This window comes from uncultured Winogradskyella sp., from assembly GCF_947495255.1.
Lineage (GTDB): Bacteria > Bacteroidota > Bacteroidia > Flavobacteriales > Flavobacteriaceae > Winogradskyella.
Genome location: NZ_CANLYI010000005.1, coordinates 115343 through 230685 on the forward strand (window position 1 = coordinate 115343; position 115343 = coordinate 230685).

Genomic DNA, 115343 nt, shown 5'->3' on the forward strand with positions numbered 1-115343 from the left:
TCGTGTTTATAGAAATGAAGCTATTTCAGCACGTTCACATTGTTTTTTCCACCAAGTAGAAGGTTTATACATTGATAAGGATGTGAGCTTTGCAGATTTAAAGCAAACCTTACAATATTTTACTACAGAGATGTTTGGGAAATCTAAGATTAGATTGCGTCCATCATATTTTCCGTTTACAGAACCGAGTGCAGAAGTCGATGTATATTGGGGACTTGAGACAGAAACCGATTATAAAATTACCAAAGGAACAGGTTGGTTAGAAATTATGGGTTGTGGTATGGTTGATCCTAATGTATTAGAAAACTGTGGTATTGATTCTAAAGAATATTCAGGTTTTGCCTTTGGAATGGGAATAGACAGAATAGCAATGTTGCTTAACCAAATTAGTGATATTCGTTTATTAAGCGAAAATGATGTACGTTTTTTAGAGCAGTTTAAATCTGCCTTATAAACTTCACCAAAATATATTTCAAAAGCCGACTGTTAACAGTCGGCTTTTTTATTTAACAACAATTTAACTTCGTTTAGTTCGGTTTGTTCCGAACTAATAATATATATTTGCATAGAATTTTACCGTACGTGATTATTTCGTTTTCATAACACAGTAATAAAAGCATAAAAAATGAAAGAAAATATCTGCCAAAAAAAAATGAATTTAGTTGAAAAACTAGGCGTTCATTTAGAAGCTAGAGAGCAATTAGCACCTGTTGCTGCCCGTATTTTGTCTTACATAATACTAACAGGTAAAAGAGGAGCTACTTTTGAAGATATGGTAAGTGTACTTTGTGCAAGTAAGAGTACAATATCAACACATCTTAATCATTTACAAGATTTAAATAAAATAGAATATTTCACAAAAACAGGGGATCGTAAGAAGTATTTTATAATTGATAAAAATACAATTATTCAACATGTTGATAGAATGATAAGTCATTGGGATCAAGAGCGTGAAATTCATTTAGAAATTAAAGCATATAAAGAATCTGAAAACCAAAAAAATATTAAAAATGAAGATGATAAATTCGATTTAACCTTTCATAATGATTATGTGAAGTTTGTAGATGAAGCGACAGTTTCGGTTAAAGAATTAAGAGAAAAATTGATAGATAAAAAATTCCATATTTAAAGAAAACCAAAATAATAAACCAAAAAATGAAAAAGAATAATTTATATAACCTATTAATGCTAAGTGTATTCTTAGTCATTGTAAGCTGTGGTAATAGCGAACAAAACAAACCTGCAGCAGAAGCACCTCCTGCACCATTTCCTGTTTCTCAATTGCAAGTAAAAACGGTAACAGGTTACACCGATTATCCTGCAACTATAGAGGGTAGAGTAAATAGTGATGTAAGAGCTAAAACTTCTGGATATATTGAAAAAGTATATGTAGATGAAGGTCAAAAAGTACGTAAAGGGCAAGTGTTGTTTAAATTAGAAACACAATCTTTAAGTCAAGATGCTGGTGCAGCAAAAGCACAAGTTAATGTTGCACAAGTGGAGGTAGATAAATTAATTCCTCTTGTAGAAAAAAACATTATTAGTGCAGTACAGTTAGAAACTGCAAAAGCAAATTTAGCACAAGCACAAGCTAATTATAGTAGTGTTTCTGCAAGTATTGGCTATGCAACCATTAAAAGTCCTATTGATGGTTATGTTGGTTCTATTAACTTTAGAGAAGGTGCGTTAATTAGTCCAAGTGATGCAACGCCTTTAACAACCGTTAGTGAAATTGATGAAGTTTATGCCTTTTTTAGTTTTAATGAAGCGCAATATATAGACCATTTACAACGATCTGAAGGAAAAACAAAAGCGGAACGTATTAAAAATTCTCCAGACTTAAGTTTGATTTTAGCTAATGGAAAGGAATATTCTGAAAAAGGACGTATTCAAACAAGTACTGGTCAGATTAACCAAAGTACAGGAACAATTCAAATTAGAGCTGCCTTTAAAAATCCAAAAGAAATTTTAACTAATGGAAATAGTGGTAAAATTAGATTTCCAATAGAATATAAAGATGCCATAGTTGTCCCTCAAACGGCAACTTTTGAGCAACAAGGAAATGTTATGATCTTTAAACTTGGAGAAAACAACAAAGTTGAAACTGCCATCATAAAGATTAAAGGCACTGTAGATAATTTATATGTTGTAGAATCTGGTCTAGATGTAAGTGATAAAATCATAGTTTCTGGTGTTGGCAAATTGAGAAATGGTATGGCAATTTCACCTCAAGAAACTTCATTTGAGGAAGCTATTACTCCAGTTGCAACGTTATTCAGAAATTAGATAATTAAAATACATATTAGTCATGTTAAAAACATTTATTGAAAGACCAGTGCTTTCGACAGTAATTTCTATTATCATAGTTTTACTGGGAGTTATTAGTATAACTTCCTTACCTATAGAGGAATATCCAGATATTGCGCCACCCACAATTAAGGTGACGGCAAATTATACAGGTGCAAATGCAGAAACTGTTCTAGAGAGTGTTATCATTCCTATAGAAGAACAAATAAACGGTGTGGAAGGGATGACGTACATTACCTCTACAGCATCTAATACAGGAGCAGCCGAAATTACAGTTTACTTTAATCAAGAAATTGATGCAGATATTGCAGCAGTAAACGTACAAAACCGTGTTGCCAGAGCAACACCATTGTTACCATCAGAAGTTACCCAGACAGGTATTATAACACAGAAGCAAGAAACTAGTGCGTTAATGTTTATTTCCATGTATTCGGAAAGCGACAATTATGATGCTACATTTATTCAGAATTATTTAAAAATTAACGTAATTCCGGCAATGCAACGTATTAGTGGTGTTGGTGATGTTAGTGTATTCTCGCAACAAGATTATGCTATGCGTATTTGGCTGAATCCAGAGAAATTAGCATCTTATAATTTAATCCCTTCAGATATTTCTGCAGCTTTAGCCGAACAAAATTTAGAAGCAGCAGCAGGTTCTTTAGGTCAGAATAATGGTGAATCATTTTCATATACTTTAACGTATAGTGGACGATTTAAAGATGAAGCGCAATACAGCGATATCGTAATTAAAGCCTTAGGAAACGGAGAGTTTTTACGTTTAAAAGATGTTGCTACAATTGAATTAGATGCGCAATCTTATGCATCTAACGCAATGAGTAAAGGAAATCCTGCTGTATTTATGGGAATCTTTCAAACTAAAGGTTCTAACGCTCAAGAAATTATTGAAAACATTAAAACAACTTTAGAAAAGGTAAAAGCAGATTTACCTGATGGCTTAGATGTATTTGTGCCATATGATACAAGTTTATTCTTAAATGCATCTATAGAAAAAGTAGTTAGTACTTTACTTGAAGCCTTTTTATTAGTTTTCTTAGTGGTATTTATCTTCTTACAAGATTTTCGATCTACGTTAATTCCTGCAATTGCAGTACCAGTTTCAATTATTGGTACGTTCTTTTTCTTAAATGTTTTTGGCTATTCCATTAACCTATTAACCCTGTTTGCTTTAGTATTAGCTATTGGTATTGTAGTAGATGATGCCATTGTAGTTGTGGAAGCCGTCCATGCAAAAATGGATGAAGGTGAACACAATCCGAAAAAGGCAACATTAACAGCAATGAACGAGATTTCTGGCGCTATTATTTCTATTACATTAGTAATGGCAGCAGTATTTATTCCTGTAACATTTATTACAGGTCCTACAGGTGTGTTTTACGAGCAATTTGGTGTAACGTTAATTATTGCTATTCTTATTTCGGCAGTAAACGCCTTAACATTAAGTCCCGCTTTGTGTGCTCTATTATTAAAAGAACATAAAGATGACGAAGAGTTAAAAGGAAAAAGTCCATTAAAACGTTTTTACACATTGTTTAATCGTGGGTTTGATGCTACTGTAAACCGTTATGGTAAATCACTTGAGTTTTTATACAAGAAAAAATTTATTTCAGTATTACTTTTAATAATTGCAGGAGCCGGAATTTATTGGGCATCAATGACAACTCCAACAGGATTTGTACCTAATGAAGATAGAGGTATTGTATTTGCAAATATTGAGTTGCCACCAGGAGCATCCTTAGATAGAACAGATGCTGTAGCAAGAAAATTGTACGATAGAGCATTAGACATAGAAGGTATTGCGGCTATTAATTTTATTAAAGGTAGAAGTTTAATTAGTGGAGCAGGTAGTAATTTTGGTTTCGGTATTATAAAACTTGAAGATTGGGCAGACAGAACAGACCCATCACTTTCAGCACAAGCGATTACCGGAAAATTATTTGGTGTAGCAGCAGGTATTCCAGATGCTAATATCATTTTCTTTTCACCACCAAGTATTCGTGGTTTTGGTAACTCTTCAGGATTTGAAATTAATTTATTAGACAAGTTTGGTGGCGAATTTTCAGATTTAGATAAAGCGAATAAAGAGTTCTCTATGGCTTTAATGAGTCATCCAGAAATTAAATATGCACAGTCATCATTTAGTACAAGCTATCCACAATACGAAATGGAAGTTAACGTCCCTCTAGCAAAAGAAAAAGGGGTTTCTGTAACCAGCATATTTTCAACATTACAAGGTTATATAGGTGGAATTTACGCATCAGATTTTTCTAGATTTGGTAAACAATTTAGAGTTTACATACAAGCATTACCAGAAGACAGAGCAGACGAAAATGCTTTAAATAGTATGTATGTAAGAACAGATTCTGGCGAAATGACACCAATTACACAATTTGTAACGCTTAAAAGAGTGTATGGACCTCAATCGGTAACGCGTTTCAACTTATTTAATTCTACCATGATTTCTGGTGCTACTAATGAAGGTTTTAGTACAGGTGATGCCATTAGAGTTATTGAAGAAGAAGTTGCAAAATTACCAAGTAATTATACGGTTGCATATTCTGGTTTAACACGTGAAGAGGTTAATGCAGGAAATCAAACCACGTTTATATTTATATTGAGTATTCTGTTTGTATACTTCTTATTAAGTGCGCAATACGAAAGTTATTTACTACCATTTGCTGTGGTATTGTCCTTACCGTTTGGTGTATTTGGAGCCTATATAACAACCAAGTTTTTAGGTTTAGAAAACAATATTTATTTCCAAATTGCCTTGATTATGCTTATTGGTCTATTAGCTAAAAATGCCATACTTATTGTAGAGTTTGCATTAGCAAGGAGAAAGCGAGGTGAGACCATCGTAGATTCTGCGATACAAGGTGCTAAGGCACGTTTACGTCCTATTTTAATGACATCCTTTGCCTTTATTTTAGGATTGATGCCATTAGCACTTGCAAAAGGTGTAGGTTCTGAAGGAAACAATTCTATTGGTTCTGGTGCAGCAGGTGGAATGTTAATTGGAACCCTTTTGGGAGTCTTCGTAATTCCAATCCTATTTATATTATTTCAGTGGTTACAAGAAAAAGTTTCTAGTAAACCAGCAGTACAAACTATTGAAGAATAAGAAAATGAAATCAATTATAAAACATAGAAATTTTAATAAAGGTGCTTTATTAGTAGTCGTTGCATTAACATTACAAAGTTGTTTTGTTGCAAAAGATTATTCAAGACCAGATTTACAAACGGAAACTGAAGCACTTTATAGAACGGATAATTTACCAACAGATAGTGTGTCTATTGCAGATGTATCTTGGAAAAATTTATTTACAGACCAATATCTTCAACAATATATAGAAGAAGGTCTGCAGAATAATATGGATGTACGTATGGCAATTCAGCAAATGATAGCTGCAGAAGCTTATGCAAAACAGGGTAAAGCAGGTTATTTTCCAACGTTAAGTGCTGGTCCTAACTATACACATCAAGAATATTCAGAAAATAGCCAATTTGGTTCCATTTTTAGTGGTGGTTTAGATACTTATGATGTTACTGCAAACCTTTCTTGGGAAGCAGATATTTGGGGTAAAATTAGAAGTAATAAAAGAGCAACACAAGCTTCTTATTTACAAAGTGTAGCTGGTCATCAGGCTGTGAAAACACAGTTGATTTCTAGTATCGCGAATACCTATTACAATTTATTGGCTTTAGATGCGCAATTAGAAATCACAAAACAAACTGTTGCAACCAGAGAAAGTGGTGTAGAAACTATAAAAGCATTAAAGGACGCAGGCCAAGTAACACAGGTTGCTGTTGACCAAAATATAGCACAATACAATAGCGCAAGAGCATTGCAAGTAGATATAGAAACTGCCATTTTTAAAACAGAAAATACTTTAAGTATTTTGTTAGGTAAATCTGCACAAGATTTTGAAAGAGCCAGTTTAGATACACAGAAAATTGACCAGGATTTAAAATTGGGTGTTCCAGCAACATTGTTAAGTAATAGACCAGACGTTATGGCTGCAGAATATGGTTTAATTCAATCTTTTGAATTAACTAATGTTGCAAACAGTAGCTTTTATCCATCGCTTACGCTTACAGCTTCTGGAGGATTGCAAAGTTTACAGTTAGACGATTTGTTTAATACAAGTTCTTTATTCGCAACAGTAGTTGGAGGCTTAACACAACCGCTTTTAAATCAGCGTAAGCTAAAAACCCAGAAAGAAGTTGCATTAGCAAATCAGGAAACTGCTTTGCTTAATTTCAAGAAAACCTTATTGGTTGCAGGTAATGAAGTGTCTAATGCTTTATTTACTTATGAAGCGGAAACTAGAAAATTCGAATTCAGAAAAAACGAAGTTGAAGCCTTACGAACTGCTGAAGCCAATTCAGAAGAATTACTTAAAAACGGTTATGCAAATTACTTAGATTTATTAACAGCAAGACAAAGTGCATTAAGTGCAGAGCTTAACATTATAGATAGCAAATTACAACAACTAGTTGCTGTAGTAGATTTATACGAAGCTCTTGGTGGTGGTTGGAGATAAAATAAGATAAACATGATTACTAAAGCAGCATTGTTAAAATGTTCTATTGAACAGTTTACCCAATTTGGGAGTAAACATGTCACATTAGATGATTTAGCGAATGAGCTTGGCATATCGAAAAAGACAATTTATTCATTATTTAAAAATAAAGAAGACCTAGTCACTAGCAGTGTAGAAAGTCTTATCAATGAATTTAAGGAAGATATAAATAGGGTGATTAATAGCAATGGTAAAGACCCTATTTTGAGTGTTATATTAATTTACCAGAGAGGGTTTGAGTATTTAAAATACTTTAAACCCTCTTTTCTTTTTGGTTTAGAAAAGTATTACCCAAAAGCAAACACGTTATATCATAATTTTATTGAAGAATTAAGTAATTCTATTGTTTTAGATTTACTTGTAAAAGCCAAAGAAGCTGGTAGTATTAGAAAAGATATTGACGTAGAGTTAGTAGTGAAACTCTATTTTTATAGAGTTGATAACTTGGTGTTTAAAAGGGATAGTTTATTTGAATCTTACACAGAAGAAGCGCTTTTTAAGCATTTGGTTATTTATAATTTAAAAGGAATAATAAGTAGTGACTATTCTAATTCTTATTTGGAGTAGAATAATTATTTTTGCGTAATGAAAAAAGACATAAAAATACCAGAGGTTAAAGATGTGCACGTTGCTGTGGTACAAGAACAACATATTGAATATAAAACCCAAGATTGGAATGCCTATATCATTAACAATAGCGATAATGATTTAGAAACCGTCCTTATAGTTTCTAGAGGTTATAACGATAAAAAATTAACACCAGTAATGCGTCATACTATCGCAAAATTGCCAGCAAGAAGTTATGCTAAGATTGAATACTTACAAGAAAAAGTTTTAGAGCTTAATAACGAGTTTAAAATCACGTTTTTTGAAGGCAACAAAATGTTTGATAAAACATATGTATTCAGAAAAAATACGATAAATGAAAAAGCATTGCAGACAATTCCTTTGATGCAGTTACGTGGTATTTTGGTAAAGTAACATTCCTGCAAAGGCAGGAATCTCTTAGTTAATAGATATCATGCAATAGTAGTGAGTTAAAGTTGGTAAATAATTTCCTTAGGGCTTAAAATAACATCCTTTTGCATGTTTGAAAAAAGTGCGGAGTAAAGCTCAACTATAAATTAATTACCAATGATGAGATTCCTTTTTTACTCATTGATTTTATTTCAATAATTTTGAATTCGTGAATCTTCGATTTCAAAGGAATAGCTAATCCAACTTATCCGTCAACTTAGCAAACACTTTCTTAGCATCTTTTCCTTCATATAAAATATCGTAAACGGCATTTATAATAGGAAGTTGCGTTTTTTTCTTGTTCTTTTTATTTAATTCAAAAGCACTTTTTGTAGCATAGTAACCTTCTGCAACCATGTTCATTTCCATTTGTGCAGATTTTACGGTGTAGCCTTTACCAATCATGTTTCCGAACATTCGGTTTCGAGAAAAGATAGAATAACCTGTAACTAATAAATCACCTAAGTAAGCCGAGTTATTAATGTTACGTTTCATCTTATGCATTTTTTTAATGAATCGTTTCATTTCTCTAATAGAATTACTCATCAATACACTCTGAAAATTATCACCATAACCCAATCCATGCGCAATTCCGGCTGCAATAGCATAAATATTTTTAAGCATTACTGCGTATTCTATACCAATAACATCATCACTAGTTTTGGTTTTAATGTAATCGCTCGATAAATTATCTGCAATGGCTTGTGCTTTTTTAATATCGTCACAAGCAATTGTTAAATAAGATAAACGCTCTAAAGCCACTTCTTCTGCGTGGCAAGGACCAGCAATAACGGCAATGTTTTCAAACGGAATATTATATTCATCATGAAATTGCTCACCAACTAATTTTCCTGTTTCTGGCATTATACCTTTTACGGCAGACACAATAATTTTATTGCTAATATCTGTGGTTAGCTTTTGTAATTCTGCATGTATAAAAGCAGACGGAATAACAAAAATCAGTACATCTGCCCAATCTGCAATTTCATTTATATCATTACTTAGTTTTAATTGTTCTGTATGAAATTCTACAGAGCTCAAATAACTTGGGTTATGTTTTTCTTTTAAGATGTGCTCTTTTGCATAAACGCTTCGCATGTACCAACCAATTTCATCTTGGTTTTCGCAAAGCATTTTTACAATGGCAGTTGCCCAACTTCCTGCACCAAAAACGGCATATTTTGTGGTATTACCCATAGCGATAAAATCAAATTTGTATATCAAATGTAAGGAAAATTTAGAGAATTATTAGCCATAATTCAGAGTCTTATTATATGTTGTCTAAGTCTATGTTTACTTGGCTTTATATGATTTTTATTGCGCTTAATGATACATTTTTTTAATCTTCTAAAGATTTTTTGGCACACGTTTTGAAACTAAACATTGTATAACCTTAAAACCATAAGATTATGAAAACTTTAAAACTACTATTAGGATTTGCATTTGTTGCAACATTATTTACATCATGTTATGTAGAAGAAACACATTATATAGATGAGCCTTCAATATCGTTAAATCAGTTATTAAATTCTTACGATTTGTGGTACGTTAATATTAATGAAACTCAAGGTTATGGTGAAACACCATTTTTACAGGTAGCATTTACGGTTTCTTTTAGAAATGGTCTTATGTATGCGAATAATAATTTAGTTGGTTTAGGAAGCCAAGGAAATGGTTATGGTGTAGAAATAGGAACTTATGACGCTTATGATATGGTTTTAGATATTAATCACATTATAGATGGTTACGATAGTTTTGATGTTTACCAAATTGATAATAATACCATTGAATTATATAATCCTTTTAACGATACGTCTTATTTTTTAGAGGGTTACCAACGTTCTAATTTTGATTACGACTATGTGTTTTATGATAATATTCATTATTTCTTACAAGAATACGAAGCTTGGGAAAAAACATACACAAGTAATTTTGGAGCCTTAAATGACTTTGATAATGAGAATTATCTTCAGTTTTTATCTGGAGGAAATGATGATACTTTTAGAAGCTCTCAAGATGGCAACATATACAATCCAGATAACATCTATTGGGATTTTACGGGAAGCTATGACGTTGGAAATGTATCAGGAAATATGTACGTAAAAACATTAACATTAGATTATGATTTCTTTGACAATGAATTCTTTGAACTCAGCGTTATTGATGATAATACGGTAGAGTTGTTCCACTCAAATTCTGGTACAGTTTATGAATTTAAAGGAAAAGGATACATACAGTATTATAGAGATGCGCCTACGCAAGGTAAATCAGAGATACAATCTGACGAACTTAAAAAGCGTAAGCAAAAAACAAAGAAAGTAGAGAATACTAGAGAAAATACAAGAAACACTCAAAAATGATTTTGAATCATAAAATATAATATTAATTTGAGTGTTCCGTGTGACATTTAAAAAATAATAAAGGAGAACACACGAAACTAAATTTTGGTTGGTTATTTAGTTTCAAAACGCTCAGATAAAACACTTGTTTTACTGAGCGTTTTCTTTTTGTTTTGTAATATCGATACGTTCTTTTTGACTGTTTAGAATTGTTTTAGTCCATTGTTTATCATTAGGATTAACAGATAATAGTTTTAAAGTTAAGTTTGTCTCCTTCGATACCAATACCTTTTAAATCATCATTATGAATATCAAAATTAAATACAGGAGGATATTTTGAAGCATGAATGGTTTCGGTTTGATTAATGATACGGTTAACTTTTATGCCATAGTATTTTAGAGTAGTTCTTATTCTAAATTTTGAACGAAATGAGGTTGTATAAATATGAATAGTATGACCTTGGTTTTGTAAATCTTTAATTAGCTCTTTAGTACCTTTTCTGAGTTCTTCAAGACCAAAGAGACTTGCGATTATACTATTTTGATAAGTATTAAACTCTTTTCCATTTGGAATTAAAGTACGGTCTAAATCAGAGCTAATATTCATTAAATTATTCTACAAATCTTTCAATAAAACCTCTAAGTCTTTAAATTCATAAGGTTTAGCCATAATAATTTTATCAGCACTTAGAAGAAAATACATTGGTGTCGCAGAAACGCCATAGGTTATAACCGTTAGGTTTTCCCATTTGTTTAATCCGATTTGATGTATAAAGTCTGGATAGTTTTTAATTTCTTTATCCCAATTGTTATCTTCTTTTTCTAAACCAAAAGCAACCACTTTTAGGTTGGGTTTGTTAGCAACCATTTCTTTTACTTTTGGCAATTCGTCTAAACAGTGTCCGCATGCACTACTCCAAAAAACAAGTAAGTAATAATCTGCACCTTCTAATTGATGTAAACTTGTGTTTTGTCCGTTAGAAGTAATATCAAAATTTGGAGCTACAGTTCCTATAGACGTATTTTTAAATGATGTCACCATCTCTTCTAATACTTTATTATTAGTTGCTTTAGCTAGTTCTAATAGATAATTATCTGTAATATAATTGGCAATTTCATGATTCTCTGCAGTAACAAATTGATGCCATAGCATTTCTAATAAGCTAGTTTTAATAATTAAATAGTCATTAGAAATAGCATTTGCGACATCATCGATGTGAGATTTATAAGTGTCTTGGCTTGGATTTTGTACCATGTTAAAGACATAAGAGGTTACGCGATCCGTTAAAAACGTAGAACTCTGTAGTAAGTAATTACTGAAATCAACCTGACTTAAATAATGTTGTTTTAAGTTTTTTGAGTAGGTCGAAATGTCTTCGTATTGCGTTGGTATATATGGTCGGTTGGCTGAAATGAAATTAATAGCCAATCTGTCTTTTGCTAAATCTTCATAAGCTAATTGAGTATCTTTTAAAGTTTTAAAAATGGCATCAAACCCTTCTTTATCTGCATTGTTTTTACTGTAGTAGTTAGTTATGGTATGGTTAACCATTTCAATACTTTTAAGATAAGACATCCACAGTTTATTTTCTTCAGATTCTGTGAATTCTACACCTTCTTCTTGACTAAAATTAAAGTCAACCGATTCTTTACCATCGAAGATAAAATCGAAATTATTTTCTTCTGGTGGAATAGCATAAACAATCTTATAGATACCTGCTTCTAAAGAATCCTTTAGCTTTATTTCAAACTGTCCATTACTATCTAATTGTCCTCTGTCAATATAATTAGCACCTTCTGGCGATGCTTTATATAAAAAAGCATAAGAATAATCCTCGGCTGGTGAAAATGTTCCTTTGATGGTTTGAGCAAAAGAAATAAATGGTAATACTAGTAAGATGATTAAGATTTTCTTCATTTTTATATACTGTTTTGTCTACAATTTAGCTTCAAAAATTGAGCCACTTTAGGGTAATTACTGTTTTTTAGACCTTACACTTTCTATGATAACGGTTGCTAATATTAAAGAGCCACCAACAAATGTATGTATAGTTGGTATTTCATTCAAGAAAAAGAATGCAATTATGATTCCGAATACAGGTTGTGTGCTCCCAATAATACTAGCTGTACTTGCTTTAAAGTATTTTAAACTGTTTACAAATAAAGTGTGTCCAATAGATGTGGTTACTAATGCTAATAGTAAAACGTAAGGATATTGTGTTTTAATATTTGAACTGTCCATAAAAAATAAAACAGGAGCTAATAACACAGTTACTATGGCAACTTGATAGAACATTAACATAGTGCTATTGTAGTTAGCGACTTGCCCTTTTAATATTAATATTCTTAATGCATAGCAAACGGCAGATAGAATACCACAAAGAATTCCTTGTAAATAATTGTTTTTTATATCAAATTCTGGAGTCAAGAAATAAATTCCGACCATTACAATAATACCTAAAACAATATGAATTGGGTCTAATTTTGTTTTTGAAAAAAAAGGCTCTAACAATGCTATAATAACAGGAAATGTAAATAACGAAATCATACCTATAGCAACATTAGATAACTTTAAAGCATAGAAATAAGTAATCCAATGTGCTCCCATTAATAGTGCAGCAATAAAAAAAGTAAAGCGGTCTCTTTTATTACCAATTTTTAAACTAATGCCTTTAAAGGTGCAAAATGTAAATAGAAAAACCATAGCTAAAATGGATCTCCACCAAATGATTACAACCGTTGGCATATCAATAAATTTGCCTAATGGACCAGAAGTACTTAAGCAAACGGTTGCAAAAATTAATAATAAGAGATTGTTTACATGGCTTTTTTCACTCATTGCATATCAGATAGAGCGGCTAATGCCTGCTTGGTAGATTTTATTTTCTCGAATGTAAGTAATAATCGCAAACCTTTTCTGGTTTGTTTTTCTTTCATTTTACATTTACCTACATTCTTCTGCACAAATTGTAAAACCTTAGTAAATGACTCACTTTGATAAAAACCACTTTGTTGGTCTTGTACAAAATAGCCAATCATTTTACCTTGCTTCATGATCAGTTTTTCAATTCCCATTTTAGTAGCAATCCATTTCAATCTTACACTATCTAATAAATCTGAAACTTGAGTTGGTAATTCACCAAAACGGTCAATAATTTCAGTTTCAAATTTAGCGAGTTCTTCTTCGGTTTTTATGCCGTTTAGTTTGGTATATAGGTTTAAACGTTCTGTAATATTATTAATGTAATCATCTGGGAATAATAATTCGAAATCTGTATCAATAGTAATCTCCTTAACGTATTTTTTCGGTTTCCCATCATCTTTATATAAATCTGAAAACTCCGTTTCTTTTAATTCTTCTATCGCCTCGTTTAATATTTTCTGATAGGTGTCAAAACCAATATCACTAATAAATCCACTTTGTTCTCCTCCTAATAAATCACCTGCGCCACGAATCTCTAAATCCTTCATGGCAATATTAAATCCGCTACCTAACTCTGTAAATTGCTCTAAAGCAGTAATTCGTTTTCTAGCATCTGCAGTCATTGCAGAATACTCTGGTGTAATGAAATAACAAAAAGCTTTTTTGTTGCTACGACCAACACGTCCTCGCATTTGGTGTAAGTCACTTAGGCCAAAATTATTAGCATTATTAATGAAAATAGTATTTGCGTTTGGTACATCTAGACCGCTTTCTATAATAGTTGTACTGACTAAAACATCAAACTCACCATTCATAAAAGCAAGCATTAAATGTTCTAGTTTTTTGCCATCCATTTGTCCATGACCAATACCAATTTTAGCATCTGGTACTAAACGTTGAAGCATACCAGCAACTTCTTTAATATTTTCAATTCTATTATGGATGAAAAATACTTGTCCTCCACGTTGTATTTCATAACTCACAGCATCTCTAATGGTTTCTTCTCCAAACCGAATGACATTACTCTCAATAGGATATCTGTTTGGAGGTGCCGTATTAATCACGGATAAATCTCGTGCAGCCATTAAACTAAACTGAAGCGTTCTAGGGATTGGAGTCGCTGTAAGCGTTAATACATCGACGTTTTCCTTTATAGTTTTTAATTTCTCCTTTACAGCAACACCAAATTTCTGTTCTTCATCAACAATAAGTAAACCTAAATCTTTAAACTTTACGTTTTTATTAGCGAGTTGATGTGTGCCAATAATAATATCTACACTTCCTTTTTCTAAACCCTCTAAAGTCTCACGTTTTTCTTTGGCCGTTCTAAATCGGTTAACATAATCTACAGTAACCGGAAAATCCTTTAAACGTTCTTTGAATGTTCGAGAATGTTGATAAGCTAAAATTGTTGTCGGTACTAAAACGGCAACTTGTTTTCCATTATCTACCGCTTTAAAAGCAGCTCTAATGGCAACTTCCGTTTTACCGAAACCAACATCACCACAAATAAGACGATCCATTGGTCGCTCACTTTCCATATCTGCTTTGATATCTTCAGTAGACGTGATTTGATCGGGTGTATCTTCATAAATAAAGGATGCTTCAAGCTCTAGTTGCATGTGGCTATCTGGAGCATACTGGAACCCTTTTTTCAGCTTTCGTTTTGCATAGAGTTTTATAAGGTTGAAGGCAATTTCCTTAACACGAGACTTGGTTTTTTGTTTTAAAACTTTCCAAGCTTTACTTCCTAATTTATAAACTGTTGGTGGTTTACCATCTTTACCGTTAAACTTGGTTATTTTATGTAAGGAGTGAATGCTGAGGTATAAAATATCGCGCTCTCCGTAAACCAATTTTATGGCTTCTTGTTTTTTTCCTTCGACATCAATTTTTTGTAGTCCTCCAAATTTTCCAATACCATGATCAATGTGTGTAACGTAATCACCAATTTCAAGATTTGTTAATTCTTTTAAAGTAATTGCTTGCTTTTTGGCGTAACCATTTTTAAGATGGAATTTATGATAACGATCAAAAATTTGATGATCCGTATAAATTGCAATATTATGTTCAGTATCTATAAAACCTTGATATAATGAAAGTACAATGGTTTTATAATGTACTTTTTGCTCAGCATCATCAAAAATATCATGAAAACGTTTAGCTTGTTGCTCGCTAACACAAGCAATGTAATTGGTTATTCCGTTGGCATGGTTTTTATTTAAATTTTCAATTAATAAATTAAATTGTTTATTAAATGCTGGTTGCGGTTGTGTATAGAATGCAATAAGTTGTTTGGCAAACATAGCTTCAGAACCAAACTCAATTAAATGATATTCTAAAAATTGACGTTTTAATAATTCTGAATTACAGAATAATTCTTCAGGCAAAGCATGTTTTATTTCGCTATTTAAATTATTGAAAGCTTCCTCAGCTTTTCCATAAAAATCATCGATTCTAGAAAATATTAATGAGGCATTTTTAGTAAAAACTACTGTTTTATTAGAAATATATTTTAAGAAACTTTCGCGTGCTTCTGCAATAAGTTTGTTAGCTACATTTGGTATAATGTTTACCTTTTTAATACGCTCTGTAGATAGTTGGGTTTCGACATCAAATGTTCTAATACTATCTACTTCATCACCAAAAAACTCAATTCTATAAGGTTCGTCATGCGAAAATGAAAACACATCTACAATACCACCTCGTACAGAGAAATCACCAGGTTCTGTAACAAAATCTACACGTTTAAACTTGTATTCAAATAAAACTTCGTTAACAAAATCGATACTTAATTCGTTGCCAACAGAAATTTTTAAGGTGTTCTTTTCAAGTTCTTTTTTTGTGACTACTTTTTCAAAAAGCGCATCAGGATAGGTGACAATGATACATGGTTTTTTAGGCGAATTAATTCGGTTTAAAACTTCAGCACGTAAAAGCACGTTGGCATTGTTAGTTCCTTCAATTTGGTATGGTCTGCGATAACTGCCAGGATAAAACAAAACATCCTTATCATTGATGAGTTGTTCTAAATCGTTAAGGTAAAAAGCAGCTTCTTCTTTGTCATCAAAAACCAGTAAAAAGGGTTTGTCTGCTTTTTTAAAAGTTTCTGCAACTGTAATAGAAAATGAAGAGCCAACAAGGCCTTTTAAATGTGTTTTTATTTCAGTTTGGGCAATAGCAGTTTGCAGATTTTGCAGTTGCAAAGTCTGTACGAATGTTTGGGCAATAGATACTTTACTCAAGTTTCTTATTTTGGAGTTACAAATATAAAATTTTTGATGCGTTCATTTATGTACTATTTCAAACTTTTTCAATTTGTTATAATTCAAAAAGTTTAAATGAGTTAATGATAATTCTTTGAATAGAATTATATTTGTTCAGAATTAATAATTAGATTTTTAAATAAATAGATATATGTCATTTTCAGATTTATTCGATAGCGGATTTAAAAAACGTAATGAAGACCATTTTGCAGCCATTGTTAGAGTTGCGATGAGTGATGGTGTAATTACAGATAAAGAGAGAGCTTTTTTAGACCGTTTAGCAACACGATTAGATATTTCGGAGCACGATTACAAAGATATTTTAGAGAACTATAGCTCGCATCCTATTAACGCACCACATTCTTACGATGATCGTTTAGAGCGTTTATATGATTTGTCTCGTATGGTTTGGGCAGATGATATTGAAGGTCCTAATCAGCATTGGTTATTAGAAAAGCTTTGTGTTGGTTTAGGTTTTCATGCTCAAAACGTAAAGTACATTGCTGATAAGGCTTTAGCATTGGCATATGATAAAGTTGATTCTGATACTTTTATTGAAGAGATGAAAGGTATGAATAAGTAGTTTTTTAAACCTACATAAATAAAAAAAGCAACCTAAATTTTAGGTTGCTTTTTTTATATAATAGTATTTTTTTTATTCAACATTGTCGCGCATAAATTCCTCTGCTTTTTCAACCATATTCTTACTACCACAAATAAATGGTACTCGCTCGTGTAATTCTGTAGGTTTAATATCCATTATTCTCGTATAGCCATCACTTGCTTTACCATTAGCTTGTTCTGCTAAAAATGCCATAGGGTTACATTCATATAACAAACGTAATTTTCCGTTAGTTGCTTTAGAACTTTTAGGATACATGTAAATACCACCTTTTATCATGTTTCTATGAAAATCAGAAACTAAAGAACCAATGTAACGAGACGTGTATGGTCTGTCTCCTTCTTCCTCTTGGCAGTATTTAATATATTTTTTAATGCCCAAAGGAAAGTGTGTATAGTTTCCTTCGTTAACAGAATAAATGTTACCATTTTCCGGGAATTCCATATCTGGGTGCGATAAATAAAATGACCCAATTGCAGGATTTAAAGTAAATCCATTAACACCATGTCCTGTAGTATATACAAGCATAGTAGATGTACCATAAACAACATAACCAGCAGCTACTTGTTGACTTCCTTTTTGTAGGAAATCGTCAATAGTTACGGGTGTTCCAACAGGAGTTACACGCCTGTAGATAGAAAAAATAGTACCTACTGATACATTAACATCAATGTTAGATGATCCATCTAAAGGATCAATTAAAACCACATATTTGTTTTGGTGATTCTCATCTTGGCTATTAATAGCAATAAAATCGTCTTCCTCTTCACTAGCAATACCACAAACAATATTTCGTTTTGTCATGGTTTGTATAAACTTATCATTAGCATATACATCCAGCTTTTGCTGATCTTCACCTTGAATATTAGTATCACCAGCAGCACCAATGATATCTACGAGGCCAGCTTTATTAACTTCGTGATTTACCACTTTAGCAGCTAAACGAATAGAGTTAATTAACCTGGAAAGTTCTCCTGAGGTATATTTAAAGGATGATTGGTTTTCAATTATAAATTCACCTAAGGTTTGATTTCTTTTAGACATGAAGTAATTTATTGATTAGTAGCGTACAAATATCGCATTTTTTAACAAACTATAACGTTTTCGTAGATGAAATTAGTTGTTTTGTAAAGTGAGTTTAGATTATATTTGAGATTTCCTTTTATGTCACCTATGAACCAACCAAGATTAGCCAATATACAAGACATGCCAAGAGTGCTAGAACTCATTAAAGAATTGGCGATTTTTGAAAAAGAAGCAGATGCAGTAGAAATAAGTATTTCTGATTTAGAAAATGATGGTTTTGGAGTCTATCCAAAATTCACTTGTTTTGTATTAGAAATAGATGCTATAATACAAGGAATTGCTTTAGTCTATCCTAGATATTCTACATGGAAAGGAGAAGTTTTACATTTAGAAGATCTCATTGTAAGCGAAACATGTAGAGGTAAGGGTTTAGGTACGTTACTTTTAGATGCTGTTGTAAAGCATGCAAAACAATTAGGTGTTAAACGTGTTTGTTGGGAAGTTTTAGATTGGAACGAGCCAGCCATAAAATTTTATGAAAGCAAAGGCGCAAATGTTATGCGAGATTGGAATGTTGTGCAATTAGATGAAAACGGAATCACTAATTATTTAAACCAAATATAATGCGAGTTTATAAATTTGGAGGCGCATCAGTTAAAGATGCAGATGGCGTAAAAAACTTGGCAAAAGTATTACAAACTACAGGTTATGATAATACATTGGTTGTTGTCTCAGCAATGGGAAAAACAACCAATAAAATGGAATTGGTCATTAAAAATTATTTTGAAAATAAAGACGAATTACAAAGCGCAATTCACGAAGTAATTAAATGCCATAATGATATTTTAGTAGATTTGTTTGATAATAATCGTCACCAAGTATTTACAGTTGTAAAAGCGCTTTTTGATGAATTAAACACTTTTTTTAAAAGCAATAAATCACCAGATTACAATTATGTTTATGATCAAGTTATTGGTTACGGTGAATTAATTTCAACTACTATTATTAGTCATTACCTTAACGAAATTGGCTTAAAAAACAATTGGGTTGATGTTAGAGAATTTATAAAAACAGATAATTATTACAGACGCTCTAATGTAAATTGGGAAGCAACGCAAGCTAATATTTCATCTAACTTAAATTCAAGTATTTTAAATATTACTCAAGGTTTTTTGGGAAGCGATGCTAATAATTTTACCACTACTTTAGGCAGAGAAGGGAGTGATTACACAGCTGCAATTTTTGCATATTGCCTAAATGCTAACAGTGTAACGATTTGGAAAGATGTTCCTGGTGTTTTAAATGCCGATCCGCGTTATTTTGAAAATACACAATTATTACATCAAATTTCATACAGAGAGGCTATTGAGTTGGCATTTTACGGAGCATCGGTAATTCATCCAAAAACATTACAACCGTTGCAACAAAAAGAAATTCCGTTGTATGTAAAATCGTTTTTAAATCCAGAGGCAGAAGGTACGCGTGTAAGTAAAGGAGAAGCACTAGTGCCAGAAGTGCCTTGTTTTATTGTAAAGAAAAATCAAACCCTAATATCATTGTCATCTTTAGATTTTTCATACATTATGGAAGAAAATATTAGTGATATATTTAGTTTGTTACACTTATATAAAATGAAGGTTGATGTGATTCAGAATTCAGCAATAAGTTTTTCTGTTTGTATTGATAATTTATTTGATAATTTAGAAAAACTGTTACAGCATTTAAAGGCTAAATTTAATGTAACATGCAACGAAAATGTCAGTCTATATACTATTAGACATTATAATGACGCTGCCATACAGGATCTAGAAAAAGATAAAACGTTATTATTGAAGCAATTAACACAAGGTACAGTACAAATAGTAACTAAATAAACTTTACTACATTTGTTTTATGGGTAAATCGTCCGATACAGGTTTAGTAACCGCAAAAGAAGTCGCTAAAGCAATACATGCTGATAAGTATGGTTTCTTGGGTACTTTTTTTGGTTGGGTATTAATGAAAGTACTTAAGATATCTACTATAAATAAATTCTATAAGCGCAATAAACATCTAAGTGATGTTGATTTTCTTGATGCTATTTTAGAAGAATTTCAGATTAAATTTGAAATTCCTGAAGAAGACATGAAACGTCTACCAAAGGAAGGGCCTTACATTACGGTATCTAACCATCCACTTGGTGGTATTGATGGTATTTTGCTTTTAAAATTAATGATAGAACAACGTAGTGATTTTAAAATCATTGCGAACTTTTTATTGCATCGTATTGAGCCATTGAAGCCTTACATTATGCCTGTTAATCCTTTTGAAGGGAGAAAAGATGCTGCCAGTAGTATTGCAGGTTTTAAAAATGCCATTTTACATTTACGAGAAGGTCATCCGTTAGGTGTTTTTCCTGCAGGAGAAGTGTCAACATATCGCGATGGTAAATTAGTAGTAGATAAAGAGTGGGAAGTTGCTGCCATGAAATTAATACAGAAAGCAGAAGTACCAGTTGTACCTATATATTTTCATGCTAAAAATAGCCGTTTATTTTACAGACTTTCAAAGATTAGTGACACTTTAAGAACGGCAAAATTGCCATCTGAAGTCTTAACACAGAAACGTCGTGTTATAAAAGTAAGAGTTGGTAAACCTATTTCTGTAAAAGACCAAAAGGCACATCCAGGCCTTTCAGAGTTTACAGATTTTATTAGACGAAAAACATATATGTTATCTAAAACCTTTGAGGATAAACCAAAGATTTTAGACAATATTCAATCACAGCTAAAAGTACCAAAACCACCTAAGCGTATTGTAACACCAATTGCGCCAGAAGTGATGATTGCTGAGGTCGATAAATTGAGAGAAGCAGACTGTAGACTTTTAGAGAGTAAAAATTACGAGGTGTTTTTAGCATCTGCAAAAGAGATTCCTAATATATTAAGAGAAATAGGAAGGCTTAGAGAAATTACGTTTAGAGAAGTTGGTGAGGGTACAAATGAAGCGATTGATTTAGACTCTTTTGACACTTATTATCATCATATGTTTTTATGGGATAATGATAAAAATGTAATGGCAGGCGCTTATAGAATGGGTTTAGGTTCGCAAATTTTTGAACGTTATGGTATAGACGGATTTTATTTGCAAGATTTGTTTCGTTTTGAACCAGAATTGTATAAAATGATGAGCCAATCTATAGAAATGGGTCGTGCGTTTATCATAAAAGAATATCAGCAAAAACCAATGCCATTATTTTTACTTTGGAAAGGAATTGTACATACAACATTGCGTTTTCCGGAGCATAAATATTTAATTGGTGGTGTAAGTATTAGTAATCAGTTTTCTAACTTTTCTAAGAGTTTGATGATTGAGTTTATGAAATCTCATTATTATGATCCATACGTTGCTCAATACGTTCATCCTAAAAAAGAATTTAAAGTAAAATTACAAGATGCGGATAAGGATTTTGTTTTTGATGCAACTGAAGCCGATTTAAATAAATTCGATAAAATTATTGATGAAGTAGAACCAGGAGCATTGCGACTTCCTGTTTTGCTAAAAAAATACATTAAGCAAAACGCTAGACTTGTAGCTTTTAATGTAGATCCTTTATTTAATAATGCTGTGGATGGTTTAATGTATATTAAAATAGCTGACTTACCAGAAAGTACAGTAAGACCTGTTATGGAAGAATTTCAGGCAGAGTTAGAGCGTAAGTTTGTGGATAACCATGAGCAACATGATAAATAAGCTTAGTCTATTATTCTCTATTTTACCCTTGTTTTGTTTTTCTCAAACGCTTACTGGAATTGTTGTAGATAAAGCCACACAACAACCTATAGAAACCGTTGCCGTTTACTTTGATAATACCACAATAGGAACGACGACAGATAGTCAAGGCGAGTTTTCTATTGATTATACTGATGCTGTTCAATCTACTTTAGTTATTTCTTATTTAGGTTTTGAAAAAATATTTGTATCTGATTTTAGAACTAAAAACAATATAAAAGTAGAACTGGTTGAAGCAGATAATGCTTTAGATGAGGTGCACATAGAATATGATGATGGTTTAACACGAAGACAAAAATTAAGACTATTTAGAAAAGAGTTTTTAGGAAATTCTAAGTTTGGTAAATCTTGTAAAATATTAAATGAAGACGATTTAGTATTAAAGTATGACAAGCAAAATAAAGCGCTATATGCGAGTTCTAACGTTGCTCTAAAAATTGAAAATAAAGCTTTGCAATATGAAATTGCTTATGATTTAATAGATTTTGAAATTAACTTTCGCTACGCAAATTTAAACACCTTAAAATTTACTGTAAAGTCTGTGACCTATTTTGGAACGTCTTTTTATAAAGATTTAAATGACTCTAGTAAACCTAAAACCCTAAAGAATAGAGATCAAGTATATAACGGTTCCGTTCAACATTTTATGCGATCATTATATAATGAAAACTTAAGAAATGAAGGTTATTTGATTTTTTATGACGGTTTTGGAGTTGATGAATGGTCTCATTTTAGTGTTGAGTCATTAGTTGATTCAGATTTTAAAAAAGTAACGTTAAAAGAGAAGATTTCTATTTTGTACAACAAAGATTTTCAGTCGGAATTGCAACTAGAAATAGACGAATTTTATATTGATAGTTATGGTAATTATACGCCAATTATTGGATTGTATTTTGGAGGTGCCATGGGAAGTCAGCGCGTTGGAGATACGTTGCCATTAGATTATGGTATTAGCAAAATATAGAAAACAAAAAACCCAGAAAGTTAATTCTGGGTTTATGAAAATTTTATAATTATTAAAGGCTTTTAAACCATTCTTGAAATTGATTCCCTAGTAACCAACTTGGCTTCATTTCACCACTTAGTGAACTTATTAGACTCATTATCCAAGCTATTAAAACAGGTATCCAAGCCACAAAATTCACTATAGGAATAAAAGAACATACTATACCTATAAGACTTATACCTAGCATCTGTCTTATATAAAAAGAGCCTAATTCAGTTTTATTACTACTATTCATTACTAATGCTATTACCCACCCAATTAATGTAATGTGAGCTATAATACCAACATTCTTACCATCACTTAAAACTTCCTTAGCATCATCTGCAAAGTCGCTTGCTGCTTGTTTAGCGTCATCTGCAAATTCTTTTGCATCTTCCGATAGTTCACTGGCCTTTTGGCTAATTTTATCTCCTGCTTTTTTTGCACCTTCTTTAGCGTCACCTATCATATCATCTAGGTCGTCGCTTAAATTTTTGTTATCGTCTGACATTCTTATTTTGGTTTAATAGTTAGATTATAAAGTTAACAATTTTTTATTCGTCATTAATTTTTTCCAAATAACTTTTGAAAGAAGCCTTTTGTCTTTTTCTTTGCTTCCGTGTAAGTTTCTTTAGCATCTTCTGCTAAATCTTCAAGTTTATCCTCAGCAGCATCAGCAAATTCAGACGCTTTTTCCTTAGCTTCTGTATAAGTTTCTTTAGCATCATCCGCAAATTCAGATGCCTTTGCTTTAGCAGTGTCTGTGAGCTCACTTATCTTTTCACTAGCGTCATCAGCGAATTCTTTAGCTTTATCTTTTGCTTCGTTATAGGTTTCTTTTGCGTCTTCTGCTAGATGCGTTGCTTTATCTTTAGCTGCATCAGAGAATTCACTAATTTTTTCACCTGCTTCTTCAGCAAGTTCAGAAGCTTTTTCTTTTGCACTACCTAATGCTTCTTTAGCGTCATTGGCTAATTCACCAGCTTTAGCACTCATGCTATCCGTTACGTTTTCCGTACCTTCTTTAGCATTATCTAATGCTTCTTTACTGAAATCTTTATTTTCTGCTGACATTTTATTAAAATTTAGTTTAGGCGGTAAAGTTAATAAAATTAAGATTGCAAAATATGTTGGATTATGGTTTGATAATTAGGTGTTTAAAAAGCAAAAAAATGATGAGGAAAATTGTGTTAGCTAAACAGCATAATAATGCCACCAATAGCAGTCACAATTAAAATAAAGCGTCTGTAGTTGACATTAGAAATTAGTTTAACAATTTTTACACCTAAAAAGAATCCAATACATACAGCAGGAATTAAGATAGAATTTAGAACTAGAGATTCTACAGAAACGGTGTTCCAAACGAAAATATGAAATGGTAATTTAAAAACATTTATAATAAAAAATAACCAAGCTGCTGTTCCTATAAATTCGTTTTTCGGAAAACGCATGGTTAAAAAGTAAATGTTTGAAACAGGACCAGCTAAATTTCCTATCATAGTAGTAAAACCAGCTAAAAATCCCATACTAGAAGAGAAGAGTCTATTACTTCGTGGTTTGTTAGATTTTATTCTTTCTAGAAAAAACATGATAATTACTGATGCTAAAATTATTACAGCCATCAGCTTTTTAAATACGTATTCTGAAATATCATTGCCAATCCAAACTCCAACTAAAACACCTACAATCATCCAAGGAATTAGTTTCTTTATAATTCCCCAATCAGCATGTCTATTGTAGTAAATAACGGCCAAAATATCTGCAAAAATCAACATAGGAAGTAGAATACCGGTAGATGCTTTTTCACCGAATACAAAAGCAAGGATAACAACGAGAATGATACCTATTCCTTTAATACCAGATTTAGATAAACCTAATAAAAAAACTGCAAAACTAATGGCAATCCATTGTAATGCAGTTAAATTGTATGATTGAAGAATCTCTATATAATTCAATTATTAATATTTAATAAATTTATAAAAAGGCTTTGTCAATAGGTTCCCAGAGCTCAATTTTGTTACCGTCGTTATCTAAAATCCAACCGAATTTACCGTAATCGTACTCTTCCATTTTACCAACAACAGTAACACCTTCTTCTTTTAAAGTTTCTAAAAGTTCTTTTAAGTTTTCAACCCTATAGTTAAACATAAAGTCTTTTTTAGACGGTTCAATGTATTTTGTGTCTTCCGCAAACGGACTCCATTGTGTAGAGCAATCTTTACCTTCTTTATCTTTCCACCAAAAGGTACACCCATAGTCGTCTGTATTAAAACCTAAATGTTTGTTGTACCAATCTTTTGCTGCTTTTGGATCTTTAGATTTAAAGAATAATCCACCAATTCCTGTAACTCTTTTTTTCATAATAAAATTATTTTTTAATTGCCTTTTCGTAAATCGTAATCCATTCCTCTACAGACATTTTACCTAAGAGTTGTTCAATTAAACCGTAAGGAATATCATCTACTTTTTTAAATCGAATACAGCTTTTTCCCATATCTAATTTATATTTAGAATGCTTTGGGTATTCTGCTACAAACCAATCGTACAATTCTTTTTTTGCATACATACCAGAATGATAAAGTGCAATAAAGTTTTTTTGTGAAGCTAGATTTATAAATGGTAATGGTGGAAATGGTTTACAGTGATAACCATCTGGATAAATAGATTTTGGAACATAATAGGCTAACATTCCGTAGGCCATTCCTGCTTCTAAGCCTTTTGGCATATGTTTTTTAATAAGATCGTTTAGTTTAGTAATTGGTGCTATACGATCTTCTGGAAGTTGAGCGATGTATTCTTCTGGATTAGTAGCTGCTGATGTCATTTAAATATGTTTTGTAGAGTTACAAGTTAACAAAATTTAGCTTGAATCTTATCTACAATGGTTTGTGCTAGTTTAATATTGCTTTCAACTGTCCAACCTGCAACATGTGGTGTAAGTAATACATTTTCTGATGCGATTAAATATTGAAACGCATCAGGCATATTATCGTCTGAAAATAAGTTTTCAAAAGAAGATTTTTCATATTCTAATACATCCAATCCTGCACCTAAAATTTTACCAGATTTTAAGGCTGAAACTAAATCTTCAGTAACCACGCTTTTTCCTCGAGCTGTATTAATCAACCAAAAAGGTTTTTTAAATCCGTTTATAAATTTTGAATCAACCATGTTTAAGGTTAAATCCGTTTGTGGAATATGAAGACTTAAGACATCTGATTTTTCTTGTAACTCAGTCAAAGAAACTTGCTTTGCATTAGCGTCTCCAACATTTGTTTTTAAATCATGACACAGTACTTCTACATCAAAACCTCTAAGTTTTTTAGCAAATGCTTTTCCCATATTGCCATAACCAATGAGTCCAATCGTTTTTCCATCTAACTCTAACCCTCTATTTTCTTCGCGCAACCACTTGCCGTTTCTTACTTCTTTATCTGCTTTGTTAAGTTTATTAAAAAGTGAAAGTAACATTCCTAAGGTATGCTCGCCAACCGCATTTCGGTTCCCTTCTGGTGCAGATATGAGGTAAATACCTTTTTTTATTGCATAATCGCAATCAATATTTTCTAATCCTGCGCCAACTCTACCAATAAATTTTAGGTTCTTGGCAGCATCTAAAAAGGGTTTATCAATTGAGAAACGACTACGAATAATAAAGCCGTCGTAATCTGCAATTTTGGATTCAATTTCGGCTTTAGAAGATGTGTAATCTATATGATTTGTGAATCCTAAATCGTTAAGCTGATTTAAGAGTAATGGGTGATTAGCATCTAGGTGTAGTATTTTCATAAATCAATTTACCTTAAATTAAATCCTTAAAATTAAGGAAGACTTCTCAATTGATGTACTCTTTTTGATTTTAAAAACCAATTATTAATCCGGATAAGACAAAGAACAAATAAATGCCCAAAATGTCATTACTTGTTGTAATAAAAGGACCTGTAGCAATAGCTGGATCTATACCTCTTTTGTCTAAGATTATTGGTACAAATGTACCAACTAATGCTGCAACAACAATTACAGACATCATTGATACGGCAATAGCCAAACTTTCTGTTGGATTTTGATTAATTAAAAAACCAAATAGAATTACTAATAATGCCAAAGCAAAACCATTAATAAGGCTTAAACCAATTTCTTTTAAAAGTCTACTCCCTATGCTTCCTTTTACATTGTCGTTGGCAATACCTTGTACAATAATTGCACTAGATTGTACACCAACGTTACCAGCCATTGCTGCTATTAATGGCGTGTAAAAAAATAGAGAAGGTACGGTCTCCATAACCTCCTCAAAGCCTTTCATTATAAATACACTTCCTAGTCCACCAAAAAGTCCTAAAACTAACCAGGGCAGACGTGCTTTTGTTAGTTCCCATACGCTATCATCCGCCTCAACATCTTGTGTAATACCTGCTGCTAATTGATAATCTTTATCAGCTTCTTCTTTTAAGACATCTACAATATCATCGATAGTAATTCTACCCAATAAAATTTGATTATCATCTACCACAGGAATGGCTTCTAAATCATATTTTGCCATCACTTTTGCTACGGCTTCTACATCATCATGGACATTAACCCAATCTACATTATCTTTAGCAATGTCTGCAATTTTTATATCACTTTTAGATATGATTAAATCCTTTAAAGATAATCTACCAATGAGTTTATCTTGTTTATCTACAACATACACAGAATGTACTCTTGTAACATCTTTAGCTTGTCCTCTAATTCTACGAAGACAACCAGCAACAGTCCAAGTTTCATAAACTTTCACTAACTCTTTTGCCATGAGTCCACCTGCTGTATCCTCATCATAGGCTAAAAGTTCTTGAATTTCATCTCTGTGTTCATGATCTTCTATATACGATATAACTTCAGCTTGCCTTTCTTCCGGAAGCTCAGCAATCATATCTGTAGCATCATCCGTATCTAGTTCTTCAACTTCTTCGGCAATTTCTTTAGTAGAAAGATTTTTAAGAATTTTTTCTCTAAAGTCCTCATCGAGTTCCATAAGGATAACTGAGGTCGTTTCAGAATCAAGAAGTTTAATAATATAAACGGCATCTTCTAAATCTAATTCATCAAGGATTTCAGCAATATCTGCATGGTGATACTCATTTAATAGGGCTTTTAAATTATTATCGTTTTCGTCTTCAATAATAATTTCTACCTTTTCAATAAGCTCATCGGTGAGCTGAAATTGTATATTTTCTTGGGTCTCTTCCACTCTTAAGTTTAGAGTTTAATTTATATCGTTTTCTATTAGCGAAGTCAGTTCAATAAATTGTGAAACGCTTAATTGTTCTGGTCGCTGCCCAAATATAGTATTTGCTTTTAAATTATCAGACAGATTAAATGTTTTTAAACTGTTACGTAATGTTTTTCTTCGCTGTTGAAAGCCTGTTTTTACGACTCTAAAGAATAATTTTTCATCACACGGTAAAGTGAAATTCGCTTTTCTTTTTAGTAATAATACACCAGAGTCTACTTTTGGAGGTGGATTAAAAACAGTTGGAGGAACAGTAAATAAATATTCAGCATCATAAAAAGCTTGAGTTAAAACCGATAATATGCCGTAAACTTTTGAACCTTCTTTAGAGCAGATGCGCATCGCAACTTCTTTTTGAAACATCCCAGAAAATTCTGGAATTTGATGTCTCAATTCTAAAGTTTTAAATAGAATTTGTGATGATATGTTATACGGAAAATTACCTATTATCGCATACGGCTTGTCTTTAAAAACGAGATTTAAATCGTATTTTAAAAAATCTTTTTCTATAATTCTATCTGCAAGATTTAAGTAATTATTCTTTAAGTACTCTACAGATTCTGTATCTATTTCTATAACGTGTGTTGTAATGTCTTTTTTTAGAAGGTATTTGGTTAACACGCCCATTCCTGGCCCAATTTCTAAAACATCATTATAACCTTTTAGAGATAAGCTGTCTGCAATATCTTGAGCTATAGATTCGTCTTCTAAGAAATGTTGTCCTAGGTGTTTTTTTGCTTTTACTTGGTGTTGATTTGCCACGAATACACAGATGTTTTAAATTATTAGGTACACAAAGATACACAGAGCTGCATAGAGATTAGCAGAGTTGTTTGCTTTATTAAATCTATTTGTAGTTTACTACATACTCATCTACAACTTCTAATTCTGTTCTAAATGATAATACTTTCTCTCCAAAGCGTTTTAAGCCATCTTGTTTTAAGCCTTCTGCATGTTCTGCATAATAAGATTCTAATGCTTCTCTAGAGTGCGCTCTGTACTGCACGGAATAGGTTTCGGTTTCGGTATCTTCTACTAGTACTTTTGTAAGCTTAGCTTCTTTAAATTTACCTGTTGCTAACACTTGAGGAATATGTTCTTTTATCCACTCTAACCATTCGTTGCGTATGCTCTTATCTATATTTAGGGTAACGTTGTATATAATCATTTTTGGGTAATATAAATTTGATGCAAAAATATGGATTTAGAAGTTAACGGATAATAAGTTTTGGCTAAGTCGCAAAATAAATAAATTAGAAACTAAACGATTTTACTGCTAACAGAGTATTGTCTATCGAAGATTTAAATATTAATTTATACTATCGCCTCGCAACATCCTAAATTTGCGCCTTGCTTCAATGAAGTAAATACTGTCTTGATGTTCAAAGATTATTTTTTCGTAAAGTTTTTTAGCCTCTTCTGGTTTTTCTAAATATGAATTGTAAAGTTCGGCTAAATAGTAATAAGCGTCGTCTGTTAAAATACCATCGCGATAATTTTTTATTATCTCTTGGTAATTGGTTTCAGCTTTAATGTAATCTTTCTTTTTTTCGTAGAGTTTTGCTTGTTTGTATAGCGTTTGGCCAATGATGTTTTCGCCTTGGTGTTCTTCTAATATTTTATCTAAAAGAGAAATAGCATCATTTGTTTTATTCTGAAAAGCATACAAATCTGCTTTAGCATATAATTTTAATGATGTTTGTAAGCTATCTTCAAATTTGTTGTCGGTAATTAATAGTTTTAAGTCTAACGCATCATTAGCAATTAATTGCGATGTTGATGATTTTAAGATTTTTAATTGCGATTCTGCCCAATCAAAATCACCTTTGTAATAACTCGTTTTTGCGACTTTGAATCTTGCTTCTTGCGCAATCGTACTATTCTTCATTTCAGCTTGAATTTGAGAATAAAAAATCAAAGCTTCATTAAATTTTTCTTGAAGCACTAAAATATCAGCCAATAGTAGTTTTATCTTGGCTTTTCTGTAGTAACGAATGTTAAGTTTTAAACTTTCTTTTAAAAATTCAGTAGCTGTTTCTGTATCTTTTTTGTCAAAGGCTAAGAATTTTCCGTAAGCAAGTTGTAACGGAATAGTTAGTTGTGATTTTCCGAATTCAGTAAATAGATTTTGGTACGTTTCATCTATTTGTTCTAATGTTTTTTTATCTGCGTTTTTAGAATCAATTTCTAAAATATATTGATGAGCAGTTAATGCTATTGTTTGATCTTGTGTTGATTCTAAAACATAGTTTAAAATAGATTTTGCTGTGTCGTCATCATTGTCTTTACGTGCCATATTAGCAAGGTCAATAATGCGTTCTAAACTTTCTGGGTTACGTTTGTAAAGTGCCTTTTCTTGTATAAAGGATTTGTTATAGGCTTTTTCTTGTACGTACAACCAGCTCAACATTTCGTACCAATAAGGTTGTGGTTCTTGTTGTATTTTTTTTAGTAATAATCGTCTGAGGTAAATATTATTTTCATTGTCCTTATTCTCAGATATGAAATCAGCGATAGCACGTTTAATATTACTAAGGTAATTGGGTTTATAGTTGATGAATTCTATATAATTCTCGAACATTTTCTCAATATCTCCTAAATCGCCATAAATACGCGCTAATTGCGTGTTGTAGTTTCTTTCTGGTGTTAGAATTTTACCTTTTTCGTATAAACGAATGGCTTGGTCTAACAGTGAATAATCTTCAAACCGTTTAGCAATTGTGTATATGTAATATGGCTTTTCGTCTGCAAAATTTATGGCTTCTTCATAGAGTTTATTTGCTGTTTCTAAACTGTCAATTAATTGATAGTTATAACCTAAAGTAACCACCATGTCTGGCTCTCTTCTTTTTGCTAATTGGTCAAGAATTACTTTTTCGGCCTCTTTATATTGTTCTAATTGTTGATGAATATCAACTAATTTAGTACTGTATTTATAGCTAGTTGGCTTTTCTTTTAAAAGGTTCTCATAAATAATGAGTGCTTTTTTAAACTCCCCTTTTTTGTAATAACTTTCTGCCTGGGCTTCGCTATTCTGTGCAAAACCAGAATACCAGCCTAATATAAAAAGTAAAACTAAAATTTGTTTTTGCATGTATGTTATGTGTAAAGAAGTTTTCAAATATAACAAATGCACAACCTAGTTATTGTAAAAGTTTTTATAAAAAAAAATGCCTAAACTTTACGTTTAGGCATTTTACCAGCAAAATAAATGTGCTATTAACCATTATTTTTGTAAATATGATTCAATTATTCTGTCTAGGTTCTGTTTTATATTTTTAAATGAACAGTTAAAACAGAACTTTGCATGCCATCGCAATCAATGACACGAGTAATACAATTCGTTTTAAATTTTTCATAAATAGGTTTTTCTGATTTGGAGTAACTAATTTCTAAAAAAAAATCATTTTAAACGAAGAAATACATAATAAATCGTTGAATTGCATTAAATTTTAACAATTGAGTACTTTTCTGAAATAGTTAATTTTAAGGAATCATATCAAAACCGGTATATGGAATTAGAGCTTCAGGTATTTTTATACCGTCTTCTGTTTGGTAGTTTTCTAAAATACCAGCTAAAATTCTTGGCAATGCTAATGAGCTTCCATTTAGGGTGTGGCACAATTCATTTTTACCATCGCCATTTTTAAAACGTAATTTTAAACGATTGGCCTGAAAAGTTTCAAAATTAGATACTGAAGATACTTCTAGCCAACGGTCTTGAGCTGTAGAGAATACTTCAAAATCATAAGTTAATGCAGACGTGAAGCCTAAATCTCCACCGCATAACCTTAAGATTCTGTAAGGTAATTTTAAGTCTTGTAAAATACCTTTTACATGATTTACCATGCTGTCTAATGCTTTATAAGAATTATCAGGATGTTCTACTCTAAGTATTTCAACTTTATCAAATTGATGTAAACGGTTAAGTCCTCTAACGTGTGCACCATAACTTCCAGCTTCTCGTCTAAAACAAGGCGTGTAACCAGTAATGCTTATAGGTAAGTCACTTTCATTTAAAAGTGTATCTCTAAAGATATTGGTAGCAGGTACTTCTGCTGTTGGTATTAAATATAAATTATCTAAAGTAACATGGTACATTTGACCTTCTTTGTCTGGTAATTGACCAGTTCCAAAACCTGAAGCTTCATTTACTAAATGTGGTACTTGGTATTCAGTATAACCAGCCTCTGTGTTTTTATCTAAGAAATAGGCGATAAGTGCACGTTGTAATCTTGCACCTTTACCTATGTAAACAGGGAAACCAGCACCTGTGATTTTATTTCCTAATTCAAAATCAATGATGTTGTACTTTTTTGCTAATTCCCAATGTGGTAATGCAGTATCGTGTAGTTTTGGGATGTCACCTTCTCTAAAAGTTTCTTCGTTATCTTCATCTGTATTGCCTGCTGGTACAATAGGATTAGGTACATTAGGAATTTTATATAATAACTCAGCAAGCGCTTCTACTTTGTTATTGAGCTCTTGCTCAAAGTTTTTAGTAACTTCCTTTAATTGTGTGGTTTTTTCTTTTAAAAGATTTGCTTTTTGTACTTCACCAGATTTAAAAAGATTACCAATTTCTTTGGATAAAGCGTTAGATTCTGCTTTAGTATTGTCTAATGAAGTTTGTAAAGCTTTACGCTCTTCATCAAAAGCAATGGCATTGTTAATCATTTCTGTAGCATCGATATTACGTTTTGCTAAACGTGCAATGATGTCTTCCTTATTCTCTCTAATAAAAGCAACTTGTAACATATCTTTTAATTTAGTTTTACCAATTTAGCTCAGTAAAAGCAAGACACAAAAGTAAAAATAAAATAAGCAGATAAAAATTAAATTATGGCTATTTTGATAAGCGAATTATAACGAATTATTGAATGTGTTTTTTTTGAGAGAATCTAAACAAAAACAGACTTAGTCTTTCTTTGAAGGTAATAGCCAATTATGATGTTTAAAATGATACCATTCTTCATTAGCAATATCAACTTTAGGGTCTATAAGTTGTTTTACAGGCTTACCGTTGATACTTACAAAAGTTCTAACAAAGACTTTTATAGGTATTCCTTTATTTGCGAAATCTTCTTTAAGGTATTGCGCAAACTGCCAAATAATATCTGGTTTTGTTTTAGCACCACGTTGTTGCTTTTTTGTTAAATAGTCGTCTAATTTAATAGGAATAGCAACATTTGTGTCTGCATTGATAACAGAGTAGGTAGTTCTGCCGCTTTTTGCTCTTAACATCATTCGCCAAGATAGACGATGACCTTCTTCTGTCCATAACACATCATCTTTAAACAAGTTATGTCTTATGGGTAATGCAATCTGAATTAAAAAATAAACGGAAAATAATGAAAGTAATAAGTTTTTATGTTTTGGAATGCTGATATCGTCCGCTTCATATAAAGGCTTGTTTTTTAAGAATAAATTCCGAATTGTTTTAGGCTCAAAAAAGAATAAACTAAATGCTAAAGACATGTATGGGAAGATGCCTATTTGAAACACAAATGAATTAAACAAATGAAAGAAAATAGAAGAGAAGAAGGCATATTTACGAGTTGGTTTAAAAAGTAATAATGGAATAATTAAACCATCGAACAAAATACCACCATAAGCTAAGATATAATGAACCGGTTTTTGCTGTAGAAGTTCGCCGACGATAGGGTAGCTGATTTTACTTTTCATGAGTATTTCAATTACTGAAGTGTCTAACCAATCTGGATATAATTTAGCAATTGAAGCGTAAGTATAGAGTATAAATAATTGAAGAACAAAAAACCATTTACACCAACTAGGCATAGAAATACTTTTGAGTGAAGGGTTTTGTTTTACATCTACTGATGCATAACGATTTGCAGGCATTATTACCATTATAAAACTCAATAAAACAAGAAGGTAATAGTGATTGTTGTAAGATGATTTTTGCATGAGGTAAGTAGCTGTCCACATTAATGCAAACATCAACATACTAAATCGGTATTTGTACCCTAACATAATAAAGAGCCCAAATATGCCCATAACGATGTAATAAACGTACATCCAACTGCCTGGTAATGGTTGCAACCATTCAAATCCAATAAAAGAAAATGTAAATTCTGGGTCTATTAAAGTGCGTTTTACCCAACCGGTAAAAATGGCACCAACGGATTCTAAAAAACACAATAAACCAAAGATAATTCTAAAGACTATGAGTCCGGAATTGTCAATATGTTTAAATAGTAATTTATTCATTTATGGTTTTAATATAATCTAAAGCATTATTCATATCCTTTTTAAGTTGAATTTTTAAGGCTTCAAGATTTTGAAATTTTTCTTCGCTTCTTAGGCGTTTCAAAAATTCAATTTTCAATTCAGAATTATAGATGTCTTTATTAAAGTTTAAAAAATGAACTTCAATAGAACGTGTTTTGCCATCAACAGTAGGATTGGAGCCAATATTCATCATTCCGAAAACAGTTTTACCTTCAAAATTAGATTTTACAACATATACACCATCACTAGGAATGAGTTTATATGTTGCTGTAATATTTATATTTGCTGTTGGGAAATCAATGGTTCTACCCAAGCCTTTTCCTTTAACAACTGTTCCGGTTATAAAGAAATTATAGCCTAAATAAGAATTTGCTAATGCAACTTGCCCTTCGTTTAATGCCGTTCTGATTTTTGTAGAACTTACAGTCACATGTGCTATATCTTGTGCTGAAATTTCTTCGACATTAAAATCATACAGTTTAGCAAATGCTTTTAAATCTGTAATATTTGCGCTTCGGTTTTTGCCAAAATGATGATCGTATCCTATGACTATTTCTTTGGTGTTTAATTCGTCTACCAAAATTTGTTTTACATAATCTTTAGCAGAAAGGTTAGCGAAATCTTTAGTGAACTTTTTAACGATGACTTCTTTGATGCCAAAAGTTTTTAATAACTCTATACGCTCTTCAATGGTGTTTAGCAACTTGATAGAATCGTCTTTTTGAAGTACCATCCTTGGATGAGGAAACAAAGTTAGTACCACAGGAATATAGCCTTTGGCTTCTGCAAGTTGCACCACTTGTTTTAATATTTTTTGATGTCCGATATGGATACCATCAAAGGTGCCTATGGTTGTTACTTTTGCTGATTTTGAATTCAAATTGGTATAGTATTACTGTATTTTAAATGTAAAAACGCTTTAAAAACGAAGCTACCTTTTATTTTCCATTAAACTGATTCATTGTATTGTTAACACCTGCTAGTGCAAAAGATTTAACAAGTTCTGCCGAAATTTTTAAACGTTCTTTGAGTTTAGAATTTTCATCGTCATCCCACTCTCCTAAAACATAGTCTACTTGTCTGCCTTTGCTGAATTCATCACTTATGCCAAATCTAAATCGGTTGTATTTAACGGTTTGTAATTTATCTTGTGTGTCTTTTAAACCATTATGTCCTCCATCACTTCCTTTAGTTTTTAGACGTAGCGACCCAAAAGGAAGGTTTAAATCATCAGTTACAACAAGTAAATTTTCTAATGGAATTTTTTCTTTTTCTAACCAGTATTTAATTGCCTTTCCGCTAAGGTTCATAAATGTACTTGGCTTTAAGAGAATAAGTGTACGTCCTTTTATTCTCAATGTAGCAACGTCACCTAGTTTTACTGTTTCGAAAATAACATCATTAGATTCTGCTAAATAATCGAGAATTTTAAAACCAATGTTATGTCTGGTGTTTTCATATTTATCACCTATATTTCCTAAGCCAACAATTAAGAATTTTTTCATTTTGTCTTCTTCTGTTAGTTTCGTTTTATTACTAAAGCCTAACCACTTTTTTAAAAACTTACACATTGTGTATTTAAGATTTGTGTAAAAATAAAAAAAGCATCCTATAAATAGGATGCTTTTTAAATATTTGAAATAGGATATATCTATTCTGCTGCATCTGCTGCTGGTGCTTCTGCACCTTCAGCTGCTCCTTCTTCTCCTTCTTCTTCGTCGTCATCAGCATCTACAACTGCTAATCTACTACGTCTTACTTGACAAACTACAGTGTTGTCTGGGTGTAAAAATGAATAATCTTCATTCTTTAATTCAGTAATATAAAGTTTACTACCAATTTTTAAAGGAGTAATATCTACCTCTATAAAATCTGGTAATTTAGAAGGGATTGCTTTCACTTTAAGTTTACGGTAAGGCATTCTTAAGTTACCACCATTCATAACACCTTTAGAAGATCCTACAGTGTGTACTGGGATTTCCATAGAAATCGCTTTATTATCAAAAATCTGATAGAAATCGATATGTGTGATTTTATCTGTAACAGGATGAAATTGAATATCTTGCATAATTGCATTATATTTTTCTCCGTTATCTAAAGTAATTACAACTGTATGTGCGTCAGGTGTATATACAAGTTTTGAGAATGCCAGTTCTGGTGCTGAGAAATGTAATGGCTTGTCTCCTCCGTATATAACGCAAGGAACCTGACCAGCATTACGTAAGGCCTTAGTTGCCTTTTTGCCTACGCTTTCTCTTTGAGATCCGTTGATTGTAATTGATTTCATTTTTTTAAATGTTTATTATTAAATATATAATTCCCTCATTTTGAGGGCTTGTCCTCTTTAGCAGATTTTGCTTTAGAGGGCTGCAAATTTAGACATATTATATGAAAATACTAGTGTTATAGGACTATTTTTTAGTAGGCCCTGTTTTCTTGGAGAGTTCTGACGCTTTTTTAGATTTTAAATTACTTAAAAATGCACAACAAAATTCTATAAGAATTTTGTTGTGCATTTGATTATTAGTTTGTTAACGGTAATTTTGTAGCTTACATTATAAATTTATTACTAATAGATTCATTATGGTGAACATGATGCATTACTTCTGCAAATAAATTAGCACAACTTAAAACTCTTAGTTTTTTACTTTCACCTTTTAAAGGTATAGAGTCTGTTACAATTAATTCTTCTAGTTTAGAGTTCTCTAATTTTTCGTAAGCACTACCAGATAAAATAGGATGTGTACAAATGGCTCTGACACTTAATGCGCCACGCTCCATCATTAAATCTGCCGCCTTAGTAAGTGTGCCAGCAGTATCTACCATGTCATCTACTAATACGACATTCTTACCGGTAACATCACCAATTAATTCCATATGAGAAATAACATTGGCTTTAGCACGTTGTTTGTAACAAATTACAACATCACTTTTTAATGCTTTAGAATATGCATAGGCGCGTTTAGATCCTCCCATATCTGGGGAAGCTATAGTTAAGTTGTCTAAATTTAGACTTTTTAAATATGGTAAAAATATTGTTGAAGCGAATAAGTGATCAACTGGTTTTTCGAAAAATCCTTGAATTTGATCAGCGTGTAAATCCATTGTAATAATTCGAGTTGCTCCTGCTGCTTCTAACATTTTGGCAACTAATTTTGCCGCAATAGGCACTCTAGGTTTATCTTTTCTATCTTGTCTTGCCCAACCAAAATAAGGCATAACAGCAGTGATATGTCTTGCAGATGCACGCTTAGCAGCATCAATCATTAACAGCATTTCCATTAAGTTTTCTGGACCAGGATTTGTAGATCCAATAATAAAAATACGGGTACCTCTAATAGATTCCTCATAAGAAGGTTGAAATTCACCATCACTATAAGTAGATGTAATTACGTTACCTAATTTTACTCCATATGCTGCAGCTATTTGTTCTGCGAGGTATCTACTTTGTGTACAAGTAAATATTTTGGCTTCTTTAGTTTCGTACATCATTTGTTATCAGTTGTTTAGTTGAGGGTTTTGTGTGTTGCTAATTTCGTTCAAATTTAGAAAATTATTTTACTACAAAAAGTATAAATCATACTAATTTTAATTGCTGAGCAGAATTAATTTTCTATTTTTGCATTCCGAAAATGCATTAACATCTTTTAATTATCGTTCAAAGATAAGATTGGGATTAATAATTACCAATTTTAATTGCTCAAGTGGCGGAATTGGTAGACGCGCTGGATTCAAAATCCAGTGACTTCGGTCGTGTGGGTTCGATTCCCACCTTGAGTACCAGAGGCTTTAACAGAAATGTTAGAGCCTTTTTTTTATTGATTACTCAACAATTCTGTTGTCCCAATAATTCTAAAATATTTATTTAACAATTTGCAGCGCTCGCAAGGCGTATTTATTGGTTAATTTGTTTTATTTTTAAGCCTCTTAAATAAACTAAACAACATTTAAAATGACTAAAAAAACATACTTAATCCTTATTGCGGCTGTGTCTGCATTAGGAGGATTGCTTTTTGGATATGACACCGGAGTAATTAATGGTGCACAATTCTTTTTAAGTAAATATTTTGAACTCGATGCAGCTACTAAAGGTTGGGTTGTTGGTAGTGCACTTTTAGGTTGTTTTGTTGGTGCTATTGTTGCGGGACCACTTAGTATCAAAATTGGACGTAAATGGTCTCTCATTATATCAGCAATATTATTTTCGTTATCTGCTTGGGGATCTGGCTTGCCATCAATTTTTCCAGAAACAGTTAGTGTTCTTGTTATATTCAGGATTATTGGAGGTTTAGGTATTGGTATTGCTTCTATGAATGCACCAATGTACATTGCTGAAATTGCACCTAGTAATATTAGAGGACGTATGGTAACCTATTATCAGTTAGCTATCGTTGTAGGTTTCTTTGTGGTTTTCTTAGCAACTTATTTTATAGGTAACGGTTTAACTGAAGCCGAAAATATTGCTTTTGGTTGGAAACGTATGTTTTGGTCAGAGTTAATTCCTAGTGGTTTATTCTTATTTCTAATGTTTTTTATTCCTAAAAGTCCGAGATGGCTTGCTCTAAAAGGTGAGGAAGGGAAAGCTTTAGAGATTTTAAACAAAATTCATAGCAAAGAGAATGCACTAATAGAAATTGAGGAAATTAAAAGCTCTTTAGATGCGGAAGGTAGTAGTAAAGTAAAAGTTAATTATTTTTCTAAAGCAATATTAGCAATTATTGTAATCGGTACAGGGCTTTCTGTATTGCAACAATTTACAGGTATTAATGCTGTACTTTATTATGGTGCAGATATTTTTGAAAAAGCTTTAGGTTTTGGTAAAGATGACGTTTTAAAGCAGCAGATTTTATTAGCCTTTGTGAACCTTGTATTTACGTTTATAGCAATGTATACAGTTGATAAATTTGGAAGAAAACCATTGTTATATATTGGGTCTATTGGTATGATTGTTGGCTTTTTATTATTAGCACTTTCATTACAATTAGATGCTGTAGGTGTAATTTCATTAATAGGTGTTTTGGTATTTATTGCATCTTTTGCACTTTCAATGGGACCAGTGGTTTGGGTCTTATTATCAGAAATGTTTCCAAATAAAATAAGAAGTGTTGCTATGTCAGTAGCTGTTGCCGCACAATGGGCAGCAAACTATGTGGTGTCTCAATCGTTTCCTGTGGTTATGGAAAGTGAAATGAACAACAACGCAACATGGAGTGGGTCTCTTCCTTATTATATTTTTATTGCCTTTATTTTACTAATCGTTGTCATTACTTATAAATTTATTCCTGAGACTAAAGGGAAATCATTAGAGGAAATTGAGTCTTTTTGGAAATAAAATAAATGCATATTAAGTTTTTGTTATTGGTTTTTGAATAGACATAGACGTGAAGTTTTTGCTGTCAGTTTATTTTTGTTTGTACTATTAACTGTATTGTATACAGAATTAACTTAAATATTGCGTTAAGATTCAAAAATTATTATATTTTTGGTTGACCAAACTGGTTAACCAATTATAAATTTCCGTTTCATGAAACGAATTTTAATATCACTTATTTGTGTAGGGATTTCTTTAGGATGCTCTAATCGCGATAATGAAGATGATATTGTTTTTGAAAACATAGAAAACCCTAATGACGATAATTTAGAAGTTTATGCTAATATAGATTTCTCTAATTGGAAAGTGACCTTGCCAGTTGATGAAAATAATAATGGTAGTCCTGATGAGTATCAACCATCAGAATTGATAAATGGTGCTTATAGAGCAAATACTTCTATTCAGCCTTATATGTATGATGATGTTGCAGATTCGTCAATAGAATTTTATACATTTCCAGATGTTTCAACTACAAATAGTTCTTATTCTAGAACAGAATTAAGAGAGTTAATAAATCCTGCTATTGCTAGAGAAAATTGGTCACTGGAAGAAGGAGGAACAATGACAGGACGATTAAAAATTGTCGATATCTCGGAAGATAATGTAAGTAGCAACAGACAATATCACAATACCATTGTGATGCAAATTCATGGTATTATTTCTTTAGAAGATATGGCAACTCACGGGTTTTCATCCAATAATGGACCACCTCTAATAAAAATACGTTGGATTGATGGTTACATTTATTCTTACAAAAAATCACTTGTAGATGAAACTACAATTGGAGACGATTTATTAGAAACCTCAAGTGCCACTTGGGTTGATGCCTCAACAAATATGGGTTATGTTGGTTTTGATGAATTTGAATTTAGAATTACAGCATCAACCGGAAGATTAGAATTACAATTAAACAGCGAAACACCTTTAGTTTACGAAGATGTAAGTATGAATAAATGGCCATTTGAAAATTATTTTAAAGCCGGAAATTATTTAGGCTCAACAGCAGAAGGCGCTTATTCTAAAGTAAAATATTATGAGCTTGAGGTCGTTCATTAAATAATTAAAAGAATAAATAAATGAAGAAATATCTATTAGTTTTCGGTTTGTTATTATCGATTTTATCATGTGGAGAAAAAACTAATTCTAACACAAGTTCAAATCAATTAGTTTCTAACATCGACGAATTAGAAGAGGCAATTAAAAATGCTCAGCCTGGTGATGATATTGTATTAAAAAACGGTGTCTATAAAGACTTTGAAATTAAATTTAGAGGTAAAGGAACTGAAGATAAGCCTATAACTTTAAAGGCAGAAACGGCTGGTGAAGTTAGTATTGAAGGACAATCGTATTTAAAATTTGGAGGCGAATATCTCATTGCAGAAGGTTTGCATTTTAAAAATGGATATTCACCATCTAGTGCAGTTGTAGATTTTAAAATAAGTCATAAAGATACCTTAGATGAGATAGCTAGTCATTGTAAATTAACCAATTCTGTTATCGAAGACTTTAACAAACCAAAACGTGATAAAAGCGATTTATGGGTTCAATTTTGGGGAAGACACAACGAGTTAAGTAACTGTTATATTGCAGGTAAAACAAATAGAGGTCCAACGGTAAGAGTAAGTATTGAAGGTGTTGAGAGTATTAATAATTACCACCAAATTGTAAATAACCATTTTGGTCCAAGACCTGTGAAAGGTGGCCCAAGTGGAGAAACCATTCAATTAGGAAATAGCTACACATCTATGTCTCCAAGTCATACAATGGTGGCAAACAATTTGTTTGAAGAATGTAATGGTGAAGTCGAAGTTATTTCAAGCAAAACAAATTTTAATGAGTTTAGAAACAATGTGTTTTATAAAAGTGAAGGTTCGCTTGTAACACGTCACGGAAATTATTCTATTATAGATGGTAATTATTTTATTGGAGATGGCATTAACAAAAACGTTGGTGGAATCAGAATAATAAATACAGGACATTGGGTTACCAATAATTATTTCTATAATCTAATAGGAACAAGTTTTAGAAGTCCTTTGGCTGTAATGAATGGAATTCCGAAATCACCATTAAACCGTTACAACCAAGTAACAGATGTTGTTGTTGCGTACAATACTTATGTTAATTGTAGCTCACCTTGGCAATTTGGAGTAGGTACAAACATTACACAAGCAGATGTATTACCAAAATCTGAAATCCGTTCTGCAAGAGCAATAAGAACTACGGTAGCGAATAATGTTATTTACAATGAAAAAGGTTTAGAGCAAATTGTTGTAGAAAACGATAAAGCAGATGGTGTATTGTTTAAAAACAATGTTGTAGATAATAAAGGTTTAAAATTCCAGGATTTTGACGGCGGAATTATTTCGGCATCTTTAGAGTTGAAAAAGGTGTCTTATAATATATTTCTTCCAACAGGTATACCTAATGATGTGAAACCTTATTATGGGTTTGATTTTAATACTATTGAAAATGATTTATTTGGAAAAGCTAGAAAAGATAATAACAGTATTGGAGCGACTTTAGGTGTTGATGTTTCAAATCCAAATATCTTAGATAAATCTAAATATGGAACGTCTTGGTATTCTAACGTAGTTGCGTCGAAAGAACCAACCATTCATGTTGTTAGTAAAACAGAAGAACTACAAACAAAAATAAACGAGGCCGTTAATGGAGATATTATAGCCATAGCAAAAGGCGCTTATAATATAGGAAAACCTTTAGTGGTTAATAAAACTATTACAATTCAGTCACAAAGCGAAGAAAAAGCACACTTGGTTTATTCAGGCGCAGCAAATACACCACTATTTTCTTTAGAATCAAAAGGGAAGTTAACGATTAAAAATGTAGTTTTAAAAGGAAACAACAATACAAACTATGCTTTTGCTAGTTTAGATAAAAATATGTCTAACCATTTTGGGTTAATGGTTTCTAATGTTAAAATTAGTGATTTCAATTACGTGCTTAAAGTTTATAAAGAATCATTTTCAGAACGAATTACTTTTGAAAATACGTCAATTTCAAACTGTGATAATGGTATAGAGTTATCGGAAGAAACTAATGATAAAGGCGATTACAATACTGAATATTTAACTATTAATAATTGTAATTTTAATAATGTAAAAGCAAACGTGGTTGATTATTATAGAGGTGGTTATGATGAGTCTACAATTGGTGGAAACCTTTTAATTACAAATAGTGCGTTTACTAATTGTGGCGCAAATGAAAAAAATAGAAGGCTACTAAACCATAATGGAATTGTAAATGTGAATATTAATAACAATATATTTAAAGATAATAAGGTGCAATTTGTTTCTATACTTTGGGGAGCAAAAAACAATGTAGAATCTGAAAACAACATAACAAATTCTGGCCAAATTAAAACAGAAGAAAACTTAGTGATGAAGTTGATGTATTAATTGCATTCTCATAAAAAAAATCAATTTAACATGAAAAAATCGATATTATCAATATTTACTCTTTTAGCAATTGTAGCCTGTAAAGACAATACAGAGACTACTTCTAAAGAAACTTCTGAAACAGAAAAGACTATTATTTATCCAAGTGATGTAATACCTTTTATGGACGAGTGGAAAATACTTTTGGGTGATGGTACCTATAGTGATTCATTAGTAAATTACGCGAAAGATGATTTTTTCTATGTCGAAAATGATAATGATACCAATTGGGTCGTTTATAAAACACCAAACTCAGGAGTCACTTCTCGTACATCAAGTAATACTAGAACCGAATTGGGTCAGAAAAATCATTGGATTCCTGAAGTGGGAGGAAAACTAACAGGTAGATTAAAGGTAAAACATGTATCTACGTCTGGTGATGCAAGAGTAGCGGCTTCGTATTCTGTTGTTGTTGGACAAATTCATAGTGATGAAGGTCATGAGAATGAACCAATAAAGATATTTTACAAAAAATTTCCTGGCCATACTAAAGGTTCTGTGTTTTGGAACTATGAAATTAATACAGATGGCGACGATAACTCTAGCCGATGGGATTTTTCTACAGCGGTTTGGGGAAATGATATGTCAGTTGTAGGTGATAGTCCAAATACTTATCCAGAAGAACCAAAGGATGGTATTGCTTTAGGTGAAGAATTTAGTTACGAAATAAATGTATATAAAGGCATTATGTACCTTACTTTTAGAAGTGAAGGTCATGAAACTGTAAAATTCACAAAAAACTTATTGAAATCAGACTTTGCAAGAAAAGAAGATATTCCTCAACAAATATGGTCATTATATGCTGCAATCGGACGCGATGGTGTTGAGCGCGATAGTGCTTATGCTGGCGAAATAAACTATTTTAAACAAGGTGCATATAACCAAACTAATGGTAAAAATCCAGAAGACAATATAGTGTGGTACACTGGTTCGGAAACATACAATGGAGACATTGCAAAACAATATGCAAACGGTTGTTATTCTGAGGTGTGGTTTAAAGAAGCTACTGTAGGAGAAGGAACAAATCCTAACTAAAAACCTTAATACATTGAAAAAAGTTATATATGTCATGGGAGTTTCAGGTTGCGGAAAAAGCACTATCGGAACTTTACTTGCTCAAGATTTAGGCATTCCTTTTTTTGATGGAGATGATTTTCATCCTGAAAGTAACATCACAAAAATGTCTAGTGGTCAAGCCTTAAATGATGATGACAGACAAGGTTGGTTAGAGACTTTAAATGACTTGGCAAAGAAGCAGCTAGAAAATAATAGTTGTGTTATTGTATGTTCTGCTTTAAAGCAAAAATATCGAGATATATTAAGTGATACTATAGAAGACGATACAGAGTGGGTGCATTTAGTGGGTTCTTTCAATCAAATATTAGAAAGAGTAAATAGTAGAGCTGACCATTTTATGCCTTCAGAATTATTAAAGTCGCAATTTGATACTTTAGAAAATCCTGAGTGCGCTATTAAAATAGATATCAGTTTATCACCACAAGAGATTATTAAAAAGATAAAACAAGAACTAATGAATACCTCAGAATTTGGATTATTTGGTTTAGGCGTAATGGGAAAAAGCCTATGTAGAAATTTGGCGAATAACGGTTTTAAAATTTCAATGTTTAATAGGCATGTGGATGGTGTAGAAGAAGATGTTGCTATAAATTTTAAAGCTCAATACCCTGAGTTATCTCGAGCGGAAGCGTTTGATGATATTTCGGCATTTGTAAATTCTTTGCAACAACCAAGACGCATTATGTTAATGGTGAATGCAGGTAAAACAATAGATTACGTTATTGAAGATTTGCTGCCTCATCTATCTGAAAATGATATCATAATAGACGGTGGAAATTCAAATTATAAGAAAACTAAAGAACGTTACGATTATTTAAAGACTAAAGGGATTCATTTTATTGGAACAGGAGTTTCTGGAGGAGAAGAAGGGGCTCTAAAAGGGCCATCTATTATGCCAAGCGGAGATATCGATGCTTATAATAAGGTAGCTCCTTTTTTAGAAACTATTTCTGCAAAAGACAAAAATGGTTTGCCTTGTTGTACATATGTTGGTCCAGAAGGAAGTGGGCAATTTATAAAAATGGTACATAATGGAGTAGAATATGTAGAAATGCAATTGTTAGCTGAGGTGTCTACTATTTTAGAAACTTTAGGTCAAAATCCTGATGAGGTATCTCAAACTTTACAATCTTGGAAGGACATAGCAGATAGTTATTTGTTAGAAATAACGACTGCTATTTTTAAGAAGAAAGAAGGAGACGATTGGTTAGTAAATAAAGTTTTAGATAAAGCGGGTAATAAGGGTACAGGAAACTGGACGGCCATTTCATCTGCAGAACTTGGAGTGCCTAGTACATTAATTGCTTCCGCTTTATTTTCAAGATATATTTCGTTTTATAAAGAAGAGCGAATCCAATTAAATGAAAAATTTCAAACTAAAACGACTTCAGAATTAAATATTACAACCAATGACGTTTTAGAAGCTTATCAATTTGCAAGAATTATCAATCATTATCAAGGCTTTAAATTAATTGCGGAAGCTTCAAATAAATTCGAATGGGATTTAAATCTTAGTGAAATTGCTCGAATTTGGACAAATGGTTGCATTATAAGATCAACCTTAATGGAAGAATTGGTAGAAGTATTTAAACATACAACTAATATATTAACTAACCCTAAATTAATTGATTTAGTTAATACCTATAAACCAGCTGCAAAAAAGGTAGTTTCTCAAAGTATTCTTAATGATGTTGCAACACCAGCTTTGAGTGAAGCAATTCAATTTTTAAACGGAATAACAACGGCATATGCTTCGGCAAATGTAATCCAAGCACAACGTGATTATTTTGGAGCACATACGTATCTCAGATTAGATGATGCTTCAGGAAAGAGTCATCACACTGACTGGAACTAATACCAAAAACTAACTAACCAAAAACGAACTCATATTATGGATGCAACAACACCTAACAAATCATTTTTTAAAAAAATAATTGCCATAATATTAGGGTTTGGACCTGGTATTTTTGCGATTGGTTACACCATAGGTACAGGTAGTGTTACTTCAATGATTGTCGCAGGAAGTAAGTTTAACATGCAATTATTATGGGTATTACTTTTAAGTTGTTTGTTTTCTGGAGTATTAATGTTTGCTTATGGTAATTATGGATTAATTACAGGTGAAACAGCGCTCTTTGGTTTTAAAAAACATTTAAAATTTGGTAAAGCTTTAGCTATATTAATTATCGTTGGTATTACTTTTGGACAGTGGAATTCTTTGATGGGAATTTTAGGTATTTCTTCTAATATTATTTATGAAATTTTGGCCATAAACTTTGAAGGTCTAGCCAGTCATAAGTATGAGACTGTTTTAATTACAGCCATTATAATTATTGTTGTTTTTTACTTATTAATGCTAGTCGGTAAGTATACGTTTTTCGAAAAAATATTGGTCATTTTTGTAACATTAATGGGTTTGTCTTTTGTATTGTCATTATGTTTTGTGCAACCGCTGCCAATAGATGTTGTTAAAGGATTGATACCATCTATTCCGGATGTGCCAGGAGGAAAAATGTTGGTTGCTGCATTTGTTGGTACCACAATGGCTTCCGCTACTTTTTTGTCTAGACCATTGTTTGTAAAAGGAAAAGGGTGGACAATTAAAAACTTAGACCAACAGAAACGGGATTCTATAACAGCCGCAATTTTAATATTTATTATTAGTGCTGTGATTATGGCAGTAGCTGCAGGTGCCTTGTATTATGAAGGTAAAGAAGTTACTCAGGTATTAGATATGGCAAATACATTAGAGCCAGTTGCTGGGAAATGGGCTGTAACGATATTCTTTTTTGGCGCTTTAAGCGCAGGTTTATCGTCTATTTTTCCTTGTTTATTAATTGCGCCATTATTGATTGCAGATTACCAATCTGGCGAATTAGATACCAATTCTAAGCAATTTAGAATTATTACTGCAATTGCTTGTTTAGTGGCTTTAATTGGTCCTGCTTTTGGAGCCAACCCAATTGAGATTCAAATTCTTTCTCAAGTCTTTAATGTTTTCGTTTTACCTATTGTAATTCTTGGTATTATATTAATGGTTAATAATAAGAAGATTATGAAAGGCTATAAAACAAGTCTTTTTGTGAATATTGGATTGTATGCATCGCTTCTTTTTGCATGTATTATTTCTTACAATGGAATTATTGCATTGACTGAATATTTCTAAAGACATTTTGCTGTTTGTGGGTAAAATAATACAGTTTTGAGTTAAAAGTGCATATATCTTTTGGTTAAATTCAAAATTCACGTATATTGGTAAACCAATCTGGTAAACCAGTTTTTATATGAAAAACCAATCAAAATTTTTACTTGTTTCAATCTGCTTTTTACTAGTGGTTTTTTCATGTAAAAAAGAAAAAGACAATAGCGATTTATTAGTAAAAGACGTTTCTGAATTTAACGACGCAGTGAAAAATGCTAATCCAGGTGATATCATCACTATGGCAAATGGTGTTTGGAATGATGCAGAATTAGTTTTTGAAGGAAAAGGAACCGAAGAAAACCCAATTACACTTACTGTTGAAGAGAAAGGAAAAGTAACTCTAGAAGGGAATTCTAACTTACAATTAGCAGGAGAACATTTAATAGTTAATGGTTTAGTTTTTAAAAATGGTTACACACCAACAAACGCTGTTATTTCTTTTAGAAAAAACAGAGAGGAAATGGCTAACTATACACGTTTAACTGAATGTGTAATTGATAATTATAACAACCCAGAACGTCAAGTACAAGATTATTGGGTAACTATCTACGGAAAAAATAATAGAATAGATCATAATCATATTGCTGGTAAAAAGAACCTAGGCGTAACTATGATTGTTGGTTTAGATACTAAAGAAAGTAGAGAAAATAACCACCAAATCGATCACAACTATTTTGGTCCTCGCCCGACCTATGGAAATAATGGAGGTGAAACCTTAAGAATTGGTACTAGTCATCATGCTCTAGAAAACTCGAAGACTTTTGTGGAATCTAATTATTTCGATAGAACAAATGGCGAACACGAAATTATTTCTAACAAAGCGTGTCAAAACACATTTAAATACAATACCTTTTTTGAGTGTACAGGAACATTAACTATGCGTCATGGAAATGAAACGTTGGTAGATGGTAACGTATTTATAGGAAATAACAAACCAAGTACAGGTGGTGTCCGTGTAATTAACGAAACACAAACTGTTATTAATAATTATCATATTGGTTTAACAGGTTACCGTTTTAGAGGCGCTTTTGTAATGATGAATGGTGTGCCAAATTCACCACCAAATCGTTATGTACCTGTAATTAATTCTAAAGTGAATAACAATACGTTTATTGATTGTGATCATATTCTTTTTGGAGCTGGGAATGATTCAGAAAGAAGTCAAGCACCTAGATCGTCAGAGTTTTCAAGTAACGTTATTTATAATGCCCAAAAGAAAGATATCTTCAGTATTGATGCTGATATAAGTGGTATTACATTTAAAGATAATATTCTAGGTGAAAATGGAGAAACTACAATAAAAGAAGGTTTTGTAAAAACAGATATCACTTTAGTAAAAAATGAACAAGGCTTTTTAATTCCAACTTCAGATAAAATTAAAAACAAGATTGTAATCAGCCCAAAAATTGCAACTAAAGAAAATACGGGTACTACTTGGTATTCTAAAGCAGATAAAACTGTAGCTCTTAATTCCGGTAAAACACTTAAAGTTACTCCTGGAATTAATACCTTATACGAAATTGTAAAAACTTCGGAAGCTGGAGATATTATTGAATTGGAAGAAGCTGGAACGTATTTGATAACTAAAGCTGTTCAAGTTAATCATCCATTAACTTTTAAAACTTCAGGAGTAAAAAAAGCAACTATCTTCTTTGAGCGTATGATGGCTTTCGAAATACAAGATGGTGGAAGTTTATCTTTAGAGAATGTGGCTTTCGACGGAACAAAATCTCCAGATTACGCTGGTAACTCTGTCATCAGTACAAGTAAGAATTCAATGTTAGATAACTATAAACTGTTTATAGATAATTGTGAGTTTAAAGATATGGTAGTTAATCATTCGTTTGATGTACTTAGAGTTTCAAAAGGAACATTTGCAGATACTATTAGTATTCAAAATTCAACATTTAAAAACATTTCAGGACATATTACTGCATTAGATAAAGAAACCGATGATATTGGAGCTTATAATGTAGAATATATGATTATGAAAAATAATACGGTTACCGATATGCAAGGTGCTGCATTGAGGTTGTATAGAGGAGGAAAAGATGAAAGTACATTTGGGCCATTTTTAGAGGTAGAGCATAATGTATTTAACAATGTTGGCTTTGGTAAAAAGAACAAGTATAAAGCTGCAATGTCTTTATATGGTGTTCAGGTAAATGATATTGAAAATAACAACTTTTTTAATACAGCAGGATTGAATATGCATTTGGTAGTTGGTGAACCAATTGTAAATGTGTTAAATAACAACTATTACAAATCTGGTAAAATTGAAGTTACCGGAGATCAAAAATATAATATTGAAAACCTATATAATATAGAACCAACTTTTAAAGAAGGGACTTCTGAATTGTCTGATGCTTCTGAATTAAAAGGTAAAGGAACTGATAATAAAAATATAGGAATAATTTCTAAACACTAAATATGACAAATACTAAAAATTTCATATTAAAATTTGCTTTAGTCGCAATTGTATTCACTGTGTTTTCTTGTAAAAAAGAAGACACAGCTGTTGCAGATAATAGCGAATCTGCAATTACTCAAGAACACCCAAAACTGATATTAACAGCTCAAGGTGTAAAAGATATTAGAGCGCAATTGGGTAATATTCCAATTTTTGATAAGTCTTTGCAAGCCGTAAAAGAAGAAATTGACGCTGAGATTGAATTAGGAATAGAAGTGCCAATCCCAAAAGATTATTCTGGTGGATACACACACGTAAGACATAAACGTAATTGGTTTGTGTTGCAAAAAGCTGGTCTTTTATATCAAATTTTAGATGACGAAAAATATGCGAAGTATGTAAAAGACATGTTGATGGAATATGAGGCACTGTATAAAACGTTGCCATTACACCCAAAAACGAGATCTTATGCTAGAGGGAAATTATTCTGGCAATGTTTAAACGATTCTAACTGGTTGGTTTATGTAAGTCAGGCTTACGATTGTATCTACGATTATTTAACGGAAGAGGAACGCAACAAGCTAGAAACAAATTTATTTAAACCTTTTGCAAATCATATTTCAATAGACAGTCCTCAGTTTTACCAAAGAGTACACAACCATAGTACTTGGGGAAATGCAGCTGTTGGGATGATTGGTTTAGTAATGAATGATGAAGAGTTAATTGATCGTGCATTATATGGAATTAAAGATTTAAAATTAGATACAAATGAAAAAGATGATGATGGTGGTTATTTAAATAAAGACGGAAAAGCTGGTTTTTTAGCGAATATAGAAGAACCTTTTTCTCCGGATGGTTACTATAATGAAGGACCATATTACCAACGTTATGCGATGTATCCTTTTCTAATTTTTGCAGAAGGCTTACAAAATGTAAAGCCAGAATTAAAAATATTTGAATATAAAGAAGGTGTGCTTTTAAAATCTATAAATGCATTACTAAATTTATCTGATGCAGATGGTGATTTCTTCCCGCTAAACGATGGTCAAAAAGGAATGTCTTACTACAATAGCGCCTTAGTAACTGCTGTAGATATTTCATACCACTATGGAGGTCAGGATGCTGGTTTATTAAGTATTGCAAAAGAACAAGATCAAGTTTTGTTAGATGATTCTGGTTTAGCTGTTGCACTTGGTATTAAAAATGGAAGTGAAGAGCCTTTCCGAAAAGAATCTATTAATTTATCTGACGGACCAGAAGGAAAACAAGGTGGTGTTGGTATTTTGCGAAATGAAGGTATGGAGCTTGTTTTTAAATATGCTTCACAAGGATCTAGCCATGGACATTACGATAAACTATCGTATTCATTATATGAAAATGGCGAAGAGATTTTACAAGATTATGGTTTAGCACGTTTTGTAAATATTGAACAAAAAGGAGGTGGTAATTACCTAAAGGAAAATAAAACTTGGGCAAAACAGACCATTGCACATAATACGGTAACACAAAATGAAACCTCTCATTATAATGGTAAATATGAAATAGGAAGTCAAAATCACCCAGACTTGCATTATTTCTCTACAGATAATGATAATGTTCAAGTGATTAGTGCAAAAGTTAATAACACATACATTGGTACAGATATGCTTCGTACTATGGCTGTAATAAAAGATGAAGATTTCGAAAAACCATATATACTAGATGTAATGAAGGTTAGTTCTATTTCTGCTAATCAGTATGATTTTCCATTTTACTATTTTGGACAAGTATTAGAAACTAATTTCGACTATTCAACACCACAAACTTTAAAGCCATTAGGAACTAAAAATGGTTACCAACATTTGTTTGTTGAAGGTTCTGCAAAAGCTAATAATGATAACTCTAAATTCTCTTGGTTAAACAATAACAAGTTTTATACGTTGACAACCGTAACTAGTGATAAAGATGAATTGTTGTTTACCAGAATTGGCGCTAATGATCCTGATTTTAACTTAAGAAGAGATCCTTCTTTACTTTTAAGAAGAAAAGACTCAAAAAACACAACTTTTGTTTCTGTAATTGAAGCGCACGGTAGTTATAGTCCTGTTTCAGAATCTGCACTAAATTCTAATAGCAATATTAAGGAGTTAAAAGTTATTTTAGACACTAAAGATTATACGGCAATTGTAATAACAACAATAAGCGGTAAGGAAAAATTATTCATAACTTCAAATGCAAATGCTTCTTTAGAAGCTACACATAACTTAAAAATTAACGATAAAGACTACCAGTTTAAGGGTTCTTATTATTTTAAATAAAACAAATAAATTAAAAATTATGAAAAGATTTAGCGAAAAGTACATTGTTACAAAAGATATGGAATGGGAAGTTCTTGGAGGAGGAGTCTCAAGAAAATTCTTAGGTTACGATAACCAAATCATGATGGTAAGAGTAAAATTTGACGAAGGCGCATTAGGTGCACCACATCAACATTTTCATACGCAAGCTACCTATTGTGTTTCAGGTAAATTTGAGTTCGAAATTGATGGAGTAAAACAAATAGTTGAAGCAGGAGATGGTGTGTATATTGAGCCTAACTTATTACATAGTGCAATTTGCTTAGAAGAAGGAGAGTTGATAGATACATTTAGTCCAGTACGAGAAGATTTCTTAACAGGAGAAGGACCATCTTATTTTGGAGATAAAGAATCTTAGGACAAATCTTCTTGTCTTGATTTTTAGAGCTTTATAAAATAGCGAGATATTTCTATACTACAATTCATATAGATGCTATTTTAACTTAAACATTCACTATTTTAACATAGATAATTTACGAAAACGATGTATTTAACAAAATTTTATATATATTTGGTCAACCAAACTGGTTTACCAATTTGGTTGACCAGTAAATTATCTCGAAGCAATCTCCTGTTAGGTAGTGTTAAGCGACAATTTACTAACTAATAAATAAACTAATAATAAAACAATCTAATCTAAACAATGAATTATGAATTTAAAAATTAAACTCATTACAGTTGTTACACTACTCTTTAGTGTGATGATTTTTGCTCAAGAGGCTTATACTATAAAAGGTACGGTCACTTCAGCAGTTGACAACATGCCCATTCCGGGTGCAAATATTATTGTTGTTACAACAACTAGAGGTACTTCTACGGATTTTGATGGAAATTTCCAATTAGAGGTGGCTAAAGGAGAATCTGTTCAAATTTCTTATATTGGATATGTTTCTCAGACTATTGTAATTGATGGTCAGACAACCTTAAATATCTCACTAGCAGAAGATGATAATTCTTTAAGTGAAGTTGTTGTTGTAGGATATGGTACACGTAAAAAATCACATCTTACTGGAGCTATTTCTAAGGTAGGTGGGGATGATGTTGCAGCAGTGCAGGTAACACGTGTTGATGATGCATTAGCAGGTAAATTATCTGGTGTATTAATTCAGAACCAAAACGGTTCGCCAGGTGCAGCTCCAAAAATTCAAATTAGAGCAGCTTCATCAATTTCAAGTGCATCTAATCCTTTAATTGTTGTAGATGGTTATCCTATCTCTGGAGGTTTAGAAACAGTTAACCCAAATGATATTGAAAGTTTAGAAATTTTAAAGGATGCTGCTTCAGCTGCAATTTATGGCTCTAGAGGTGCGAACGGTGTTGTGTTAATTACAACTAAGAAAGGAAAATCCGGTAAAGCAAGTTTTAGTTATAATGCTTATACAAGTTTTTCTAGTAAGTATCGTGATAATATATTAAAGTCAGGTCCAGAGTGGGCTGCGCATTCAAGAGAGCAAATTGCTGCGGGTAATTGGTCAGGAACAGTTGATAATGTTGATCCAGCTTTTCTTGAGTATAGATTAAGTGCTTATGAAAATTCACCAGGAGCAATTAGTCCTGAAGATTGGCTTTTTAGAAATGGTAGTACAACAAGTCATGATTTTAGTATGAGCGGAGGAACTGATGATGTTAATTATTTTGCATCAGTAGGTTACCAAAATACAGACGGTATAATCATAACTGAAGGTTTTGAAAGACTTAACGCACGTTTAAATGTAGATGCTAAATTGGGAGATAAATTTAAGACTGGTGTTAGTTTCAATGGCTTTACATCAGATAGAGATATTTTAGGTCACGATATGAGAGATTTACTAAGATCTTATGGTGTTCACCCTGTTTATCATACAGCAGAGTCTATTGCGTTTGTTCAGGGGTTAGACGCTCAGGCTCAAGCTTTAGGATTAGAGGCTTTTGACGATGGTTACAGAGGGTCTACTTATGAAGCCAATAGTATTTATGCATTAGAGCCTGGTATGGCTGCGCAAGACTGGCATTACGGAAGAAATAATAATGGTATTGGTGGGTCTGGAGATGCAGGTCCTGCTGCTAAGCTTGATAATACGGAACGTTGGGAAAAAACGTTTTTCGGAAATGTAAGTTCTTATTTGCAGTATAGCATTATTGACGGATTAAATATTAAAACCGTACTAGGTGGTGATTTAAAAGATACGCAATATTATGAGCATAGATTACTTGGTTATGATTCTAGAGCGAGAACAAATCAAACTTATATGGATCAAACGGACTTAAAGGTATGGTCTGTGTTAAGTGAAACGACATTAAGTTATGCAAAAGTAATTGGTAAGCATGATATCTCAGCAGTTGCTGGTATAGAATTTCAAACTACAAAATTTGTAGGAACTGGTTTAGATGGTGTTAATGTACCAGATGAAGATATTCTTAATTATAACTTATTTGATCCAGCGGATATTACAGTTACAGAGAGAAAAGAGACTAGAGCTAGAGAAAGTGTTTTTGGTAGAATAAACTACGCGTATGATGATAAATATTTAGCCTCAGTATCTATAAGGAGAGATGGTGATTCTCGCTTTGGTGCAAATAAGAAATATGCTACTTTCCCTGCGCTTTCATTAGGGTGGAATGTACATAATGAATCTTTCATGGAAGATAATGACGTACTAAGTAAATTAAAATTAAGATTTAGTACAGGTTCTTTAGGAACGGCTTCTTTCTTAGGGTCATATGATGCTTTGAGTCTTTTGGATCCATCAGCAACTTATTATGGAACAGGTTATTTAATTCCAGAAAATGTAGCTAATCCAGATTTAACATGGCAAACAAATACAGAGACAAACTATGGTGTTGATTTCGGATTTTTAAATAATAGATTTACCTTAGGTATAGATTATTATACATCTGATATTGAGGATATTTTAATTAATCAAAGTATTTCTGAAGTTTTCGGTACGTCATCAATTGTGCTTAACTCTGGAGATGTTAGAAGTTCCGGATGGGAATTTGAGTTAAACGCTAGAGTAATTAGTAATGATGATTTTTCTTGGAGTTTTAATGCTAACTTATCTACAGTTGAAACTGAAATTACAGACTTAGGTGGTTTAGATGAATTACCTCAGGCTATTTATGGGCAAAGTGGTAGAGGTCCTGTTTTTAGAAACTATGTAGGTGGAGGTATTGGTGAAATGTGGGGTCTAGAAACTATCGGCGAAGTTGAAATGGAATATTTAGCTGATGGAACTAGGCATCCTAATAATCAATCTGGAGAATCTTACGTTGTAGATCAAAATGGTGATGGTGTAATTGATAATACTAAATCTGTTGCTGATGGTGGTGATTTAGTTAAAATTGGACAAAATACACCGGATTTTTACTGGGGAATGTCACATAATTTTAGTTATAAAGATTTTGATATGTCTTTACAATTTCAAGGGTCTCATGGAGCAGAGGTTTATAATATAGATCCACTTTATTATGGTTCGCAATGGGGAGGACGTTTAGTGAGTAGTTTTGATGCTGATGACAATGGTATTGCTGATCATAATGGAGAGCATTATACAGCGAGCAGAAATCAAACAGATGCTATGATTCAAGATGCTTCATTTATCGCTTTAAGAAATATAACACTAGGTTATACTTTAAAATCTGAATGGGTAGATAAGATTGGTTTAAGTTCTGTTAGAGCATATGTTGCTGCATCGAACTTATTATATATAATGGCAGATAATTATACATCATATAACCCAGAGGGTGTTGCAACGTCAGGTGGTGATTATTTAGGGCCAACTACATATGGAGCGCAAGTTGGTGCGAGTCCAGTTGTAAGAAGTTTTACACTAGGTTTAAATGTTAATTTTTAAATAAAAAAAAATGAAAAAAATATATATATTATTAGGATCGTTATTCTTAATAACTTCTTGTTCTACGGATTTGGATCAATCCCCAAGTAATATTGCGAGTGCGGATTCTTTAACGGATTTTGAAGGTGTATTAAATGCTGCATATTATTATCAACTAGGTACTGTTACACCTTTGGCTGTAATGGGGGAATTTAGATCAGATAATGCTTTGATGGAAGAAGCACCATATACAGAGTTTGATGAATATGATAATGGCTTAACAGCAATGGAAGATCAGTTTTTTGGCCCTTTTTATACGGCTGCTTATAAATCAATTTTAAGTGCTAACAATGTAATTGAAAATTCTTCAGACGATACTGAGATTGGCGAGGCTAAATTTTTAAGAGCTTTAACTTATTTTAAATTGGTTAAAGTTTTTGGAGATGTTACTGTTAATCTATTGGCTTCACCTAGTTTAACTGATACGTCGGTTTTAGTTAGGCGTTCAGCTTCTGATGTTTACAATGATGTTATTATACCCGATTTAACTGATGCAATGGCAGTTTTAAGTACAACTATTAATGATGGTAGAGCATCTAAGTATGCTGCACAAGCTCTATTAGGTAAGGTTTATGTAACTATGGGTAATTTTGCCAGTGCAGAACCGCACTTAGCGGCTGTTGTAAATGGTGCTGCAGGAGCAGGGATCATGTTAAACGCAAATTATAATGAGATTTTTGGTGCTGCTAATGAGATAGAGAATTCTGAAATCATTTTTTCTACGCAAATTACGGGTTCTATAGTTGATGAATATACTTTTGGATCTGATTTTTGGAATTGGTTTGTTGGAGATGATCCAAAAGCAAATTACCCTGTTTCTACAAGTTTAGTAGCAGCATTTGATGCAAGTGATGCGTCTGGTGGTGGAACTGATTTAAGAAGAGCGGTAACCCTTGCTGATGATGGATTAACGGCTATAAAATTCCCAAAAGAAGGGGGGCAAGGAACAGAGCATGATTGGATTGAAATTCGTTTAGCGGATGTTATTCTTTTATATGCAGAAACTTTAAATGAAAATGGTTCACCAGCATCAACGGTGTTGCCATTATTAGATGACATTAGAACTAGAGCAGGATTGAATAGTTTAACGGGTACTGTGACTTCTCAAGCAGATGTAAGACAAGTAATTGCTGATGAAAGAAGACTTGAGTTAGCTTTTGAAGGGCATAGATGGTTCGATTTAGTGAGAACAGGAACTGCTAGTGCAGAAATGGGTGAAACGATTAATAGTAATTATTATGTATTCCCAGTTCCAATATCTGAAATTTTAGCTACTCGTGGAGTAATTACTCAAAATACAGGTTATTAATATAGATTTTTCTTTGATAACTTTTTTATGTAATATCCTTTTAAAAAGTTAATTCAATAGAATTAAAAATAAAAATTACCTTATTATGGATTTATTCCTTTTAAGGTAATTTTTTTGTTGAAATTTATGTGATTGTAATATTATCAAGTATAATATTTTCTGTAATTATTATTGAATTTTGTAGTCAAGAATTATTGGTTTAGAGTTAGGTCTTCTTAAAGTCAAAATAACTTTGAATTAACAAAAAAATAACATATATTTGGTAAACCAATCTGGTAAACCAATTATAATTTATTCATACAACAGTTGTATTCATGCAACCCACTAAATTAAATTTAATGATGAATTTAAAAATTAAACTAGCTACAATTTTCACATTATTTTGTGTTATTGTAATTTTTGCTCAAGAAAAATATGTCTTAAGTGGTACTGTAATGTCTGCAGTAGATAAAATGCCCATTCCTGGAGCGAACATTATTATTCTAAAAACAACAAGAGGTACTTCAACGGATTTTGATGGTAATTATCAACTAGATGTTGTAAAAGGTGATGTTCTTCAGTTTTCTTATATAGGTTATGTAACTCAGACTATTATTGTAGATAGTCAAAAGACCGTTAATATTTCATTAGTAGAATCAGATAACTCATTAAGCGAAGTCGTTGTTATTGGGTATGGTACACAAAAGAAAAGTCATACAACAGGTGCTATTTCAAAAGTTGTGAATGATGATTTAGGTCAGATTGCGGTATCTAGAGTAGATGATGCTTTGGTTGGACAAGTTTCTGGTGTAAATATACAAGCAACAGATGGTGAGGCAGGTGCTGCACCTACCATTACAATACGTGGTGTTGGTTCAATGGCTGGTGATTCTACACCTTTAATTGTTGTAGATGGTGTTATTGTAGATTCAGATTTTTTAGGGTCATTAAATATGAATGATGTAGAGTCTTTCGAAATTCTTAAAGATGCTGCTTCAGCTTCAATATACGGTTCAAAAGGGTCTAATGGTATTATAATGATTACCATGAAATCGGGTATTGAAGGTAAGACAAGAATTAGTTATAATACTTATACGGGATTTAAAGAAGCAAGAAAAAGTGATGCTTACGGTTATACCACAAAAGAGTGGGCAGAACAACAAATGGAAGAAAATGGAGAACTATCTATATATACGCAAGCACAGCTTCAAACAGGTACAGATCGTTCTTGGCAAGATGTGTTTTTTGATGGTGGCGCAATTACAAGTCATTCACTATCATTTAGAGGAGGTAATAAAAGCACAAAATATACAGCAAGTTTAAACTACTCCAATGATGAAGGGGTATTGTTAAATGATAACTACTCTAAGTATGGAGCTCGATTAAAAGTTGATAACAAAATAAACGATAAGTTTTCTATCGGAGTTAATTTTACACCTTCATATACAGTAAGAGATAGATTTGCAGAGTCAATTCATAATGTCGCAAGACACCAACCTTGGTTACCAATTTATCATGATGAGTATACATTACAGATGGTGGATCCTAGTTTTGGTCTTCAGGTAGGAGATTATGCTAGGCAAGATCATTTTACAATATTTGATTTTAATGGAGATGGTGTTTTTGATGAAGAACTTCAAAATCTTGGTAATAGTACTAATCAAAACCCTTATGCAAGAGCTTCAGAAAGAAGTAGAATGGATAAAAAATTCAAATTATTTGGTAGTGTTAATGGAAAATACAAAATTACAGATGGTTTAAATTTTACAACTACAATATCAGGATCTATTCAAGATACCAAGAGAACTGATTACTTAGGGACATTGGCTAGAAGAATTTCTACAGAAGCTTATATGGTTGAAACAAATCAAAAAGAACAATATTATATTTTTGATAATTTTTTAAACTACAATAAAGTTTTTGGAAAGCATGAAATAGGTGTTACACTTGGTAACTCAATCGAAACAAGAGATTATTTTTTCTCAACGATTAAGGGTATAGGTTTTGAAAATGATGTTGTTCAACAAATTTCTGGAGCAACTAGTATAATTTCAGATGAAACATTTGGGTTCGAATGGCAAAAAAGAGGGATTTCATACATTTCAAGATTGACTTATGCATACGATGACAAGTATTTAATGTCGCTTAGTTTACGGAGAGATGGAAGTTCTATTTTTGGGTCTGATTATAAGTATGGTAATTTCTCTGCAGCATCTCTAGGTTGGAATATACATAAAGAGAAGTTTTTAGAAGATAGTGATTTTGTTTCACTACTTAAATTAAGAGCTAGTTATGGTGTTACAGGTAATGACCGTTTAAATACAGGTAGTGTGAATCCAGATGCTCAGGGTAGTACATCTGTTTTAAGCTCAGATAACGTATTACAAGATTATTACCCTCATTTATCATTATTAGATTTAACAACTTATGTTGTTGATGGAACAATAACAACTGGATATTCTCCATTAAACCTTGCAAATCCAGAATTAAAATGGGAACGACTAATTGAGATTAATCCAGGTATCGATTTTGGTTTTTTAAATAATAAAATTACAGGGTCTATTGATTGGTATCAAAGAACTAGTGATCAATTATTATTAAACAACCCTGTGTCTGCAACAACTGGTTTTAACAGTGCTTTAGTTAATTTAGGAGAAGTGAAAAATCAAGGTTTTGAATTTGAGATTCGAACTAGAAATATCAACAAAGAAAAATTCTCATGGCAATCTACTTTAATTGCAACAACAAACGAAAACACGTTAGTTAATTTTGCAGATTCGAATGGGCAAATTACTAGTATCGACCCTTCAAGACCTGCTGAATGGATAAATCAAGAAGGGCAACCAATCTCGTCTTTTTATGGTTATGTTGTTGAGTCAGAAGTGCCGGTTGAATATAGAGATAGACCTTATAGACATGTCGGTGCTGAATTTGGTTGGGTAAAAGTTAAGGATTTAAATGGTGATGGTGTTTTAGATGCTGATGATAAAACCATTTTAGGGAATCCATATCCTGAATTAATTTGGAGTTTTAGTAATGATTTTAAAATTGGAAATTTAGATTTTTCAGTGATGTTTCAAGGTTCTCATGGTGCAGAAGTTAGGAACATAGGTGACCATTATTTGTTTAGTCATAACAATAACAGAACTTTAAATGATGCCGCTTCAGAAGCTGGTTATGGTAATGAGTTCTTAGTAGATAAGTATTTAACTAATAGTATTATTCAGGATGCGTCTTATATCGCTTTGAGAAATGTGAATATAGGTTATAGTTTCCCTGAAGATTTAACAAGTAAATTAAAGATTTCGAAATTACGTATTTATGCATCTGGTCAGAACCTAATGTATAAGACAGCAGATGGATACACAGGTTGGAATCCAGAAGCCTTAGATAAAACGAGTCCTACTCAATATGGATACCAACGAGGTGGATCTCCAATTTATAGAACAATATCTTTAGGGTTAGACCTAGATTTTTAAAAATAAAATATAATACTTAATACAATATATCATGAAATATAGAACATATATAGCTATCTTACTAATAGGGGTTTTGGTGACATCTTGTAGTGATTTTTTAGAGCCAGAACCAAGCTCGGCGCTTACATCAAACAATTATTATACTACTTCAGCAGAATTAGAGTCAGCACTAATTGGTGCTTATGACGCTATTCAAGGAGTAGGTGACTTCGATAAGGATGAGAATCACGGTGTTCAATATGAGTTTTACATCACAGAGATGAGAAGTGGTAACACGGCAACAAAAATTGCTGATCCAGATGATTTTTCTGACGCTGGTCAATTTGAGTCATTCAATGTACTTCCAATAAATGGATTAGTCGGTAATTATTATGATAGTTATTATGAAGTTATATATAGAGCAAATGTTGTTTTAGATAATTTAGGGAATGTAAGTGATGACACTTCATCAATAGAAGCTGAAGCTAAATTTATTAGAGCCTATGCCTATTTTAACTTAGTAAGATTATTTGGAGATTTACCTTATGTTGACCATGTTTTAAGTCCATTAGAAAAAGAAGCTCAGTTTACAAGAGTTGATACGAGTATAATATATGATTTAATTGTTAGTGATTTAATAACGGCAGAAGCTGGTTTAGATAATACTTATAAAACAAGGGCTTCAAAAGCTGCAGCACAAGGACTATTAGCAAAAGTATATCTTACTTTAGAGAACCCTGAATATGCTAAGGCACAAATAATGTGTGAAAAAATTATTAACGACGGATCATTTGGTTTGGTAGACTTTAATGATGTGTTTTACCAAGAGTTAAATCAAGAAATAATTTTTGCAGTAGGTTTTAATAGCTTAAATGATAGTCAAACCTTTTCTTCACAATTTATGAATTCTGTAGGGCCATCAAGTGGTGTAAATTATGCAACTTATGACCTTGTAGATGATTTAAATGAGTTTGGAGGTATTAGAGCACAATATTCATTTAGACAAGACCCTAATCATTTAACTTCAGTGAGATATCAATGTGCTAAGTATTTCCCTGATGGTGATGATGGAGGTACAACAAATCCTCATACTTTTGATATTAGCCCTAATCCAAGATTGGCGGGAAATGATTGGATTGTATTGCGTTATGCAGATGTATTATTGATGCATGTAGAAGCTATAATGGCAGGTGCTAATGAAACCAATGTAGGTGCCGCTTTAACTTCTTTTCAACAGGTAAGAGATAGAGCAGGATTAACTGATGCTGTTACGGAAATATCACTTGATGATTTATTATTAGAAAGACGAGTAGAATTAGCTTTTGAAAACCATAGACTATTTGATTTAATTAGATTGGGTAGAGCAGAATCTACGTTATCAGCGTATTCAGTAGCTAACGGGTTTGGATTTACAGCATCAGACTTGTTATTACCTATTCCACAAAATGAAGTTAATTTAAGTGATGGACTAATGACCCAAAACCCAGGTTATTAGAATATAATTTTAAAACATAAAAAAATGAAAAATATTAATAGATTAGAGAAATTTGTATCGCAAAAGTTAATGATTATTGTACTACTTATTACTTGTAGTGTAACTGTGGCTTGTGATCCTTCAATAGATTCATTAGCTTTTGATTTACCAGATGCTAATTCTCAAGAAGACTTAACACCTCCTTCAGCCTTATTTTCCATTATTGAAGGTAATGATTATTTAACCTATTCATTTTCAAACCAATCTGTAAGTGCAACAATGTACTTATGGGAATATGGTGATGGTAATAGCTCAACTGGTGTGGATGGTGCTAATATATATTCAGAAGAAGGTACATATACTATAACGTTGACAGCAACTGATAACTTAGGTGTTTCTAGTACATATACGGCTGAATTAGTTGTAGTAGAGCCAGAAATACCACCAACATTAATTCCAGTAATTCTTGAGCCAGGTTTTGACAATGGAAATGATAGTAGGGACGTTTGGAGAAACTCTAGTTTAGGAGGAGTAATCCAAATAACAGGATCAAGCGGTTATCATGAAGGTAATAATGGAGCTAAATTACCGGATCCAGGGAGTGACAGGATAGGTTATCAATTAATCTCGGAGTTTACTCCTAATAAAACTTACTCTTTAACCTTTAAGTATAGGTTTAAAAATGATACGGATGATAATGGACTTCTTCATGTTTCAATGTTAACAGAAACTAATGATCCAGCTGATATTGCAGCTAATACTGTTGGGGCAATTACGTTTTCAGAAGATGTTGCTGGTGTAGATGATCTAATTTCTGGGACTTTAGTATTTAATTCAGGTGCTAATTCATCGTTAGCAATATTCTTTTATAATGAATTTGATGAGTCTTATATAGATTCTTTTGAAATTGAAGCACTTGATTAATTAGTAAAACTAATAATATGTTAAGATACCTTAAAATATGTTTGTTTGTTTTTCTTACCGTTTCAATTAGTACTAATTGCCAAGCGCAAGATGTTAAAACTTCAAAAGAAGTAAAAAAAACTAAGAAGAAAAAGAAGAAGAAAAAGAAGAAAGTAAAACTGCCTGATATTGATTTAAGTCATTGGAAAGTTACATTACCAGTAACAAACGATAAAGGAAAGCCATATGAAATAGATCCACCTGAAATTTTAGATTTTGCAAATAATGAAGTGGCAAAACCCTATATGTACATAGATTCTACAAAAGGTGCTATTGTTTTTCATGCCATGCCAACAGAGTCAAAAACTAAAAACACCAAGTACACGCGTTCTGAATTAAGAGAACAGATGGTGCCAGGTGAAAATAATGTAAACTGGACATTCAAGGATGGTGGAAATATGAAGGCAAAAATTGCGATGGATGAAGTATCTAAAGATTCAGAAGGTAAATACCATCGCGTTATTATAATGCAAATTCATGGCAGATTAACTAATGAGCAAAGAGATTTAATTGGAGAAGACGATAATAACGCACCACCAATTTTAAAAATCTATTGGGATAAAGGTAAAATAAGAATAAAATCGAAGGTTTTAAAAAACTTAAATGCGTCAGATACCGAAATTTTACATGAAGATGCTTGGGATAATGATGAAGGATTTAATTTTGAACAAGAAGTGGGTTTTAGAAAATTTACATTAGAGGTACAGGTTTCTGATGGTAAAATGTTAATTATATTAAATGGTAATGAATATAAATCTTACGAAAGTATCCATATAAAAAAATGGGGAATTTTTGAAAATTATTTTAAGGCAGGAAATTACTTTCAATCAAGAGATGAAGGAGCATTTGCTAAAGTAAGATTTTACGAATTAGAAGTAAGTCATTAAAAAGTTTATTTGAGTTAGTCGCTTATTGAATTCTACGGTTGATTAGTTGTGCAAGTAGAATTCTTTAAGCACTAATATTTAATTAATCGGTATTTATATACCTTTAGCAAATAAAAATTAGATTAAAGAATTTATAAATATTTAAGTTATGAAATTAGAAATGTTAACAAATACTGAAGCACTCGATAATCAGAACACTATCATTTCTAAGATTAGAGATTTAATAAATTTAAAGAATCTTGAGCCAGGAGATAAGCTACCTTCGGAAAGAACACTATCTGAAAAATTTGGAGTATCTAGAAGTAATGTTAGAGATGCAATTCAGAAATTAGAATTTTATGGGTTATTAAAATCTATTCCTCAAAGTGGAACCTTTGTTGCTAATATTGGTGTTATTGCTATGAATGGGATGATAGACGATATCCTAAGAATAGAAACTCCAGATTTTAAATCTTTAGTTGAAACAAGAATTTTACTAGAACTAAAAACAGTGCGTTTAGCAGCATTAAGAAGAACAGATCGAGATTTAGAAAAAATACATGATGCACTAATGGCATATGAAGCAAAAGTGTTGGAAGGAAAGGACGCTGTACAGGAAGATTTGTTATTTCACTTAGCGATTGCAAAGGCTTGCGGTAATAGTTCAATGAATACATTTATGCTTACTATTACTCCAGAGATTATTACAAATTTTGAAAAGTATCATGTATGTGATAAGAGTTTATCAAATAAGGGAATAGATGAGCATAGAGCTATTTACAATGCTATAGAGCAACAAGACCCAAAATTAGCAAAACAAAAAATGAAGGATCATTTTAGTGTATTATATCAATATTGTTACAATGTTTAAAAATCATTTAATTCAAATTAAATTATGCAAATAGGTAAAAAATTAAAAGGTTTAAGATGGTGGGTTATTGGTTTAATCGCTTTAGCAACCGTAATAAACTATATTGACAGGCAAGCATTGCCTGTTCTTTGGCCAGACATTGCGAAGGATCTGTATCCAAACAAAACACCAGATGAGCGAAAGGAAATTTATGCAATTATTTCTACGTTGTTTATATTTTCTTATGCATTTGGCCAGGCTATTTTTGGTAAAATTTTCGACAAATTTGGGACACGCATAGGTTTTACGCTTTCAATTGGTTTTTGGTCGATAGCAACAGCTTTACATGCTTTTGCAAGAGGGATATTTACATTAAGTATTTTCCGTTCGCTATTAGGAATAGCTGAAGCAGGAAACTGGCCAGGTGCGGCAAAAGCAAATGCCGAATGGTTTCCTACAAAAGAGCGTGCTTTTGCACAAGGATTGTTTAATTCTGGTGCTGCTATTGGTGGAATTATTGCATTCCCAACTATTGGTCTATTATCGGTTTATTTTAGCTGGAATTGGATATTTATATTAGTAGGTATTACAGGTTTACTATGGCTTATTCCGTGGTGGATTTTAGTAAAGTCTCCACCTAAAAAACACCCTTGGATAACAGATGAAGAGCGTGAATATATTTTAACAGGACAACAGAATCAGGATGAAGATGCTGACGGAGAATTTGATGAAGGGTATAATCCAGATACTGGTAAAATGTTAAGCCATAAAGAAAGTTGGGGAGTTATTATTGCTTCTGCAGCTCTCGATCCAATTTGGTGGTTATTTATTTTTTGGATTCCAATTTACCTACATGAAGTTTATGGTATGGATGTAAAATCAATTGGATTTTATGCTTGGGTACCTTATGTTGGTGCTATGCTTGGTGCTTGGTTTGGAGGATTATTAGCTCAAAACCGTATAAAAATTGGTTGGACAGTGAATAAAACACGAAAATTCGTAATAACGCTTGGATGTGTAATTATGCTTCCTGCTTTATTAGCAATGGCAAATCCAGGTGGACCAGAAACAGCTGTAATATTAATGGCAGTTATTTTATTTGGTTTTCAAACAGCTATTGGTAATGTACAGACTTTACCAAGTGATTTATTTGGTGGTAAGACAGTAGGAACGCTTTCGGGATTTGCGGGTATGGCTGCTAAATTAGGAGCATTTGGATTAACAGCTTTAGTACCTTGGTTAACATCAGGAGGAAATTACACGCCAGCATTTATTATAGGTGCTGCGTTAGCAATCATTACGGTGGCAAGTGTTTGGATATTATGTCCTAAAATTGAGCCATTAAAAAGTAAAAATTAAAACACAAATACTAACATAAATATAGATTAAAATGAGTGATAATAAAGGAAAAGTAGCTGTAGTAACTGGTGCTACTGGAGGTATAGGATTTGAAGTAGCTAAAAGATTAGGCCAAGATGGATACACTGTTGTATTAAACGGTATAGAGGATGAAGCAGGTGCTGAAAGAGTAAAGCAACTTACAGATGAAGGAATTACTGCAGAATACGTTGGTTTTGATGTTACAAGTGACGAAGCTGTAACTTCAAATATCACAAAAATTGGTGAAAAATATGGTAGAATCGATGTACTTGTAAATAATGCAGGTGGATTAGGTGGAAGATCTAGATTTGAAGAAATGACTACAGATTTTTACCGTTTTGTAATGGCACTTAACCTTGATTCGGTATTTTTTGCGTCAAGAGCAGCAATACCGTTTTTAAAGAAAGGTGAGAACCCTACAATAATTAACTATACATCTAATGCAGGTTGGACAGCTGGAGGACCAGGAGCTGGTATCTATGGTACTTCTAAAGCCGGAGTTCATGCAATTACAAGAGCATTAGCAAAAGATTTGGCTGAATATGGAATTAGAGTAAACGCGGTATCACCTGGTACGATTGATACTCCTTTCCACGCACAGATAAAAGCTACTAAACCAGAAGTTTTTGCTTCATGGGCAAACAACATTATGTTAGGAAGACTTGGTCAGCCTGAAGATGTTGCGGGTGTTATTTCTTTCTTAGCTAGTAAAGATGCAGCTTTTATAACTGCAGAAACTATTCAAATTGGAGGAGGACAAGCTTTAGGTATCTAATACTTAAAAATTCATAGAATTTAAAAAGCGTTATTATAGGAATATAATAACGCTTTTTTATTTTGAAGAATCCCTTATAATTAATTCTGCATCAAGGATTATTTTGTTTAAGCTTTGTTTTAAATCGTCTTGAGAAACAAGGTTTAGGAATCTTTCTGCTGCAAGCCTTCCAATATCTTTACTGTGTTGGGCTACACTTGTAATAGAAGGATTTACTAACGATGTAAATGGCTCGTTACCAAAACCGACAAGCCTTATGTCATTCGGGACGTTAATGTTCTCTTCATTTAAGATTTGTAAAGCGCCAAGAGCAGCATAATCACTTGCGACATATACAGCATCTGGTCTATCTTTAAGTTTAAGGAGTTTTAGCATTTCGTTTCTACCATCTTCTAGAGTCAATGAACTTTCAATAATAAGACTATCATCAATGGGTAGGTTATGTTTTTCTAGAGCATCAACATAACCTTTAATTCTATTGTTAAAAATTCGGGTTCGTCTATAACCTCCAATATGTGCAATACGCTTACAACCTTTTTCAACTAAATGAGCAACTATTATTTGGCTACTATCGTAATCATTTATCCCTACATAATCTACATTAAGGTCATTCTCACCTCTATCAAAAAGTATTAACGGAATACCATTAGATTTAATTTTTTCATAATGTGATAAATCTACAGTTTCGTTTGCCATAGAAGCAATAATACCGTCAACTTGAGTATATAATAACGTGTCTATGTTTTTGCATTCCTTTTTAAAAGACTCGTTAGATTGTGTTATAATAATGTTATAACCAGCTTTATCTAATACAGCTTCCATTTGTTCAATTACCGAGGAGAAGAAGTTACTATTTGTTCTTGGTACAATAACACCAACTAAATGACTTTTACCTTTTCGTAATGCACTTGCCAAATGATTTGGTTGATAATTAAGTTCTTTTGCAACACGCTCGACCTCTTTTTTTGTTTTATCACTAATACGAGAATCATCATGCATAGCTTTAGAAACAGCTGCAGGTGATATATTTAGCTCATTAGCAATGTCTTTTAGTGTTGTTCTTTTTTTATTCGCCAAGTTTTTATATATTTGCTTAATCGATTAAGCAAATATAATGCTTTAATCTAAAAGAATCAAAACAGAAGAGTTTTGATTTATTTTTAAATGAATTGGTTAATCGATTAACCAAACAACAATTTTATAACTAATTAAACAAATATTTAGAATGAAAAAAGTAGTCACTTTTGGAGAAATAATGCTAAGATTAGCACCACAAGGTTTTTTGAGATTTTCTCAAGCGAACAATTTTGATGCCATTTATGGTGGTGGAGAATCTAATGTAGCTGTATCATTAGCGAACTATGGTGTACCTGTAGATTTTGTAACACGTTTACCTAAGAATGATATTGGTGAGTGTGCCATGATGGAAATGCGTAAAAGAGGTGTAGGAGTAGATAAAATTATCTATGGTGGAGACCGTTTAGGTATCTATTTTTTAGAAACAGGTGCTGTTAGTAGAGGATCTAAAGTAGTATATGATAGAGCACATTCTGCAATTTCAGAAATCGAACCAGGAATGGTAGATTGGAAAGCTGTATTTAAAGATGTAGCTTGGTTTCATTGGACAGGTATTACACCTGCAATTTCTCAAGGCGCAGCAGATGCTTGTTTAGAAGCTGTAAAAGTTGCTAGTGAAATGGGTGTTACTATTTCTACAGATTTAAATTATAGAGCTAAACTGTGGACATTCTGTGATGACGCACATAGAGAAAAAATAATGACTGAATTAACATCGTATTGTGATGTTGTATTAGGTAACGAAGAAGATGCTGAAAAACATTTTGGTATTCACCCAGAAGGTTTAGATGTGCATAAACATGGACACGATGTAAAAGCTGAAGCTTTCTTATCAGTTTGTAAACAAATGATGGCTAAATTCCCTAGAGCGAAAAAAGTAATTACTACTTTAAGAGGTTCTATTTCAGCTTCTCATAATACTTGGGCAGGTGTTTTATATGATGGTAAAAAAATGTACGAAACACGTCAATACCAAATAACTGATATTGTTGATAGAGTTGGTGGTGGAGATTCATTTATGGGTGGATTAATCTACGGATTATTAAAATATCCTGAAAATGACCAAAACGCATTAGACTTTGCTGTTGCAGCTTCATGTTTAAAACATACTATCAAAGGTGATGCTAACTTAGTAACCGTTTCTGAAGTAGAAAAATTAATGGGTGGTGATGCATCTGGACGTGTTGCAAGATAAATTTTATACGTTTTAGAATTTTGAAAAAATCAATAGCAATCATTTGTGGAGGAGGTCCTGCACCAGGTATAAATACTGTAATAAGTACCGTAGCTAAAACTTTCATAAAAGATGGTTATGAGGTAATTGGTGTTCATCATGGATACGAAGGCTTATGTTCAGATAATCCTGACGTGAAGCTGTTCGATTTTCACCATGCAGACCGAATTTTTAGTCGTGGTGGTTCTACTCTAATTATGAGTAGATTTAAGCCTAAAGACAGTGATTTTAGAACGAATTTTTTTAAAAATAATAATGTAAAATTATTGGTTACTATTGGTGGTGATGATACAGCATCTACTGCCAATAGGCTAACCAAATATCTTCAAACTCAAGATTTGGAGGTAGCTCATATACATGTGCCTAAAACTATTGATAATGATTTGCCTTTGCCAGATAGAAATCCAACGTTTGGTTTTCACACTGCAAAAGACGAAGGTGTTAGAATAGGTAATACGGTTTATGAAGATGCTCGTACTAGTGAAAACTGGTTTGTTGTATCAGCAATGGGACGATCAGCAGGTCATTTAGCATTTGGTATTGCTTCGGCATGTCATTTTCAAATGATGATTATTCCTGAAATGTTTAACAAAACAAAGATCACATTTGATAAGTTAATCAATATGATTATCTCATCTATTGTAAAATGTAAGATTGAAGGTGTTGAGTATGGTGTTGCATTAGTGAGTGAAGGTGTTTTTCATTTTATGGATGAAGATGAAATTATCAATTCAGGTATCAATTTTACCTACGATGATCATGGACATCCAGAATTAGGGAATGTGAGTAAATCGCACATCTTTAATTATTTACTTCAAGTTAAATTAAAAGAAATTGGTTTGGATATAAAATCAAGACCTGTAGAACTTGGTTATGAATTAAGATGTTGTAATCCAATAGCATTTGATTTAACACTATGTACATTGTTAGGTATAGGTGTTAAAAAATTATTTGATCAAGGCGTTACGGGTTGTATAGTTAGTGCAAACTCAAGTGGAGATATAAAGCCTTTATTTTTGAAAGATTTTGAAGATGAAAATGGTAAAATCCCGCCAAGATTAGTAGATATCGATTCTGATATGGCACAATTATTTATAGAGAATTTGTTCTTTTTAAAAGCGAAAGATTACGAAAAAGCGAAAGCATATTTACCGAATCCAGAGGCATATGATTTCAAGAAAATATTAAACTGGAATTAAATAAAAGATAATATTATGGCAAATTATACAAGAATAGAAGTTGCAAATGTTATGAAACAAACTGGTATGGTTCCATTGTTTTATAATGCAGATTTAGAAATAGGAAAAAAAGTAATAAAAGCGACATACGATGGTGGTGCACGTTTACTTGAATTTACAGCAAGAGGTGATTTTGCTCATGAAGTTTTTGGAGAGCTTAACAAATGGGTTCTTAAAGAATTACCTGGTATGATAATGGGTGTTGGTTCTGTAACTGATGCTGCATCTGCTTCTCGTTTTATGGCTTTAGGTGCTAACTTTATTGTAACACCCGTTTTAAGAGAAGATATTGCAATAGTTTGTAACAGACGTAAAGTAGCATGGTCTCCAGGATGTGGTTCTTTAACAGAAATCTGTAGAGCCGAAGAGTTAGGTTGTGAAGTTGTAAAACTTTTTCCAGGTGGTATTTATGGTCCTGATTTTGTTAAGGCAATAAAAGGCCCTCAACCTTGGACAAGCGTTATGCCAACAGGTGGTGTTTCACCAACGAGAGAAAATCTAGAAGGTTGGTTTAAAGCAGGTGTAACTTGCGTAGGTATGGGGTCTAAACTGATAGCTAAAGGTGCTGATGGTACTTATGATTTAGCAAAAATTGAATCTGATACAAGAAATGCATTAAGTATAATAAGTGATTTAAAATCGTAATAATTGAAATCGACAGCTGTAACTATAAAAGAAATTTCATCTTTATCCGGATATTCAATATCTACGGTATCTAAGGCTTTAAATAATAAGCTTGAGATAAGTAAGGCTACGCGAGAAACAATTAAAACTATAGCAAAGCAGCATAATTATGTTCCTAATAATTATGCTGTTTCACTTAGAATGCAAAAAACGGGTTCTATTGCTGTTATTTTACCAGAAGTTACACAAGCTCGTTATGGGCACTCACTTTGCCATTTGCAAAAGTCTGCTGAAATCTTAGGTTATAGAATTCTATTTTATCAGTCATTTAACTGTAATACAAAAGAGTTAAATTATATTAAGAGTCTCAGTGATGGCTCTATTGATGGGATTATTGTTATTTCATCTAATAACAAATCAAAATCACAATTCGAGAATAATTCATTTCCTATAGAGTTTCTTTATTTAACGGCAGATTCCTCACTCGATGAAATAAAGCAACAATCCTATAAAAGTTTAACTAACGTTTTAAAAGGGTAAAGTCTCTATTCTATTATAAATTTAAAAACCTTACTTTTTTGTTTCACATTTATTATGGAAATAAAATACAAGCTCGGTTCTAGATTAGAAACATCTATTTTATTCTAAGAAGGTTGATTTATTAATTTAATTATTATACCTGTACTATTATATATTTTAATACTTTCAAGATTGTTTAATTCTAAATTTTTGAAGGAAATAATATCTTTTACAGGATTTTGAATTAAGCTAATTTCTTCCGTTTGTTCTTCAAAATCAAAATTAGATAACAAATCTATTTCTTCAATACTAAAATCGTTAAATAGAATATTTTCATCTCTTAGATTACTTACGTTATTTAGACTTCGGTATATTCCCTATTTTGGTCTAGCTATAGTTGCTCCATCTTGCCAAGTATCCATGTTTTCATTATTATAACTTAATATTGTTGTATTGTCAGATATGCTTTTTACCTCAATAGAATAACTGCCGTTATTACCAAAACTAATTAACTCTGTTACTTGTAGCCATTGACCTTTAAAAAGAGATAAATCTGCTGTTTCAATAGTGCTTTGACTATCGGTTGGAGAATATCTTAACTCCATTCGGTCAGGAGTTGCTTTTCTGGCAGTAAGAGTTATTAGAGGTATTGATGCATAAGGACCACTGACTGATTTTATTTGGTACAGATGTGTGAAACTTGTTGAGGGCTGAAAATTAATGTCTAATTTAAATTTCCATTTGTACTCAACAGTTTCTCCTTCTATAGCCTTTAAATTATCTGGAGACGAATTATAAGTTTTAATTTCCGTTCGTTGTCGGTCAAAGTTTACGCAACGGTCATTATCTTGAGTTGTATGTGCTATAAAACGAAAAACATTTATATTTAATTCGGTATCAAAAAATTCATCAATATGTCTGCCAAAATCGGTGTGAGCACAATCTTGTACTTCTACTACGTTTTGTCCAGGTGCCAAAACTGCATTGATATCTTCATAAGTATTTCCGGTACCATTTGCACTTAAAATAATTTGTGCAGGTATGACTGCTATATTAAGATAAATAACGAGCAAAACAATTAATTTACTTTTTATACTAAAGTTTTTAATGAGTTAACTATTAGAAAATAATTTAGCCTACAACAATTTGGATTATACAGAACTCAATTATTTTTAGTTAAATTATTGCTTTCTCTATAATAATCAGCTTTATTTTTAGTATTTATTGTTAAAAAATGATATTTTTTTGCTAATTCTATTCTAATAGGGTAATTGTGTGTTTTTTTTCCTATATTTGGTTGACCAGTTTGGTAAACCAATAATTTAAGTAATATTTTTTAACTTAATTAACTGTTATTGAGTTGGGTATGTCTTTTTTAAACAATAACTAATAAAAACAATAATTATGAAAACAAAACTACTTTTTACAAAACAAACAAAAACATTTTACATCTTATTGGTGTTCAGTTTGTGTTTTAATTACGGTTGGAGTCAAAATCTTATGTTAAACCCTACGTGCGATGATCACACAAGTAGTACAGGTGATAATGCAGATGCTTATGATATGACTCCTAATAATACAATATTGGATGAAAGTGATCCAGCTGTTGAAATAGATAGCCCTTATCAGCTTATTTGGGATAATGATGCTTTAGAAGATGCTTTAGAAATTAAATACCTTGGAATGGCAGGTTCTCTAGATGAACAACCAGGATCAACAAGTAGTGGAAATAACGGAACAAGAGGTGTTAAGTTATATGACGATGGAAATCCCGCTATAACTGGAAGTTCTCGCCGTTTATATCAGAAGGTAGAGGGACTTACAATTGGTGCTAATTATATTTTTTCAGTTGACTCACGTTCTGAAGCAGCAGGTACTGATTCAGAAGTATATATTTTAAATACTGAAATAATGAATGAAGATGGTATTGATGCCAATGGTGCTGCTGATGCAAGTGTTGATGGTTATATGGATATCATAGCTGCTGATGAATGGGCAACGTTTACGACAGTTTCTTTTACTGCAACAAATACTTTTGCTGTGGTTTATGTTAGATCTCTAGGATCTATTAATGGTGAAACTGAAGTATTTTATGACAATTTTTCGTTAGTTGCAGATCCAACTGCTTCTGTAAGTGATGTTTTCGCTTCTAAAATTAGGGTATACCCTAATCCAGCTACAGACAATATTACAATCAAGTCTGTAGATCAATCACAAATTGATTCTGTAGAGTTATATAATATTCTTGGTTCAAAAGTATTATCTACTACAAGTTTAGTTAATGATTCATTAAATGTATCTGAAATGGCTTCTGGTGTTTACTTATTAAAAGTTAATGTTGGTACTCAATCGGCAACAAAGAGAATTGTTATTGAATAAATAACAATTTAAAATATTACAAAAAGGGTAGCTTAATATTTGAGTTACCCTTTTTTATTTAAATTGCTAACTGAAAAGCAAACATTATTAAGAAACTATTAATTAAAAACAAATAATCTGAAAAAGGCTATACAATACATGATAATTAGTGCACTTGCATTTACATTTTTAAATGTTTTTGTGAAGTCATTAAATAATTTTAGCGTCTATCAAATTGTATTCTTTAGAGCTTTAGGCTCCTTGTTTTTTACCATTCCATTTTTATTGAAAAACAAGATTTCCTTATTAGGAAATAAACGTGGATTAATGATAATGCGAAGTGTTGTTGGTCTTATTTCTATGACTTTGTTTTTTATGTCTATAAAATATATTGCTATGGGAACAGCAGTTTCTTTACGATATATAGCGCCAATATTTGCAACGTTTTTTGCGTTGTTTATTCTAAAGGAAAAGATAAAACCCATTCAATGGTTTTTCTTTGCAATCGCCTTTGCTGGTGTTTTAATTCTGAAAGGTTTTGATGATAGTGAAGTTGAAATTGTAGGTGTTCTATTAGCGTTAACTTCAGCTTTATTTGCAGGTTTCGTTTATATCTTTATTCGGAAAATTGGTGATGCTGATCATCCTGTTGTTATCGTAAATTACTTCATGATTATTTCAGCAGTAATTGGTGGGTTGTTATCCATTAATAATTGGGTAACTCCAGTAGGACAAGAATGGTTGATACTTATGAGCCTAGGTGTTTTTGGCTATTTTGCTCAATTGTATATGACCAAAGCCATGCAGGTAGGAGAAACAAATCAAGTTGCACCTTTAAAATATCTAGAAGTTATTTTTACAATAATTATTGGCTTAGTTTGGTATAAAGAAGTGTACACTATCTGGAGTATTGTAGGTGTATTATTAATTGTTTCTGGTTTAACTTTAAACGTTATAACTAAGAAAAAAGCCTAATATTTAAAACAATTCCGAAGCAATAGCTTTTACGTTGTCACTTTTTCCCATAGAGTAGTAGTGCAATACTGGTACGCCTGCTTTTTGTAACTCCTTAGACTGTTCAATTGCCCATTCTACACCAACTTGCCTTACTTGTTGGTTGGTTTTGCAACCATCAACAGCATCAATTAAATCTTCAGGTAAATCAATTTTAAATACTTGTGGTAATAGTTGTAAATGCCGTTTTACGGCAAGCGGTTTTATACCTGGTATTATAGGTACATTTATGCCTTCTGCTTTCGCGGCTTCTACAAACTCAAAATACTTATTATTATCAAAAAACATTTGAGTAACTACATAATCAGCACCTGCATCTACTTTTTGTTTGAGACGTTTTAAATCGGTCTTAAGAGATGGTGCTTCTAAATGTTTTTCTGGGTAACCAGCAACACCAATACAAAAATCAGATTTGCCATCAACTTCCATAACATCATGTAAATATTGACCTTTATTTAGATTTTGAATTTGTCCAACTAAATCTTTTGCAAACTGATGTCCACCATTAGAAGCTTCAAAATATTGCTGATGTTTCATGGCATCACCACGCAAAGCCATAACATTATTAATCCCTAGGTAATGACAATCTACCAACAAGTATTCTGTTTCTTCTTTTGTAAAACCACCACACAATACATGCGGAACGGTATCTACATCATATTTATGCTTTATAGCCGCGCAAATACCAACAGTTCCTGGTCGCATACGTGTAATTTTTCGGTCCAAAAGACCTTCTTTCTCAATATATAGATATTCTTCTCGCGAGGTGGTAACATCTATAAAAGGCGGATTGAATTCCATTAAAGGCTCAATATTATTATAGAGTTGCTGAATGCTATTTCCTTTTTTTGGTGGAATTATTTCAAAGGAAAATAGCGTTTTTCCGTTAGCGTTTTTGATGTGTTCTGTTACTTTCATACTATTGCCTGCGAAAGCAGGTATCTCTTTAATGTTTAATCTTATTTATTGACCTGCAAGGTTTTTGAAACCTGCAAGGTCTACAATCATAATTCTATTAATCTGCAATATTTGGACTCAACCATTTAGTTGCTTCTTCATTTGAAATGTTTCTTCGTTTAGAATAATCTTCAATTTGGTCTTCTTTAATCTTTCCAAGACCAAAATATTTAGCCTCAGGATTCCCCAAATAATAACCGCTTACACTTGCAGCTGGCCACATGGCTAAACTTTCTGTAAGCTTAACTCCGATATTTTCTTCGACATTTAAAAGTTTCCATATAGTTGTCTTTTCTAAATGGTCTGGACAAGCAGGATAACCAGGTGCTGGTCGTATTCCTTTGTAGTTTTCCTTAATTAAATCGTCGTTAGATAAGTTTTCGTCATTAGTATAATTCCAATGTTTAGTTCTTACTTCCTTATGTAAATATTCTGCAAAGGCTTCAGCTAATCTATCAGCTAATGCTTTAATCATAATCGAATTATAATCATCGTGTTCTGCCTCAAATTTTGCTGCTAATTCTGCTGTTCCAAATCCGGTAGATACACAGAAGCATCCCATGTAATCTTGTTTTCCTGAGGCTTTCGGTGCAATAAAGTCTGATAAGGCGATGTTTGGTTTGCCTTCAGATTTTTTAGATTGCTGACGAAGAGTTAAGAATTTATAAATTTCTTCTTTGTTCTCGACTGCGCTCGAACTGGCAGAAGAAATCTCAATATCATCATCATTAACCGTATTGGCTTCAAACAATCCAAAAATGGCTTTCGCTTTTAATAACTTTTCGTCAAAAATACGTTTTAGTAAAACTTGTGCATCAGCAAACAATTCTGTGGCTTGTTCGCCAACAACAGTGTCTGTTAATATATCTGGATATTTGCCATGTAAATCCCAACTTCTAAAAAAAGGTGACCAATCAATAAATTCTTCAAGTTTAGTGATGTCGAAATCATCTATAATTTGAATACCTAATTGTTTTGGTTTTACAATTTCAGACGTATTCCAATCGATTTTGAACTTGTTTTTCCTGGCATCAGAAATCGTCAAATATTCCTTTTTTCTAGTACGTTTTAAGAATTGTTCACGGAAGGCATCATACTCTTCACGAATCTGATTTTTATATATTTTGCTGTCTTTTTTGAGTAAATCTCCAACGACGGTTACTGCTCTAGAAGCATCATTTATATGAACAACAGTATTGTTATAATGAGGTGCGATTTTTACGGCAGAATGTGCTCTAGATGTTGTTGCGCCACCAATAATAAGTGGGATTTCTACATTTTGTTTTTCGAGTGCTTTAGAGACGTAAACCATTTCATCTAGTGAAGGCGTAATTAAGCCACTCAACCCAATGATGTCTACTTTTTCTCTAATCGCTGTTTCAATGATTTTTTCTGGTGGCACCATCACACCAAGGTCAATAATTTCGTAATTGTTACAACCTAATACCACGCTTACAATATTCTTTCCAATATCATGAACGTCTCCTTTAACGGTCGCCATTAATATTTTACCTGCAAATTCTTGTTTACCGTCTTTTTCAGCTTCAATATAAGGTTGCAGATAAGCAACCGCTTTTTTCATTACTCGTGCAGATTTTACTACTTGAGGTAGAAACATTTTACCGCTTCCAAATAAATCGCCAACTACATTCATACCAATCATTAAATGACCTTCTATGACATGTATTGGTTTATCTGCTGCTAATCGTGCTTCTTCAACATCTTCCAAGATAAAGGCATCTATTCCTTTTACTAAAGCGTGCGTAATTCTATCTTGTAAAGCGTCGCTTCTCCATTCTAGGACTTTGTCTTCTTGTTCTTTTTTCTGTCCTTTTACCGATTCGGCATAATCTAAAAGGCGTTCAGTTGCATCATCACGTCTATCAAATAAAACATCTTCTACACGTTCTAATAAATCTTTGTTTATTTCATCGTAAACTTCGAGCATGGTTGGGTTAACAATACCCATATTCATCCCATTTTTAATCGCATGATACAAAAAAGCTGAGTGCATGGCTTCACGAACGATGTTGTTTCCTCTAAACGAAAACGAGACATTACTCACACCTCCAGAAACATTAGCATGAGGTAAATTTTCTCTAATCCATTTGGTAGCTTCAAAAAAGTCGAGCGCATTTCTGCGATGCTCATCCATACCTGTTGCAACAGGAAATATGTTTGGGTCAAAGATAATATCTTGAGCAGGAAATTTAAGTTCGTTAACCAAAATATGATATGAGCGCTTACAAATTTCTATCCGTCTATCATAATTATCGGCTTGGCCGTCTTCATCAAAAGCCATAACAACTACTGCAGCGCCATAACGTTTAATCAGTTTTGCATGATGTTTAAATTGCGTTTCACCTTCTTTTAAACTAATAGAATTAACCACGCATTTTCCTTGAGCCACTTGCAAACCAGCTTCAATAATTTCCCATTTAGAACTGTCTATCATTAATGGAATTCTAGAAATATCTGGCTCTGAAGCTATAAGATTTAAAAAGGTAGTCATGGCATAAACACCATCTAACATGCCTTCATCCATATTAACATCAAGAATTTGTGCGCCTCCATCTACTTGGTCTCTGGCAACTTCTAAGGCTTCATCGTATTTTTCTTCTTTAATAAGACGAAGAAATTTTCGAGAACCTGTGACATTGGTTCGTTCTCCAACATTAATGAAGTTACTTTCTGGTGTTACCACTAAAGGTTCTAATCCAGATAAGGTTAAGTATTTCTTACAATCAGATTTTGCCATTATGCTAATTCTTGAATTAATCTTGGTTTGTAGTTCTTTGCCACGTCTGCAATAGCTTTGATGTGCTCTGGACTTGTTCCACAGCAGCCACCAATGATATTGATGAGGTCATCTTTTAGATACTCCTCAATATATTGTTGCATTTGTTTTGGTGTCTCATCATATTCTCCAAAAGCATTTGGTAATCCTGCGTTGGGATGTGCTGAGGTATAGAAATCAGTTTCGTTAGATAAACGCTGTAAATAAGGTTTTAACTGTTGCGCACCAAGAGCACAATTAAAGCCAACACTTAACAATGGAATATGAGATATCGAAGTTAAAAATGCTTCAACCGTTTGGCCAGATAACGTTCTGCCCGAAGCATCAGTTATCGTCCCAGAAACCATAATTGGAATATCAATATGTCGTTCTTCTTTGACTTCTTCAATAGCGAATAAAGCCGCTTTTGCATTTAAAGTATCAAAAATAGTTTCCACTAAAAGTAAATCAGCACCTCCATCAATTAACGCTTCTACTTGTTGCTTATACGCAATTCTTAACTCGTTAAAGGTAATGGCTCTATATTCTGGTCGGTTAACATCTGGTGATAAACTTGCCGTTTTGTTTGTTGGTCCAATACTGCCAGCAACAAAACGCGGTTGATCAGGATTTTCTTTTGTGAATTTGTCTGCCACTTCTCTCGCGATTTTAGCAGATTCAAAATTCAACTCGTAAACTAAATCTTCCATATCATAATCTGCCATGGCAATTGTAGTCCCAGAAAAGGTGTTGGTTTCCACGATGTCAGCTCCAGCTTCAAAATATTTAGCATGAATTTCTGCAATAGCTTTCGGTTGGGTTAAGGATAGTAAATCGTTATTCCCTTTTAAAGGGGATGGGTAATCCTTAAAACGTTCACCTCTAAAATCTTCTTCCGAGAAATTATATTGCTGAAGCATGGTTCCCATGGCCCCATCGAGAACTAATATGCGTTTTTGTAATTCGTCTTTTATATTGCTCATAGTATATGTTTGTTCTCGATATAATTTTATTCCGATGTCATAAAATCACTCGAACTGACGTTAATTTTCTAATGCCTGTTTTAAATCGTTAATAATATCTTCAGGATGTTCTAAACCAACAGATACTCTAATTAATCCAGAAGTAATTCCTGTTTCTAAACGAACCTCTTTTGGTATTTTAGCATGTGTTGTAGAAGCAGGATGTGTAACTATTGTTCTGGTATCTCCTAAATTTGCAGAAAGCGATAATAACTTAATGGCGTTTAGAAATTTTCTACCAGCTTCAATGCCACCTTTTATTTCAAAAGCAACGACGTTTCCGCCTAGTTTCATTTGTTTTTTTGCTAATTGGTATTGTGGATGCGATTTTAGAAATGGATATTTTACAAAATTCACATGGTCGTTAGCCTCTAAAAATGTGGCTACTTTTAATGCATTTTCACAATGTCTATCAATTCTAACCGGTAAAGTTTCTAAACTTTTTGATAAAACCCATGCGTTAAAAGGCGATAATGCAGGACCTGTATTTCTAGAAAATAGATAGATTTTTTGAATTAAATCTGCACTACCAACAGTGACACCTCCCAAAACTCGACCTTGTCCATCCATTAATTTTGTAGCAGAATGAATCACTAAATCTGCACCAAATTTTATAGGCTGCTGTAAGTATGGTGTTGCAAAACAATTATCTATAATAAATATAAGATTGTGCTTTTTTGCAATGTCGCCTAAACGTTGTAAATCTAAAATATCTACAGCAGGATTTGTTGGACTTTCAGCATAAATCACTTTCGTATTGGGTTGAATTAGACTTTCAATAGTATCTAATTCATCAATTTTAAAGTAGCTTGTTGAGATATTCCACTTAGGTAATATGTTATTAAATAAGGTTTGTGTAGAACCAAAAATACTTCGAGATGAAATAACATGGTCATCAGAATTTAATAAAGCTGCAAATGTTGAAAACACAGCAGACATACCAGAAGCAAAGGCGTAGCCACGTTCTGCACCTTCCATTTTACAAACTTTTTCTACAAATTCTGATGTATTTGGATTAGAGTAACGACTGTATATATTACGTTCTTTTTCATCTGCAAATGAAGCGCGCATATCTTCAGCATCTTCAAAGACGTAACTCGATGTTAAATATAAAGGGCTAGAATGTTCTAGATATTGCGAACGCTCAATTTGTGTTCTTATAGCTTCTGTTTCTATGTGTTTTGAACTCATTTTTGTTTTACTTAGTTTTATGATAAACCAAAAATCAAATGCGTCAATATTTGACGTGTAAATAGAAAAATGTTAATTAGAAATTTAATTACACTAGTGTAATTACATAAGGTTATCTATCCAATTAAACGATAAATGAATCGGTAATTTAGTAGAATTTAGCACCTTCTTAATAAGTTTAAGGGTTGCTAAGGCTTCAATGGGTCTAATCCCTCTGCCTTTCTTGATAACATCTCAATAAGTTATTTGAACTTTGTGAAATACAATATTCCGAAAGAAAATGACAAAAAACAAACATTATTCACTTTATTTTAACAAAATCGTATAAGCTTTTAATTGTAACTTTGACTTTCCCAAAGAATTAATTATGTTAGATGATTTCTGGTTTAATGTTCAATATGGCATGAACCACGTTTTAGATATTAATGGTTACGACCATGTCCTTTTTTTAATGGTTTTAGCCGTTCCTTACCTTTTTAAAGATTGGAAACGTGTGCTTTTACTCGTTACCATGTTTACTTTAGGGCATACGTTATCCTTAGTGTTAGCAGCTTATAGTATTGTAACGGTTAACGGAAAATTAGTAGAATTTTTAATACCTGTAACCATTTTAATTGCTGCAATTTATAATGTATTTACTACCGGAAAAAAAGCAAAATCGAATAAGATAGGCTTGCTGTTTTTTACGACTTTATTTTTTGGGCTTGTACATGGATTAGGTTTTGCAAGAGAATTTAAAATGTTTTCTGGTCAATCTGAAAATAAATTAGAATTGCTCATAGAATTTGCATTAGGTATAGAACTTGCTCAAGTTATCATTGTATTTGTCGTCTTATTTATTGGGTTTTTATGTCAAACCATATTTCGAGTAACACGTCGCGATTGGGTAATGGTAATCTCAGCTATGGTAGCCGGATTAGTGATTCCGATGATTTTGGGAAGCGAATTACTCAGTAATACATAAAGTTTGGTTAAATTTTACAGATAGTAAATTGGTTATAAAATACTAACCGTTTATATTCGTTACTTACAAGTGTACTTGGTACAAGAACAAATCTTTTAATGTCAGATATAAAACAATTACGTTACGATAAAGCCTATTTACGCATTGCAAAAGAATGGGGGAAATTATCCCATTGCAAACGCAAACAAGTTGGAGCACTTATAGTAAAAGATAGAATGATCATTTCTGATGGTTACAATGGTACACCAACAGGTTTTGAAAACTATTGTGAAGATGATGAAGGTTATACCAAATGGTATGTCTTACATGCTGAGGCGAATGCCATTTTAAAAGTGGCTTCATCTACGCAATCTTGTAGAGGTGCAACTTTATATATTACTTTGTCTCCATGTAAGGAATGTAGTAAGTTAATTCATCAAGCAGGTATTGTAAGGGTGGTTTATCATGAAGGCTATAAGGATTGTTCTGGAATTGATTTTCTTGAAAAAGCAGGAATTGAACTAGAACTTATAGAAGACTTAAAAGCTTAATGGCAACAAAAAATAAATACATACCACTTATTATAGGTGTTGCAATTGCAGCAGGTGTGATTATAGGTGGTAGATTAAATTTTTCAGATACTTCAGATAATCTTTTTTCTACCAATAGTAAAAAGGATAAGCTCAACAGGTTAATAGATTATATAGATTACGAATACGTTGAAGAGGTAAATACAGATAGCATTGTTGACGTTACGGTTAATGGTATTTTAAACAATCTCGATCCACATTCATCTTACATTCCAAAGGAAGATTTAGAGCGCATTACCGAAAACATGAAAGGTAATTTTGTTGGTATTGGTATTAATTTTTATCCCTATAAAGATACCATTGCTGTTGTAAAACCTACAGAAGGTGGTCCAAGTGAACGTGCTGGTATAATGAGTGGAGATCGCATATTATATGCAGATGGAGATACGCTTTATGGTCGTAAAATTGATAACGAATTATTAGGCGAAAAGCTTAGAGGAGAAAAAAACAGTAAAGTTAAACTTACGGTTTTTAGAAAAGGAGAAGATGATTTATTAGAGTTTGAAGTAAGACGTAAAGAAATTCCTATTAAAAGTATAGATGCAGCCTATATGCTTACGGATGATTTAGGATATATAAAAATGAATCGTTTTGCTGAAACTACTTTTAAAGAATTTAAAGAAGCTTTAGATGAACTTAAAGATTTAGGAGCAGAGAAATTAGCTTTAGATTTAAGAGATAATCCTGGTGGCTTTTTAGGCATCGCAGAACAAATTGCAGACGAATTTTTAGTAGATGATAAACTCATTTTATTTACAAGAGATAAAAAAGGAAGAGAAGAGAGAACGTATGCAACAAGTCGTGGTGATTTTGAAGAAGGAGAAATTTATATTTTAATTAATGAGAATTCAGCTTCAGCAAGTGAAGTTATTGCAGGTGCACTTCAAGATAATGATAAAGGAATTATAGTTGGAAGGCGTTCTTACGGAAAAGGTTTAGTACAACGCGAAATGTCTTTAGGTGACGGAAGTGCTGTAAGATTAACCGTTTCTAGATATTATACACCAACAGGTCGTTCCATTCAAAAACCTTATGTCAATGGTGCTAATGAAGATTATTACAGTGATTATCTAAAAAGATTAAGAACGGGAGAATTAGCAGATGAAGGCAGTATTGAAGTAGACGACTCCTTAAAGTTTACAACACCAAAAGGAAAAGTGGTTTATGGAGGAGGAGGCATTATACCAGATGTATTTGTGCCAGTAGATCGTTTGTTTGATAATGAAACAATAAACTATTTAAGAAGACGTGGTCATTTTGGCTATTTTGTGTTTGAAGAATTAGACAAAGACAGAACCATTTATCAAAATATTTCCAAGTATGATTTTATTAATAATTTTGAAGTTAGCGATGATATTGTCGTGAATTTTCAAAATTATGTTAATAAAAGAGAGCGAACAGATATCACATTTGTAGCCTATAATGATGAAATAAGACGCATTATAAAAGCAACCTTAGCACGACAATTATTTGACGATAATGCTTTTGAAGAGATTATAAATAAAGAAGATATTATGGTGCAAGAAGTGATACTCTTAAGCGCTGAAAATCCAAATTTTATTCAAGATTAAAGGTTACTAAATTTTATCGTGTACTTTGGTGTGTTTACCGTTATTCCAAAGGGTTAAAATATCAGTAGCTACATGTGCGCCACTTCCACTAGCTATAGCAAATTGACTTCTCCAACCCGCTAAAGTGCCAGCAACATATAAGTTTTTTTCAATAAGATGGTCTGTGTTTTTTAACCAAATTCTATCTTTTTCTATTACAGCTCTTGGATGAGGTTCTATATAGCTTTCTAAACCATTTATAGTCATTAAATTGGTGTAACCAACAGCGATAACTACAATTTTAGAATTGTAAGTATTTTTATTTGTCTCAATTGTAAAGCCTTCATTGTTTTTTGTTACTGAAACTACCTTTTCATTATCAATTTGATTAATGTGAGGATAAACCGAGTTGAGTTGATCTTTACCTTGTTCTAAAATGTCACTACCAAGTGTGCCTGGTTGTAACCCTAAAACATTATTAAATAATGCATTTTGAAGATGTGATGTCTTTTGGTGTGTTATAATACCAATACGTTTTCCTTCTGCAAAAGGTTTGTTTTTTGCAGAGCCCAAAACCAAAGCACAAGATAAACCAGCTGCTCCACCACCAATAATTAAAGCATCAAAATTCATTATCGTTTTTTACTTAATTTCTCAATCTTCTTTGAAACTCTTAGGATTTGTAATAATAGAATCGCACAAAGTGCTGCTACTATTGTAATCAATGCTGTTTGACTTTCACCTTTAAGAAGGGCATTGAAATTTAATTTTGTAGCATTAAAAATAATAAGTGCAACTGCGATAACTGAAAAAATAATAGTGAATATCTTCATGTTTTAAAATAGTATTAGGCTAATAACTCCTTAATATTATGAGCAAATAGTTTTACTGCAATAGCTAACAAAATTACACCAAAAACTTTTCTTATAATTTTTATTCCGTTAGCACCAATAATATGTTCAATTTTTGATGATGTTTTTAACACAATATAAATTACAATTACGTTACAAACTACGGCGACAATAATATTTTCAATAGCAAATTCTGCACGTAAAGATAACAATGTTGTTAAACTTCCTGGACCTGCCATAAGGGGAAATGCTAAAGGAAATACTGAAGCAGTCATTGCGTCATGGTCATCATCTTTATAAAGTGTAATACCTAATACCATTTCTAAAGCAATAAAAAAGATGACAAATGCACCTGCTACAGCAAAAGAATTAACGTCTATACCAATTAGGTTTAAAAGACTCTTTCCTACAAACAGAAATATAATCATAATAACACCAGCTATAATAGATGCTTTTTCACTTTGTATATGGCCTACTTTTGTGCGTAAGTCTATTATAATTGGAATGTTTCCAATAATATCAATAACTGCAAAAAGAATCATAAAAGCTGTAAATATTTCTTTAAAATTTAATTCCATTTTTTTAATATTTTAAATTTAAATTATTCGTCTGAAATGAATTTTAATTGACTTAAATTCAAAGTGTTAATGCTTTGAGTTTTGATCAATTTCTGAAATTTTTTGCAAAGGTGCGATATTATTAAAGATTTTCAATATTAAATTACGATTAATAATAATTCAACTTTGATATAGCATAAGTTTGAGTATTTTTGTGGCATGTTTCAACTCGGAAAAACCATAGTTTCAGAAGATATTATAGAAAAAGATTTTGTTTGTAATCTTTCGGCTTGTAAAGGAGCGTGTTGCATTGATGGAGATGCAGGTGCGCCTTTAGCTGCAGATGAGGTAAAAATCTTAGAAGATATATATCCTAAAGTAAAACCATTTTTACGTCAAGAAGGTATTGATGCTATTGAAAAACAGGGTACATCAATAAAGACTGATTTTGATGAATTAGAAACACCTCTTATAAATGGAGCTGATTGTGCATATGTGATTTTTGATGAGAAAAACACTGCGCTTTGTGCAATAGAAGAAGCTTATAACCAAGGAGAGATTTCTTGGAAAAAACCTGTTTCTTGTCACTTGTATCCAATTAGAGTGAGAGAATACACCGAATTTTCTGGTGTTAATTACGATAAATGGGAAATTTGCGATGACGCCTGTACTTTGGGTAAAGAGTTGCAAGTACCTGTCTACAAATTTGTAAAAGAGGCCTTGATTAGAAAATTTGGAGAAGATTGGTATGCTGAGCTAGAGAAGGTTGCTGAGAGCATGAAAAAACAATAATCCTTTAATTTACCAGATTATTTTCTGGTTTTACAATATTTAGTTCCAACTATACATTTTCAATCAAAAGATTCATTAAAGTAACTTAATTTTCAGCTTAACCAATTAAATATCAGCTATGAAAATTAAGTTGTTTATGTTGTTAGCATTGTTATATGCTACTCAAACTACTGCTCAAATCACAAAAACAGAAGCCTTTGTCGTAGGTACAAAAATCGCATTTTATCCAAATCAATGTGGCAATTTAATTCCGGAAGCGACTGATAAACTTACATTTTGTGATAAAGCAAATAATCTTGGTGTTGTAGAGCGGAGTTATGGCTTAAATGATAGAGGTGTTAGACATATGCTACCTAATAATTATAACAATGATGAGTATTATGTTACTCGTAATGGATTGTCAATTAGAAATGCAGATGGTACTTGGGACAATATTCCAAATATTGCTATTCCTACATATAGTAGTCAAGGCGATTGGACCAATACAGCAAGTATTAGAAATGGACTAGTATTGCCAGATGGAAAGGTGATTATTCAAGCTTCAAATGCAAGTTATGGTTTTAATCTATATGATAGAGTGCAAAAAACGCTATCTCCTGTTAACTTCCCTGATAATAGATACCCATATTTATTTACCTATGATGCTTCTAGGTCTTTAACGTGGATCATCGCTTCTGGAGGTGGAGGTAATGGACGTTATTTGTTTTCATATGATGGCGTGAGTTTAACCTATGTATTAGAGCTTACTACCGCAGGTAATATTAGCGCTAGTGTAGATACTTCAACATTAATGTATAACGACAATCATTTATATGTTGGGAGTATAAATGGACTTTTTAAAATAGATGTTACAACTTTTTCGACAACAGCATATAATACTTTGTCAACGCCTAGCTTACCTTTTGATAGAGTAAACGATTTGCAATTTGATGCTGATGGTTATCTATGGTTAGCCCTCAGTAATAGTAGTTCTGATGGTGGATTAGTGAAATTTGATGTGGCGGATGATACCTACGATATGTATCAGTTAGTATCCGAAAGTAATGCGGCTGTTAATTATTCATTTCAGAATATAGCGATAAGTGATAGTAACGTAATATGGGCAAATGCATCTAATTACTCTGGTATCATGGAATTGTCATTTCTTGGGAATGTAGCAACTTGGAATTTACTCCCATTGACTGATTTTTCAACTTTGAGTGTTCCAATGACTTATAATCCGAGTGAAATTTATTATAGAAATAATCAATTTTATTTTACGTCTCTCGACTATTCTTCAGGAAGTAATGCTAATTATGAAGTTATAATTAATTCAAATGGGATATGGTCTGGTAGAAATGATAATGCAGACGGTAATCTGTCAAATAGAATGAACAGAAGGTTTACTGAAAATATGCCAGACAATAATGGAGGTGTATGGTGGTTTAATGGTTACGATGATGTGGTTGTTTATAGAGATGCTAATGACAATCATCAATTAATTGATATTGAAAACTTGAGTTTTATGGGTGTTGTAGATGATGATGATAAAGCGATTGTTAGAGGTGGAAGTCCTACTGAATTGAAAAAGATTGATTTCCCAAATGCAATTTCTTTTCAGGGACTTGCAAATCAAGCTACCGATATGAAACGTGTTGCAAATCAGATTTGGGTTTTTGATAAATCAAATAAAAGGATTGATGTTTATGAGGATGATACTTTGTTAAACTCTTATGATTTAGATGAAGATTGGTATCTAAGTGCCAACTATTTTGCGGTAGACGATAATGCAGATGTTTGGTTTATGAAGTATACAGGTACGTTAGACATAAAAAAGTTTAATATTTCTACACTTACATCTACTACCTTCGACATGTCATCTATTGGTAGTTTTACAATACAAAAAGTCGTAGCTGCTCCAAATGGAGGTGTTTGGTTTCTTGGTTCTACAGCCGCAATTTATGAAGAGTCAGGTGTGTTTTACGAATTTAAAGCTGCTGATTACCCTGAAATATATAACTTAAAAGATATCGTAATAGATACTAACGGAAAAGCGTATTTACTAAATAATGATAGTGCGTCAATTACAACAATAGAGAATCCGACGGATATAAATCCTACTATAACAAATGTTCGATTAGAAAATACAAATTCAATATTGCCAGCTTTAGATCATTACAGACCATTGGCTATAGCTATAGATAGTGAAGGTAGTATTTGGACACACGCTTCTATAACAGCTTTTAAACTTATAGACAGTGATTTTGCAACAGAGTATATTCCTTATCCAGATGTTTTGAGTGTTGAAAATGTAGGATTAAGTGCAGATTTAAATATATATCCAAATCCTGTAAAAAACAGAATCAACGTCGTTTCAAATCAATCCATAAATAGGCTTCAGCTTTTTGATGTTTTAGGAAAACGGGTGGCAGATGTAAGGTCATCAGATAATTTGGATGTAAGCCATTTAAATTCCGGTTTATACGTATTAAAAGTTAATACCGAAACTTCAGTATACACTCATAAAGTTTTAATTAATTAATCTAAAATTCTTCTCTCATGAAAACTTCAAGCATTTCAAAACCCATTTCATTTCTAATTTGCTTCTTTGTATTGCAATCTGCATTTGCACAATTCGGAAAAGCTAGTAAGGTAGAACTTCCTGACTCTTACTATTTCGATTATATCTATAAATTAAAAATGACTCATAAGAAAGGCGACATAACTTTTGACTATTATCTCAGTGAAGATGAAAGCTATTTTGGTTTTGATAGTGCTGAAATGAATAAAGGAAGTGAAGACACCAAAATATTTATGGTTATGGATGCAGATTTAGAAATTTCTGCAATGTTTATGGAAATGATGGGTAAAAATGTGGTTCAAAAAACAAAACTGAAAGCATCAGATTTTCAGTCAGAGGATGATATGTCTGATTACACGTTTACCGAAATAGACTCTAAAACAATTAATGGTTATGAGTGCGAAGGTTATGTAAGTGAGAATGATAAAGTTAAAATTACGTTTTATATAACAGACGATGTTCCGGTGAGTTTTAATAAAGCTTTTGGATCTAATGTAAAAAATATGCCTAAAGGATTTGATGCCTCTATAATGGAAAAATATGCAGAAAATGGCTTAATGATGGAAATGACCTATGAGGATAAAAAGAAATCTAAAAACAACATGACGATGCAATGTGTGGATTTAGTAGAAACAGATTTTTCTATAGATACTACAAAATATGGTTCAATGTTGGGTGCTTTTGGAGGTTAGACTCTATACTTTGCTTTTTAATTTGTTTGTAGGTATTAGTAGCGAAATTTTTGTTCCACTCGGAGAATTGTCCGTGTATAAATCTTCAATTTTTAAACTATAGCTATCCTCAAAAGATTCTGAAAAATTAGCTAACCTGGCTTTGGTAATATCAATACCAACTGAGTTTCTTTTTAGTTTCTTTTGTTCTTTTATTTTTTGAGATGCAATTCTACCAATGCCATTATCAACAATTTCTACAACAATAAATTTTGAAGATTTTTTAAAGACGTTTAATTCAATTTTTTTATTATCTGTCTTTGATGATAAGCCATGCCATAATGAATTTTCTAAAAATGGTTGAAGCACTAAAGATGGTATTTTGGTTATTTCAGTATTTATAGATGGATCAACATTAATTTTAAAATCTATTTCGTTAGAGAACCGAATGTTTTCAATATTCATGTAGAGTTTCATTGTTTCTAATTCATCTTCAAGAGAGGTTTCTTTTTCTTTTGAAGCCATTAAAATCTTTCGGATTAATTTTGAAAACTTATTGAGATAGTAAACCGCATTTTCTTTTTCATTATTAATGATGTAAAGCTTAATTGAATTTAAAGAGTTGAAAATAAAATGAGGATTCATTTGGCTTCGTAGCATATCTTGTTCTAAGGTTAAGATATGTTTGTCGCGTCTTAAGGCTTTAGTTCTATTCATTATAAATAAAATAGTTCCTAAAATAGCGATTAATAAAGAGGTGAATAATAATATATTTTTGTTACGTTCTAATCGTAGTCTTACAGCTTCGTTTTCTAGAGCTAAGGCTTTAATTTGGTTGTTTTTGTTTTCATTTTCATATTCAATAACAATGTCATTAACATACTGAAGGTTTTGTTCAGTTAAAATGGTGTTTTCTATTTCTACGGCTTTTTGATAATAGTCTAGTGCAACATCATATTTTTTATTCTTCTCGTTTATTTTAGAAAGTAATTTACTTGCGTCGGCAACAGAAGATTTAAGATTGTAAGAGCTGGCTATATTCAGTGCTTTTTTTAAGTTTTTTTCGGCAATAGAAAATTGATTTAACTGAAACTCTAGAGTTCCTAAATTAAGATAAGAAGATGTGATGTAAAACTGGTCATCTAAGTTTAGAGCTTTTTCTAAGGCTTCTCTAATAATCGGTTCGGCTTCTTCAAAATTTTCTTGCTTAAGGTAAATACCTCCAATACTATTGTAGCAAATAACACGACCAATTTCAGAATCTATAGCATTATTATAGTCTAATGATTTCTGATAATTAGTTAGTGCAGCACTTAAATTTCCTTTAGCTTCTTCGGCATAACCAATGTTATGATAATTAATAGCAAGACCTAATTTATTGTTGTCTTGTTCTTCAAGTTTAAGTGATTTGTCAAACTGAGTTATTGCTAAATCGTATTGCTTTAAAGCCATGTAGATATTACCAATACTATTTTGAGAAACAGCAATACTTCGTCTTATGGTGCTCGATGGATTAGTGGCAGAATAGGCAATTTTTAAGGCTTCTGTGTGGTAATCTAAAGCAGGTTTAATAACGTCCATGCGTCTATAGGCAACTCCAATCATGTTGAGGCTAATGATTTTTAATTCAACATTTTTAGCCGAGTCAGCATACTTCTGTGCATTTTCGTGATATTTAATAGAAGTGTTGTAATTAGAAATGTTTCTGTTTATAATACCTAATGCATTTAATGCATAACATGAGGCTGCGTAATAGTTGCTTGTTTTAGAATTCTTCAACAATTGTTTCATCTTTAAACTATCGCTCTCAAAAGGTTTTAGTATAGAATCTAATGTTGCGTATTGTGAAGGTTTGTGTTCTTTTATATAAGATAAAGTGTTTTGAAAAGTGGAATCTTGTGCATAAGCACTTAGGGCAAAACATAAAATAAAAAAACAAAAGCTAAATAGTTTATTTGGGGAATAAGATGTCATGTACTTATAGTTTTTCTAAAAAATCTGATTTGCGCTGCCTTGCTACAGGGATTTTGTGATCACTATCCATAATAACATAACCTTCGTTTTTTATGAATGCTTTTATTTTGTTTAAGTTAATAATATAAGAGTTGTGTATTCTAAAGAAATAATGCTCTGGTAAAATTGCGTCAACTTCTTTTAGCTTTTTTGTGAGGACTATTTTTTTCTGGTTTTGTAAAAATAAAGTACTGTAATTTCCATCAGACTCAATATAAATAATATCGTCTACGTCTAAGAAAAGTAGTTTGCCATCTGTATTAATTGTAATACGTTTTTTATCGTATTTAGAATTGAAATTTGTGAGCATACGTTCTAAATTTTCAGAGTTAATAACGCGCTCACTATGCTTTTTAATTTTTGCTATACAATCTCTTAAATCGTCAGAATCTATCGGTTTTAAAAGGTAGTCAATAGCTTCGTGTTTTAAAGCTTTAATAGCGTACTCATCATAAGCAGTAGTAATAATAACAGCAAAATCTGAATGATTAATTTGCTCCAAGAACTGAAAACCACCAATTGTAGGCATTTGCACATCTAAGAACAAACAATCTGGTGTATTAGTGTTGAGGTACTTTAAAGCTTCATCCGGATTTGTGAATGAAGCAATAACCTCAATTTCTTGATTGAAGTTACTAAGTTCCCAAATTAAACTTTGGATGGCTTTGGGCTCATCATCTACGATTACTGCTTTTAACATGCTTGTAAGTATTTCATATAAAGATATATATATAATAAATATAATGAATGTAAATATGTATGCAATGCACGGTTTTATGTATAGTATGCTAAAAATTATATTGAATAAATAGCATCGCCAGTTATACACTTTTTTTTACCACTTATACATTAGGAATTTGATAATAAGCATATTATAATGATATTTGAGCTATAGGGACTGTCTTTTTATATAGCATTATGAGGGTTTTGCTTAAGACAGTTTCAAGCTATTAGTTAGGAGAATTAGGAACTTGCTATTCTAATTTTTCAATTCAGTGTTAATTATTAATGGTCAATTGTTAAAATTGAGTTTCATTAATATAAGTTAGTTATTAGGGAAAAAAGAGCGTTGGTATAACGCTCTTTTTTGTTTTGTTAACTTACTAATTTCTTCATCGATCAGCACCAATAAACTCCGTTGTTAGGCATTGTTTTAACATGATAAAACCTACAGAAATAAGATTTATTTTTTATCTTTAAAACACTCAAAACCTGCGTGTTATCTAATATTTTAAAGAAATGTCCATTTTATGGGCATTACAAGAGTTTGTTAAAAACTTGTTGACAACGTTTACTAAAACCCCTTTCTTTTTTAACAACAAATGTCAATCTTTGTTCAAGGCAAAATAATATTGTTTTATCTAAACTTCGATTTAGAAAAAGTGTTAAAAATTCGCCTCTTTTATCCCTAATCAAGGAAAAATTAAATAACGTTTTACGGAATTACCTATTGAGATTTCGAGTGATTGTATTTCATTCTAACACCTTCTTAGGCTTATAAATTAAAAAATATGGAGATTACGCAGATTATAAAAAGAGATTACGAAACAAGTCCGTTTGTTTTAAATAAGATTTCTAATGCTATTGAAAAGGCTATGATGTCTGTAGGAAATGGTAGTAAGGAAGATGCAAATACTATTTCTGTAAAAGTTTTACAAACCTTATTGGATAGAAAAGGAAGAGATCATAAATATTTACCTACAGTAGAAGAAGTACAAGATCTTGTTGAAGAGAAATTAATGGAAAGTTCTTTCCATGGTGTAGCAAAAGCATACATCTTATATAGAGATGAGCAAGCACGTAGTAGAAAGACAAATATTTTTGAAAAACGTATTAATTTAAAACCTTACGAGTATCCTGAGCTTAACGAATATGTTGATGCTATTAGACACTCATATTGGATTCATTCTGAATTTAATTTCACTAGTGATATTCAAGATTTTAAAACAAGATTAACTGTTGTAGAGCAAAACGCTATTAAAAACACAATGTTGGCGATTTCGCAGATTGAAGTTGCAGTAAAATCTTTTTGGGGTGAGATTTATAATAAAATGCCGAAACCAGAAATCGGATCTGTAGGAGCAACATTTGCAGAAAGTGAAGTACGTCACCATGATGCTTACTCACATTTATTAGAGATTTTAGGCTTAAATAACGAGTTTAAAAACCTAAAGAAAAAGCCGGTAATAATGAGACGTGTTCATTATTTAGAAACCGCTTTAAAAAATGCTAAAAGTGAAGATAATAAAGAGTATGCAGAGTCAATTTTATTGTTCTCTCTATTTATAGAACATGTGTCTTTATTCTCTCAGTTTTTAATCATTATGGCTTTCAATAAACATAAAAACATGCTAAAGGGTGTTTCTAATGTGGTTGAAGCAACTTCAAAAGAAGAGCAAATTCACGGAGATTTCGGAATTGATATTATTAAAATTATCAAAAATGAAAACCCAACATGGTTTGATGCAGAACATAGCGCTTTAGTAAGAGAATTATGTGAAGAAGCTTTTGTATCTGAAAGTAAACTTGTGGATTGGATTTTTGAAGCAGGAGAATTAGAGTTCTTACCTAAAAATGTTATTAATGAATTTATTAAAAACAGATTTAATAATTCATTAGAAAGTATTGGCATCGAAAAAGTATTTGATGTAAATGAAGAATTATTAGTGCAAACCGAATGGTTTGACGACGAAATTATAGGAACAAAACATGGAGATTTCTTCGTGAAGCGTTCAATAAACTATGCAAAGAGACAAAAAAGTGTAACCGGAGACGACCTATTTTAATTAATTAACGACCATATGAACCAAGACATCAAACACAAAGTGATTCAAGAAACTAAAACAACAACAACATCTAGCCACGATGACTTAATCAAAGCTAGAAAAGAAGCTATTAAAGAAGCAAAATCAGAACCAGAAATAAAATGGTTAACTGATTATAGTCGTCAATTTTTAGCCTCTGGTTATCTTACAGGTGATACAACACCAGAAGAAAGAATTAGAGAAATAGCTAATAATGCAGAAAAAATATTAGGTATCGATGGTTTTGCAGATAAGTTTTATGGCTACATGGCTGAAGGTTATTACTCATTAGCATCTCCAGTTTGGTCAAACTTTGGAAAAAAACGTGGCTTACCAATTAGTTGTTTTGGTTCACATATTTCTGATGATATGGGAGATATTCTATATACACAGTCAGAAGTTGGTATGATGTCTAAATTAGGAGGTGGTACTTCTGGTTACTTTGGTAAATTAAGGCACAGAGGTGCTCCTGTAAAAAATAATGGTGAGTCTTCTGGTGCAGTTCATATTATGCAATTGTTTGAAAAAATGGTTGATGTTGTGAGTCAAGGTTCAGTAAGAAGAGGTCGTTTTTCTCCATATTTACCAATAGAGCATCAAGATATCAACGAGTTTTTAGAAATAGGAACAGAAGGAAATCCAATACAAGAATTAACGCATGGTGTTACTGTTGGTAACGAGTGGATGCAAGAAATGATTGATGGTGATTCTGATAAACGTGCTATTTGGGCAAAAGTTTTACAGCGTAGAGGCGAAATAGGATATCCTTATATCTTCTTTAAGGATAATGCTAATAATACAGCTCCAGATGTTTACAGAGATAAAAAACATGAAATTTACGCAAGTAACTTGTGTTCAGAAATTATGTTACCTACAAACGACCGTTGGTCTTTTGTTTGTGTATTGTCTTCTATAAACTTATTACATTATGATAAGTGGAAAGATACTGATGCTGTTGAAACAATGGTATATTTCTTAGATGCTGTTTTAGAGGAGTTTATTACAAAATTAGAAGTTTATAGAGATTCTGATAGCCGTGACGATAGACATACATTTATGTTTATGGAGAAAGCTTATAACTTTGCTAAAGAAAACAGAGCTTTAGGTTTAGGAGCTTTAGGATGGCACTCATTATTACAATCTAAAATGGTAGGTTTTGATAGTAAGGAAGCGTTTGATTTAAATAGTGAGATATTTAAAACAATTAAAGATAAATCGGTTAAAGCATCAGAAGAATTAGCAACGTTATTTGGAGAGCCAGAAGTATTAAAAGGTTACGGAAGACGTAATACAACTTTAAATGCTGTAGCACCAACAACATCTTCAGCTTTTATTTTAGGACAAGTATCACAAGGTATTGAGCCAATTTGGTCTAATAGTTATGTAAAGGATATTGCAAAAATCAAAACAACGATTAAGAATCCTTATTTATTAGAACTTCTAAAAGATAAAGGAATGAACACTAGTGATGTTTGGAAAAGCATACGCGATTACGATGGTTCTGTACAACATTTAGAAGGACTTACGGATCACGAAAAAGATGTGTTTAAAACCTATTCTGAAATTGACCAAATGACAATTATCTATCAGGCGGCAAACAGACAAAACCACATTGATCAATCACAATCTTTAAACATTATGGTGCATCCAGATATGCCTGTAAAAGATATAAATAAATTATACGTAACCGCTTGGCAATTAGGTGTAAAATCATTGTACTACCAACATAGTATGAATGCAGCACAGAAGTTTAAGCAAAAGAAGGAATGTACGAGTTGCGAGGGGTAATTAATTGATTTTTGAAAATTAAGACCAACTCGAGAGAGTTGGTTTTTTATGCAAAATTTTGAAATCTAAAATTTTATTTAAATTGCTATTAATCAGGTTATTACAATAATTTTTTTATTAAATATGAGAAAAACAATATTGAATTGAAATTGCCTTAAAAAAGACATTAGAATTGGTAATGTCTTTAATGAAATTGAAAATTAAGACTATAAAACTAATATTAATTTAAAACTAAACGAAAGATGAAACAAGAGAAATAGGTCAAAGCCCTTAGACCTTTAATTAAGGGAAATTAATCTTAAACTTTAGAAATATTGTGCAAGAATAAGCAGAACAAACCACGATGGTGGATAGTGTTCAAAAAAGAGATTAGACTTGTAGTTCATACTGCAGTAAGTCTTATCCGAATGTGGCTTCTTTAATAAAGCGGCAGGAAGTATTTGTTTAACTAATAATTTAGAGAAGTCTGTTGCTCCAACAACAGGCTTTTCGCTTTTAAAAGTACTTCAAAAATAATATAAAACTTATTAAGTTACAAGAATTAAACGATGTTTAATATTTAAACACCTTAGTGTTGGGTTATTAGAGATGCATTACATAATAAATCTCTTATTCCTCAATCAAAGTATCAGTTCCTAAATACTTATCATTTTTATTATAATACCAGGCTCTTATTTTTGGCATTTTAATACCATTTACAACAGCTTCTTCAGAAAGTAGGATATATTCACCTGAATCTAGTTTTTCCTTACCATTCTCATCTGTTTTAAAGAACTGATAGATTTCTAATGCATAAGTTTTAGGATTAAAATAAAAGTACCAAACATCGCTTCCTACGGCTTCATCATAAGTAACCTTTAAAACCAAATAGTCTTTTCCTTTGAAGGTTTTCGTTTCTACGTTATCGTTAAGGTTGGTGCCAGCATCTTCTAGCTTCATTGGTAACCCATAGAGGTAGGTGTAATAGTTTTTGTATAAAAATGCTTTTTCGCAAAGTGCTTTTTCAGAAATTGAATCAAGTTCTTTTAAGGCTCCAACATTTAAACTAGATGTAGAACAAGAGCCTTTATTAACAGTATATTCATAGCTTATGGAATCTTGAGTTGCGTTAATATAAAAGTATTCTAAAGGTAAATTTATTTGTATTCTACTTTTTCTCGATGCTTTGTTTGGTATGGTCATTACAACAGTAAACGTTTCATTAAAGTTTTGCCAATGGTTATTGGGGTCGTGATATTTAATGGTGTTTTGTAATAATTCTTTAGGAGTAATGTTCTGTGAAAAACAATTAAGAGTAAAGCAGAATAAAGCGAGTGCTATAAAAGGTTTCATGAGGTGTTATTTTATACAATGTACAAATTTGGGCATAAAAAAAGCATCCAATGCCGAATTTTACGGGAGGATGCTTTTGTATTAAATCTATAAAGATTTGTTTCTTATTTTTCTTCCATTAAAGCAAAGAACTTATCTATGTTTGGCATTAAGATAATGCGCGTTCTTCTGTTTTTAGCTCTATTAGCTCTAGTATCATTTTCAACTAAAGGTTGGTAGCTACTACGACCAGATGCGATTAATTGCTCTGGTGCAACTTTAAACTTATTTTGTAATCTTTTTACAACCGATGTTGCACGTAATACACTTAATTCCCAGTTATCTGATACTTTAGCAGTGTTGATTGTTCTAGAATCTGTATGACCTTCTACCATAACATCTAAACTTGGCTCAGAGTTAATAACGTCAGCTAATCTCTGTAAAATTTTGTCAGCTTTATTACTTACTTTATAACTTGCTGTGTTAAATAACATATCGTCATCAATAGATATCATTACTACAGTTTCGTTAATATCAACTACGATATCACCTTCTTCATTAAGGTCGCTTGTGTTGATAGCTTTACTTAAATTGTACTGAACCGCTAAGTTCATAGAATCTTTTAAAGTCTTAGCACCTGCTAATTTATCTGCACTTACATTTTGTAATGTAGCGCGCATTTTTTCTTTACTTGCTACAGAAGCTACAGTTCCGTCTTTAGAAACTTCAAACTTTGCTTTGTTTTCTAAAGTTAAACCTTCAACGTCGTCATTTAAAGATTGAATTTTAGTGTTGTATTGGTTAACGCGTGCTTCAATGATAGCAAACTTATTTTCCAACTCTTCTTTTTCTACTCGTGTTTTAGTAAGCTCACTTACGGTTTCTCCATGTTGTTGTTCTAAAGCCAAGAATTTTTTCTTAGATACACAAGAACTTAATAAAACTGCTGTTACTAATAAGATTGAAATTTTCTTCATTTTATGATTTTTGGTTATTTTCTATGTTTAAAATTATATATACGACTAAAGGTCGCTTTTGGATGTTGAATGTTAAAATTTCTAGCAAATATTTTCATTTAGAATGGTCTTTAAAATGAATTGTTTTTAACCTATGTTAAGTAAGTTGAAGTGTAACTTATTGAATCAGTTGTGTTTGACTTGTTTTTTGACGTGCTGCTTTGAATTTCAGGTATAAAAAAAGCTCCAAATCTTATTTTGATTTGAAGCTTTTTAATAAACTTTAGTTAGATTTTGAATTATTTATTCATCATCTGTACTTATAGTTGCAGGTTCTACAGAGCTATCATGAGAGTTATAATACTCCTCTAATAAATTCATAGTTGCTGTTAATAAATCTTTTGTCTCTAATAATAGACCAAAGTATAAAGTTGTGTTCTTAGGACTAGACTCTTCCGTTCTTGTTCTAGCAACTTGCTTCACAATTTTATCTGTAACTAAATCTAAAACTTCTTTTTTACGACTAATTATAGATCCAATCTGCTCAAAAGAATGAGATTCGAAAGCTACTTTTGTATCATTAAACAACGTTTCTAATGCCACATCAATTTCCTTTAATTCTTTGATTTGGCTAAATTTAAGTTTTTTGTGATTATTATTAATATGCTTATGACTAACCTTAGAAATATATTCTAATGATTGCGTCATATCTTCTAGGTATCCTAAAATATTAATATAAAAACTACTAGCTCTTAAACTAGTTTCATCTAAGTTTTTAATAAAGTAGAAAATGTTGTCTCTTAAACTATCGACCTCTTTAGATAGTTTATCAACTTGTTTTCTATTCTTTTTTAGTAGAGATAAATCTTGTTTGGCTAAGCCGTTTACTGCGTTGGTGTAAATTTTATTTCCACGTTTTACAACATTAGAGATGTTATCTGCACTTTCTAAAATAACACCTTGAACAGAACTACTACCTGTTTCTTTAAGACTATCTTCTTCTGCAGTCTTGTTTGAAGATTTTTTATGAGAAACGTAATTTCTATAAAGAAGAAATGCCGTAAGTAACAACAAGATTGGTATTATAACTGATGGGTTCCAATTTATTAAAAACACAACAATACCAGCAGCAATAAAAGCACCTAGAGCAGTACCAAACCATCCGCCAATAACATTTAATACACCTGCAACTCTATAAACGGCACTTTCTCTTCCCCAAGCTCTATCTGCTAAAGAAGTACCCATTGCTACCATAAATGTTACGTATGTTGTAGATAATGGTAATTTAAATGAAGTTGCAATAGCAATTAGTACACCAGCAACCATTAAGTTAACAGAAGCTCTAATCATATCAAAAGCAGGAGCATCAATACTTTGGTCTTTTGTCATTATTGACTCTGGTTTCTCAAAACTATTGTTAATTTTTCCTTGTAGTGATTTAGGGACCAATACACCAAAGTAGCTAGATAATTGCGATGATCCTTTAACAATAGCTCTCGAAAGACGGTTAGGTTCAAACTTATCGTGTGTATCACCTTGACGAGATAAACTAAGTTCTGTTTCTGCAACAGATTTTGCTTTCTTAGAAAACCATAGAGTTAATACCATTATGGCTCCTGCAATAAATAGTAAATAAGGTTCTGCAGGTACTTTTTTCTCTAAAACAGACATTGACATGTTAATATCCATTCCGCCAGCAATCCAAGCCTCGTAAGAATGATATGCTGCCATTGGTACACCAATAAAGTTTACTAAATCATTTCCAGAAAAGGCTAATGCTAAACCAAAAGTACCAACTGCTATTACGGCTAGTAAAGATGTTCTTTTTGTTAATTTTTCAAATATGAATGAGAATAAGGTCCAGAACACAAAACTTCCAAGTATAATATAAACTTCATTGCCTTCAACAACACTTTTCATTTCCTTGTAATAAGGTGTTCCTTTTAATCCTTTTAAGAATATAAAATACGTTATAGCTGTTAATGCAACACCTCCAAAAATAATTCCGAAATTCTTTATTTTTTGTTCGTAGTTAAAAGTGAATATAAGCCTAGAAATCCATTGAACTAATGCACCAACAGTAAATGCAATTATTACAGATAATAAAATACCACTTATAATGGTGAGAGCTGTATCAGTCGCGATATATTTCCCTAAGTCAGCAAGCGATTCAGTTTCAGACTGGCTAATCTTTATTAAGGACATTACTACAGCTGCACCCAATAAGTTAAATACAATAGAAACGGTTGTTGACGTTGGTAAGCCTAATGTGTTAAAGAAATCTAACAGCAGAATGTCTGTAATCATTACTGCCATAAAAATGAGCATAATTTCACCAAACTCAAACTGAGCTGGCACAAAAATACCCTTCCTGGCTACTTCCATCATTCCGCTAGAAAATACAGCACCAATAAAAATACCTAAACTCGCTATAATCATTATAGTTCTCATTGATATGGCTTTTGAGCCAATAGCAGAGTTTAAGAAGTTAATAGCATCATTACTAACACCAACTACAATATCAACAATAGCTAATACAGTAATGGCAATTAACATTAATAAATAAATATTATCCATAATTTTTAAATAAAATAAGTTTGCAAATATTGTTATACAATTTGATTGTAAGGTTACGTAATTGTTATTTCTTAAAGTTTAAAAGTGAATGTCAAAACCAAGTCTAAATGTAATATTATCTTCATTCCCATCTTCAGTAGAGTAGCTAATATCAGACTGAACTTTTAATTTATGACCAACAATATATTTTGAAGCTCCTAAAGTATATTGTTCTCTAGGTAATGATCCGGTTATAGTCTCAAAATCTAAAGTTGTAAAACGAGCTGCAATTTCGTAGTTATTTTTAAATAAATAACCTGCTTGTAAGTTTAAAGCATTACCTGTTAAAACAACATCTCCTGTAGGTGTAGTTCCGTCCGCTTCAGTTGCAATTTCGTCACCTGCTGTACGTTTTGCATATTCTCCCATAAAAGAAAATCCGTTATACTTAAACATAGCATCTGCAAAAATGGTTGTTTGGTCAGTTTCGTAAATAGAACCATCAGTTCTAATCATATAATCACCGGCAAAACCTCTTTCTCTAACAGCATCTTGGTTGTAGTTATAAGTAAAACCTACCATTAATTTTGGTTTTTCTTCACGCTTTAAGTCAGCTTGTACATAATCGCCTTTAGATTTAAAAGTACCGAATGGCAAAAATTCTAAACGCGCAGTATATTGCAAGCCACCTTCGTTACCTTCTGTGACATTACGACCTTCACCTTGAGAAATTGCAAATTTTTCGCGCATTAAAAAGTTACCACCTAAATTTGTTTTGTGTCGTAATTGAATACCTAAATCACGGTCTATATTAAAACGGCTGTTTAGTAATGAACGATCAATAAATTGAAGATTAGCGGATGACACAACACGTTCTACATTTCCTGGGAGTTTTGTTTGTCCTGCCCAAAGTTCCCAATTGCCCGCGAAATTCCACATAATAACAGCATCTAAAATATAACGTGGTGTATTTCTGTTAAAATCGTTTGCTCCAGAAATATCTCTATTAGATAAACCTAACTCTAGTTTGTATTTTAGTTTAGGACTATATGCGAAACCATCGAATTTTAAACGTGCTCTACGTACTATAAAATTATGTTCTGGACTTCCGTATTGATCACCATCATGATCCCAAGAAGAGATGGAGCGCACCTGAAAACGAGGTGCAAATTTTATGCTAAAGGAGCTGTCTTTTGCAACAAAATTAATTAAGCCTTTTCCAAATGAGGTATCGCTAATTTCTTGTGCGCTAAGAGATGTTAGTGCTATTAGAAGAATAGCAACTGCAGAGAGTTTAAGTTTCATTATTAGTAATTAGTTTTTGTCGAGTGCAAATAACTAACTTTAATGTTAACTGAATGTTTCCTAATTATTATTATATATGTAAGAAAAAAAGGCTGCTTTAAGTAAAGCAGCCTCATTAGAATTCATTTTTATTAAGTCGACAAAAACTAATAAAAATTATGAAATACTAAATGTGTTGTTGTAACACTTTACAAATATGGTTAGTAAAAGTTTTTAAATTGTAATGCTAATATTATCTAATTATTAAGTTTAAATCGGCGATTAATGATGTCTTAATATGTTTTAAATCAAGGTGTTATGTGTTCTATGTTAACTTAATGTTATGTAAATGTTGTTTAAATGTAAAATATAAGTTATCTTTGGGTAGTGAGTATAAAATAAATCCCAAAAAGAGATGAAAAAAATAGTAGTAGTAATAGTAATGCTGTGTGTAGGTTTTACATATGGACAAGATAAGACCCAAACAAAATTAGAAAAGAAAGGTGATTTAACAATTGCAACTTATTACCATGATAATGGAGAAGTGCAACAAATAGGTGCTTTTAATGTAGATGGAAAATTACAAGGTGAGTGGACAAGTTTTGACACTGATGGGAATAAAGTATCAGTAGGTACTTATAACGCTGGTAAGAAAGTTGGTAAATGGTTTTTCTGGGAAGGTGATTCTTTACAAGAAGTAGATTACATTGATTCTAGAATTGTAACCGTTAATAAATGGAACAATAAAACGAAAGTTGCCGTTAATAAATAGTTTTATTTTAATAAATTAAAAAAGGCTTTCTGATTACTCAGAAAGCCTTTTTTTTGTTTTAAGAATTATGTGTTCTTTTTTCCTTAGAATTTAAAAGAATAACCTAAAGATATCTCAGTACCAGGATCTCTTAATGAGAATGTTTGGTTAGCAGCTTTATAAGATTCGTATTCGCTCAATCTCTCACTTCCTAAAATATTAGTAACCTTTAAATCAATAGAAGAGTTTTTACTTTCACCAAATGATTTGTTAATTGTAAAGTTTAAACTATTAAAAGATTGTGTATAAACATCTGGGACTAAACCTACACCAACAACTTCTAAAGTAGAACCTTGAATGTTGTAGAATAAACCTGTTTGCAAGCCAATATCAGAATTGTTATAATCTAAACCAACATTGATAAGGTAAGGTGCTTGACCTTGTAAATCTCTTACGCGATCAATAGTTTCACCATCTCTAGCAGCAAGACTTCGACTTTCAAATTCGCCATCAGACATTGATAATTCAGATTTAATTAAAGATACATTAGCATTAACTTTTAAGTTATTTAATCCTTCAGAAATAAATCCTAAACGTTGTCTTAATTCAAATTCAACACCATATACCTTAGCATTTCCTAAGTTATCTACAGTAATTTGAGTTGGTGCTTGTAAAAAGAAAGACTGCTCAATAGGGTCTGTAAAATCTTTATAGAAACCACTAATAGCAAACATTTGACCATTATTACCATAACGTTCAAATCTTAAATCAAAGTTATTTATATAAGTTGGTGATAAACTAATATTACCTATAAATAAACGACTTGTTATTGGGTCAAAAATTTGCGCAACAGAAGCCTCTTTAAATGATGGTCTGGCTGTTGTTCTACCATAAGAAGCTCTTAGATTAATATCATCGTTTATAGCATAGATTAAATTCGCTGATGGAAAAAAGTCAAATTCATCTAAAATAGGTTCTCTATCAAAAACGGTAGAGTTGTTTTGACCTGTGTAATAAGAGTTGAAATATTCGGTTCTAATTCCAAATACTGTTTTAAATTTTTCTGATAAATTAAATTCTGCAGAAAAATAGGTTGCTGCAATACTTTGTTCTCCTTCGTAAGCATCGTTAGCATTAAATTGATCACCAAATACTAAATATGATCCATTATCTGTTGTTGGATTCCAAATATTATTAGAATTTAATAATTGATCAACATCTCCACTTGCGATAAAGGCGTCATCACCTGTAATGTTAAAGGTATAGTCATCAATACTGAAATCTCTAAATTTATAAGTATAGCTTGCACCAAACTTAAGTTTTGCAGAACGACCAAAAAGTTCAATATTTTTGTCTAAATCAACCTTACCAGACCAGCTTTCTTCAACAAGATTTCTCCAAAGTTGAATAGGGAAAGTTGAAGCCGATGGACTAATAAAAGAATCGCCATTGTCAGCTTGTTGCAATGGTGTAATTCTATGATCTTTATCCATTACTTTAGAGAACGTTGGCGCAATTTTCCATTCTAAATTAAATGGATTTTCTTTATTGCTTAAACGGTGTTTACCAGAAATTAATAAATTGGTAACTGAACGTTCCGTATACGTAATAGCGTTTTTTGTTAAAGGCTCTAAACCTCCACCAACACCATCTTGTGAAATAATTTGTTCATAAAAACCAGCACTAGATTCACCATTCTGAATATGTAATAAGTTAACTTTATATTTAGATAAATCTGTTTTATAAGTTAAGCCTAACATACCGTTAAGAATTACATTGTTTGTGCCTTCAGCTCCTTTAGAATCAAATACTGAGTTTAATTCGTTATTAGATGAGTCTGAAAAATTCTTTACAAAAGCACCATCTTCTCTGTTCTTATAAAATACAGTTTCATTTTTGTATGAAAACGAAGCTAAGTAACCTAATTTATCATCACCGATATCATATTGATTTCCTAGAGTGAATCCAAAATCAAAATTCATTCCGCTTGATTGTTGTTTGGCTCTTAGTTCTTTAGAAAAGCGATCCGTTAATGTCGTTAATAAAAGTCTATCTTCAAACGTACCAGGAATTTGTTGATATCTGTGAATTGGTAAATCTCTTGTGCCATCGTCAAAACCAAATATATCTGTGTCACTTCCTGTAGAGGTTAAATAGTTGTTATTAAAATGCATATCAGGATTATAACCCATGCCTAATGATAATGTGTATTCAGCTTTTGTTGGAAAATCTTTTGTTACAATATTTATAATTCCACCAGTAAAATCGGCAGGATATTCTGCTGAAGCGGATTTTAAAACTATAACATTTTCTAAAATATTGGTTGGAAATAAATCCATTTGAATTGTGTTTCGATCAGGATCTAAACCAGGAATATCAATTCCATTTAAAATAGATTTTGTGTAACGGTCACCTAAGCCACGTACAAAAACGTATTTACCACCTTGTATAGAAACACCAGGTACACTTTTTACAGCGCTGGCAACATTGCTAGCTCCTGAACTTTTTATAGCTTGCGCAGATAAACCATCCATTACTACAACAGATTTTTTCTGAAGATTTAAGACGGAGCTTTCTGTGTTTCGTTTTGTAGAAGTTGTTATAAGAACAGTGTCTAATGAATTTGTTTCTAAAAGAATATCTAAGACTATAGTTTCACCAGATTTAATAACGACACCAGTAACTTCTTTAGTGGTATAACCAACAAATGAAAAAACTAAAGTATATGTACCTTCTTCTAACTCTAGTTGGTATTTACCATCAAAATCAGAACTAACACCTACAGATGTTCCTTTTACCAATACGTTAGAAAAAGCCATTGGTTCACTAAATTCATCATCGATAATAGTACCTGTTACAATACCTTGTGCAAATGATAAACAAGTGGTTAGAAAGAAAACAAAAGTTAAAACGTTTTGTATATTTTTCATATTATAATTTAAATAGCCCATCGTTTATATTTTAAACGATGGGCATGTATATTAAAAGTGTTTATTAGAAACCTAATCCTGCAGCTGTGTTAGCGTAAGTCCAGCTTAAGTTTGCAGTTGTAGCTCCAACTGTTTGAGAACCTTGAGTTACAGCTGTAGCAGTAGAACCAAAACCAGTTACTGTTACATTTTCTGCTTTGTTAACAAAGATGTCAGTAACGTTAGCAACACCTGTAGGTAAAACAATTTGCCAAGTTCCAAATGTTATTAAACCATTGTTGTAGTTTGTAGCAACACCATCGTTATCTAATTCAACATCAGAAGAATCTTTAAATCCGTAAGCATAAATGTTGTTTGTTGTACCCATTGCATTACTTCTAAAATCAGCATACTCTCCATTTTCTGTAACTGCGTTACCAATAATAGTTGCATTTTGTAAAGTAAATGAACCAGTAGCAGTTCCTTCAGGACCGTCAATCTCAAAAGCATGGTCAGAGAAATCACCTAAAACAACAACAGCGTTATCAATTGTACCAGAATAAGCTTGGTCAATATCTAGAGCGTCATCTCCTTGAGCCCAAACTAATAAGTTAGTCGCATCAACAGTTCCTCCAAAGAATTCAACACCATCATCAACATTAGCAACAACTTCAATATTATTGATAACTGTACCGTTACCAACACCACCAAGTGTTAAACCGTTGATTTCGTTACCTTCTCCAATTAAAGCACCACCATGACGAATAGAGATATACTGTAATACTCCAGAGCTGTCAGTAGCATCAGTACCACCATAAAGTCCAAATGTATCATCAGCAGGAATTCCTTCAATTTGTGCTTCAGAAATATCACCAGAAAAAGAACAAGGTGCATTACCTAAAACAATTAAGCCTCCCCAAAGACCTCTGTCATTTTCATCTAAGTTAGTACCTGCATTTTCACCACAAGAAATATCATCACTAGTAGAAGTGAAGATGATTGGTTGATCAGCTGTTCCTTGAGCGTTTAAAGTTGCATCTCTAGCTACAATTAAAGCTGAAGCTAAAGAACCAGTTCCGGCAGAACCTTTAATAATTGTACCAGGATTAATAGTTAATGTTACACCTGAGCTTACAACTACTTTTTGGTTTAATTGATAAATGTTATCAGATGTCCAAGTTGTGTCTTCTGTAATTGCGCCTGTAACAGCTACAGTTGGGCAATCCGTAGTAGTACCACCATTGTCATTAATATATATGGTAGTTTCTTCTATAATAATAGGAGTGTCATCATCTTTAAAACAACTAGTAAAAACTAGTGAGGAAGCGACTAATGTAATTAAAAGTATTTTTTTCATGATTTAAATTTTATTATTCAGTTTGAGTTTTTTGTTTTACGCTGCAAAGAAACTGTGATTACTTTCTAAGTAGGTTATATAAAAATTAACGATTCATCACTAAAAGGTTAGCATAATGTTAGTTAATTATTAAGTGAATTTATAATAAGGAAACAATTAGATAACATTGGAGTTGGTGTCTTGTAAATCTGTTTTTTCTAATCAATTTATATATCTTGCATCTTATAAGAATTTAACTATGAACTGGGAACAATTACTATCCTTAAAGCGCTTTGGTGATACCAATAAAAGATTAAGAAAAGAACAAGACGAAACACGTTTAGGTTTTGAGGTCGATTATGACCGAATTATTTTTTCTTCAGAATTTAGAGGACTTCAAGATAAAACACAGGTGGTTCCATTATCTAAAACAGATTTTGTCCACACACGCTTAACACATAGTTTAGAAGTTAGTGTTGTTGGTCGTTCTTTAGGTAGAAAAGTAGGACAGTTATTATTGAAAAAACATCCACATTTAGAAAATGTACATGGTTATCAAATGAATGATTTCGGTGCTATTGTTGCAGCAGCAGCTTTAGCTCATGATATTGGAAACCCTCCTTTTGGACATTCTGGAGAAAAAGCAATTGGTGCTTATTTTAAGACAGGAAATGGTGTTGATTTTAAAAGCCATTTAACGGATAAAGAATATCAAGATTTATGTGATTTTGAAGGTAATGCTAATGGTTTTAAGATTTTAACGGAGAGTAGAGAAGGTAGAGAAGGTGGACTTAGATTGAGTTATGCTACATTAGGAGCCTTTACAAAATACCCAAAAGAATCACTTCCTAAAAAACCAACCAAGCATATTGTAGATAAAAAATATGGCTTTTTTCAAAGTGAAAAGTTTATGTTTAAAGATGTTGCCGAGGAATTAGGATTAATACAGAGACACAATGATTACCAGAGCTACCAAAGACATCCTTTGGCATTTTTGGTGGAAGCAGCAGATGATATTTGTTATACTATAATTGATTTTGAAGACGGAATAAATCTTGGATTAATACAAGAAGAATACGCCTTAGAGTATTTAATTAATTTAGTTAGAGACAATATAAAAACTGAAAATTATAATGCCTTAAGAACAACAGAGGATAGAATCAGTTACCTAAGAGCTTTAGCTATTGGTAGATTAATTAATGAAGCGGCTTCTCTGTTTATGAAACATGAAGAAGATATTTTGGCAGGTAAATTTGATACAGCTTTATTAGATGTAAGTCAATATAAAGCGCAAATAAAAGATATTATTAACATCAGTGTTAAAAATGTGTACCAATCAAAAGAGGTTATTAATAAGGAGATTGCTGGTTACGAAATACTTAATCAACTGCTAAAATCTTTTGGTAAAATGGCTTACAATTATTTTGATGGTAACATGACCAATTATGACAAACTACTAGTAAACATACTACCTGAAACGGTAAAGTTAGGAAATGATTCTTTGTACAATAACCTGTTAGCAGTTTGTCTTTATGTGTCAAAATTATCGGATACAAATGCGATGTTGTTGCATAAAAAGCTGAAAGGTCAAATTTAAATTTTTAGCATTACAACGAATAAATTTGCAACTTAACGATAAATTGTTTTAATTTGTTTGATATTCAAGCTATTAAAACACCTACTTATGAGAAATAATATTCTTGGAGGTTTAGTCATTTTCTTTGTTGTTGTGACTTGCCTTTTAATGTTAGACGATATTACTAGTAAAAACGAAGTAAATTTTTCTTACAAAACTATTGAGGTAGAACAGAAAGTTGAACAACCTACAGACCTAGCTGTTCTTGATGAAGAGGAGTAATTTTTCAATCTCTTTTATAATTGATATAGGGTCTAGTTGTTGTAAATGTTGCAATTGCTCTACAGTACCTTGTTCAATAAATTGATCTTCAATACCTAGAGTAACTATGCGCTGTTTATAATTATTAGTATTGGCAAATGCTAAAATAGAACTTGCAAATCCTCCTAATATAGTGCCATCTTCAATGGTAATTATAGCTTTATAAGTTGAAAAAATATCATGTAATGTATTTTCATCCAAAGGCTTTACAAATTGCATGTCGTAACAACCAACAGATTCTTTTAGGTCAATTAATGCCATAGCATCTTCAATATTTTTCAAAAGTGTACCAACGGATAGTATAGCTATATCGTTACCTTTTTTAATGCAAATCCCTTTACCTATTTCAATGATTTCAAAAGGCTTCTTCCAATTTAAAAGATGACCTCGCCCCCTAGGATAACGGATTGCAATTGGGTAATCAATTCCTAACTGAACTGTGTACATTATATTTCTTAAAGCAATAGCGTTACTTGGTGCAAAGATGACCAAGTTAGGAATACAATTTAAATATGCTAAATCAAACACGCCATGATGGGTGGAACCATCTTCACCTACCAAACCAGATCTGTCCAAACAGAATATTACTGGTAAATTTTGCAAAGCCACATCATGTATCACTTGATCATAGGCACGTTGTAAAAATGTAGAATAAATATTACAAAACGGAATTAAACCTTGCGTTGCCATACCTGCGGCTAAAGTAACAGCATGTTGTTCTGCAATACCAACATCAAAAGCTCGATCAGGAATAGTTTCCATCATAAATTTTAATGAACTGCCTGTTGGCATAGCTGGTGTAATACCAACAATTTTATTATTTTTTAGAGCCAATTCAACAATAGTCTCACCAAATACATCTTGAAATTTTGGTGGCTGTTTTACGTTAGATTTAGAAGCTAATTCACCTGTTTTAGCATCAAATTTTCCTGGAGCGTGATATTTTACTTGATCTAATTCAGCTTGTTTTAAGCCTTTTCCTTTTGTAGTAATAATGTGTAAAAACTTTGGGCCTTTTACGGTTTTCAGTCTATTTAATTCTGAAAGTAAAAGCGGTAAATTATGGCCATCAATTGGACCAGAATAATTAAATTTTAAAGCTTCAAAAATATTGTCTTGTTTCTCTGTTCCGTTTTTAACATTGGTCAAATATTCTTTTAAAGCACCAACACTTGGATCAATCCCAATGGCATTATCATTTAAGATTACTAATAAATTGGCATCAGTAACGCCAGCATGATTTAAACCTTCAAAAGCCATTCCGCTTGCAATAGATGCATCACCAATCACAGCAATATGATGTTTGTCTTCGCCATTTAATTGGGAAGCAATCGCCATACCCAAAGCTGCAGATATTGAGGTAGAAGAGTGACCAACACCAAAGGAGTCATACTCACTTTCACTGCGCTTAGGAAAACCACTTATACCATTAAGTCTTCTGTTGGTGTCAAAAATAGCCTTTCTACCAGTGAGTATTTTGTGACCGTAAGCTTGGTGGCCAACATCCCAAATTAATTCATCTTTTGGTGTATTAAAAACATAATGCAGAGCAATAGTTAACTCTACAACACCAAGACTTGCACCTAAATGTCCTTCTTTTACGGCTACAATATTAATAATGAAATCACGTAACTCTTGAGCAAGTTGAGGTAAGTCATCTGTCTTAAGTTGGCGTAAATCTTCAGGAAGATTAATTTTATTTAACAATGTATTCTCCACGTTGTAAAAATACAAGATTTATTAGTCTTCTACCATAAAGACGATAGGTAAAGAATATGAAACGCCTACATTGATTCCACGTTGTTGTCCAGGAATAAATTGTGGTAATAAGTTAATGACACGTTTAGCTTCTTCTTCTAATTGTGGATGAGTTGCCCTAGTTTTAATGTTAGATACTGTGCCATTTTCATCTATAGTAAATTGCACTCTGACTCTCTGTTTTCCTTCGAGTTCTAACGTCTTGCCTATACCAGTATTGAAATTTGCTGTTACAATCTCATTGATTTTATTAGACATATACGCTCTTTTTTCAGCATTGGTTAAGTTTTTTGGTGTATCCTTAAATTCAGGTGGCTGATTCACAACAATAAAACCAATAATTTCTTCATCATTAGGTACGTACTCAGTTTCGGGTTGTTCAATGGCAATAGCCCCTAAAACATCTATAATTTCTCCTGTTACGATAGGTGTTTGTATTTCAATCACATTCACTGAGTCTTGTTTCTTAGGAACCGTTTTACATTTTGAAGAGTCACTTTTAACTTCAGGTATTGTTGAGGTTTTTAGCAAAGGTTTAGAGTTGTTAGTAGTTGAGTCAATAACTTCGACAGTTTCAATTTTTTTGGTATTCCCATTTTGGTCAGAACAATTAAAAAGGGTTGTTCCCATAGCAATCAATAACGTTAATAAAAAGAGTTTATGAAAATTAGTCTGCTCTTCTATTAATTGTTGTGGTATTTTAATTTGAATTTGTTCTAATTGAGTAACTCTAAATCGACCACATATTTTATTTTCCGAGTTTAGTGCTAAATAATCTTCAATTTTTTCTTTTTGCATAGTAGTAAAATCAACTACAGTTTTTGAACACGATTGACAAAACCGTCCTTTTTCATTCGGTGACATTTGAGACCAATCCTCATGGCAAGGTTTTGGTATAGAAATAGAGTAGTGGATTTTCATGATTGATGGCTTTGTTTTGTAGCATCAAATTTCTTGCCGTAAACTCCAATAGTAAATATGAAATTGTATTTTTACATCTATGATAAATCCTTTTGACGATACCTATTTTATGAAAAAAGCACTTCAGGAAGCTGAAATGGCTTATGAAAAAGGGGAAATTCCGGTTGGTGCGGTTATTGTAGTAGAGAATAGAATAATAGCAAGAACCCATAATTTAACGGAATTATTAAATGATGTTACTGCGCATGCAGAAATGCAAGCCATTACATCTGCAGCTAATTTTTTAGGTGGGAAATATTTAAATAAATGCACATTATATGTCACTTTAGAACCTTGCCAAATGTGTGCTGGTGCTTTATACTGGAGTCAAATTTCTAAAATAGTTTTTGGTGCTTCAGATGCGCAACGAGGTTTTAAAACTATGGGAACAACATTACATCCTAAAACGGAAGTTGTTAGTGGTGTTTTAGCTGAAGAAGCTTCTGCTCTTATGAAACGATTTTTTATAGAAAAACGTAATTTAAATTAAATTGAAAGAATTTTAACTAAAATATCTCATCATGAAAATAAAGACTTTATTACTACTTTCCTTAATATTTGTTTTTGGATGTAACTGCAATAAAACAACAACTGATATGGCTAGCAAGAATATTGAATCTATTTTAATAGCGAAAGGTAATCTTTACGGTTCTGGCTCAGAAGGTATAGAAAAGCAAAATTTAATTATCACAAATGAAGACGATTGGACCACACTTTTAAACCAATTAGATAGCGCCAATAAAGTGTCTCAAAATTTTTCAGAAACGAAGATTGATTTTTCAAAATATATAATAGTTGCCATATTTGCAGATGTAAAAGGAAGTGGAGGGCATAAGATAGACATGGCTATTTCTGCAACTCCAGAAGAAAAGATAGTTAAGGTAACTCACATTGCACCAAAAGGAAACGCAACAAGCGTTATGACGCAACCTTATTATATTGCTAAGTTGCCTAAAACGGATTTGCCAATAGTATTTCAATAAAATATAAAAAAGGCCTCACTGATTATTACTAACTGTGAGGTCTTTTGTGTTTTATGATAATTAAATGTTTTACATTTTTAATTTTCAGATAAGCGCAAAAAAAACGCCCAACCAGAGGTTGAGCGTTGAAACTTGTAAGATATATACTTATAGTACCTCTACATTAGCGGCTACCATTCCTTTTCTTCCTTCTTCTTCAGTGTATTCTACGTTGTCACCTTCGCGTAATTCTACGCCATTAAGGTTTGATACGTGTACAAAGATGTCTTTTCCTGTTTCTTCGTTGGTAATGAATCCAAATCCTTTTGAATCATTAAAAAATTTAACTGTTCCAGTCATTATAATATTATATAAAAATTAAAGCTCAAAGATAATATAAAAATAAATGCGATTGTTAATAAATCGTTTTATTTTGAATCGTAAGTTGAATATTGAAGGTCAGTTAGTTATGTTGAAATTGTGAGTTTCCTTTACTACGTCTAATGTGCAAAGGTTTTTTGAATATATTTTATTTTGTAAGAAATTAGGCTGTTAATATTTAGATTCTTGTTGGTTTTTTCGCATTTTATCAAGATTTTCTTGTGAAAGCATATAATCTTTTACGTCCTTATCTTTCCATCTGTAATAAGAAAACAATGGAAAAACAACAAAAAATAATCCTACAACACCAAAGCCAATTAGTTTCTCTTTATAATCTAGGTCTAGAAGTAAGCCACAAGCTATGCTTGATAATGAAGCTAAAAGCGCAATAAATGTGATGATTTTAATAGGTTTCATAAACTTTAATTAGCAATTTGATTTAAACAAGACTACTGATTTGTCTAATAATTAATTATGTAAAATTAATCAATTGTCGTCTATAAGCCGTTAATAGTTTAGATTTTGAAATATAACCATGGTATTTTCCATTTTTTACAACAGGTAAATTCCAAACACCACTGGTTTTAAATTTGTCCATAATTTCATTCATAGAGTTCTTCTCGTAAATTATGATATCCGCACTGCCATGCATTAAGCTTGAAGCATCAACTTTATCATATAACTCTGTATCAAACATCATATGCCTTATATCATCTAAACGGATAACTCCTAAAAAATTATTGTTATTATCTACTACAGGAAAATGGTTTCGTGATGATTTCGCAACTGCACTATTAAGAATTTCGCGTAGGGTCATTTCAGGTTTTAGAATGATAAAATTTGTTTCAATAATTTTATCAATATTTAGTACCATAAGTATATTCTTGTCCTTATCGTGGGTCATTAATTCTCCGCGTTCCGCAAGTTTTAATGTGTAAATTGAATTAGAGATGTAGTATTTAGTTATGGAAAATGATATAGCAGAAACTATCATTAATGGAACAAAAAGCTCATATCCTCCTGTGATTTCTGCTATTAAAAATATAGCTGTTAATGGTGCGTGTAAAACTCCGGCCATTAATCCAGTCATTCCTATAAGTGTGAAATTAGATTCTGATACACTAAAATCGAGTCCAATATTATTAATAATTTTCGCAAATGCATTACCTAAAGCACTTCCCATTACAAGTGTTGGAATAAAAACACCACCAACACCACCTGCTCCAAATGTGGTGGTCATAGCAATAGCTTTAAAAACTGAAATACCTAATAGTAATCCAATTACAATCCAGATATTTGATAAATCAAAATTAAAAGGTGTTTTACCAATTGCTGCAACGTGGTCGCCTTTTAATAAATTATTCATAATGCCGTAACCTTCACCATAAAGTGCAGGAATGATATAAAGTATAGTACCAATAGCTAAGCCACCAATGAGTAGGCGTTTTGCACGACTTTTGAATTGTTTAAAGAAGTTAGTAATAGCAAAAAAGACTTTAGAAAAGTATACCGAAGCTAATCCTGTGATAATTGCTAAAATTACATAGAAGCCAATATCATAAATTTGAAATTTATCGGTTAATTCAAAGCGAAGTAAATTATCTGTCCCTAAAAAGAAATACGATGTAACTACAGCGGAAACCGAAGCCAATAATAACGGTATTAATGATGTAAAAGCAATGTCTAAACTAAATATTTCTACGGCAAAAATAATTGCAGCAATTGGCGCTTTAAACATCGATGCCATAGCACCAGCTGCAGCACAACCGATTAAAAGCATTCTCGTTTTTTGGTTCATGTGAAAAAAGCGTGCTGCATTAGACCCTAAGGCAGAACCAACACTTACAGCTGGTCCTTGTAAACCAACCGAACCACCAAAACCTGCAGTAAGAGGAGCTGTTATTAACGAGGCGTAAATATTATATTTTGGAATTATGCCATTTAATTTTGAAATTGCATATAGTGTAGATGAAATACCGTGGCCAATATGCTTTT

General features: G+C 32.1%; 94 protein-coding genes, 1 tRNA gene and 1 riboswitch (2 of these 96 running past the window's edge). Of the genes, 51 read left to right on the top strand and 44 right to left on the bottom strand.

Going from position 1 to position 115343, the window contains the following annotated elements:
- From pheS to Q0807_RS09130, 7 genes are all read left to right on the top strand, one after another.
- On the top strand, window positions 1-454 hold the final stretch of the coding sequence (gene pheS / locus Q0807_RS09100; RefSeq protein WP_299108858.1) for a phenylalanine--tRNA ligase subunit alpha. The gene continues 566 nt to the left of window position 1, outside the view; only the last 454 of its 1020 coding nucleotides appear in the window; its start codon lies off the left edge, out of view; the stop codon is at window positions 452-454.
- 171 nt (window positions 455-625) lie between these two features.
- Window positions 626-1129, top strand: coding sequence for a GbsR/MarR family transcriptional regulator (locus tag Q0807_RS09105; protein ID WP_173302112.1), 504 nt, complete (start codon window positions 626-628; stop codon window positions 1127-1129).
- A 26-nt stretch (window positions 1130-1155) separates the two neighbouring features.
- The gene (locus tag Q0807_RS09110; RefSeq protein WP_299108864.1) at window positions 1156-2286 is read left to right on the top strand and encodes an efflux RND transporter periplasmic adaptor subunit; all 1131 of its coding nucleotides are present in this window, start codon (window positions 1156-1158) and stop codon (window positions 2284-2286) included.
- A 22-nt stretch (window positions 2287-2308) separates the two neighbouring features.
- On the top strand, window positions 2309-5446 hold the full coding sequence (locus Q0807_RS09115; RefSeq protein ID WP_299108867.1) for an efflux RND transporter permease subunit: 3138 nt from the start codon (window positions 2309-2311) through the stop codon (window positions 5444-5446).
- Between the two features lie 4 nt (window positions 5447-5450).
- Window positions 5451-6869, top strand: coding sequence for an efflux transporter outer membrane subunit (locus Q0807_RS09120; protein WP_299108869.1), 1419 nt, complete (start codon window positions 5451-5453; stop codon window positions 6867-6869).
- Window positions 6870-6881: 12 nt separating this feature from the next.
- The gene (locus Q0807_RS09125) at window positions 6882-7475 is read left to right on the top strand and encodes a TetR/AcrR family transcriptional regulator (protein ID WP_299108870.1); all 594 of its coding nucleotides are present in this window, start codon (window positions 6882-6884) and stop codon (window positions 7473-7475) included.
- An 18-nt stretch (window positions 7476-7493) separates the two neighbouring features.
- Window positions 7494-7889 carry a hypothetical protein gene (locus tag Q0807_RS09130; RefSeq protein WP_299108871.1) on the top strand — a complete coding sequence of 132 codons (396 nt, stop codon included), beginning with the start codon at window positions 7494-7496 and terminating at the stop codon, window positions 7887-7889.
- A 231-nt stretch (window positions 7890-8120) separates the two neighbouring features.
- On the opposite strand, the gene Q0807_RS09135 is transcribed toward Q0807_RS09130, so the two are convergent.
- Window positions 8121-9122, bottom strand: coding sequence for an NAD(P)H-dependent glycerol-3-phosphate dehydrogenase (locus Q0807_RS09135; protein ID WP_299109340.1), 1002 nt, complete (start codon window positions 9120-9122; stop codon window positions 8121-8123).
- Between the two features lie 212 nt (window positions 9123-9334).
- Here Q0807_RS09135 and Q0807_RS09140 point away from each other — a divergent pair, with 212 nt between their 5' ends.
- Entirely contained in the window at window positions 9335-10285 is a 951-nt protein-coding gene (locus Q0807_RS09140) for a nicotinic acid mononucleotide adenyltransferase (RefSeq protein WP_299108872.1), read from the top strand.
- 217 nt (window positions 10286-10502) lie between these two features.
- On the opposite strand, the gene Q0807_RS09145 is transcribed toward Q0807_RS09140, so the two are convergent.
- The 4 genes from Q0807_RS09145 to mfd are packed head-to-tail and all read right to left on the bottom strand — an operon-like array spanning window position 10503 to window position 16432.
- Complete coding sequence (locus Q0807_RS09145) at window positions 10503-10871, bottom strand: HAD family hydrolase (protein ID WP_299108876.1); 369 nt, start codon at window positions 10869-10871, stop codon at window positions 10503-10505.
- A gap of 9 nt (window positions 10872-10880) precedes the next feature.
- Window positions 10881-12182 carry a TlpA disulfide reductase family protein gene (locus Q0807_RS09150; protein ID WP_299108878.1) on the bottom strand — a complete coding sequence of 434 codons (1302 nt, stop codon included), beginning with the start codon at window positions 12180-12182 and terminating at the stop codon, window positions 10881-10883.
- Between the two features lie 57 nt (window positions 12183-12239).
- The gene (locus Q0807_RS09155) at window positions 12240-13103 is read right to left on the bottom strand and encodes a DMT family transporter (RefSeq protein WP_299108881.1); all 864 of its coding nucleotides are present in this window, start codon (window positions 13101-13103) and stop codon (window positions 12240-12242) included.
- Window positions 13100-16432, bottom strand: coding sequence for a transcription-repair coupling factor (mfd, locus tag Q0807_RS09160; protein ID WP_299108883.1), 3333 nt, complete (start codon window positions 16430-16432; stop codon window positions 13100-13102). The genes Q0807_RS09155 and mfd overlap by 4 nt, the downstream gene beginning before the upstream one ends.
- Window positions 16433-16604: 172 nt before the next feature.
- Between mfd and Q0807_RS09165 the strand changes: the two genes are divergently transcribed.
- Window positions 16605-17036, top strand: coding sequence for a TerB family tellurite resistance protein (locus Q0807_RS09165; RefSeq protein WP_299108885.1), 432 nt, complete (start codon window positions 16605-16607; stop codon window positions 17034-17036).
- A gap of 72 nt (window positions 17037-17108) precedes the next feature.
- Here the strand turns inward: Q0807_RS09165 and fbp are convergent, their stop codons facing one another.
- Window positions 17109-18119, bottom strand: a complete 1011-nt coding sequence (gene fbp, locus Q0807_RS09170; RefSeq protein WP_299108887.1) for a class 1 fructose-bisphosphatase — start codon at window positions 18117-18119, stop codon at window positions 17109-17111.
- Between the two features lie 129 nt (window positions 18120-18248).
- Here fbp and Q0807_RS09175 point away from each other — a divergent pair, with 129 nt between their 5' ends.
- The 4 genes from Q0807_RS09175 to Q0807_RS09190 are packed head-to-tail and all read left to right on the top strand — an operon-like array spanning window position 18249 to window position 22836.
- Entirely contained in the window at window positions 18249-18725 is a 477-nt protein-coding gene (locus Q0807_RS09175) for a GNAT family N-acetyltransferase (RefSeq protein ID WP_299109342.1), read from the top strand.
- Window positions 18725-19975, top strand: coding sequence for an aspartate kinase (locus Q0807_RS09180; protein ID WP_299108889.1), 1251 nt, complete (start codon window positions 18725-18727; stop codon window positions 19973-19975). Before Q0807_RS09175 ends, Q0807_RS09180 begins: the two co-directional genes overlap by 1 nt.
- A 19-nt stretch (window positions 19976-19994) precedes the next feature.
- Complete coding sequence (locus tag Q0807_RS09185) at window positions 19995-21833, top strand: lysophospholipid acyltransferase family protein (protein WP_299108891.1); 1839 nt, start codon at window positions 19995-19997, stop codon at window positions 21831-21833.
- Entirely contained in the window at window positions 21823-22836 is a 1014-nt protein-coding gene (locus tag Q0807_RS09190; protein WP_299108893.1) for a carboxypeptidase-like regulatory domain-containing protein, read from the top strand. Before Q0807_RS09185 ends, Q0807_RS09190 begins: the two co-directional genes overlap by 11 nt.
- A 52-nt stretch (window positions 22837-22888) precedes the next feature.
- Here the strand turns inward: Q0807_RS09190 and Q0807_RS09195 are convergent, their stop codons facing one another.
- The 16 genes from Q0807_RS09195 to Q0807_RS09270 form a co-directional block, all read right to left on the bottom strand.
- Window positions 22889-23368: a YtxH domain-containing protein gene (locus Q0807_RS09195; RefSeq protein WP_299108896.1), complete on the bottom strand. Its 480-nt coding sequence runs from the start codon at window positions 23366-23368 to the stop codon at window positions 22889-22891.
- Between the two features lie 53 nt (window positions 23369-23421).
- The gene (locus tag Q0807_RS09200) at window positions 23422-23931 is read right to left on the bottom strand and encodes a hypothetical protein (RefSeq protein ID WP_299108898.1); all 510 of its coding nucleotides are present in this window, start codon (window positions 23929-23931) and stop codon (window positions 23422-23424) included.
- 116 nt (window positions 23932-24047) lie between these two features.
- Window positions 24048-24812: a sulfite exporter TauE/SafE family protein gene (locus Q0807_RS09205; protein ID WP_299108900.1), complete on the bottom strand. Its 765-nt coding sequence runs from the start codon at window positions 24810-24812 to the stop codon at window positions 24048-24050.
- Between the two features lie 19 nt (window positions 24813-24831).
- On the bottom strand, window positions 24832-25218 hold the full coding sequence (locus Q0807_RS09210; RefSeq protein ID WP_299108902.1) for a VOC family protein: 387 nt from the start codon (window positions 25216-25218) through the stop codon (window positions 24832-24834).
- 7 nt (window positions 25219-25225) lie between these two features.
- A complete protein-coding gene (locus Q0807_RS09215; protein WP_299108904.1) occupies window positions 25226-25681 on the bottom strand; it encodes a DUF1801 domain-containing protein in 456 nt (151 codons plus the stop codon).
- Window positions 25682-25707: 26 nt separating this feature from the next.
- Entirely contained in the window at window positions 25708-26646 is a 939-nt protein-coding gene (locus tag Q0807_RS09220) for a 2-hydroxyacid dehydrogenase (RefSeq protein ID WP_299108907.1), read from the bottom strand.
- A 70-nt stretch (window positions 26647-26716) separates the two neighbouring features.
- On the bottom strand, window positions 26717-28087 hold the full coding sequence (gene mgtE / locus Q0807_RS09225) for a magnesium transporter (protein ID WP_299108910.1): 1371 nt from the start codon (window positions 28085-28087) through the stop codon (window positions 26717-26719).
- 15 nt (window positions 28088-28102) lie between these two features.
- Window positions 28103-28891, bottom strand: coding sequence for a 16S rRNA (adenine(1518)-N(6)/adenine(1519)-N(6))-dimethyltransferase RsmA (gene rsmA, locus Q0807_RS09230; RefSeq protein ID WP_299108912.1), 789 nt, complete (start codon window positions 28889-28891; stop codon window positions 28103-28105).
- 85 nt (window positions 28892-28976) lie between these two features.
- A complete protein-coding gene (locus Q0807_RS09235) occupies window positions 28977-29297 on the bottom strand; it encodes a DUF4286 family protein (RefSeq protein WP_299108914.1) in 321 nt (106 codons plus the stop codon).
- Window positions 29298-29438: 141 nt separating this feature from the next.
- On the bottom strand, window positions 29439-31223 hold the full coding sequence (locus tag Q0807_RS09240) for a tetratricopeptide repeat protein (protein WP_299108916.1): 1785 nt from the start codon (window positions 31221-31223) through the stop codon (window positions 29439-29441).
- 392 nt (window positions 31224-31615) lie between these two features.
- Window positions 31616-32887, bottom strand: coding sequence for a serine--tRNA ligase (gene serS / locus Q0807_RS09245; RefSeq protein WP_299108918.1), 1272 nt, complete (start codon window positions 32885-32887; stop codon window positions 31616-31618).
- A gap of 159 nt (window positions 32888-33046) precedes the next feature.
- Complete coding sequence (locus tag Q0807_RS09250) at window positions 33047-34360, bottom strand: HTTM domain-containing protein (RefSeq protein ID WP_299108920.1); 1314 nt, start codon at window positions 34358-34360, stop codon at window positions 33047-33049.
- Window positions 34353-35261, bottom strand: a complete 909-nt coding sequence (locus tag Q0807_RS09255) for a bifunctional riboflavin kinase/FAD synthetase (protein WP_299108922.1) — start codon at window positions 35259-35261, stop codon at window positions 34353-34355. The genes Q0807_RS09250 and Q0807_RS09255 overlap by 8 nt, the downstream gene beginning before the upstream one ends.
- A gap of 58 nt (window positions 35262-35319) precedes the next feature.
- Window positions 35320-35952, bottom strand: a complete 633-nt coding sequence (pth, locus tag Q0807_RS09260) for an aminoacyl-tRNA hydrolase (protein WP_299108924.1) — start codon at window positions 35950-35952, stop codon at window positions 35320-35322.
- Window positions 35953-36032: 80 nt separating this feature from the next.
- Window positions 36033-36668: a 50S ribosomal protein L25/general stress protein Ctc gene (locus tag Q0807_RS09265; RefSeq protein ID WP_299108926.1), complete on the bottom strand. Its 636-nt coding sequence runs from the start codon at window positions 36666-36668 to the stop codon at window positions 36033-36035.
- A 263-nt stretch (window positions 36669-36931) separates the two neighbouring features.
- Window positions 36932-37873 carry a ribose-phosphate pyrophosphokinase gene (locus Q0807_RS09270; protein ID WP_299108928.1) on the bottom strand — a complete coding sequence of 314 codons (942 nt, stop codon included), beginning with the start codon at window positions 37871-37873 and terminating at the stop codon, window positions 36932-36934.
- 206 nt (window positions 37874-38079) lie between these two features.
- On the opposite strand from Q0807_RS09270, the gene Q0807_RS09275 reads away from it, so the two are divergent.
- The 19 genes from Q0807_RS09275 (at window position 38080) to Q0807_RS09365 (ending at window position 67158) form a co-directional block, all read left to right on the top strand.
- A tRNA-Leu gene (locus Q0807_RS09275) sits at window positions 38080-38164 on the top strand.
- Window positions 38165-38333: 169 nt separating this feature from the next.
- Window positions 38334-39713, top strand: coding sequence for a sugar porter family MFS transporter (locus tag Q0807_RS09280; RefSeq protein ID WP_299108930.1), 1380 nt, complete (start codon window positions 38334-38336; stop codon window positions 39711-39713).
- A gap of 192 nt (window positions 39714-39905) precedes the next feature.
- Window positions 39906-40808 carry a polysaccharide lyase family 7 protein gene (locus Q0807_RS09285; protein ID WP_299108932.1) on the top strand — a complete coding sequence of 301 codons (903 nt, stop codon included), beginning with the start codon at window positions 39906-39908 and terminating at the stop codon, window positions 40806-40808.
- Between the two features lie 20 nt (window positions 40809-40828).
- Window positions 40829-43168 carry a chondroitinase-B domain-containing protein gene (locus Q0807_RS09290; protein WP_299108934.1) on the top strand — a complete coding sequence of 780 codons (2340 nt, stop codon included), beginning with the start codon at window positions 40829-40831 and terminating at the stop codon, window positions 43166-43168.
- Window positions 43169-43198: 30 nt separating this feature from the next.
- The gene (locus Q0807_RS09295; protein ID WP_299108937.1) at window positions 43199-44242 is read left to right on the top strand and encodes a polysaccharide lyase family 7 protein; all 1044 of its coding nucleotides are present in this window, start codon (window positions 43199-43201) and stop codon (window positions 44240-44242) included.
- 13 nt (window positions 44243-44255) lie between these two features.
- Window positions 44256-46139 (top strand): NADP-dependent phosphogluconate dehydrogenase, encoded by a 1884-nt coding sequence (gene gndA, locus Q0807_RS09300; protein WP_299108939.1) that lies wholly within the window; start codon window positions 44256-44258, stop codon window positions 46137-46139.
- Between the two features lie 36 nt (window positions 46140-46175).
- Entirely contained in the window at window positions 46176-47450 is a 1275-nt protein-coding gene (locus tag Q0807_RS09305) for an Nramp family divalent metal transporter (RefSeq protein WP_299108941.1), read from the top strand.
- A gap of 118 nt (window positions 47451-47568) precedes the next feature.
- Window positions 47569-49914: a chondroitinase-B domain-containing protein gene (locus Q0807_RS09310; RefSeq protein WP_299108943.1), complete on the top strand. Its 2346-nt coding sequence runs from the start codon at window positions 47569-47571 to the stop codon at window positions 49912-49914.
- Between the two features lie 2 nt (window positions 49915-49916).
- Complete coding sequence (locus Q0807_RS09315; RefSeq protein ID WP_299108946.1) at window positions 49917-52193, top strand: alginate lyase family protein; 2277 nt, start codon at window positions 49917-49919, stop codon at window positions 52191-52193.
- 19 nt (window positions 52194-52212) lie between these two features.
- Complete coding sequence (locus Q0807_RS09320) at window positions 52213-52590, top strand: cupin domain-containing protein (RefSeq protein ID WP_299108949.1); 378 nt, start codon at window positions 52213-52215, stop codon at window positions 52588-52590.
- 292 nt (window positions 52591-52882) lie between these two features.
- Window positions 52883-56065, top strand: a complete 3183-nt coding sequence (locus tag Q0807_RS09325; RefSeq protein ID WP_299108951.1) for a TonB-dependent receptor — start codon at window positions 52883-52885, stop codon at window positions 56063-56065.
- Window positions 56066-56075: 10 nt separating this feature from the next.
- Window positions 56076-57413, top strand: a complete 1338-nt coding sequence (locus tag Q0807_RS09330; RefSeq protein WP_299108953.1) for a RagB/SusD family nutrient uptake outer membrane protein — start codon at window positions 56076-56078, stop codon at window positions 57411-57413.
- A 338-nt stretch (window positions 57414-57751) separates the two neighbouring features.
- Window positions 57752-60871 (top strand): SusC/RagA family TonB-linked outer membrane protein, encoded by a 3120-nt coding sequence (locus tag Q0807_RS09335; protein ID WP_367180240.1) that lies wholly within the window; start codon window positions 57752-57754, stop codon window positions 60869-60871.
- Between the two features lie 31 nt (window positions 60872-60902).
- The gene (locus Q0807_RS09340) at window positions 60903-62345 is read left to right on the top strand and encodes a RagB/SusD family nutrient uptake outer membrane protein (protein ID WP_299108955.1); all 1443 of its coding nucleotides are present in this window, start codon (window positions 60903-60905) and stop codon (window positions 62343-62345) included.
- A 24-nt stretch (window positions 62346-62369) separates the two neighbouring features.
- Window positions 62370-63248, top strand: a complete 879-nt coding sequence (locus Q0807_RS09345; protein ID WP_299108957.1) for a PKD domain-containing protein — start codon at window positions 62370-62372, stop codon at window positions 63246-63248.
- Between the two features lie 17 nt (window positions 63249-63265).
- Complete coding sequence (locus Q0807_RS09350) at window positions 63266-64174, top strand: polysaccharide lyase family 7 protein (protein WP_299108959.1); 909 nt, start codon at window positions 63266-63268, stop codon at window positions 64172-64174.
- 148 nt (window positions 64175-64322) lie between these two features.
- On the top strand, window positions 64323-65024 hold the full coding sequence (locus Q0807_RS09355) for a FadR/GntR family transcriptional regulator (protein WP_299108960.1): 702 nt from the start codon (window positions 64323-64325) through the stop codon (window positions 65022-65024).
- 24 nt (window positions 65025-65048) lie between these two features.
- Window positions 65049-66362, top strand: coding sequence for an MFS transporter (locus tag Q0807_RS09360; protein WP_299108962.1), 1314 nt, complete (start codon window positions 65049-65051; stop codon window positions 66360-66362).
- 31 nt (window positions 66363-66393) lie between these two features.
- Window positions 66394-67158 (top strand): SDR family NAD(P)-dependent oxidoreductase, encoded by a 765-nt coding sequence (locus tag Q0807_RS09365; protein ID WP_299108964.1) that lies wholly within the window; start codon window positions 66394-66396, stop codon window positions 67156-67158.
- A 57-nt stretch (window positions 67159-67215) separates the two neighbouring features.
- Here Q0807_RS09365 and Q0807_RS09370 read toward each other — a convergent pair whose 3' ends face one another.
- On the bottom strand, window positions 67216-68235 hold the full coding sequence (locus Q0807_RS09370; protein WP_299108966.1) for a LacI family DNA-binding transcriptional regulator: 1020 nt from the start codon (window positions 68233-68235) through the stop codon (window positions 67216-67218).
- Between the two features lie 148 nt (window positions 68236-68383).
- Between Q0807_RS09370 and Q0807_RS09375 the strand changes: the two genes are divergently transcribed.
- From Q0807_RS09375 to Q0807_RS09390, 4 genes are read left to right on the top strand one after another with little or no spacing between them, the layout of a single operon-like run.
- Window positions 68384-69430 (top strand): sugar kinase, encoded by a 1047-nt coding sequence (locus tag Q0807_RS09375; RefSeq protein WP_299108968.1) that lies wholly within the window; start codon window positions 68384-68386, stop codon window positions 69428-69430.
- Window positions 69431-69450: 20 nt separating this feature from the next.
- Window positions 69451-70668, top strand: a complete 1218-nt coding sequence (locus Q0807_RS09380) for a 6-phosphofructokinase (protein ID WP_299108970.1) — start codon at window positions 69451-69453, stop codon at window positions 70666-70668.
- 15 nt (window positions 70669-70683) lie between these two features.
- On the top strand, window positions 70684-71352 hold the full coding sequence (locus tag Q0807_RS09385) for a bifunctional 4-hydroxy-2-oxoglutarate aldolase/2-dehydro-3-deoxy-phosphogluconate aldolase (RefSeq protein ID WP_299108972.1): 669 nt from the start codon (window positions 70684-70686) through the stop codon (window positions 71350-71352).
- 3 nt (window positions 71353-71355) lie between these two features.
- Window positions 71356-71871 carry a LacI family DNA-binding transcriptional regulator gene (locus Q0807_RS09390; protein WP_299108975.1) on the top strand — a complete coding sequence of 172 codons (516 nt, stop codon included), beginning with the start codon at window positions 71356-71358 and terminating at the stop codon, window positions 71869-71871.
- 356 nt (window positions 71872-72227) lie between these two features.
- Here the strand turns inward: Q0807_RS09390 and Q0807_RS09395 are convergent, their stop codons facing one another.
- Window positions 72228-72923, bottom strand: a complete 696-nt coding sequence (locus tag Q0807_RS09395) for a hypothetical protein (RefSeq protein ID WP_299108977.1) — start codon at window positions 72921-72923, stop codon at window positions 72228-72230.
- Between the two features lie 331 nt (window positions 72924-73254).
- Between Q0807_RS09395 and Q0807_RS09400 the strand changes: the two genes are divergently transcribed.
- Both Q0807_RS09400 and Q0807_RS09405 read left to right on the top strand, forming a co-directional pair.
- Window positions 73255-74229, top strand: coding sequence for a T9SS type A sorting domain-containing protein (locus tag Q0807_RS09400; protein WP_299108979.1), 975 nt, complete (start codon window positions 73255-73257; stop codon window positions 74227-74229).
- Between the two features lie 117 nt (window positions 74230-74346).
- A complete protein-coding gene (locus tag Q0807_RS09405; RefSeq protein WP_367180241.1) occupies window positions 74347-75183 on the top strand; it encodes a DMT family transporter in 837 nt (278 codons plus the stop codon).
- Between the two features lie 3 nt (window positions 75184-75186).
- On the opposite strand, the gene metF is transcribed toward Q0807_RS09405, so the two are convergent.
- The 4 genes from metF to Q0807_RS09425 all read right to left on the bottom strand — a co-directional run bounded on the left by metF (window position 75187) and on the right by Q0807_RS09425 (window position 81168).
- The gene (gene metF / locus Q0807_RS09410) at window positions 75187-76140 is read right to left on the bottom strand and encodes a methylenetetrahydrofolate reductase [NAD(P)H] (protein ID WP_299108984.1); all 954 of its coding nucleotides are present in this window, start codon (window positions 76138-76140) and stop codon (window positions 75187-75189) included.
- 97 nt (window positions 76141-76237) lie between these two features.
- Window positions 76238-78937 carry a methionine synthase gene (gene metH / locus Q0807_RS09415; RefSeq protein ID WP_299108986.1) on the bottom strand — a complete coding sequence of 900 codons (2700 nt, stop codon included), beginning with the start codon at window positions 78935-78937 and terminating at the stop codon, window positions 76238-76240.
- Window positions 78937-79938: a homocysteine S-methyltransferase family protein gene (locus tag Q0807_RS09420; protein WP_299108987.1), complete on the bottom strand. Its 1002-nt coding sequence runs from the start codon at window positions 79936-79938 to the stop codon at window positions 78937-78939. Before Q0807_RS09420 ends, metH begins: the two co-directional genes overlap by 1 nt.
- Before the next feature lie 60 nt (window positions 79939-79998).
- Complete coding sequence (locus Q0807_RS09425; protein WP_299108989.1) at window positions 79999-81168, bottom strand: PLP-dependent aspartate aminotransferase family protein; 1170 nt, start codon at window positions 81166-81168, stop codon at window positions 79999-80001.
- A 109-nt stretch (window positions 81169-81277) separates the two neighbouring features.
- Window positions 81278-81401, bottom strand: a riboswitch (SAM riboswitch).
- 134 nt (window positions 81402-81535) lie between these two features.
- Between Q0807_RS09425 and Q0807_RS09430 the strand changes: the two genes are divergently transcribed.
- From Q0807_RS09430 to Q0807_RS09440, 3 genes are all read left to right on the top strand, one after another.
- Window positions 81536-82132: a HupE/UreJ family protein gene (locus tag Q0807_RS09430; protein ID WP_299108991.1), complete on the top strand. Its 597-nt coding sequence runs from the start codon at window positions 81536-81538 to the stop codon at window positions 82130-82132.
- A 98-nt stretch (window positions 82133-82230) separates the two neighbouring features.
- Window positions 82231-82662 carry a dCMP deaminase family protein gene (locus Q0807_RS09435; RefSeq protein ID WP_299108994.1) on the top strand — a complete coding sequence of 144 codons (432 nt, stop codon included), beginning with the start codon at window positions 82231-82233 and terminating at the stop codon, window positions 82660-82662.
- A complete protein-coding gene (locus Q0807_RS09440; RefSeq protein ID WP_299108996.1) occupies window positions 82662-84272 on the top strand; it encodes a S41 family peptidase in 1611 nt (536 codons plus the stop codon). The genes Q0807_RS09435 and Q0807_RS09440 overlap by 1 nt, the downstream gene beginning before the upstream one ends.
- A gap of 6 nt (window positions 84273-84278) precedes the next feature.
- Here the strand turns inward: Q0807_RS09440 and Q0807_RS09445 are convergent, their stop codons facing one another.
- The 3 genes from Q0807_RS09445 to Q0807_RS09455 are packed head-to-tail and all read right to left on the bottom strand — an operon-like array spanning window position 84279 to window position 85680.
- Window positions 84279-84884: an NAD(P)-binding domain-containing protein gene (locus Q0807_RS09445; protein WP_299108998.1), complete on the bottom strand. Its 606-nt coding sequence runs from the start codon at window positions 84882-84884 to the stop codon at window positions 84279-84281.
- Window positions 84884-85084 carry a hypothetical protein gene (locus Q0807_RS09450; protein WP_299109001.1) on the bottom strand — a complete coding sequence of 67 codons (201 nt, stop codon included), beginning with the start codon at window positions 85082-85084 and terminating at the stop codon, window positions 84884-84886. Before Q0807_RS09450 ends, Q0807_RS09445 begins: the two co-directional genes overlap by 1 nt.
- 14 nt (window positions 85085-85098) lie before the next feature.
- Window positions 85099-85680, bottom strand: a complete 582-nt coding sequence (locus tag Q0807_RS09455) for a MarC family protein (protein WP_299109003.1) — start codon at window positions 85678-85680, stop codon at window positions 85099-85101.
- A 198-nt stretch (window positions 85681-85878) separates the two neighbouring features.
- Here Q0807_RS09455 and Q0807_RS09460 point away from each other — a divergent pair, with 198 nt between their 5' ends.
- The 3 genes from Q0807_RS09460 to Q0807_RS09470 all read left to right on the top strand — a co-directional run bounded on the left by Q0807_RS09460 (window position 85879) and on the right by Q0807_RS09470 (window position 89703).
- A complete protein-coding gene (locus tag Q0807_RS09460; RefSeq protein ID WP_299109005.1) occupies window positions 85879-86451 on the top strand; it encodes a DUF3109 family protein in 573 nt (190 codons plus the stop codon).
- A 118-nt stretch (window positions 86452-86569) separates the two neighbouring features.
- Complete coding sequence (locus tag Q0807_RS09465; RefSeq protein WP_299109007.1) at window positions 86570-88972, top strand: T9SS type A sorting domain-containing protein; 2403 nt, start codon at window positions 86570-86572, stop codon at window positions 88970-88972.
- 17 nt (window positions 88973-88989) lie between these two features.
- Entirely contained in the window at window positions 88990-89703 is a 714-nt protein-coding gene (locus tag Q0807_RS09470; RefSeq protein ID WP_299109009.1) for a DUF4412 domain-containing protein, read from the top strand.
- Between the two features lie 3 nt (window positions 89704-89706).
- On the opposite strand, the gene Q0807_RS09475 is transcribed toward Q0807_RS09470, so the two are convergent.
- Window positions 89707-91656: a tetratricopeptide repeat protein gene (locus tag Q0807_RS09475; protein ID WP_299109011.1), complete on the bottom strand. Its 1950-nt coding sequence runs from the start codon at window positions 91654-91656 to the stop codon at window positions 89707-89709.
- A 4-nt stretch (window positions 91657-91660) separates the two neighbouring features.
- The gene (locus Q0807_RS09480) at window positions 91661-92395 is read right to left on the bottom strand and encodes a LytTR family DNA-binding domain-containing protein (RefSeq protein ID WP_299109013.1); all 735 of its coding nucleotides are present in this window, start codon (window positions 92393-92395) and stop codon (window positions 91661-91663) included.
- Window positions 92396-93206: 811 nt separating this feature from the next.
- On the opposite strand from Q0807_RS09480, the gene Q0807_RS09485 reads away from it, so the two are divergent.
- Together Q0807_RS09485 and Q0807_RS09490 are read left to right on the top strand one after the other, a co-directional pair.
- Entirely contained in the window at window positions 93207-94481 is a 1275-nt protein-coding gene (locus Q0807_RS09485; protein WP_299109015.1) for a ribonucleotide-diphosphate reductase subunit beta, read from the top strand.
- A gap of 15 nt (window positions 94482-94496) precedes the next feature.
- Window positions 94497-96287, top strand: coding sequence for a ribonucleoside-diphosphate reductase subunit alpha (locus Q0807_RS09490; RefSeq protein ID WP_299109017.1), 1791 nt, complete (start codon window positions 94497-94499; stop codon window positions 96285-96287).
- 609 nt (window positions 96288-96896) lie between these two features.
- Here Q0807_RS09490 and Q0807_RS09495 read toward each other — a convergent pair.
- From Q0807_RS09495 to Q0807_RS09510, 4 genes are all read right to left on the bottom strand, one after another.
- Window positions 96897-97619, bottom strand: coding sequence for a DUF6503 family protein (locus Q0807_RS09495; protein WP_299109018.1), 723 nt, complete (start codon window positions 97617-97619; stop codon window positions 96897-96899).
- 104 nt (window positions 97620-97723) lie between these two features.
- Window positions 97724-98575, bottom strand: coding sequence for an OmpA family protein (locus Q0807_RS09500; RefSeq protein WP_299109020.1), 852 nt, complete (start codon window positions 98573-98575; stop codon window positions 97724-97726).
- Between the two features lie 282 nt (window positions 98576-98857).
- On the bottom strand, window positions 98858-101131 hold the full coding sequence (locus Q0807_RS09505) for an inorganic phosphate transporter (RefSeq protein WP_299109022.1): 2274 nt from the start codon (window positions 101129-101131) through the stop codon (window positions 98858-98860).
- Between the two features lie 78 nt (window positions 101132-101209).
- On the bottom strand, window positions 101210-102415 hold the full coding sequence (locus Q0807_RS09510) for a porin (RefSeq protein ID WP_299109024.1): 1206 nt from the start codon (window positions 102413-102415) through the stop codon (window positions 101210-101212).
- Between the two features lie 394 nt (window positions 102416-102809).
- Between Q0807_RS09510 and Q0807_RS09515 the strand changes: the two genes are divergently transcribed.
- The gene (locus Q0807_RS09515; protein WP_299109027.1) at window positions 102810-103166 is read left to right on the top strand and encodes a toxin-antitoxin system YwqK family antitoxin; all 357 of its coding nucleotides are present in this window, start codon (window positions 102810-102812) and stop codon (window positions 103164-103166) included.
- Window positions 103167-103249: 83 nt separating this feature from the next.
- Here Q0807_RS09515 and Q0807_RS09520 read toward each other — a convergent pair whose 3' ends face one another.
- Window positions 103250-106075, bottom strand: coding sequence for a TonB-dependent receptor (locus Q0807_RS09520; protein ID WP_299109029.1), 2826 nt, complete (start codon window positions 106073-106075; stop codon window positions 103250-103252).
- A gap of 64 nt (window positions 106076-106139) precedes the next feature.
- Complete coding sequence (locus tag Q0807_RS09525; RefSeq protein WP_299109031.1) at window positions 106140-107411, bottom strand: hypothetical protein; 1272 nt, start codon at window positions 107409-107411, stop codon at window positions 106140-106142.
- Between the two features lie 238 nt (window positions 107412-107649).
- Here Q0807_RS09525 and Q0807_RS09530 point away from each other — a divergent pair, with 238 nt between their 5' ends.
- Window positions 107650-108987, top strand: coding sequence for a deoxyguanosinetriphosphate triphosphohydrolase (locus Q0807_RS09530; protein ID WP_299109033.1), 1338 nt, complete (start codon window positions 107650-107652; stop codon window positions 108985-108987).
- An 87-nt stretch (window positions 108988-109074) separates the two neighbouring features.
- On the top strand, window positions 109075-109248 hold the full coding sequence (locus Q0807_RS09535) for a hypothetical protein (RefSeq protein WP_299109035.1): 174 nt from the start codon (window positions 109075-109077) through the stop codon (window positions 109246-109248).
- Here the strand turns inward: Q0807_RS09535 and Q0807_RS09540 are convergent.
- Window positions 109222-111006 carry a 1-deoxy-D-xylulose-5-phosphate synthase gene (locus tag Q0807_RS09540; protein WP_299109037.1) on the bottom strand — a complete coding sequence of 595 codons (1785 nt, stop codon included), beginning with the start codon at window positions 111004-111006 and terminating at the stop codon, window positions 109222-109224. The two genes, Q0807_RS09535 and Q0807_RS09540, sit on opposite strands and share 27 nt — an antisense overlap.
- 21 nt (window positions 111007-111027) lie before the next feature.
- On the bottom strand, window positions 111028-111966 hold the full coding sequence (locus tag Q0807_RS09545) for an energy transducer TonB (RefSeq protein WP_299109039.1): 939 nt from the start codon (window positions 111964-111966) through the stop codon (window positions 111028-111030).
- Window positions 111967-112045: 79 nt separating this feature from the next.
- Between Q0807_RS09545 and Q0807_RS09550 the strand changes: the two genes are divergently transcribed.
- Window positions 112046-112495: a nucleoside deaminase gene (locus Q0807_RS09550; protein ID WP_299109041.1), complete on the top strand. Its 450-nt coding sequence runs from the start codon at window positions 112046-112048 to the stop codon at window positions 112493-112495.
- A 31-nt stretch (window positions 112496-112526) separates the two neighbouring features.
- Window positions 112527-112988 carry a hypothetical protein gene (locus tag Q0807_RS09555; RefSeq protein ID WP_299109043.1) on the top strand — a complete coding sequence of 154 codons (462 nt, stop codon included), beginning with the start codon at window positions 112527-112529 and terminating at the stop codon, window positions 112986-112988.
- Between the two features lie 147 nt (window positions 112989-113135).
- Here Q0807_RS09555 and Q0807_RS09560 read toward each other — a convergent pair whose 3' ends face one another.
- From Q0807_RS09560 to Q0807_RS09570, 3 genes are all read right to left on the bottom strand, one after another.
- Complete coding sequence (locus tag Q0807_RS09560; protein WP_157364391.1) at window positions 113136-113327, bottom strand: cold-shock protein; 192 nt, start codon at window positions 113325-113327, stop codon at window positions 113136-113138.
- A gap of 192 nt (window positions 113328-113519) precedes the next feature.
- A complete protein-coding gene (locus tag Q0807_RS09565) occupies window positions 113520-113765 on the bottom strand; it encodes a hypothetical protein (RefSeq protein ID WP_299109047.1) in 246 nt (81 codons plus the stop codon).
- 55 nt (window positions 113766-113820) lie between these two features.
- Window positions 113821-115343 carry the 3' portion of a chloride channel protein gene (locus Q0807_RS09570; protein WP_299109049.1) on the bottom strand. 262 nt of this gene lie beyond the right edge of the window, so the window shows 1523 of its 1785 coding nt (coding positions 263-1785); the start codon falls outside the window, past its right edge — the gene reads right to left on this strand; it ends in the stop codon at window positions 113821-113823.

What these genes read in the sequence shown, in the direction of transcription:
- Q0807_RS09105 (WP_173302112.1), top strand. Translation starts at nt 626, where the DNA reads ATGAAAGAAAATATCTGCCAAAAAAAAATGAATTTAGTTGAAAAACTA.
- Q0807_RS09110 (WP_299108864.1), top strand. Translation starts at nt 1,156, where the DNA reads ATGAAAAAGAATAATTTATATAACCTATTAATGCTAAGTGTATTCTTA.
- Q0807_RS09115 (WP_299108867.1), top strand. Translation starts at nt 2,309, where the DNA reads ATGTTAAAAACATTTATTGAAAGACCAGTGCTTTCGACAGTAATTTCT.
- Q0807_RS09120 (WP_299108869.1), top strand. Translation starts at nt 5,451, where the DNA reads ATGAAATCAATTATAAAACATAGAAATTTTAATAAAGGTGCTTTATTA.
- Q0807_RS09125 (WP_299108870.1), top strand. Translation starts at nt 6,882, where the DNA reads ATGATTACTAAAGCAGCATTGTTAAAATGTTCTATTGAACAGTTTACC.
- Q0807_RS09130 (WP_299108871.1), top strand. Translation starts at nt 7,494, where the DNA reads ATGAAAAAAGACATAAAAATACCAGAGGTTAAAGATGTGCACGTTGCT.
- Q0807_RS09135 (WP_299109340.1), bottom strand. Translation starts at nt 9,122, where the DNA reads ATGGGTAATACCACAAAATATGCCGTTTTTGGTGCAGGAAGTTGGGCA.
- Q0807_RS09140 (WP_299108872.1), top strand. Translation starts at nt 9,335, where the DNA reads ATGAAAACTTTAAAACTACTATTAGGATTTGCATTTGTTGCAACATTA.
- Q0807_RS09145 (WP_299108876.1), bottom strand. Translation starts at nt 10,871, where the DNA reads ATGAATATTAGCTCTGATTTAGACCGTACTTTAATTCCAAATGGAAAA.
- Q0807_RS09150 (WP_299108878.1), bottom strand. Translation starts at nt 12,182, where the DNA reads ATGAAGAAAATCTTAATCATCTTACTAGTATTACCATTTATTTCTTTT.
- Q0807_RS09155 (WP_299108881.1), bottom strand. Translation starts at nt 13,103, where the DNA reads ATGAGTGAAAAAAGCCATGTAAACAATCTCTTATTATTAATTTTTGCA.
- Q0807_RS09165 (WP_299108885.1), top strand. Translation starts at nt 16,605, where the DNA reads ATGTCATTTTCAGATTTATTCGATAGCGGATTTAAAAAACGTAATGAA.
- fbp (WP_299108887.1), bottom strand. Translation starts at nt 18,119, where the DNA reads ATGTCTAAAAGAAATCAAACCTTAGGTGAATTTATAATTGAAAACCAA.
- Q0807_RS09175 (WP_299109342.1), top strand. Translation starts at nt 18,249, where the DNA reads ATGAACCAACCAAGATTAGCCAATATACAAGACATGCCAAGAGTGCTA.
- Q0807_RS09180 (WP_299108889.1), top strand. Translation starts at nt 18,725, where the DNA reads ATGCGAGTTTATAAATTTGGAGGCGCATCAGTTAAAGATGCAGATGGC.
- Q0807_RS09185 (WP_299108891.1), top strand. Translation starts at nt 19,995, where the DNA reads ATGGGTAAATCGTCCGATACAGGTTTAGTAACCGCAAAAGAAGTCGCT.
- Q0807_RS09190 (WP_299108893.1), top strand. Translation starts at nt 21,823, where the DNA reads ATGATAAATAAGCTTAGTCTATTATTCTCTATTTTACCCTTGTTTTGT.
- Q0807_RS09195 (WP_299108896.1), bottom strand. Translation starts at nt 23,368, where the DNA reads ATGTCAGACGATAACAAAAATTTAAGCGACGACCTAGATGATATGATA.
- Q0807_RS09200 (WP_299108898.1), bottom strand. Translation starts at nt 23,931, where the DNA reads ATGTCAGCAGAAAATAAAGATTTCAGTAAAGAAGCATTAGATAATGCT.
- Q0807_RS09210 (WP_299108902.1), bottom strand. Translation starts at nt 25,218, where the DNA reads ATGAAAAAAAGAGTTACAGGAATTGGTGGATTATTCTTTAAATCTAAA.
- Q0807_RS09215 (WP_299108904.1), bottom strand. Translation starts at nt 25,681, where the DNA reads ATGACATCAGCAGCTACTAATCCAGAAGAATACATCGCTCAACTTCCA.
- Q0807_RS09220 (WP_299108907.1), bottom strand. Translation starts at nt 26,646, where the DNA reads ATGAAAATACTACACCTAGATGCTAATCACCCATTACTCTTAAATCAG.
- Q0807_RS09235 (WP_299108914.1), bottom strand. Translation starts at nt 29,297, where the DNA reads ATGATTATATACAACGTTACCCTAAATATAGATAAGAGCATACGCAAC.
- Q0807_RS09240 (WP_299108916.1), bottom strand. Translation starts at nt 31,223, where the DNA reads ATGCAAAAACAAATTTTAGTTTTACTTTTTATATTAGGCTGGTATTCT.
- serS (WP_299108918.1), bottom strand. Translation starts at nt 32,887, where the DNA reads ATGTTACAAGTTGCTTTTATTAGAGAGAATAAGGAAGACATCATTGCA.
- Q0807_RS09250 (WP_299108920.1), bottom strand. Translation starts at nt 34,360, where the DNA reads ATGAATAAATTACTATTTAAACATATTGACAATTCCGGACTCATAGTC.
- pth (WP_299108924.1), bottom strand. Translation starts at nt 35,952, where the DNA reads ATGTGTAAGTTTTTAAAAAAGTGGTTAGGCTTTAGTAATAAAACGAAA.
- Q0807_RS09265 (WP_299108926.1), bottom strand. Translation starts at nt 36,668, where the DNA reads ATGAAATCAATTACAATCAACGGATCTCAAAGAGAAAGCGTAGGCAAA.
- Q0807_RS09270 (WP_299108928.1), bottom strand. Translation starts at nt 37,873, where the DNA reads ATGATGTACGAAACTAAAGAAGCCAAAATATTTACTTGTACACAAAGT.
- Q0807_RS09280 (WP_299108930.1), top strand. Translation starts at nt 38,334, where the DNA reads ATGACTAAAAAAACATACTTAATCCTTATTGCGGCTGTGTCTGCATTA.
- Q0807_RS09285 (WP_299108932.1), top strand. Translation starts at nt 39,906, where the DNA reads ATGAAACGAATTTTAATATCACTTATTTGTGTAGGGATTTCTTTAGGA.
- Q0807_RS09290 (WP_299108934.1), top strand. Translation starts at nt 40,829, where the DNA reads ATGAAGAAATATCTATTAGTTTTCGGTTTGTTATTATCGATTTTATCA.
- Q0807_RS09295 (WP_299108937.1), top strand. Translation starts at nt 43,199, where the DNA reads ATGAAAAAATCGATATTATCAATATTTACTCTTTTAGCAATTGTAGCC.
- Q0807_RS09305 (WP_299108941.1), top strand. Translation starts at nt 46,176, where the DNA reads ATGGATGCAACAACACCTAACAAATCATTTTTTAAAAAAATAATTGCC.
- Q0807_RS09310 (WP_299108943.1), top strand. Translation starts at nt 47,569, where the DNA reads ATGAAAAACCAATCAAAATTTTTACTTGTTTCAATCTGCTTTTTACTA.
- Q0807_RS09315 (WP_299108946.1), top strand. Translation starts at nt 49,917, where the DNA reads ATGACAAATACTAAAAATTTCATATTAAAATTTGCTTTAGTCGCAATT.
- Q0807_RS09320 (WP_299108949.1), top strand. Translation starts at nt 52,213, where the DNA reads ATGAAAAGATTTAGCGAAAAGTACATTGTTACAAAAGATATGGAATGG.
- Q0807_RS09325 (WP_299108951.1), top strand. Translation starts at nt 52,883, where the DNA reads ATGAATTTAAAAATTAAACTCATTACAGTTGTTACACTACTCTTTAGT.
- Q0807_RS09330 (WP_299108953.1), top strand. Translation starts at nt 56,076, where the DNA reads ATGAAAAAAATATATATATTATTAGGATCGTTATTCTTAATAACTTCT.
- Q0807_RS09335 (WP_367180240.1), top strand. Translation starts at nt 57,752, where the DNA reads ATGATGAATTTAAAAATTAAACTAGCTACAATTTTCACATTATTTTGT.
- Q0807_RS09340 (WP_299108955.1), top strand. Translation starts at nt 60,903, where the DNA reads ATGAAATATAGAACATATATAGCTATCTTACTAATAGGGGTTTTGGTG.
- Q0807_RS09345 (WP_299108957.1), top strand. Translation starts at nt 62,370, where the DNA reads ATGAAAAATATTAATAGATTAGAGAAATTTGTATCGCAAAAGTTAATG.
- Q0807_RS09350 (WP_299108959.1), top strand. Translation starts at nt 63,266, where the DNA reads ATGTTAAGATACCTTAAAATATGTTTGTTTGTTTTTCTTACCGTTTCA.
- Q0807_RS09355 (WP_299108960.1), top strand. Translation starts at nt 64,323, where the DNA reads ATGAAATTAGAAATGTTAACAAATACTGAAGCACTCGATAATCAGAAC.
- Q0807_RS09360 (WP_299108962.1), top strand. Translation starts at nt 65,049, where the DNA reads ATGCAAATAGGTAAAAAATTAAAAGGTTTAAGATGGTGGGTTATTGGT.
- Q0807_RS09365 (WP_299108964.1), top strand. Translation starts at nt 66,394, where the DNA reads ATGAGTGATAATAAAGGAAAAGTAGCTGTAGTAACTGGTGCTACTGGA.
- Q0807_RS09375 (WP_299108968.1), top strand. Translation starts at nt 68,384, where the DNA reads ATGAAAAAAGTAGTCACTTTTGGAGAAATAATGCTAAGATTAGCACCA.
- Q0807_RS09385 (WP_299108972.1), top strand. Translation starts at nt 70,684, where the DNA reads ATGGCAAATTATACAAGAATAGAAGTTGCAAATGTTATGAAACAAACT.
- Q0807_RS09400 (WP_299108979.1), top strand. Translation starts at nt 73,255, where the DNA reads ATGAAAACAAAACTACTTTTTACAAAACAAACAAAAACATTTTACATC.
- metF (WP_299108984.1), bottom strand. Translation starts at nt 76,140, where the DNA reads ATGAAAGTAACAGAACACATCAAAAACGCTAACGGAAAAACGCTATTT.
- metH (WP_299108986.1), bottom strand. Translation starts at nt 78,937, where the DNA reads ATGGCAAAATCTGATTGTAAGAAATACTTAACCTTATCTGGATTAGAA.
- Q0807_RS09420 (WP_299108987.1), bottom strand. Translation starts at nt 79,938, where the DNA reads ATGAGCAATATAAAAGACGAATTACAAAAACGCATATTAGTTCTCGAT.
- Q0807_RS09425 (WP_299108989.1), bottom strand. Translation starts at nt 81,168, where the DNA reads ATGAGTTCAAAACACATAGAAACAGAAGCTATAAGAACACAAATTGAG.
- Q0807_RS09430 (WP_299108991.1), top strand. Translation starts at nt 81,536, where the DNA reads ATGTTAGATGATTTCTGGTTTAATGTTCAATATGGCATGAACCACGTT.
- Q0807_RS09435 (WP_299108994.1), top strand. Translation starts at nt 82,231, where the DNA reads ATGTCAGATATAAAACAATTACGTTACGATAAAGCCTATTTACGCATT.
- Q0807_RS09440 (WP_299108996.1), top strand. Translation starts at nt 82,662, where the DNA reads ATGGCAACAAAAAATAAATACATACCACTTATTATAGGTGTTGCAATT.
- Q0807_RS09445 (WP_299108998.1), bottom strand. Translation starts at nt 84,884, where the DNA reads ATGAATTTTGATGCTTTAATTATTGGTGGTGGAGCAGCTGGTTTATCT.
- Q0807_RS09450 (WP_299109001.1), bottom strand. Translation starts at nt 85,084, where the DNA reads ATGAAGATATTCACTATTATTTTTTCAGTTATCGCAGTTGCACTTATT.
- Q0807_RS09455 (WP_299109003.1), bottom strand. Translation starts at nt 85,680, where the DNA reads ATGGAATTAAATTTTAAAGAAATATTTACAGCTTTTATGATTCTTTTT.
- Q0807_RS09460 (WP_299109005.1), top strand. Translation starts at nt 85,879, where the DNA reads ATGTTTCAACTCGGAAAAACCATAGTTTCAGAAGATATTATAGAAAAA.
- Q0807_RS09465 (WP_299109007.1), top strand. Translation starts at nt 86,570, where the DNA reads ATGAAAATTAAGTTGTTTATGTTGTTAGCATTGTTATATGCTACTCAA.
- Q0807_RS09470 (WP_299109009.1), top strand. Translation starts at nt 88,990, where the DNA reads ATGAAAACTTCAAGCATTTCAAAACCCATTTCATTTCTAATTTGCTTC.
- Q0807_RS09475 (WP_299109011.1), bottom strand. Translation starts at nt 91,656, where the DNA reads ATGACATCTTATTCCCCAAATAAACTATTTAGCTTTTGTTTTTTTATT.
- Q0807_RS09480 (WP_299109013.1), bottom strand. Translation starts at nt 92,395, where the DNA reads ATGTTAAAAGCAGTAATCGTAGATGATGAGCCCAAAGCCATCCAAAGT.
- Q0807_RS09485 (WP_299109015.1), top strand. Translation starts at nt 93,207, where the DNA reads ATGGAGATTACGCAGATTATAAAAAGAGATTACGAAACAAGTCCGTTT.
- Q0807_RS09490 (WP_299109017.1), top strand. Translation starts at nt 94,497, where the DNA reads ATGAACCAAGACATCAAACACAAAGTGATTCAAGAAACTAAAACAACA.
- Q0807_RS09495 (WP_299109018.1), bottom strand. Translation starts at nt 97,619, where the DNA reads ATGAAACCTTTTATAGCACTCGCTTTATTCTGCTTTACTCTTAATTGT.
- Q0807_RS09500 (WP_299109020.1), bottom strand. Translation starts at nt 98,575, where the DNA reads ATGAAGAAAATTTCAATCTTATTAGTAACAGCAGTTTTATTAAGTTCT.
- Q0807_RS09505 (WP_299109022.1), bottom strand. Translation starts at nt 101,131, where the DNA reads ATGGATAATATTTATTTATTAATGTTAATTGCCATTACTGTATTAGCT.
- Q0807_RS09510 (WP_299109024.1), bottom strand. Translation starts at nt 102,415, where the DNA reads ATGAAACTTAAACTCTCTGCAGTTGCTATTCTTCTAATAGCACTAACA.
- Q0807_RS09515 (WP_299109027.1), top strand. Translation starts at nt 102,810, where the DNA reads ATGAAAAAAATAGTAGTAGTAATAGTAATGCTGTGTGTAGGTTTTACA.
- Q0807_RS09520 (WP_299109029.1), bottom strand. Translation starts at nt 106,075, where the DNA reads ATGAAAAATATACAAAACGTTTTAACTTTTGTTTTCTTTCTAACCACT.
- Q0807_RS09525 (WP_299109031.1), bottom strand. Translation starts at nt 107,411, where the DNA reads ATGAAAAAAATACTTTTAATTACATTAGTCGCTTCCTCACTAGTTTTT.
- Q0807_RS09530 (WP_299109033.1), top strand. Translation starts at nt 107,650, where the DNA reads ATGAACTGGGAACAATTACTATCCTTAAAGCGCTTTGGTGATACCAAT.
- Q0807_RS09535 (WP_299109035.1), top strand. Translation starts at nt 109,075, where the DNA reads ATGAGAAATAATATTCTTGGAGGTTTAGTCATTTTCTTTGTTGTTGTG.
- Q0807_RS09545 (WP_299109039.1), bottom strand. Translation starts at nt 111,966, where the DNA reads ATGAAAATCCACTACTCTATTTCTATACCAAAACCTTGCCATGAGGAT.
- Q0807_RS09550 (WP_299109041.1), top strand. Translation starts at nt 112,046, where the DNA reads ATGATAAATCCTTTTGACGATACCTATTTTATGAAAAAAGCACTTCAG.
- Q0807_RS09555 (WP_299109043.1), top strand. Translation starts at nt 112,527, where the DNA reads ATGAAAATAAAGACTTTATTACTACTTTCCTTAATATTTGTTTTTGGA.
- Q0807_RS09560 (WP_157364391.1), bottom strand. Translation starts at nt 113,327, where the DNA reads ATGACTGGAACAGTTAAATTTTTTAATGATTCAAAAGGATTTGGATTC.
- Q0807_RS09565 (WP_299109047.1), bottom strand. Translation starts at nt 113,765, where the DNA reads ATGAAACCTATTAAAATCATCACATTTATTGCGCTTTTAGCTTCATTA.